Source organism: Polaribacter sp. Hel1_33_96 (assembly GCF_002846595.1).
Classification (GTDB): domain Bacteria; phylum Bacteroidota; class Bacteroidia; order Flavobacteriales; family Flavobacteriaceae; genus Polaribacter.
Window position 1 is genome coordinate 1,030,515 of the sequence record NZ_PJMV01000001.1, and the last position, 115,343, is coordinate 1,145,857.

The following is a 115,343-nucleotide window of genomic DNA, read 5'->3' on the forward strand; positions in this document are numbered from 1 at the left end:
ATTTAAGTCTTCATACAATCTCCATTCGTATAAATTATTTGAAGGAGTATCATAAGCAACATCAGCAGTAGCATAGCTTAAACCTACTGTAAGATTAGTTTTTGGGTTAATAGTATAGTTAAGACCTAATCTGTAAACCTCTTGTTGAAATTCGCTAGTAACCTCAAAATATCTTAAATGAGCCATCGTTTTTAGCGCAATCTTATCTGATACTCGATGGGAACCATTATACATATACCATGTTCCTAGGCTGTTTTCAGCAGTCTTTTGTGCTTGTAGCTGAAAGCATAAAAAACTCAGGCACAAAATGACACTTGTTTTCTTCATCTTTATTTAATTGAATAAATTTTAGTTTCTTTAAAAGGGGAAATATATATCTTTTCTGTTGATGATTTATAGCTTATCCATTCTTTATTGAAAAAAGAATTTGTTTTAGAAAGCGCTTTATTGAATTCTTCTTTAAACTGATTTATCAATTGAATTTCTGTGGCAGTCTGTTTACCGAATCGTGAACGAACATAATAATTAGCAGTTCCAAAACGCTGATTTACCGTAACTTCTTTGTTTCTAGTAATCCCTTGCCTTTTGTCAACTTTCCCTAGATATATAGCTATTAAAGTGTCAATTTCTTTTATAATTTTTGAGGATGATTTTATCTCACTTTTATATTTCGTTTTATTCTCTTTTGTTAATTGAGATTTTATGGAAGTTGCTGTATTTTTACTTTCTACCAATTGGTTTACAATAGAAGTAATTTTTTCTTGATATCTTTCCAGTTCTTTACTAGCATTGTATTTTTGATTAATTGCTTCATCAGAAATTGCTAATCTAGGATCAAATTCTACTTTTATATTTTGTTCAGAAATAACATCGCCAAAAGTCATTTTTAATTTATAAGTTCCTGGTTTTACAGAAACGCCACTTGGTTCTCTTTTAGATTTAGAAATTCTTCTGGAAGCTCTAGCAATACCTTTTTCTCTTAAAAACCATCTAGTTTTATGAATTCCATTTTCTTTAGGTGCTTTAAATTTTAAAGTTCTTATTTGTCTATTACCATCAAAAACTTCTAATTTAATAGAGTCATATTTTACTGTTTTTTTGCCTTCAGATTTAATTTTGTCCTCATTTGTTTTCTTCTTTGTAGACTTAATTTCTTCTTTCTTTTTCGCAGGTCTATTTATATAATAAGAAATTAAAGCACCACTTTTTCTGTTTTCTCCTTGATACAAAGCATCTGCACCAAATCTACTTCCTGTTGGTTGTTGTCTTGCTGCTTGATATGCAGTAGGAGGTGAGAATAATGCTAACTTTTTAGTAGTAATATTTCCATTTGCAATTGCTCTTAATGGTCTAATATCATCTAAAACCCATGCAGCTCTTCCAAAAGTTCCAATAATTAAATCATTTTCTCTTGGATGAATTACCAAATCTTTTACAGGAACGGTTGGAAAACCTTCCGTCCATTTTGTCCATTTTTCTCCTGCATTTATAGAAATATACAAACCATCATCAGTACCTAAGAAAAGTAGATTCTCGTTTTTAGGATCTTCTATAATACAGAGCGTATAACTTTGTACATCATTTTCGTCAACAATACGTTCCCAAGTTAATCCATAATTTTTAGTTCTATAGGCATAAGGAGTATAGTTAAAACGTCTGTAATCATTTGCTATTAGTAATGCTTCTCCTTTATTTTTATTGGATGCTTTTATTTGTGTAATCCAACTATTTTTGGGTAAACCTTTTATGTTTTTTGCTACATTCACCCAGTTTTTACCCCCATTTTTGGTGATATGTACTTGACCATCATCAGTAGCTGCCCACAAAACATCTTTTTCTAAAACAGCAGGCTCAATTACTAAAATGGTGCAATGATTTTCTGCACCAGTTGCATCCATAGTTAAACCACCACTTTCTGCTTGTTTTAATTTTTCAGGATTGTTTGTTGATAAATCCGGAGAAATAACACTCCAGGTTAAACCTTTATCTGTTGATTTATGTACAAACTGACTTCCAAAATATAAGGTAGAATTATCAAATGGATCCATATTAATAGCTGCATTCCAATTGAAACGTAATTTTATACTAGCATCGAAATGTGTTGGTTTTACCGAATAATTATTTCCTGTTTTATAATCATATCTTACTACAGAACCTTGCTGGCTCATGGACCAACCATATCTTGAATCGTCTTTATCGGGTACAACATCAAAACCATCTCCAAAACTAATTTCTTGCCAATAAGAATTTCTAATTCCTTGTGCTTTCCACACATAGCTTGGACCTCTCCAAGAGCCATTATCTTGCATGCCGCCATAAATGTTATATGGAAATTCATTATCCACATTTATATGATAAAATTGAGCCACTGGTATGTTACCAATAAAGCGCCAAGATTTACCTCCATCTTTCGTAATATTTAATCCACCATCATTCCCATCAATCATAAATTTTCCGTTTTTTGGATGAATCCACCAAGCATGATGATCTGGATGAACTCCATTGTCTACGCCATAAGCAGGCATTAATTGTTCGAAAGATTTGCCACCGTCTTGTGAAACATTGATATACGTAAACACTGTGTATAATCTATTTTCATTTTGAGGGTCTACATAAATTTCTGAATAATAAAAAGGACGATTTCCAATACCAGGTTTGTCATTTATTTTCTTCCATTTAAAACCACCATCTTCACTTTTATACAACGCATTTTTTTTCGCTTCAACCAGAGCATAAATTATATCGGGGTTGCTAGGAGCTATGGCAACGCCTATTCTTCCTAAATCACCTTTAGGGAAACCATCTTTTTCTGTAATTTGTTTCCAGTTTTCTCCCCCATCATGCGTAATGTATACCCCACTTCCTGTTCCTCCAGATTTAAAAAACCAAGGATCACGTTTGTGTTCCCACATCGAAGCAATTAATTTGTTTGGATTTGTAGGATCCATAATTAAATCTGCAGTTCCAGATTTTATGTTTGTAAACAATATTTGTTTCCAAGTTTTACCACCATCCATGGTCTTATAAACACCACGTTCTTTGTGTTCTCCCCAAGGAGAGCCAATGGCACCAGCATAAACTACATCTGGATTTGTAGGATTGATAATTACTCTATGAATGTGTCTCGTTTTTTCTAAACCCATGGATTTCCATGTTTTTCCCGCATCTAAAGATTTATAAATTCCAAATCCACCATTTAAACTATTTCTTGGATTTCCTTCACCTGTTCCTGCCCATATAACACTGGGATTTGATTGCTGGATGGCAATTGCTCCTATAGAAGCCGTTAATTCTTTTTCGAAAATAGGTTTCCATTTAATTCCACCAGAAGTTGATTTCCAAATTCCACCAGAAGCGGTACCAGCATATATGATTTCAGGATTAGATTCCACAACATCAATAGAAGTTACGCGCCCAGACATTCCTCCGGGGCCAATATTTCTTGGTGTCATATTTTTTAAAATATCCATGGAAAACTCTTGAGAAAAGAGTAGAGAAGTAGCGCTTAAAAAAAGGATTGTAAATAATTTTTTCATTGAGTTTGGTTTTTTATAACGGGTTACAAGATACAAAATAGAAAAGCTCAATTAAGATTCCACAAATAATTTAACAAATTTCTATTAAATATGAAATTATTGAATTAGGTAATGAATTAAACTAAATCCACTTTTTATTATTTAACAATGAAACTTTGATTATTTTTATAAAAATTTAAGAAGATGAGTGAGCAAGAAGAATTCTTTGAGTATATAAACAATGGTTATAAAACTAAAGGAGAGTTTATAGCACTTGGAGCAGCTATGTTAGGGGAAGAAACGGTTACAAATGCCATTGTTAAGGTCCCTTTAAAAACGCTGAATAGACATGGTTTAATTGCTGGCGCTACTGGTACAGGAAAAACAAAAACGTTACAAGTTTTAGCTGAAAATCTATCGGAAAAAGGAATTCCTGTTTTATTAATGGATATTAAAGGAGATTTATCTGGTTTGGCGCAACCAAGCCCGGGTCATCCAAAGATTGATGAACGTCATGCAAAAATTGGTTTTCCTTTTGAAGCAAAAAAGTTTCCAATAGAAGTTCTAACAATTTCAGAACAGGATGGTACAAGAATGCGTGCAACTATATCCGAATTTGGTCCTGTTTTATTATCAAAAATTTTAGATTTAACAGAGACACAATCAGGTATTTTAGCAATTATTTTTAAGTATTGTGATGACCACAAGTTGCCTTTACTAGACTTAAAAGACTTTAAAAAAGTTTTACAATTTGTAACGCAAGAAGGCAAAGAAGAAATTCAAGCTGAATATGGTAGAATCTCTACGGCCAGTACTGGAGCTATTTTACGTAAAATTATACAAATAGAACAACAAGGAGGGGATTTATTCTTTGGTGAAAAATCTTTTGATGTTGAAGATTTAAGTAGAATTGATGAAAGCGGAAGAGGAATTATTTCAGTTTTACGTTTAACCGATATTCAAGACAAGCCTAAGTTATTTTCAACATTTATGCTGCAATTGTTAGCAGAGGTTTATGAAACCTTTCCAGAACAAGGAGATAGTGGCAGACCAGAACTTATTATATTTATTGATGAAGCACATTTAGTTTTTGAAGAAGCTTCAAAAGCATTATTAAACCAAATAGAAAGTATTGTAAAATTAATACGTTCTAAAGGAATTGGTTTGTATTTTGTTACTCAAAACCCTAAAGATGTACCTGAAGATATTTTAGCGCAATTAGGTTTAAAAATACAACATGCATTAAGAGCATTTACTGCAAAAGACAGAAAAGCAATTAAGTTGGCTGCAGAAAATTATCCAAGTTCTGATTATTATGACACGAAAGAAGTTTTAACTCAATTAGGAATTGGAGAAGCATTTGTATCTGTTTTAAATGAAAAAGGAATTCCTACTCCACTAGCCAGAACAATGTTGCGTGCGCCAATGAGTAGAATGGATGTATTAACAGACAAAGAATTAGGCAATGTAATAGATAACTCAAGGTTAATGCACAAATATAATCAAGAATTAGATAGAGAAAGTGCCTACGAATTGTTAAATAATAAAATTGAAAAGATTAATTTAGCAGAAGAAAAAGCAATTAAAAAATCTGCAGAACAAAAAGAAAGAGAAATAAAAGAAAAAAGAGCGACGAAATCTTATTCAAGAAGAAGTACAAGACAAAACCCAATTGTGAAAGTATTAACAAGTGCCACTTTTATTAGAGCCTTTTTTGGAATTTTAAAAAAGATGATTAAATAACAAAATTAAAAATTAAACGTTTAAAGAAAATATAAAACAAAAAGAATGATCAAAAAGAAGTCCTTATCTGTAATTTTAATTGTGTTTTCATTATTAATTATCAGTTGTAATAAAAATGATAAATTTAAAATTGAAAAAGGTAAAGTAGGTTTAATTTCTACTGTAACCACTATAAAAGATTTAGAAACTATTTTCAATAACGATTCTCTTGTTAAGAATTTAAGTGAAGGAGCTCTTGGAAATAATTATTTTCAAGATGATGATGAAATTTTAGTTTTTGAAAAAGGAGGAAAACATTTGTTAACAATTATACCAAAAGATCAGTTGGATTCTACATCTACTATAAGAAGTATTGAAATTCATGATAATCGTTTTAAAACGGAAGTTGGTTTAAGTTTAAGTTCTAATTTTTCTGAAATCAATGCCAATAATAGCATAAGGCCGGAATCTACCCTTCAATCTGTGACCCTTTTTTTAGATGAATTAAATGCAACCATCACAATTGATAAAGAGGAGTTAGGTATTAAAGACATTATTACTCAAAAAATATCTTTAGAGCAAATTCCTGATTTAGCAAAAATTAAATCTTTTATAGTTTGGTTTAATTAAATTCTACAATGAAAAAAAAATATCAAATTCAAAGTACACCGTTTGTTGTGCCAACAACAGATGGTAAAATTATTGAAGAACATTTTGGAAATGCTACTGATCAAAATTCGCAAATAAGTATTGCACACATGATTGCACCTCCAAAATGGAGTGAGCCTTTTCAAACTCCAGAATTTGATGAGTACACCTATATTATTAAGGGAAAAAAGCAGTTTATTATCGAGGGCGAAACGATTGTTTTAAAAGCTGGGCAATCCATCAAAATAGAGAAAAACACACGAGTTCAATATTCTAATCCTTTTGATACTGATTGCGAGTATATTGCTGTTTGTCTGCCTGCTTTTTCCATAGATTTAGTACATAGAGAATAAAACAGTAATTATAAATTTATTCATTTTGATGGTTATAAATTTCTCAAAAGGAATAAAGCTAAACCCAAAAATAGATTTAAAAGACTTTATTTTAATTTTTTTGAGAAATCAGTTTCCAGAAAATTAAAAAGTAATTGCAATAATGATTAACAACTTTAAAATTGCTATTAGTAACTTTAGTTTTAACCATTTAATAAATAGCAGTAGAACTTTAATCGCTATTTAAGTATCACCTAAAATGCTCTTTTGAAAGAAGGGTTTTGAGTATTTCCAATAAACATGCTGAGGTATTCAAAAGAAAAAGTAATTATTTAGTTTTTTCTTTGGCAAGCTAATAAAGTGTTTTTTAATAACATTGCAATGGTCATTGGCCCAACACCACCTGGAACAGGAGTAATAAAAGCTGCTTTTTTAGAGACTTCATCAAAAGCAACATCTCCAACTAATCTAAATCCATTTTTTCTAGAGGAATCTGCTAGACGAGTAATTCCTACATCAATTATAGTAACATTATCTTTAACCATTTCTGCTTTAACAAATTCAGGGATTCCGATTGCTGCAACAATAATATCAGCTTGTAAAGTAATTTCTTTGAGGTTTTTAGTTCTGCTATGACACATCGTTACAGTAGCATTTCCTACTTTTCTTTTTTGTGATAACAAAATACTCATTGGGCTACCAACAATATGACTTCTTCCTAAAACAACAACATGTTTCCCAGAAGTTTCAACATTATACCTATCTAATAATTCTAAAATTCCAAAAGGAGTTGCAGAAATAAAAGTGGGTAAATTCAGCGCCATTTTTCCCACATTTGTTGGGTGAAAACCATCTACATCTTTATTAGGATCAATAGCCATGATCACCTTTTGTTCATTAATATGTTTAGGTAAAGGCAATTGAACTATAAAACCATCAATATCATTGTCGATATTTAATATAGCAATTTCATTTAACAAATCTTCTTCTGAAGTTTCCTTTGGTAATCTGATTAAAGTAGATTCAAAACCAACTCTTTCACAAGCTTTTACTTTGGCATTTACATACGTAATACTAGCACCATCATTACCAACTATAACTGCAGCTAAATGCGGGGTTTTGTTTCCCCTATTTTTTAATTCTCGAACTTCTAAAGCAATTTCTTCTTTAATATCTGCAGAAGTTTTTTTTCCGTCTAATAAAATCATTTGTTTTTTCAGGTTCAGTGTTTATTGTGTTACTTTATATTCCAAATTCGCAGTTTGAAAGAGGTTTGTTTTTACTAACTGCTAAGTGTAATTTATTGCATTCCTTTCATCATTTGCATCATTTTTTTACCACCACCGCCTTGCATCATTTTCATCATTTTGCTCATTTGATTAAATTGCTTCATCAATTGATTTACTTCTTGTATGGTAGTTCCAGATCCTTTGGCAATTCTCTTTTTCCTGCTGGCATTTATTGAATTTGGTGTACTTCTTTCACCTGGTGTCATCGAATGAATAATTGCTTCAATTCCTTTAAATGCATCATCATCTATATCTACATCTTTCATTGCTTTTCCAGCTCCAGGAATCATACCAACCAAATCTTTCATGCTTCCCATCTTTTTTATTTGTTGAATCTGACTTAAAAAATCATCAAAACCAAATTGATTTTTAGCAATCTTCTTTTGTAATTTTCTTGCTTCTTCCTCATCATATTGATCTTGAGCACGCTCTACAAGAGAAATAACATCTCCCATACCTAAAATTCGATCGGCCATTCTATCTGGATGGAAAACATCAATAGCATCCATTTTCTCTCCAGTACCAATAAATTTAATCGGTTTATCTACAACAGTTTTTATGGTTAAAGCTGCTCCACCTCTTGTATCACCATCTAATTTTGTAAGAATAACTCCATCAAAATTTAAGATATCATTAAAAGCTTTTGCAGTATTTACAGCATCTTGTCCAGTCATAGAATCTACCACAAATAATGTTTCTTGTGGATTTACAGCTTTATGAATGTTAGAAATCTCTGTCATCATTTCTTCATCTACCGCCAAGCGTCCAGCAGTATCAATAATCACAACATTCTTACTATTTGCTATCGCGTGAGCAATTGCATTTTTAGAAATTTCAACAGGATTGTTATTACCAACTTCGGCATATACTTCAACTCCAATTTGCTCTCCTACAACTTGTAATTGATTGATGGCAGCAGGCCTGTATACATCACAACCAACTAAAAGAACTTGCTTCGCCTTTTTTGTTTTTAAAAAATTTGCTAGTTTTCCTGAAAAAGTAGTTTTACCAGAACCTTGCAAACCAGACATTAAAATTACTGTGGGAGACCCTCCAAGGTTTATACCAACAGTTTCTCCGCCCATTAGTTCAGTTAGTTCATCTTTTACTAACTTTACCATTAATTGTCCAGGATTTAATGTCGTTAATACATCTTGGCCTAATGCTTTGGTTTGAACTTTCTTTGTAAAATTTTTGGCAACTTTAAAGTTAACATCTGCATCTAACAATGCCCTTCTAACTTCTTTAAGGGTTTCAGCAACATTTACTTCAGTAATTTTACCATGTCCTTTTAGGGTATGTAAGGCTTTATCTAATTTATCGCTTAAACTGTTAAACATAACTTGTGTTCTTTTTTAGGAAGCACAAATATAAGAATTAGTGATGATTTGTTTAGGGATTAAAAAAGTTTTTTAATCATCTTTTATTTAGAAATGAGCTTGTAAAAAAGTTCATTAAATAATGAAAGACAGCCAACAAAGAAAAATGAGTTTTTGTTAAAAGTAGGTCATAAATATTAATGAAATGAACTATCTCTTCTTTTTAATAAAGCTAAAATGAAGTTAAGTAGACATAAACATGTGGATATTACAAAAAGAATATATGAAGTTGAAAGTATTGAGTACATGTTAATATAATCCGACAGAAAGTTAGGTGCTAAAACAGTTTTTGTATTTATAAACAAGAGGCAAAAAATAAAAGGAATGAATGCAGCTAATTGAAATATAATGTGAAAAAGAGATAATATAGGTATTGTTGCTTTTTTAGCCCAATAAAGCATGTAATAATTTAAACCAATTAAAGCAACAAAAAGAGCTGAAAAGTAAGACCAATAATGAATTTTAACGGCAAAAAAAGTATTATATATTGTTACATCTATTACGTTACCTTCCCTTATTAAGCCTGTAAAAATAAAAAGAGGGATTAAGCTAAAAAATAAAATATGAGGTTTTTTAATAATAGTTTTCACTTAATAGAATTTTTGTAAAGTTTTTGTATGATGTTCTGTGTGATATACTGTCCACATAATAATTTCTCTTATGGTCATTTTTCCCATTAAAGGATGCGGAATAACCAAGCTATCTAAGTTTTTTTCGCTAATTTTTTTAGTTTTGTATTGCAATTTTTTTTGTTGAATTTGAAGTTTTGTTATTAAACGCTTTTTTTCTTTTAAAGTTGGTTTATTCAATTTTTTATTAAAATTTCTTATTCCTTCTCTATTTTCTGAAAGTTTTTGCTGGTATTTTTTTACAATAGTATTGTAATCTCTAGATTCTCTATTACAAATGCCAAATTTATATTTCAGAAAAAATCTTGGGTAACTTAAAGCTTTATTTAATAGTTGTAAGCTATCTGCTAAATGCTGTATGTGCTGACTTGTAGACCATTTTTTTTCGGGACCTAATATCCAATTTTCTTGAGGCTGATTTTCTAACCAAGTAAATAATTCTTGGTGTTTAGTTTCTAATATATCTAAAATCTCATCCTTATCCATCCATCCATAATTTGCGGCGTTAAATGTAATAAATTTATAAGATATAGTAGTAAAATAGTGTAGATTTTATACTCGATATGTTGATGGTAATTTAGTGTTGATGTTAGCATTTAGACTATATAGTTAGAGCTGAATTAAACTTTGCCATTCTTTTTTAATCCTTAAGCATAATTGATAAGATTTAAAATAAGATGATTGCATACATCAAAAGTATTTTAATTCCAGTCGTAACATTTGATAGCAATATAAATAGGGCAGAAAGGAATCGTTTATTTAGCAAAACTATAATATATTCTAGAAAAGTGATTAAATAATTTACCATAACCGTGGCTATGTTATTTACTCTTTAATTAACCAAAAAGTTCTCTATTTATAAGATTAAAGATACAAATGCAATTTATAAAAGTGCTTAAACCTTTAATAAAAATAGTCAAAGAATAAATTTCTATTATTTTTTTGTTCTTATTGCTAGTTTTTGAGAAGTTCCAATAATACTTATGTATTTATTAATTGCACTTGAAGTGAAATTTTCTAACAAAATTTTAAAGTGTTCATAATTTAATATTTTGTTAAGCTTTTTCAATGCTCTCTCTATATTTTTAAAACATAATTATTAAATTTATTATAAATGTAATCCATTGTTTCGAAAAGTAAGAAGACATCAACTCAAAAGTGTAACAAAAAAAGTAATTATGAGTAATGTTTTGAGTAATTAGAAATTTTATTTTTCAACAACAAATTCTAAAGCAGCTCCATTAATGCAATGGCGTTTTCCTGTGGTTTCTTTTGGTCCATCATCAAAAGAATGCCCCAAATGACCACCACAAGTATTGCATTTGAGCTCAGTTCTGCGATACCCAATTTTATAATCTACATCTAACTCAATATTGCCGTTTATAGCGCGATCAAAAGAAGGCCAGCCAGAGCCTGAATCAAATTTATTTTCAGATTTGTACAAAGCTGTTTTGCAAGCCGCACAAACATAAATACCTTTTTTGTGATTTTCATTAAATTCACTTGTAAATGCCCTTTCTGTGCCAGCTTCACGTAATACATAATATTGCATTGGAGAAAGTAATTTTTTCCATTCAATATCTGTTTTTTCTACTTTATAAGTTTTCTTTTCTTTTGATGAATTTTGTGAATTTCCTACACAGCTAAACATCATTAATAAAACAAGAGTACTAATTAATTTTTTCATATATCTAAAAGTGTAATATTATCTTTTTTTTAATTGAATATTATTATATCCATTGGTAATAAAAGAATTGATTTTATAGGTTTGACGTATATTTATTAAATAACTTACAATATTATAAATTATTAAAATATCAACAAAAAAACATTTTTAAATAAAGATAGAATCTATAATTTAAAAAGTAATAAATTTGTGACCTATTGTATAAGAAAGTGTCTTACTAGTTATAGACTAAACACATAAAAAAATGAAAAAAGTACTTATTTTAGTTATAATCATGGTTCTTTTTGAAGCATGCAGTACTGTGCCAATTACAGGAAGAAAAAGAGTGAATTTAGTAAGTGATTCGCAAGTTTTACCAACAAGCTTTGCCCAATATAAAGGTTTTTTAGCGGAAAATAAATTATCTACTAATAGAGAAATGACAAACCAAATAAAAGAAGTTGGTAAAAATATTTCTCAAGCTGTAGATCGCTTTATGAGAGCCAACAATATGGTTACAGAAGCAGATTCTTATCGATGGGAATTTAATTTAGTAGAAGATAAAACTATAAATGCTTGGTGTATGCCAGGAGGTAAAGTTGTCTTTTATACTGGTATTATGCCAATTTGTGATAACATAAATGGTGTTGCGGCAGTTATGGGGCATGAAGTTGCACATGCATTTGCCAAACATGGTCAAGAACGTATGACTTCATCTTATGGTCAACAAATTGGCGGTTTATTGGTGACTTTAGGAACATCAAAGGAAGATTCGCAAACAAAACAAATATGGAATACTGCTTTTGGTGTTGGTTCTGGTTTAACAATGTTAAAGTTTAGTAGAACTCATGAGCAAGAGGCAGATAGATTAGGGTTAGTTTTCATGTTGATGGCGGGTTATGATGGTATTGAAGCTGCAGAAGTTTGGGTAAGAATGAGTAAAAATTCCGGAGGAAGTAGTACACCACAAATTTTAAGCACACATCCTTCAAATGCAGCAAGAATACAAGATTTAAAAAGTTATTTACCTACTGCAAAAATGTATGCTAAAAAGTACAATCAAGCACAATCTCAAGTCAAAAAATAAATTAAATAAATAGTTTCCTTATATTGTGCACCGTTCAAGAGATTGAACGGTTTTTTATAAAATATAATTTATGTTAAAAATTGGAGATAAAAAATTAATCAATGCTTGGGCTTTTTATGACTGGGCAAATTCTGTATATTCTTTAGTAATCAGTTCAGCTGTTTTTCCTATATATTATGCAGGTTTAACAACTTCTAAATTCTTCGCAAATGCAGATGGGGAAATAGAATTTCTGGGTACTTTATGGAACCCAACTAGCTTATATAATTATGCGCTAGCGTTTTCTTTTTTGGTAGTTGCATTTATATCGCCAATGTTATCTGGTATAGCAGATTATGCAGGGAATAAAAAGAAATTTTTAAAAGGTTTTTGTTTACTAGGCTCATTATCTGTAATGAGTTTGTTTTTTTTTACAGGTAAAGAAACCCTTTGGGTTGGCATTGTGTTTACCATTTTAGCTAGTATTGGTTTTTGGGGAAGTATAGTGTTTTACAATGCATATTTACCTGAAGTAGCAAATCCAGAACAACAAGATAATGTGAGTGCTAAAGGTTTTATGTTGGGATATTCAGGCTCTATAATTTTACTACTTATTTGTCTGGTACTTATAGAAACTGAAGTTTTTGGTTTTTATGATAAACAATTTGGCTCTCAACTTTCTTTTGTTTTAGTTGGTATTTGGTGGTTGGGGTTTGCTCAAATTACCTATGCTAAATTGCCAAAAGAAGAGAAAACTACACTACCTAAAGATAATTATTTTACAAAAGGTTTAAAAGAAATACAAAAAGTATCAAAAGAATTATTTGCTTACAGAGAGCTTAAAATTTTTCTAATATCATTTTTCTTATTAAGTATTGGCGTTCAAACAATTATTTTAATGGCTGGAATTTTTGGAACTATTTTAGGATTAGAAACTTTAAATTTATTAGCAACTATTTTATTGGTGCAATTTGTTGGAATTTTAGGCGCTTTCCTTTTTTCAAGACTATCTAATAAAATAGGAAATATTAAAACGATAAAAATAGCAATTGCTATTTGGGGTTTGGTTTGTTTTATTGGTTTTAATTTAACCAAAGAAACTCCACATATAGAGATGTATTTTTATATTTTAGGAGGTTTAATTGGTCTTGTTATGGGCGCAATTCAATCTTTAGCAAGGTCTACATATTCAAAATTATTGCCTGAAACAGAAGATACAGCATCGTATTTTAGTTTTTATGATGTAACTGAAAAGATAGCGTTAGTAGTAGGTATGGTTACTTTTGGATTTTTAAATTCTATATTTACCATACAATCTAGTGTTTTAGCATTAGCAGTTTTCTTTTTAGCCTCTTTCATTGTGCTTAGTATTTTTAAAAAGACAAAACATGTACAATAATCTATTCTCGAAAGATTTCAGTTAAATAATCTTTTTCTATTATTAACACAAAATCAATCAAAATTTCTTGATCTTTTTTGGTGAGTTTGTTTAGCATTTGTTCTCCTTTAGTAATGGTTTCTAGAGCTAATTCTAAACCTAAAGTTTCTTTTTTGGAAAAAATTTTAGGTTTCATTTTCATTTTAGAAATTAAATAAGCAATGATTTCTTTAATTTTTGCAACCAATTCTTTATCATGGATAATATTGAAGAAAGTTTCTGTATTATTCATGAAACCTTCGATTTCTTTATAAGGTAAAAGTTTAATTAAAGTATTTATTTTGGATGTAGTATAAGGAGGGTCAATATTTTTATTGATAGCTATAACAACCAAGGCATTTTCAAATGTGGTTGCACCCCGATAAGATTTCATTGCTTTTAAGCCTGCGTTAAATACTTTAGGTAAATATCTTCCTTGCCTCAATACCAATTGAAAAGAATCCAAAACTAAATTTAACAACTTTTCTGGGTGTTTTATGAAATCATCTAAAGCGCCAAACGCTTCGTTTAATTCTTTTCTCTTTTCTAAATTAGGATATACATAGATTAAGAAATAGTCTTTTATTTCACCTACAATTTCCTCATTTATCGTTTTAGGAAAATCATGTTTTTTCTTTAAAACTTCATATTGATATCGTTCTTCAATTACATTTCTGTAAGCTAAAATAATTTCATTTAAAATTATCTTTTTAGACATATATGTGTGTCTTTTTTAAGTGTTAATTTTTTAAGTACGAATTTAATATAAAGTATTTATAATAATTAAATTGATTTAAATGAAAAAGCAGCTAATAAATAGCTGCTTTTTCATTTAAAATAGTTCAGTTTTACTGAACTGTAATATTAAAACTTACTTCTACATCGGTACTTCCTCCAGCGCTTGCAGAGCTTCCACTATTCGGCTTTGTAGGTTCATGCTTCAAGATAACAGTTAATGTTCCTGAACCTGCACTACCAGTTGTTAAAGAAGTTTCAACACCTAAAGGGTTACCATTACCATCTGTATCAGTTTTAGTAATTGATAATCCAGACACATCAGAAGTATAGAAAAACTCATGTTCATCTGCTTCATCTTTCACTTCTTCAGTAATATCCCCTGCCGGAGATTCTGTTTCATTTAATAATTCAATCAGACCTGTATACGTTAGATTCTCATCTAAATCGCCAGAAATAGAATATGTTCCATCATTTCCACCTTCACCATCAGGGTCACTAAAAGTTAACGTAACTATATTATTACCATTGGTTAAGGTGTATCTAACTGTAGTAATTAGTTCTTCTTCAGTACCTTCATCATGGTCGTGATCATCATCATCAGAACAAGCTGTAAATGTTAAGAAAGAGATTAATAATATAGCTAGTAATCGAGTTATTTTTAATGTATTTGTAATTTTCATAATTGTTTGTTTAATAATTTATTTTAAGTTTTAGGTTATAGTTTCTTCCTAAATCATCGGTAAAATATCGTAATCTATTTAAATGTTCTCTGTAAGATACATTGAACACATTATCTATATTGAATTCTAATTTTAAACTCCCTTCATTAAAAATCTTAAACGCTGCTGATGTGTGTAAACTAAATAGCGAATAGGCAGGAGGTGTTGAACTTATATCTATAAAAACATCTTCTTGCAGTTTAGCATTGTATGTATAAAAATTGTAATCTGGAAATCTATTTTGCTGTAAAATAGTTTTGTTACTTAAACTAATTGTTAATTGATTTAAATGATCATTTACGTAAGACAAACGATTACTAAAATTAGCGGCAGGCATATGAATTAAAGGAATATCATCTGTTAAATTATCTCCTTGTAATAGACTTAAACTACCTAGATAATTAAAGTTTTTACTAATTTTCTTATTCACATCAATATCAACGCCAAAAATTTGCGCATTAACTTGAATGTATTTCCATTCAGGAAAAGCACCTCTGATATTTCTATCTATGCCAAAAGGAATTAGTTGAATAAAATCATCAATATATTTATAATATGGACTAATAGTAAACCCAAAATCATCGCTATTTTTTTCAAGAGAAATTACAAATTTGTTTGCAACTTCTTTCTTCATCGTTAAAAAGCCATATTCTAACCTTGCAGCACTATGATGCAAACCATCACTGAATAATTCTGATGGATTAGGCATTCTTGAAACCAAACCATAATTTGTAAATAATGATATATTTTTTTCAAACTGTTTGCTATACCCTAGAATTGCAGAAATATTGTGGAATGTAAATTCAGGATTTGTTAGAATTCGTGTATTGTCAATTGATACTTCGAACTCAGGAAACAATTCATCATAATTATAAGTTTCATTCCAATCTGTAAGATTATATATTTTACTTACATTGATTGCTGAAAAGTCATAACGAATTCCTGCACTTAATTTACTAACTTCATTCAAATTATAATTTGCAATAGCATACATTCCAGCTTCATATTTATCAAAGTCTGGGATTAAAGCTCTAACACCAGTACTAAAAGCTACGTTTTGTTGATAACGAAATAACAAACCTGTATTTATTTTTAAGTTATCGAAATAATCTATCTGTAAATTAGGCTGAAGACTTGTGGTAAACAATCTCAAGTCTATAACAGGTGTATTTTTTAAATCACCTCTTCGTAAATCAAATTCTTTACGTCTGTTGATTTGAAAATCGTACTGAACAGTTAATTTTCCAAAACCCTTGTAACGTTTGTAAGCTTCAATTTTTGCTAAATGATGAGCTATAGACTGTTTTGGAAAATCTATAGTATATGAAAAATCTTCAATAACCCTTGGTAGTGGACTATCTATAGCATTTTTTAAATCATTTACGTTACCAATATGAGACGCTTTTAATATACCAAATTCGTTATCTACATAACTATAATAGACATCAAAACCTTTTTCAAAACTATTATAGCCAAACTGAACAGAACCATTTAAGCTTTTTATGCCACTATTGGTTAGGTTATAATTGGCTGCTTCAAAATCTCCAAATTGTTTGTAATTCATTTGAAATTTTGTATAAAGCCCTGATTTGTAGGTTTTAATAATTTCAGAATTTAAACTACCACCCAAACCATTTGAATTAAATGATGTTAAAGTGCTACCAAATAAACTATCTTTAACTGAGTATCTTTTTGGTCTTAGAAGGATTAATCCACCTATAGCATCACTGCCATATTTTAATGTATTTGCCCCTTTTATAACATCAATTCTATCACTAGCGTTAATATCTATATTTGGTGCGTGTTCATCTCCCCATTCTTGGTCATACATCCTTACATTGTTGTTAATAATTAAAAGCCTGCTACTATGTAAGCCATGAATCATTGGTTTTACAATAGAATTCCCCGTATTTAGTGAGGAAACACCACTAATGTTATTTAACGCATCTCCTAAAGATTTATCAGTAAATTCTTCTATTACTGCCTTTTTGATAGATTGTTCTACACTAGATTGTTCCGTTTTTATATTTGTTTTTACAACAACTTCATTTAATTCTTCTAAATGATGTTCTAAAAAGATGTCCCTTTCAATACTTTTATCTATATCGATTGAAATTTGCTTTGTTTCGCAGGAAATATGTTTAATTTCTAGAATTATTTTTCCTTTACATAAATTATTAATTTCGTATTCACCATCAATATTTGATGTTGAATACTTATTTAAATTAAGTACAACAATTGATGCACCAAATATTGGTGTTTTGTCGTGGAAATCGATAATTTTACCTTTAAAAGTGATGTTACAATCTTGTGCAGTTGCACTTATGCAATACAAAAGTGCACACAAAAAAAATAGTTTTTGCATTTTAGTCTTTTATGTTCAAAAAAAGTTTAAGCTTGAACATAAAGAGGAGGTCCCCTTAAATAAAACGATAATCGATAATGATTTTTTAAGAAACTATATTGTATACTATCATCATTAGAAATGACAGTTTTGGTAAGAATTTTATAATGATTTGAGGCTAAAAAAGAAACACTTTGTTTTATAAGATGTAAGCTACAATCAATATCTTTTTTATGAATATGCTGATTTGTTTTAGAACTACAAACAGCGTGTTCATGATTTAAAAAATCGTGAATAGAATTTATAGTTAATGGTAATAAAAATATTACCATTAGAAAAATACCTATATGTTTTTTGAACGTTTTAATCTTATTTTTCTTTTTTTCTAATTCTTAAATTTAACATTTCAACACCTAAAGAAAATGAGATCGCAAAATACAAATATCCTTTTGGAATAGCACCAACAGTTTTGTTAAAAAAGGCTGTATGAGATAAATGAGCGGCTTCTGTAATTAACATAAACCCAATTAATATTAAAAAAGACAATGCCAACATTTGAATTGTTGGATTTCTATTGACGAATTTATTGATTGGCTTAGAGAAAATCATCATAATAATTATAGAGATAATTACAGCTATTATCATAATAATTAAAGCACCATCAATTCCATTTGTCATACCAACAGCCGTTAAAATACTATCAAAAGAAAAAACAATATCTATTAAAATTATTTGTACAATAACACTCTTAAAAGATATGATTTTAGGTGATTTTAAAACATGTTCTTCATTTGTGTTTTCAACTTTTTGTCTTATTTCTTTGGTGCTTTTGAATAATAAGAAAATACCTCCTAAAAATAAAATAATACTCTGTCCTGTTAAACCAGTTTTAAACCAACCAATATCCAGCGTTAAAAATGGATTTTTCATGGCTATTAAATAAGAAACACTAAATAGAAGCAATATTCTTGTAATCATGGCCAAACCTAAGCCTAATAATGTCGCTTTTTTCACCTGATTTTCAGGTAATTTATTGGCTGAAATAGAAATAAAAATAATATTATCTATTCCTAGAATAATTTCTAGAAAAGTAAGCGTTAGCAGAGCAACCCAAGTATCTGCATGTAAAAATATTTCCATATTATTTTACTTTATATATTGTTGCTTTTTTTTTAAATTTTGAAAAGCCAATTTTAACAGTAAAATCATAAGATTCTTTATGAATTTTATTAATCTGTACAAACATTGGATCTTTCTGTAATGTGGTTTTTGGATTAATATATTTTAAGGTGTAAAAGAAATTATTTTTCCATTTTATTGACAAAGTATCTATATGATTTCCATGTTTACTAATTTGAATACTATCTTTTCTGATAATAGTTTCTTTTACAAAACCTTTACCAGCAGGAATTTCAAAAACACCTACTTTAAATCGATCTGAATTGTCTTCAAATTCAGATTTACATGATGCTAATGTTAAAATGCCTAAGATGATATAGATTGCTTTTTTCATTAAACTCCTGTATAATTGGATGGGGTAATTGCTTTTAACTCTAACTTTATTTCTGTTGAAACTTCTAAAGTATCAATAAAATCTGCAATTGAACTTTGATTTATTTTTTCATTTGTTCTTGTCAACCCTTTTAGTGCTTCATAAGGATTAGGGTAGGCTTCTCGTCTTAAAATTGTTTGAATAGCTTCTGCTACAACAGCCCAATTGTTTTCTAAATCATCTTCAAACTTCTGTTTGTTTAATAACAATTTATTTAAACCTTTTAATGTTGATGTAAAAGCAATAATTGTATGTCCAAAAGGGACACCAACATTTCTTAAAACAGTACTATCGGTTAAATCACGTTGTAAACGAGAAACTGGTAATTTAGCAGAAAGATGCTCAAATATTGCATTTGCTATACCTAAATTACCTTCAGAATTTTCAAAGTCAATAGGGTTTACTTTATGTGGCATTGCAGAAGAACCTACTTCACCAGCCTTAATTTTTTGTTTAAAATAATCTGTAGAAACATACGTCCAGAAATCTCTGTCTAAATCTAAAACAATTGTATTAATACGTTTTAAAGTATCAAACAAAGCTGCTAAATGATCGTAGTGTTCTATTTGTGTTGTAGGAAAAGAATGATGTAATCCTAGTTTTTCTTGTACAAATTTACCTCCAAATTCTTTCCAATCAATAGATGGGTAAGCTACCTTGTGTGCGTTAAAATTTCCTGTAGCGCCACCAAACTTAGCTGCATTAGGGATGTCGTTTAATAAATTAAATTGCTCTTTTAAACGAACCACAAAAACTTCAATTTCTTTTCCTAATCTTGTAGGAGATGCTGGTTGACCATGAGTTCTTGCCAACATAGAAATATCTTTCCATTCAATAACTAACTCTTGTAATCGCTCTAGAAGTTCATTATATTGTGGCACATAAACTTCGTTCATTACTTCTTTTATAGAAAGCGGAATTGCAGTATTATTTATATCTTGAGAAGTTAATCCAAAATGAATGAATTCTTTATGTTTTTGTAAACCTAAAATGTCAAATTTTTCCTTTATAAAGTATTCAACCGCTTTTACATCATGGTTTGTAACTTTTTCAATATCTTTTATTTTTTGAGCATCTTCTGCTGTGAAATCGGTATAAATTTTACGCAAATCTTCAAATAAATTAATATTAAAGTCAGCTAATTGAGGCAAAGGAATTTCACATAGTGCTATAAAATATTCTATTTCTACCCTAACTCTGTATTTTATTAAAGCTTCTTCAGAAAAATAGTTGGCTAATTTTGATATTTTATTTCTGTAACGCCCATCAATTGGAGAAATAGCATTTAGTTGAGTTAAGTTCATTGTTCAGTTCTGTTGTTAAATGCAAAAATAAGCATTTCAACAGATTTACAAAGTAGATTCCTTATGTTTTTCTATCAAAATCAGTACTTGTTTTCCTCTCGCGTTTGTGCCTTCGCTCTCGTGGATAATTTTAGTTTCAATGAGCAGTTTTAATTCAGGATGAATTCAATCTTTCTGCAATCCAAATAGATATAAAGTATAAATTGTATAAACTCAAGTAGCTATTTTTTGAGGAGTAATGAACCAATCAAATGCACATGTCACAATGGCATCTATCTGAGAATCTTTTAATGCTTTTTTAAATTCATTTTCTTTACATGAATAAAAAGCTGTTGCTAAATGTTCGCAAATTTTTGCAAAAGGTCTAATTGCATTATCAAATTTTAAAGTGGATATTTGTGCAGCGAATTCATTGAAATAAGGAACCATCTCATCTAAATCATGATGTGTACATATCCGTTCTAAAATCCAGGCTATTCTTATAGAAACTTTATTTTCCATATCAAAAGTTAGAGAGACTAAATCTTTAAACAAATTTTGATTTTCTAATATAATATTAGCAACTTTTTGACGGTTTTATATTTTAGGAGGTCCCATCGAATTAAATTGTTCAGTTAAAAAAAGCACACTCATTTTAATACGATTAGTGTATATTTACTCTAAAAAGGTTATATCAATGATAAAGATAAAAAGACTCAATTTTATATTTACTTTTTTTACTTGTTTTTTTATAAGTATGAATACTATTGCTCAAGCAATTAATCAGTTTGATAAAAGTAAGCAAAGGACAGGAGTTTGGAGAAAATATTATCCCAACCATAAAATACGTTATTCTGGTGCTTTTGAAAAAGGAAAAGAAATTGGAGTTTTTAAATTTTATGACAATTCAAACTCTCAATTTCCAGTAATTATTAAATCCTATTCTAAAAAAAGTGATGTTGTTATAGTCAAGTTTTATTCACTAAATGGCAAATTACAGAGTAAAGGTTCTTTTTTACATAAAAATAGAGTGGGTCGTTGGATATATTATTTTCAAGACGGTAAAAAAATGTCTGAAGAATTTTATAAAGAGGGAAGGTTAGAAGGAAAGTTAATAAACTATTATCCGAATGGAAAAGAGACAGAAATTTCATTTTATAAAAAAGGTTTTAAAAATGGAACTTCTGAAAAATTTTCAAGCAAGGGAATTTTAATTGAAAGTGTTAATTATAAAAATGGAAAACTAAATGGTATTGCTAAATATTTTGAATTGAACGGAAATTTAAAAGAGACTGGTTCATACTTAGCAGGAAAAAGAATTGGAAAGTGGGAGTATTATTTAGATGGCGAAGTTGCTTCGGATGAAGATTTAAAGAAAAAAAAATCTAATTTTTTGAAGCAAAAAGAGAATTGATTGCTAAGTTTCAAAAGTTTCAAAATGACGTTTTATCTTTTTCTATTTGATTATAATTAAAAAAAGACGACAATAGTTTTAATATAATGTAAACCAATTATAACATCAATTCTTTCAATCAATAAATCCTAATCAAATTTGTAACTTTGCGATCTCAAAATTAAAAAATGAAAAGAGTAGTTGTTGGTCTTTCTGGTGGTGTTGACTCTAGTGTTACAGCACATTTATTAAAAGAACAAGGTTTTGATGTTATTGGGCTTTTTATGAAAAATTGGCACGATGATGCTGTAACCATTTCTAACGAATGTCCTTGGTTAGAAGATAGTAATGATGCAATGATTGTTGCAGAAAAACTAGGGATTCCTTTTCAAGTTGTAGATTTAAGCGAGCAATACAAAGAACGTATTGTAGATTATATGTTTGACGAGTATTCAAAAGGAAGAACTCCAAATCCAGATGTCCTGTGTAACAGAGAGATAAAGTTTGATGTTTTTATGGATATTGCTTTAAATCTAGGTGCAGATTATGTGGCTACTGGTCATTATTGTAGAAAAGGAGAAGAAATTATCCATGGAAAACCTGTTTATAAATTATTAGCAGGAAAAGACACGAATAAAGATCAATCGTATTTTTTATGTCAATTATCTCAAGAACAATTAACTAAAGCATTATTTCCAATTGGCGAATTAACAAAGCCAGAAGTAAGAGTAATTGCTAAAGAAGCAGGTTTAATTACTGCTGAAAAGAAAGATTCTCAAGGTTTGTGTTTTATTGGTAAAGTAAGATTGCCTGAGTTTTTACAACAAAAATTACAACCAAGGGAAGGTGCTATTGTAACTATTCCAGTAGATTTTTCTCAATACACAAAGTCAACGCCAATTTTTGAAAACAAAGAAGCGGAGTTAGCCTTTTTTTCAACAAAGTTTTCTTACAAAAAAGAAGACGGACAATTAGTAGGTAAGCATCAAGGGGCGCACTATTTTACAAAAGGTCAACGTAAAGGACTAAATGTTGGAGGTACAAAAGAAGCATTGTATGTTATAGAAACTGATGTTGCAGAAAACATAATTTATACAGGAGAAGGAAAAAATCATCCGGGTATTTACAGGAATGTATTATTTGTTTCGAATGAAGAAGTGCATTGGATTCGTAAAGATTTAATTCTAAAAGTTGGTGAAAAAATTGAGTTATCAGCAAGAATTAGATACAGACAGCCTTTAGAAAATGTTACTTTGTACAAAGTAGAAACCGGTTTGTATGTAGAATTTGAAAATAAGCAATCTTCAATTCAGGAGGGGCAATTTGTGGCTTGGTATAAAGATGAAGAACTTTTGGGCTCTGGAGTAATTTTTTAATTCATCTAAAAAATAAAATTAAAAAGTAGTAATTTAGTTGGATGAAAAATTTACTTTTTTTTTTATTTACAACTATTTCTGTTCACGTTTTCTCTCAAACAGAAGATGCTTGGGTATTTATAAAAGACAAACCTAATGCTGCTAGTTTTCTAGCAAATCCATTACAAATGTTATCACAACGTTCTATAGAAAGAAGAGAGAAAACTAATCTTCCGATAGATGAAAAAGACGTTCCTATTTATAACGTTTATTATAGTGAATTAAAAAATGAGGCTACAATTGCTGTTTTAGGAAAATCGAAATGGTTGAATGCAATTCATGTTCAGGGTACAGTTAATCAAATTAACGCTTTATTGTCTAAATTTTCTTTTATAGAATCTATAGAATATGCTAACAAATCGCTGAATACTGGCTCAAAAACAAAAGGAAAGAAAATAATTCCTGACCACTACAATAAATTTAATCAAGTGCTAACTGATTTTGATTATGGAGCTGCCGATAACCAAATTAAAATGTTAAAAGGTGATTATCTACATCAACAAGGATTTACAGGACAAGATCAAGTAATAGCAGTTATTGATGCCGGTTTTCCAAATGTAAATACACTCTCAGCTTTTCAAAGATTAAGAGATAATAATCAAATTTTAGGAGGCTATAATTTTGCTGATAGAAATACAAATTATTATACAAGAAACAGTCATGGTACACATGTTTTATCAACAATTGCGGGTTATTTAGAAAATGAATTCGTAGGCACAGCGCCAGACGCAAAATTTTATTTATTTATTTCTGAAATTGCGGAATCGGAAACAGTGTTAGAAGAAACACTTTGGGTAGAAGCAGCGGAAAGAGCAGATAGTTTAGGTGTTGATGTTATTAATACCTCTTTAGGATATACCACTTATGATAATCCTAATCACAGTCATTCCTATACAGATATGGATGGGAAAACTACCTTTATTTCAAGAGGAGCGGAAATAGGAGCTTCTAGAGGAATGATTTTAGTAAATGCAGCAGGAAATAGTGGTACTGATTCTTGGAAATATATTGGGGCGCCAGCAGATGTAGCCTCAGTATTTAGTATTGGAGCCGTCAATGCTGAGGAAAATATTGCAAGTTTTAGTTCTTTTGGACCAACTGCAGATAATAGAATAAAACCAGATGTTTTAGCGCAAGGTCAAAATACTAGTATCATTAATTTTTTATCAGGAAACGTATCATCTTCAAACGGAACTTCTTTTTCATCACCAGTCATGGCGGGAGTTATAGCTTGTTTTTGGCAGGCTTTTCCAAACAAAACAAATATTGAAATTATGAATTTAATTCGGAGTTCTTCAGATAAATTTAATAATCCTACAGATCAATACGGGTATGGAATTCCCGACTTTGAAGCTGCATATAATACGGTGCTATCTATTAATGATTTGGATGTTTTTTCTGATATTAAAATTTTTCCAAATCCGATAAAAAAAATCTTTGCAATCACAAAAAACAATATTTCATTGGATGAATATTCTTTTCAAATATTTAATATACTTGGTCAAAAGGTTTTAGAAGAATCAAAATTTACTTCAGATAGAATAGATATTTCTTGTCTAGAAAAAGGGATTTATCTACTTAAAATCCAAAAAGAAAAGCAACATAAAATAATAAAGTTGATAAAGGAATAATGATAAATAAAATTACAGCTCTTTTTAAAATTAAGTATCCAGTCGTGCAAGGAGGCATGATTTGGGTTTCTGGATGGAAATTAGCCTCTGCTGTATCTAATGCGGGTGGTTTAGGTTTAATAGGCGCAGGTTCAATGTATCCAGAGGTATTAAGAGAACATATTCAGAAATGTAAAAAAGCAACAAATAAATCTTTTGGCGTAAATGTACCTATGTTATACCCTGATATTGAAAAAATTATGGATATCATTATTGAAGAAGGAGTGAAGATAGTTTTTACTTCTGCTGGAAACCCGAAAATTTGGACTTCATTTTTAAAGGAAAAAGGCATTACTGTTGTTCATGTCGTAAGTTCAGTGAAGTTTGCTTTAAAGGCAGAAGCAGCGGGAGTCGATGCTGTTGTTTGCGAAGGTTTTGAGGCTGGAGGACATAATGGGCGTGAAGAAACTACAACTTTTACGCTAATTCCTATGGTAAAAGAGCAAGTAGGTATTCCTGTATTAGCAGCAGGCGGAATTGCTTCTGGTAAAGGAATGCTTGCTGCCATGGTTTTAGGTGCGGATGGAGTTCAAATAGGAAGTAGATTTGTTGCCACAGAAGAATCCTCTGCTCATCAAAATTTTAAAAACATGATAATTGATGCAAAGGATGGAGACACACATTTAACTTTAAAAGAACTAGCTCCTGTTCGTTTATTGAAAAATAAATTTTATCAAGAAGTACAAGAATTATATCAACAAAATCCATCAAAAGATCAGTTAAAGGAATTGTTGGGTAGAGCAAGAGCAAAAAAGGGAATGTTTGAAGGTGATTTAGAGGATGGAGAGTTAGAAATTGGTCAAATTGCTGGGTTAATTCATAATATAAAACCAGCAAAAATAGTTTTAGAAGAAATTATTGAAGAGTATAATTTATCTAAAGAATTGGTTTATAGTGATTTATGATTTTTTAAAATAAATAAATTATTTATGTTTTTTTATAGGTAATAGTGTATATTTGCACTTTAATAAAACGCTGTTATTAATTAATTTAACAGCACAATAATTTTTTATAATGAAAGAAGGTATCGTAAAATTTTTCAATGAGTCTAAAGGATTTGGATTTATTACTGAAGAAGGAACAAACACAGAACATTTTGTACATGTTTCAGGTTTAATTGACGAAGTTCGTGAAAACGATAAAGTTGAATTTGACTTACAAGATGGAAGAAAAGGATTAAACGCAGTAAACGTAAGAGTATTATAATATATATCTATTACTAGTTAATTTTTTATCTAAAAGCCTATCATATTTGATAGGCTTTTTTTATTTTAATTTTTAAAAACTATTGTAGATTATTGACAAAAGATAAAGTAAAATAAACATTTCATTTTATCTTTCGATTATTGGCATTATATTTGCACCTCACTAGAAGTTGTTAGTAACTAAATTAACAACACAATAATTTTTTATAATGAATAAAGGTACCGTAAAATTTTTCAATGAATCTAAAGGATTTGGATTTATCACTGAAGAAGGATCAAACAAAGAACATTTTGTGCATGTGTCAGGATTAGTTGACGAGATTCGTGAAAACGATGAAGTTGAATTTGACTTACAAGATGGAAAAAAAGGATTAAACGCAGTAAACGTAAGAGTATTATAATATATATCTATTACTAGTTAATTTTTATCTAAAAGCCTATCAAATTTGATACGCTTTTTTATTTTCATTTTATAAAAAAATATATTTATGATTGATGGTAGACAAAGAAAGAATATACAGATTGGTTCGTTTGTAGAAATTGTTCAAAAATCACATCAAAGAACGGGTGAATTAACAAAAGGTATAGTTGCAAAACTTTTAACAAAGTCCATTCATCATCCTCATGGAATTAAAGTATTGTTAGCATCAGGTTTGGTTGGAAGGGTGAAAAATGTAATTGAGTAACTTATTTTCTTGGAATCTTAATTTTATATACCTTTCTACTTTTGTTATTCAATTTATTTTCTCTTAACCAAGGATTATGAATTTTTAATTCTTTGTAATTAATATTAAACCCTTTTGCAAAACTAGCTATATTATTAATCGCAGTATCTACTTTTATAGTGTAGGTTTTTTTAATTGTATATAAGTCTTCCTTTTCAAAAACAAAACCATATTTTTCTGGATTTTTAATAATTTCTTTTAAAGCCAAAATTCTGAATACATAGCGTTCAGTTTCATTCGCTAATTTAGCATCATAATATGTAGAAACTTTTTGTGTTTCTAGTCTTCTAGCAATTCCATATTTACCAGCATTATATGCAGCCGCTGCAAGCGTCCAAGATCCAAATCGATCTTTTGCATTTTTTAGATATTCTGCTGCTACTTTTGTAGATTTTTCAATATTATATCTTTCATCTACATTTTTGTTTATTTCCAAACCATATTCTCTGCCAGTAGCTTTCATAAAATGCCAAATTCCTGCCGCACCAGCTGAAGAAGTTTCATCACTAAAACCACTTTCTGCTAACGCCAAAAATTTAAAATCGTCTGGTAATCCATACTTTCTTAATAAAGGTTCTAGTATAGGGAAATATTTATTAGCTCGTTTTAAAAGTAATAATCCATTAGATTGCCAATAGGTATTTACCAACAATTCTCTGTCCATTCTTTCTTTTACATCTGGTTTTTCTATAGGTACTCTTTCTCCAGCTAAATTCAAATTACTAGGAAGCTTTAATGCTTTAATTTTATAAGTTTTGTGTGTGCTTGTAATTGAATCGATATCAGATTTATGAATTGCATTCATAAATAAGATAGTCATACAAACAATACTTAAGAGAGATAAAACACGTAAAGATTTATTCATGATAAATGCCTTTTTTAATCAACTATAAAAGTAACTAATAGAAATAGTTTTAACAAGTTAAACTTTGATGAATGATTATTGATATTTCTTTTGCCTTTGTTAAAATCATTACATGAGTACCACCTTCTACTTTTATGGAGTCTTTAATATGTTTTATTGGAAAAAGGTTGTCTTTAGTTCCATGAATATGAACAATGTTTTTTAAATTACTTTCTTGTTGCCAGTTTAAAACATTGTGAATTGACCATTTTAAATACTTTGTTCCTCTAACAGACAGATATTTCTGATAAATTACGGCTCTTTTTTGTAAGGATTTTCCAATGAAAAATTTTGCATAATCTTCAAAATTATTTACAAATTTTGCAGGAAATGCTTTGTACAGTTTGCTTATGCTTAAAACTTTAAATCTTTTAGAAAGTTCATGATGTGTTTTAACACTTGAAATAATAATTACTTTTCTAGTAGCTATAAGTTTGCTTACTTCTTGAACTAAAATTCCTCCAAAAGAGACACCAACTAAAACAGGGTTAATATGCTGAATATCTTTTGTTATTCTCAGTGCATAATTAAAAATAGATTCGTCTAAATCTATAGGTTCTATCCATTCTAAATAATAGAATTCATAAATTTCTGAAGATAATTTTAAGTGTTCAAAAATTTCTGGACCAGCGGCTAAGCCAGGCATAAAGTAGATAGGAATCTTAGCCATATAAACGTACTTTGTTTTGTTTTAAATACAGTTTTACTGTCAAATTAGATAATTACAGTTTTTTTTACAAAATCAAATCTCACCAAACCATCTTCATCAATTTTAGTTAGTGTAATTGTATGCAAAGTGTTGATTAATTCAGGATTCCAAGGTGCTTTTACTTTTACATAATTTTCTGTAAACCCGTTTATATAACCTTCTTTGTTTTCGTTTTCAAACAAAACTGTTAATGTATTCCCAAGCTGAGATTCATAAAAAGAACGTCTTTTTTTAGCAGACAATCCTCGTAACATTTTGCTGCGTTTTGCACGTACTTTTTTTGGAACAACTCCTTCCAAATCTACAGCTTCTGTATTGGGTCTTTCAGAGTAGGTAAAGACGTGTAAATACGAAATATCCATTTCGTTTAAATAATTGTAAGTTTCTAAAAATAATTCATCAGTTTCTCCAGGAAAACCAACAATAACATCCACACCTATACAAGCATTTGGCATTACTTCTTTAATCCTAACAACCCTATTTGTATATGTTTTTCGCAGATATCTACGTTTCATTTTCTTAAGTAATACATCACTTCCAGATTGCAGAGGAATATGAAAATGAGGAACGAATGAATTTGATTTCGCAACAAAATCTATGGTTTCATTTTTTAATAAATTAGGCTCTATAGATGAAATCCGTAAACGATGAATACCGTCAATTGTATCGAGCTCTTTAACTAATTCTAAAAAAGTATGTTCGTGTTTTTTATTACCAAATTCGCCTTTTCCATAATCACCAATATTTACACCTGTTAAAACAATTTCTTTAATTCCTTTAGACGAAATTTCTTTAGCATTACTAATTACATTTTCTAAAGTATCACTTCTAGAAATTCCTCGCGCTAAGGGTATAGTACAATACGTACATTTATAATCACAACCATCTTGTACTTTTAAAAAAGCACGAGTTCTGCCACCAATAGAGTAAGAACCTACATAAAAATCAGCATCAGAAATTTCACAAGAATGGACTTCGCCAACATTATTTTTAGTTAAATCGTTAATATAACTTGTTACATTGAATTTTTCAGTGGCTCCTAAAACCAAATCTACACCATCCACAGCTGCTAATTCTTCTGGTTTTAGTTGGGCATAACATCCAATAGCTATTAAAAAAGCATTGTCATTTTTCTTTAATGTATTTTTTACAATCGATTTAAAACGTTTATCTGCATTATCCGTTACAGAACATGTATTAATTACATAAATGTCTGCTTTCTCTTCAAAATCTACACGGTCAAAACCTTCATTAACAAAATTTCTTGCAATAGTGGATGTTTCCGAAAAATTCAATTTGCAACCTAATGTGTAAAAAGCTACTTTTTTATCTGCTATCATTAATGTACATTTAACAATGACAAAAATACGATTTTATTCATGATTTTTGAAACTGAAAGATTATTAGTTAGGAAGCTCGTTTTAGATGATTTAGAGGCTTTTCACGAAATGCAAAGCAATGATAATGTTATGCAGTTTGTTGATGGTGAAACAAAAACATTTGAGGAGCATTTAGTGGAATTAACAGATCTAATTAACAAGTATAATTTATCTAATAATGATTTTTGGATTTACGCCATTGAAAGAAAATTTGATACTCATTTTATAGGAACGGTCGCTTTAGTAAAAGATGGAGAAGATAATGAGATTGGATATCGTTTTTTAGAGAAATATTGGAAAAAGGGTTATGGTTCTGAAATTTGTGAAGGACTAATTTACCATTGCAAACAAATAGGAATTCCGAAAATAGTAGGGTATGTTGTTAACAAAAATATAGCCTCAGCTAAAATTTTAGCACGTTATAATTTTAAAGTTGTAAAACAGTTTATAAGTGACGATATTAAATTACTAGAAACTAAATATGAATTAATTTTATGATTGAAGACAAATTAACGCCATTTTATTATGCAGTGATTTTCTCAACTATTTTAACAGATAATACCCATGACTAACTTGAAATGTCAATAAGGATGGAGGAACTAGCTAAAAATTAAAAAGGATATTTAGGAATAGAATCCGCAAGAAGTGAAACCGGGATTACAGTTTCTTATTGGTAGACATTGGATGACATTGTTACTTAGAAAAATAATTTAGAACATACAGAAGTAAGAAGTCTAGGGAGAGAAAAATGGTCTAAAAAACACCAAATAAGAATTTATAAAGTAGAACGAGAATATGGAGTTGAAGGTTAGAAATATTTTCTATATTGCATTTGTATAGCTATGAATAAAATTGAAAAAACAGCTGTTTGCATTATCGGAGCAGGACCTTCTGGAACTGCGACTTCTTTAATGTTAACAAAGTTGAAAATTCCACATTATATTATTGATAAATCAACTTTTCCACGAGATAAAACTTGTGGAGATGGTTTAATCTTATATGCTTATAAGGCTATGAAGCTTTTAGGAGAAGATTTATTCACCTCTTTTTTGAAAAACCCAAAATTTATACATAGTAAAAAAATTAGCCTGCATATAAATAATACATCTAAAATAGAATTTAAGGAGAGTGATGATAGAGATATGATTATTTCATACGCTAAACGTATCGATTTTGATCAATTTTTGGTAAGTCATTTATCTGATACTTATGCCAATCAACATTTTGGAAGTGGAGTTAAAGAGCTTAGAGAAGAATCTGAAGGTGTTTTTGTCAAATTAAAAAATGGTAAAGAAATAGTATCAAAATTTGTAGTGGGTGCAGATGGTGTTAAATCTATTGTTTCTAGTAAGTTGGCTATCAATAAAATAGATAAAAAATTTTCATCTACTTTTATCAGTGCGTATTTTAAAGATGTAAAAGACCTTCCTGATGGAAACGCTGCAGAAGTTCGTATAATTTATAAAAAAATGCTTTTATTTTTTTATATCTTTCCTTTATCCGACGGACAAGTAAATATTAGTTTGGGTGGACGTGCAGATCATATTAAAAAATATGGAGTTAATTTAGTTGACGAAATTCAGAGCATTATAAAAACACATAAAAAGGTTAAAAATAAATTTAGCAATGCGACTAAAGTCGGTAGTTGGAGGGGATGGTCTATTCCGTTTCATTTTGGAAATTACAAAACTTCTGGAGATCGATTTTTGTTAGTTGGAGATGCCGCTGGTTTGGCAAATGCTTTTTACAAAGAAGGTATTGGTACAGGAATGATGTCTGGTATTATTGCTGCAAAAAATATAGAAAGATGTCTAAATAATGATGGTTTTTCTGAATCTTCATTAAAAAAATATGATGAAGATCTTAAAAAAGAGTTCGGTAGACTTTTAAAGTTTAGTCATTATGCTTTGAGAGCAGCAAAATTTAAAGGTTTCTTTTTAGCAATGGCTAGTTTGTTAAAGAAAAAGATAGAACGTAAAGCTCATAAAATTATAGAAAAAAGAAGTTATTAATAAATTTTCCAATTTATTCTGGCCAGAATAGGGAAGTGATCTGAGTTTTTTTCTGAAAAAGAACTAAACTGATTCACAATGGCATTTTTATCAGTTAATATAAAATCGATTCTCATAGGAAACCAATAATTAAATGATTTTCCAAAACCGATTCCTGCTTCAATAAAACTATCTTTTTTATCTTTTAAAATTTGATTGTAAACCCAAGAATAACTTGTATTATTAAAATCTCCAGCTACAACTTTTTTACCCGTCCATTGTTTTTCATGAGCAGTAAATACTTCGGTTTGTTCTGCTTGTTTTTTAAAACGGTTTTTTAATCTTTCAATTAATTTTTCTGAATTCTCTTGGCCGAAATTCTCTTGACTAGTGTTTAATTCAAAAGATTGCAAGTGCAAATTATACACTCTAATGGTGTCCTTCTTTCTTAAGATATCTGCAAAAATGATATTATTAGAAGTGTTTTTTAAATCTAAAGAACCTTTTTGGATAATAGGGAATTTAGAATAAATGGCTAAACCAATTTTATTTTTTTCGTCCTTTGTTTTTATGTACTTATAAGGATATAAAAAAAGTTGTTTTTCTAGCGTATAATATTCTTGAAATAATAAAATATCTGGCGATTTTTCAGATACAAATGCATTTATTTTTTCAGGGATTTTTTGATCATCAATCCATTTCCAATGGTTGAACATTCTTACGTTATAGCTCATTACTTTTAAATCATCATTTAACGAAGATTTGTTTTCGGTAAACTTATACGGAGTGTTAGAAAAGAACCAACCAACAACCAAAATAAAGGCCGACATAATAAAGTGTTTTTTTAGTTTAAGTATCCAATAGATTATAAAAAATAAATTTAAAATAATTAAAGTGGGAACAAATAAACTTAAAATTGCTAATACAGGAATATTCTTTGGAGATATAAAAGGTAATAAATAAGAAATCAAAAGTACTGTCGCTAAAATCGAATTTAGCAAGTATATTATTTTATTCAGAATTGATAATTTTTTCACTTTTAAAAATTATTTTTTTCCTTGTCTAAACAAAAAATCTTTTTCTGTTTTTGTTAATGTGTCATAACCAGATTTACTTATTTTATCTAATATAGAATCTATTTGTTTTTGTGTAATATCGGTGTTTTTTAATGAATTGCTTTTCTTTTTTGCAGATTTATGGACTGTTTTTAAAGGAGTTTTCTTCCTTATAAAAAGTGATAAAAATTGTTTAAAGAAATCAGTTTTTTTGTTATTTGCTTTTTTAACATATAAGAAACCAAATAAACTTCCTCCTAAATGGGCAAAATGTCCACCAGAATTACTTCCAATTAGACCAATAATATCTAAACCAATCCAAAAGGCAGCTAAATGCCATAATTTTATAAAACCTATAAAACGTAGCTTTAATTGATAATTTGGTATGTACGTTGCAACCCCAATAAATATGGCAGAAATTCCTGCAGAAGCACCGACTAGTAAAGATGATTTTCCTTCAAATAGAGGGAAATAATTTTGACTAAAAACAAACAAAAGTCCGCCAAAAAAAGTACCGATAATATAAAAATTAAGTAATAATTTTTGAGTGAAATATTCTATAAATAAATTACCAATAAAGTGCAGAACAATTAAGTTCATTAAGATGTGTATAAAATCTGCATGTAAAAAACCATAGGTTATTATAGACCATGGTTTTTTTAATAGAGAGTCGTAATCATCATCTAAAGAAAACCAATTTACAAACCAATTTGTTTGCCCTTTGTACAAACCTTGAAAAACATTAAAAAGTAAGGATAAAATAAAAATAGCAATATTTATGTAGATTAATTTTTCTACGATATTTCCATTTTTAAAACGGTTTTTTAATTTGTTTATATAATTCATTGACGCACTTTAAATTGATTGTTTTTCCAATGCCAAGCAATAATAAATCCTATTAAGGCTCCTCCAATGTGCGCAAAATGTGCAATATTTCCAACAGAATATTTTGTCATTCCAAAGAATAAATCTCCTAAAATCATTACCGGAATAAAATACTTGGCTGCAATGGGAACAGGGAAAAACAGTAAGGCTAGTTTAGCGTCTTTAAAATACAGCCCAAAAGCCACTAAAACTCCATAAACTGCTCCAGAAGCACCTACCGCAGGTGTACTATATAAGGAAGTTATTTTATTAAATTGTTCTTGAGAAATTGCATTTATGACTCTTACGTCATTTGTACTTCCTGATTTTAAGATAGATAAAACTTCAGAATCATTCAAACCTGCATTTATAAAAAGCTCATAAACGCTATTAAATTGGTAATAATTCACCAAAGAATAGATGATTCCTGCTCCTAAACCCGCAGAAAAATAAAAAAATATAAATTTATTTTTTCCCCATATTTGTTCTAAAGGAGTTCCAAAGGCGTATAGACCATACATGTTGAACAAAATATGTGGAAAACTTCCATGCATAAACATGTGAGTTATATATTGCCAAAATCCAAAATGCTCGTTTTTTGGAAAATGTAATGCCAATATATTTGTTAAGTCTAATTGCAGTAATTGTGGTACTACAAATAAAATTACATTGATTATAATTAGGTGTTTAATGGCGTCTGTAAGTCTATTCATATTAGCTGTTAAATAGATTATCTATTTCGTTTAAAGTCAGTGTTTTAAATGTTGATTTTCCAAACGGAGAAATTGTAGGTTCTTTACAAGAAAATAAATTATTCACTAAACTTTCTTGTTCTTTTTCAGAAAGTTGTGTTCCTGTTTTTATAGACAATGTTTTTGCAAACGATTTTGCCATTACATCAAAATGACTAAAACTTGCATCTGGGACTTCTAAATCTATATCACTTAATAACTCTTCTAAAATAATAGTAATCTTACTTTCTGTTACAGAAACAGGAATTCCTTTTATGGTAACATCACTTTTTGTGAATTCATCAAAAGAAAAACCAGCATTTTCTAATTCAGTTTTCATGGTGTAAATCATTTCTATTTCTTGCGATGAGAATGATATTTTTACAGGAAATAATAATTGTTGGCTATTGGCTTCTTTTACAGTAATGCTCTCTAAAAAATCTTCATATAAAATACGCTGATGCGCTAATGATTGATTGATTAAGACAACTCCAGATTTTATAGAACTCAGCAAATATTTACGCTGAATTTGAAACGTTTTTTGTGTTTTTATTTCTTGTTGATTATCAAATAATTCCGATTGTCTTTCTTCATCTGTAACTGCTACCGAAGTATATAAAGATTCCCAACTTTCAGTTTGTTGTTCTCTTTTGAAAGGAAATCGTATTTCTTTTTGTTCTAATTCTTTAAAAGGATTAAAATCTGGGTCAACTGAAATTATTGGTGTTTTTGTAGATACTGTATTTGTGTTTAAATGGTAAGGTGTGTCTAAGTTAGCATCTCTATTAAAATCTAAAAGAGGTGCTACATTGTATTGTCCTAAACTGTGTTTTACCGTTGCTCTTAACATCGCATACAATGCTTTTTCATTATCAAATTTTATCTCCGTTTTTGTCGGATGAATGTTAATGTCAATTGTATTTGCAGGCACTGTTAAGTATAAAAAATAGGAGGGATGCGAGCCATGCTCGAGTAAACCATCAAAAGCATTTACCACAGCATGATTTAAGTAAGAACTTTTTATAAATCGGTCATTTACAAAAAAGAATTGCTCTCCTCTTTTTCTTTTCGAGAATTCTGGCTTTGCCACAAAACCATTAATAGAGACAATATCAGTTTGTTCGTTTATTGGAACTAATTTTTCATTCATTTTAGTACCAAAAACACTTACAATTCGTTTTCTTAAATTACTACTTTTTAAATGGTAAACTTCATTATTGTTATGGTGCATTAAAAAAGCAATACTTGGATGCGCTAAAGCTACTCTTTGAAATTCATCTATAATATGACGTGTTTCTACAGTATCTGATTTTAAAAAGTTTCTTCTTGCCGGAATATTGTAAAACAAGTTTTTTACGGCAATACTTGTTCCTTTGGAGGTAGAAACAAAGTCTTGAGAAATAATTTTACTTCCTTCAATTTTTATAAAGGTTCCAAGTTCTTCATTTTCTTGTTTTGTTTTTAATTCAACATGGGCAATTGCAGCAATAGAGGCTAAAGCCTCTCCTCTAAAACCTTTTGTACAAAGGTTAAATAAATCTTCTGCTTTTTGAATTTTTGAAGTAGCGTGTCTTTCAAAAGACATTCTGGCATCAGTAGTACTCATGCCTTTGCCATCATCTATAACCTGAATTAAAGTTTTACCGGCATCCTTCAATAATAATTTTATACTGGTTGCACCCGCATCAATAGCGTTTTCTAGCAATTCTTTAACTACAGAAGCTGGTCTTTGAACTACTTCTCCTGCAGCAATTTGATTCGCTACATGATCTGGTAAAAGTTGAATAATATCTGACATTATTTTTAAAAGAATATAGACAAATCAAAATCTATGATATACAAAAAAATTAAAACTAAGACTAAAACAATATAAATTATTGTTTTGTTAGCTCCTTTATTTGGACTATTAAGTTCATTGATGGCATCTGAAAATTTCGATTTTATCCCCTTGTTTTTACCTGCAGTTTTCCTGAATTTATCTAATTTATGTTGAATTTTATAAGGACTGCCATCACCCTTATAATAACGTGGTTTATAATCAAATTTTTTATTTGTTCTTTTTAAAAATCCCATAATTTTAGAAAATAATTGGTAAATATTAATTTAAAAAAAAATCAAGTATAATACCAATTTTGAATAAATCAAATTTAAATAATTAAAAAGTAATGAATCAAGAAATGATGTTAAAAGTATTCTTAAAAGAATAAGATTGTTTTTTATTAAAAACCAATATTTTCTGATGTTCTATTTAGGTTTTTAATTGCGGCCATTTTAATAGCTGCTACAGCACATTCTGTACCTTTATTGCCTAACTTACCTCCAGATCTATCTATCGATTGTTGTTTTGTATTATCGGTTAAAACACAGAAAATTACAGGAATATCAAATTTGATATTTAAATCTACAATTCCTTGTGTTACTCCTTCACAAACAAAATCGAAATGTTTTGTTTCTCCTTGAATTACATTTCCAATGGCGATAATAGCGTCAACTTTTTGAGATTGAATCATTTTTTTACAACCATAAATCAACTCAAAACTCCCCGGAACATCCCAAGAAACAATATTTTGCTGGATTGCTCCACAATCTAAAAACGTTTCAATTGCACCTTTTTTTAGATTTTGTGTTATTTCAGGATTCCACTCTGAAACAACAATCCCAAATCGAAAATTTTTCGCATTTGGGATTGTTGCTTTGTCGTAAATGGATAAATTGGTTGTAGCCATTTTTTTTATTTTTCATTTTCAATAAGGCATTGCCCATTGAAATTAATTACGATATACTATTTCGCGTATTTAGCAGCATTGATAAATTTCTCAATATCTTTTGCTTGATCAGATTTTGAATAGTTCTCTTTTATCTGTGTAAATAATTGTTCTGCTTTGCTATATTTTTCTAAAGACATGGCAGTTTGTCCTGCTTTGAATAAAAACATTGGAGTTGTAAACTCGTTTGATTTTTTATTTGCTGCTTTTTCATAATATTCCAAAGCATCGTCTTGTTGATCTATGTCTGAGAAAGCATCACCGATTGCTCCTAAAGCAACAGGTCCTAGCATTTCATCATCAGAATTAAACTTGCTTAAAAATTCAATAGCCTTATCATATTGTTTCATTTGTAGATATGAAACACCTGCATAATAGTTTGCTAAATTTCCGGCATCTGTTCCGCTATAAGAATCAGCAATGTCTAAAAAACCGTATTTTCCATCTGAACCTTCTAAACCTAAATTGAGCAAAGAATCTTTTCCGGCTCCTGCATTTGCAGCTTCATCAAAATATTTTCTTGGAAAAGCTAACTCGTTAGAAGCTTCTAATTCATTAGGTTCAACGATATAGCTATTATATCCAAGAAAAGCTAAGAAAACAACAACGATACCTATTAATGTGTAAAATAAAGGTTTGCTATTTTTTTCTATCCATTTTTCAGATTTAGAAGCTGTTTCGTCTAATGTATTTAATACTCCTGCTGTTTCAAATTCAGATTCGTCAATTTGATTCGCTTCTTTTTTACCTTCTGGTTTATATTTCTTCTTGTATGTTGCCATATTTTCCTTAAAATTAGTGGCGCAAAAATAGTTTTTTTAATTGGATTGTAAAAGCGGATAATTCGCTAAATTTTCGATAATTTGCAATTCATTTTTAAACGAAGTCTTTATTCATGTATTTACAGAAAATTTCTTTAGTCAATTTTAAGAATTTAGAATCACAATCTTTTGATTTTCAGCAGAAAATAAATTGCTTTGTGGGTGATAATGGAGTAGGGAAAACGAACGTTTTGGACGCTATTTATTATTTGTCTTTTGCAAAAAGTTACTTTAATTCTGTTGCTGTGCAGAATATAAAGCATGGTGAAGCTTTTTTTATGGTAGAAGGTGATTATGTTTTAAATGATAGAAATGAGAAAATTGTTTGCAGTTTAAAACGTGGGCAAAAAAAAGTTTTGAAAAGAAATGGAAAGAATTATGACAAATTTTCTGAACATATAGGTCAAATTCCTTTGGTTATTATTTCTCCAGCAGATAGAGATCTAGTAACAGATGGAAGTGATACACGAAGAAAATTTATTGATGGTGTTATCTCGCAGCAAAACAAAAAGTATTTACAAAATTTAATTGCCTACAATAAGGTATTAACTCAAAGAAATGCATTGTTAAAATATTTTGCAGCAAATAGAACGTTTGATGCTTTAAACTTGAGTGTTTATGATGATCAATTAGCCAATTACGGTGCTGAAATTTATACAATTAGAAAAGCTTTTTTAGAAGAATTTATTCCCATTTTTAATGCAAAATATCAAATTATTTCTGGCGATAAAGAGGTTGTTAATTTAATCTATAAAAGCCAGTTAAATAATTTTTCTATATCAGATTTATTAAAGCAATCATTAGAGAAAGATAAAATTTTACAGTACACAACATCCGGAATTCATAAAGACGATTTAAGTTTTGAAATTGGCGAATATCCTATTAAAAAATTTGGTTCTCAAGGTCAGCAAAAATCATATTTGATAGCTTTAAAATTAGCTCAGTTTGAGTTTATAAAGCAACAATCAAATGTAGTTCCTATTTTATTATTAGATGATATTTTCGATAAATTAGACGAAAAGCGAGTTTCTCAAATTATAGATTTGGTAAATAATGATGAATTCGGTCAGATATTTATTACGGATACACATTCAGAAAGAACAGAAAATATTGTAAAACAGAGTAACAAACCTTATCAAATTTTTAAATTATAATGGCAAAAAGGGAAAATGATTCTTTTTCAATAGAAGATTTAATGCAGAGCTTTATCAAGGAAAATAATCTGGGCAAAGGAATGCAAAAAATAAAAGTTGAAGAAACTTGGCATAAAATGATGGGACCTGGTGTTACGACGCACACAACCTCTGTGAAATTGCAAAATAAAACACTTATTATTCAGTTAAATTCTTCAGTTTTGCGTGAAGAATTAAGTTATGGGAAAGAGAAGATTATTAAAATGATGAATGAAGAAATAGGAGAAGGAGTAATATCTAAACTAATGCTATTGTAAAGTTTTTTTGGATGGTTTGTCTAGCGTTCTCGTATAATTTTTAGTGCGGGTTTATATACCTTAATATTTGGCTTAGAACTGACCTTAGTAATTTCGACGGGATTCTGACGTAGTTGAATTCGCCTTAGTTGCCCCTAAATATTGTTAACTGCTGGTTTTTTATCCTTTATTACAATAGCACAAAAAATTATCCAAATAACAAACATCAACTCCACCATTCTTTGATAAAGTCCGATATATTCAGAATTTGAGTTAGATGCAAATAAATATACAAACAAAATGCTGATTACGCCCAATGCAATTGATTGTAAAGAAAATGTATTGTTATTGGGTGTTTTTTTTAATCCAAACCCAATTAAAATTATAAAAAAAGGAACGAATAGATAAGTTAGTAAACCTACAAAATTATGAATTAGTTGAGAAGAACTAGGATCGATTAATTCCCTGTTACAACCGCTATCACAAGGAAATATTCCAACAATTACTGTAGCTAGTCCATAAAATATTCCGATTCCATAAAACCCTATTTTGAGTAGTTTGGAAGGTTGAAAATATCTCACTCCAAGAAAACAAAATAAGGTGACAAGAATACCACTTGGTAGGTAACCAAATATTCTTAAAATTTTTCCGTATTCAGTGTCAATTGCATAAGATTCACTTATATATTGACTTAATACGTTATAATTTTCAATTAAAAATCCACCTAAAATAGAAGAAACTACAAAAAGGCTAACTCCTACTATTCCGATTAAAAAAATGGTTTTGTTGTTCATTTACTATTATTTTAAATCTCATTTTTTATGAATCGCTGCTTCTAATTTTTGTAATGTTTTAGGGTTAGAAGGTCTTATCTCATCTGGACTAATCACGCTACCTTCTTTATCTAAAAATATAAACCTGGGCAGTGCCCCAATATCATAAAATTTTACAAAATCCGAATTTGACCCAGAATAAAGTTGCACTCCATCAATTGAATTTTTGGTAATATACTTTTCCCACTTATCATATTCGCGATCAGTACTAATAGAAATAATTTGAAGTTCATCGTTGTTAGAAAAGTGTTCCTCTAGCTGTTTTAGAAAAGTATGTTCTACTTTACAGGGTTTACACCAAGTTGCCCAAACATCGATGTACACAAATTTTCCTTTAAAATCTTTTAATGTTTTAACGTTATTTTTTATGTCTTTGAAAAAGAAGTTATTTCCAATTTTATTAATTAGTGATGTTTTGTATATGTATTTAATATTCTTCTTTTTAAGAATATCAGAAAATTCATTAAATTTTAATTTTACATAAGTGCTTAAGCTATCAACTATGTTTAGAGATATTCCTTTTTCATATATTAATTGACCTTTTTTTTGAATGAGTATTTCAAGCTCCTTTTGTTCTATTCCATTGCGAACCTTTTCAGATAATTGGTTTTGATATTTTTTAGAAAAGGCTAAGAAATTATTAGATAACTTAAAGTTGCCAGAATAATCTATGGACTCGAAAAGTTCCTTTTCATCTATAGATAGCGCTATTTTACTATTTGGGGAAATTATGAACTCTCCCAATTCTCCCTGTTTACTATCTAAAAATGAATAAATTTGATAAAGTTTATTTTCTAGAATATTTAAAGTATCAACAACTCTATTTGATTCCTTAAATCGAAGTACAGACTTTATCTCCCATGATTTATCTTTATCATATATAATTAGGCTATCTAATAATTGTTGATTAGTGATATTAACTTCTATTACAGAAATAGGATTTTTTATTTCTTCCTTGCAACCAAAAATTAAAGTAGATACCAAAAATATAATTATTGATGGCTTTGTAATTTTATTTAACATGTCTTGTCCTGAAATATGGCTACAGGTTAAAATTGAATTAAGCTGATAATTTATATACCATATTAGGTGTTTTATAATCTAAAGATAAATGTAATCTTAATTCATTGTATAAATTAATTGCATTTTTTGCAGCTCTCTTTGCGTGACTCACGTTATCAAAGGTTTGGTCTAAATAAAATTCATCTTTTAAAATTCCATTTACTCTCTCTGCCATTGCATTTTCGTAACAATGATTTTCTTCTGTCATACTAATATCTATCTTTTTTCTTTTGAGTATTTGTGTGTACACATTACTGCAATATTGTATACCTCTATCAGAGTGGTGTATGAGTCCTTTAATGTTTTTAGCTTGATAAATGGCCTTATTAAGTGCCCTCACACATCCTTTAAGTTCCAAGCTATCACTAATATCATAACCCACTATTTTTCTGGAATGCATATCTGTTATTAAAGCCAGGTAGCAAAAGCCCTTTATGGTTCTAATGTATGTAATATCAGATACCCAAACTTGGTTAGCTCTAGCGATTTCTAAGTCTTTTATGATGTTATTATATTTATAAAAACGATGATAAGAGTTCGTAGTTCTAGCACTGGTTTTCCTTCTAAGTGTCAGCATTTGATGTTTTCTAAGGACACTAAATAGAGTATCTCGACCGACTTTAATATTGGCTTTATTAAAATCTGCATTTAATGATTTCACAAGTTTTCTCACGCCTTCTCTAGGAAGGGATTTGCGTCTTTTTCTAACGATATTAATAATCTGTTGTTCTCGGTTTAAACGTATATCAGCTCTATTTTTATGCTTGTAATAAGCATCACGTTTAAGTCCAAAACAATGGGTTATAGTTGTCAAAGAAGCAAATCCCTTAGATATTTTTTTGGCCTTGCTTAAGGCTTTATAGGTAGCTTTTTTTTTAGTTCATTAACTGATTTATAGCCAAGATCTTCAGCTGCTACTTCAAGATAACAATCCTGTACCATAGCGTCGAGATCTTTTTTAAGTAGTAGTTTTTTTAGCTGTTCAATCTCTTTTTGAAGTGCCTTAATTCTAGATATTTCGTCTTTTGTTTCCACTTTTACTCTGGTGTTCATTAAGTCTTTACGATTGTACTTTTTAATCCACACATTTACTGTTGTGGGTGCAATAGAGTAGAGTTTACAAAGCTCACTCTTTGTGTGTTTTCCGATTGTAAGTTCGGCTAAAATTTTTAATTTAAAAGGTTCACTGTAACGTCTAATTACTTTGTCATTTCTATACATAATGTTTAAAATTATGTAGCCTTATTTCAGGACGGGTCAGTATTAATGCTAACGTTTAGTATATGAGCAGTAGCGAATAAAACTGCGCTAACTCTTCAGATAGCAATATACTCAATTAAACACAAAACGGTTTGAGTTCACACCCAAACCGCTATTGCTTATATATCTTGTTGTAAGCTTTTACTCTTCCATTGCCTTACGCACTTTGTGCATTATAGCAAGGTTGTTTAGAAAAGGAATAAAGTTATATGGCCCCATTTTTTCTTCAGTTCTTGGTATTGGGTGAACAGCAATACTGGAATTAATATTAGAGATATACTCTACCATTTCTTCCCTTTCATTGTCAGGTAGACCACCACCAATGCATATGAAATCAATTGATTCTGTTTCAATTATTTCTTTAATTCTATCTTTTGAATTGCTGGCAATAACATTTCTGCCATATCTTTCCCATTCTTCAACTAACACGTCTAATGTTGATTGTAATCTTCCGATAGCTAATATTCTTGGTTCCATTTTGTTTTCTGTTTTGTGTGCTTTTTCTGTAGAGCAAGCCGTTAAGATAGCTCCTATAACGAATGTAATAAATAGTTTTTTCATAAAATGCTATTTTTCAAATTCCATATTTACCGGTTGTTCTAGCAATTTTGATACGGGACATCTTGAACCAATAGTTAATAAACGTTCAATTTGTTCATCTTCCAAAGGGTTTTCAAACTGCACAGCTTTAACTATTGTCTTTGTTGGTTTCCCCGAAGAGATAACATCTTTCATTTTTACATCTACATTGATGTTGCCAACATCCCATCCCTTGTTATCCGCATACATTTTTATGGTGATAGCAGTACAAGATGCTAAAGCGGATAGTACATATTGAGCAGGGTTTGGATATTGATCAGATCCACCAATAGACTCAGGTTCGTCTACCATAACCGTATGCTTGGTAGTTTTTACTTCCATCAAGTAGTTTTCTGCACCAAGGGTGCCATTTGCGTATAAAGTATCCTTCATTACTTATCGTTATTATTGTTCAAAGTATAGCTTAATGCTCCAGAAGGACAGTTGTTAATCTGAGCTTTTAGTTCTTCAGTAGATGCATTTTCTATTTTTACCCAAGGTCGTTCTTTAGGATTGTATACGTTAGGTAATGACCTAACACATACTCCTGCATGAATACATTTTGACTGATCCCAATGGATAGTAATATCCTCGTTTTTATATTGTGTTTTCATTTAAATTAATTTTAAAAGATATTCTAATAGTTACAGGTTCGCGTGAGAACCATCACAGTAAGGAGGATTCTTTGTTTGCTTGCACATGCATAGAGCCGCAGTTTTAGATTCTTCCTCTTTAAAAATCTTAGGCGTAAATTCACTGCCTTTATGGGCACCATTGCACCAAGGTTGGTTTTCTGATTTTCCACAAGTACACCATGCGTAGGTTTTTCCTTCTTCTAATTGTTCTATTTGCGGAGTTGTTCCCGCTACTTTTGCTTTTTTCATAATACGTTTATTTAAATTTTAGCATTGGTTTATATGATTCCTTGTTCGCAAAGAATAAGAAATGATTCATAGCCATGGCAACAAAAGCTCCTCCAATTCCTGCTGGGTCTAAGAAAAGATGAAACCAAAAGGCATTCAGTAATACGGGGAATAGTATTACTAATGCTAATGCTTGAAATCTGTTGATTAACAGCATTATTCCAGTTACAATTTCTACTATGGCCACTGCCTGCATTAAGTAGCCACTTTTAACTAAGGCTCCCATAAATTCACTAGCCGATTCTGGCAGTGGAGGCATGGGCATAAATTGTAGAAATTTGTTTAATCCAAATATCAGAACCATCAACCCTAAAAGTATTCTGATAATTACTTGTGCTTTTTTCATTTGTATAAAATTTTGTTTTTACAAATGTCAGCACTTTATAATCCCTGTACATTCACATAGATGAAGAAATGAAATTATTCTCCTTTTGCGATTTTGCTACGAATTGTACTAAGTGTTTGTGGCATAATACCTAAGTAGGAAGCAATCATTTTTTGAGGAACTCTATTAGGTAGCTCTGGATATGTTTCTAAAAAATAATTATAACGGTCAACAGCGGGTGAACCAATAAGCATGAGTATCCTGCGTTGCATCTTTCCAAGGTTTCGAGACATCTTCTTCATGTTTTGCAGTAATTTGTCTTTTGAAAGATCCGCTTCTTTTAGGTGGTCACTCTTTAATAATACTACCTCGGAATCCTCTAGGCAATCGATGTATAACGTAGTAGGCTCATTAAATTCTACCGCATCAATATCTCCTGTAATCCATCCTTCAGAGGCGAACATATAAATGTGTTCTTTTCCAGTGCTGTCAATAATGTAACTTCTAATAAGTCCCTTTTTAACGAAGACTGCATTGGCTTTTAGCTGGTTCGGTTGTTGAATGAATTCACCTTTTTTAAAGTGCTTAAGGTTGGAGTCAGCTTCGATATTTAGGATTTTTTCTAATTCACTCATGTTACTATTAATTGCTTACAACGGTTAGTATATGGCAAGTAGGGCAGCAGAAAGCGATAAACTTTCAAGTTTGTACTGAGCCAAAACGTTGTATTTTGTTTTTATCTTATTCATTTTAAAAGCCAAATCAACGATTTGGCGGTGTTTGTAAATAGCACTGAACTTCCTTAAACCTATGAACGCCCTATTTGCTATATACAGTGTTGGGCATAGTTTTTTTATGTTCTAAATCCTGTTACTCTAAAATCTTTCCCAGTTATTTCAGAAGATATGTTGTCTATAAACTGTAAAAGAGATTTGTTTATAAATTCAATTAATAACCAACTATGGTCACTTTCTAAATGCTTTTCTAAAGTTTGAGGCTGGTATCTTGATAATTCACTTAATCTATGCATTCCTGCAAGTATTAGAACAACTGTATTTCTATCAATTATATGATTTTTTAAGTCAGTTCTTTTTATATACCATAAGTCATTTGCACTATAGATATATCTTAGCTTATTTCTAATATTAAAATAATAATTTTCAAATGAATTTAAACTTTCTTTATTAGGTTTATTTCTATAGGTATCCCACTTAAAGGTTTTGTTTCTTCTAATCACATAATAATCTTGGTTTGTATATTTTTTGTCAACTCCAAAACCTACTAAACAACTTAAAATAGATTTGTTAGAATGTTCTTTTTCAAGTTCAGCTTCAAACCAACCCTTTTTTCTATGCTTATCGTAAACAAATCTTGATTTTTGAATAGGTATATACAGTTCTCCATAATTAGTTTTATTATCAAATGTCAACTGAAATGCTCTATGTATAAAAGGTAAGTTATAGAGAATATCTTTAAGACTATATATAGGTTCATCAGCCTTAACAGGCTTTCCTAAATATTCACATAAACCAGATAATACACCTTTAGGTTTTAATGAAATTATTTCATTTTGAAGTTTTATACGACCGTTGTCAATTCTTTTTCCACTCACTCCGTGTTTTAAGTTGAAATTATGTTCTTTATATGTCAACAATGCTTTAGTTGCATTTAGAAAACAGTAATAAGTTGTTAGAGGTTTTGAAACAAGTGATAGAGATGTTGTTGCTTGATAGAAATTTTTTGATTGTTCCCAATAAAACAATGCTTCTTTTGCTTTTTCTGTTTTTTGTTGTCTTAAAAATATATCAACGTAATTCCATGTTGAATCTGTTAAAACAGTTTTACTTGAACAATCAGGCTTAATTAAAGCTCTTTTAATATTAATAGATTTTGTTCCATTAGTTATTTCAGGTCTTGGCTTAACAGGTTTTAAACTTTCAGATATCCCTTTAAGTCCATCTTTATTTTTTTTAATTCCTTCTCTTAAGGGTTTTAAGTTTATCTTTTTCGCCATTCAATTCTCTTTGTTCTTAAATTATGCCCAACGTGTTCGTGTATGGTTCAGTTGCGTTGGCTAGGACTAAGTTAGTAAACAAAAATGAACCAGAGGAAATTCCGAAGGAATTTTCAAGTAGGCGATAACCAAGCAATTGGCTATACACGTTGTTGTGCTTTCGTTATTTGCTGTTAGAAGATAAAAGATTTAAAACCAATTCGGTTTGTTGCAATACATTGTCTGTTAGTTCTATATACCTTGAAATGGTGTAACGTTCTTGTATCAAATGGTTCACTAAATCTTTTGGTAAATCATTTACTTTTACATTTTTCCACAAGAGTTGGTGTGTAGCATTATTATCTAAAGGATTTCCAATGGTTGGATATTTACTTCCAAGGTTTAGCATATAGTCCAAGAGGAGACCTTTATTGCCATTTTGTACAGTTTTTTCAGTTGTTTGAAGTCGATTTAATTCCATAAGTTCTTTTCTTAGGTCTTTATCGAACAAATCTATTTTTCCACTAGATATGAGTAAATTAAAACTATTGGTATTGTAAACATTGGTGACTCTAATTCCAACAAATTCATTATTATAGAGTTTATAATAACTTTCTAGATTATTAAAATGCCCATTTTCGATACTATCACCAATTGAGTTAATCCTTTCAATTCTGAGATTGTTTCTTAAAAGACGAGCATTAATTTGAATTGTATCTTTTGTGTAATCATTAATTAAGGCTGTTTTGTATTCGTTTTTTAGAGTTTCTTTTTTTCTGTTTTCATTCCAATTATTAATCTGTAATGCAATGAGAATTCCTATAACAACAAGAATAATTTCACCTATTGCATATTTAAAATACTTTCCTGTTTTATTTTCCATTAGTAAGTTTTGTCTGATTTTTCTATAGAATTTAATCATTGGTTAGTTGTTTCCCGAAAGTTAGTATATTTATTTAATTCCGATTGAGTGAGGAATAATGAAGCACAACGGGTTCGTATAACCGTCAGTTACGGCTTAAAGTTAAACAATCTTTCGGCAGAGACCGACGGTAGCAATTCCGAGTGGATTCGGACGTAGTCGAATCCGCCGTAATTGCGGTTATACATTGTTGGCAAATCGTTTTTTATTTCCATTTTTTATCAGTCAGTCATTGACTTTTCAATTCCGATTTCATTCAGCTTTTCAGTTTTCAATACAAACCAATTATTCATAAATCTACACTTCTTGTTTCGGATGAAATAGTTGTGGTTTTCTTATGTATGAAGCAAATATTGTTGCCATTACAATTAAAATCGCCACTTCGTAAGGTTTTCCTTTATACATATGAATAAATACTATAAAAGTCATATAAAGAGCTAAAAGAGAAGTTCCGATTAGTATTGTTTTATTGTACAAGAACATTCCCGTTGAAACTAAAAGAAATACTCCAGTAGCAATCATTATACTGCTATTAGCTACAATTTTATCCGTTTGACTTGAGTTAAGAATTTTATCCAAAGCGTTTGGAACAAAAAACAATGTTATAATTATAGAAGGTAACCAAGTCAATAGTGTTTTTAAAATTTTATTCATTTTCATTCAGTTGTTATTGTTGGTTTTTCAGTTCGGTTTAAATGTTTGCCAACGTTTGGTGTATGGTTTGTTGCGTGGTTTAAGCACCTAATTTAGCAAATAAAAACCGAATAGAAAATCCGCGAGGATTTTCGTAAGTAGGCTAGAACTAGCAATAAATTATATACGGTGTTGTACAGCGTTTTATTAATAATTAGGATACATTTTAATAATAAATACTCATTAATTTTATATATAGACAAGTAAGAAATCAGCTATTTGGCATCTTTGTATTGAGCTGAACCAATAGTTCTTTTAAAAAGTTTTCTAAAATAATATCTCCTACCTTCTAAATCTTCAAAAGAGATTTCATCCTTATCTCCAGAAAATATAGCTTTTGTATCAGCAATAATTTCTCCATTTCTGTTAATCGCATAGTAGAAATCCGTAATTTTATATTCATAATCATCTTCCGAAATAATTGTTGCAACGAAACCTTCTAAGCCAAAAACAGTTGCTTTATTAAGGTCTTTTTTGTGAATAAAGCCAGAAATTCCAAATTCATCTTTTAAATCATAAACCTCGCCAACAACAATGTCATTAAATTTAAGAGCTTCTTCTAAACTATTCTCATTAGCCTCAATTAAGATATTTACTAATCTCTTTCTATCACCACCAAATTCACGGAATAATTTTGTTTCTTCTAAAACATATTCTGTTTTTCTAATATCACCCATTTCTAAAATGGTTTCTATGCCATCATCACTTAGGTTTTGATAATTATATCCATTATTAATCCTACTAAATAGAGATTTATGTGGAATTTTATGATAATACGTAAACTTTCTATACCCTCTTGTATCTGATTTTTTCTTTTTAAAATGGGAAGCCGTAGCTACCCAATTATTATCCTTACCATAATCAAATGCTTTTGATGGGTCTGATGCAATAGCAATAATTGCCTCTTTATCTTTTAGATTTTCCATTTTTAAATTCTCAATTCTATTTCTTTCTCTTGTGGCATTAGCAGCTGCAAGAGCTCCATAATCGATAGTTCTAACTGTTTTATTGATATTAGAATTTACATTAACATTTTTATTCACGTTAACATTTGCATTAACATCTACAGTTCCGTAATAAGAGGAGTATTGTCCAAAACCGACCATTGGAAAGAAAAGTAATATTAGCAGTAGTTTTTTCATTGTGTTAATTATTTGATTTAGTTTATTTTAAAGTAATAAATAAGGTCATTTTTAAATGCTGTACAACGGTCAGTGTATGGTGTCGTAGCATCCCGTAGGGTGCTATGCACTATACACATTGTTGGCACCAGTTTTTATTTCTTTTTTTAATAATTCATTATAAATCCTTTTCCCTAAATCTTTCTCTAGTTTTCCTTCATCATTGAAAAGGTCAGTAAAAGCTACTTGACAACTTAAAGCTTTAAATTTCTCATCTTTAAATGGCTTCTTTACAGCAGATTCTATAGTTGTTTTAGGATATAGCAAAATACTCAAGTCTGTATCATAATGCAGGTTGTAAACAAACATTTGCTTGAGGTCGGCATCTGATGGTTTATTATCTTTCAACACTTTCCATTTTGTATCTATTACGAGCCTTTTATCTGCGGTTTCTACAACGATATCTGCCCTTAAACCTCTAGTCTCCCAAAAAGGGGTCCTATTTTGCTCCTTGACTTTAAGAATTGGATTAGCTGAATCATTTTGTAAAGTCTTTAATTTACGATAGACATAGTTTTCGTAGAGCATATTCATGTCAAACATAATTGCTAATACGTTTTCATTTCCACCTTTTAAATCTGGAGAGTATCTTAAAATAATAAGCTTGGCTAAAGTTATTGCTTGTCTATATCTCTCGGTGTTTCTATCGAATTTTATTTTTTTAAACCATTTTTCAGTGATATTTTCTTCCGAAACATCCTCAAAGTTTAAGAGTAGTTTGTTAATCCTAATATTATGATTTGGGTTATGTGCTATTGTTTTTAGAACAAGTAAAGCCTTTAGCAGTATTTGATTTAGATTATTGTCAGCATCAAATATTTTATGCTCAACAAAGAACCGCTCCTTATGAAAAGCATTTTTACGAATGTGATTTGTGAAGAGAATTTTGCCCTTTACCTTATTAAGGTTTTCTTCAATAGATCTATAGTTTTTTCTTAAGCCGTGTTTGAAAATCGTTTCGGTTTCAGATAAAAACAGGTCATAGTACAAGTCTAAAATAGATGCCGATTTTAGTTTTAGTTTAGCATTAGAGATTGTATTAAGCTTTATCAACTTGCACTCTTTTAGCATTGTAATTAGTGCATTATGACATTTGTCTTTTGAAGCTTTGTCTTCTCCGTTATTATCCGCTTTGGGCAGTATTTCAATTGTAAGGTTTTTAACTTGAAGAACGCCAACATAATTATTGAACTTGATTCGCTTATTACCTACTGAAAAGAATTTTTCCTTTGTCTTGTAGCCATACTTTTCGAGAGCGTTAAAATGAACCATTTTAAAAGGGGTTGCTTCATCAACCTTCAAAGTATGATGTTCAAAAACTTGCAATATGTTTTTGGAACTACTCATAAATAGACTTGAAAGATTCTATTGACCAACTAGATGGTTTTGTGAAATTGTAAATAGGTTTTTCGTCATATTCTTCAAAGTCCTCATAACTATCTGTAGAAAGGAACTTGATTGTATTTTCCTTAGTTTCTACAAATTCCTCCCCAATAACCAAGAGTATTTTGCCCCAGTCACCATAAAAGTATTCTTGTAATAGAGGAAGAATTTTATTCTGAAAAATATTCTTGATTTCTTCAAGCGGTGATTGACGATTTTTAATAGTCATGAAATAGGAGTGACCAATGCAATAATCTTTATCAAGTAATTTCTCTATTCGAGCATTTATGGCGTTTAATAGAGCCTCTAAATCAATACCCGCACACTTAAACTCTTCAGAACTTAATTTAGCTGGTTCTGGATTCATTTCAATAAACGAGAACCTTCTTCTAAGAGCAGTATCTAAAGCCTCAACACTTCTATCTGCTGTGTTCATTGTACCAATTATGTAAAGGTTTGGTGGCACTCCAAAATCTTCATTTGAATATGGAAGTTTAGCAGGTATATAATTATCTGTATCTATTCGTTTGTCATCTTCTATAAGCGTAATTAGTTCTCCGAATATGTTAGCAATATTCCCTCTGTTTATTTCATCAATAAAAATCGCATAATCATTGCCTCTGTCTTCATTAGCTTCTTTGACTATACTCTTAAATAAGCCAGGTTTTATATCATAAATTATCTGCTTGCCTTTTTCTGGATTTTGTTCATCTTCATAAACAATTGGTTTTATGCCTTCAATGAAATCTTCATAGCTAAATGATTGGTGAAATGTTGTAAATACATATCTTTTCTTCTTTGTAGTAACAGGCTGAAAATCTTTATAATTTGCAACTAATTCAATAATTTCAGGAGCTTCTGCCTCTAAATTTTCTTCAATAACCTCCCAGTCTGAATTACCATTTTTATTAAATATTAATGGAGCTTGTCTGTTTGTATAATTAACATGTTCACATTCTTGAATGGTATGAGCTTGAAGGGTACCCCAAAGAGTAGCTCTTACATTTTTATTTGATGAAACAGCTACTTTAGCTTTTAAAATAGGATGTTCTGAAATATTTGGGACTTTTGCTGTTTTCAAATCATATAATGAAGCTGCTATTACTTCCCACCAACTATAAGAACTCACCAAATCTTGCAAATATTCTTCTTCTGTTTGATTGGCACTTTCATCTGTAAACCTATCAAAAAATTCATTTTTCAGTCTATATGTCTTTCCTGTTCCAGGAGGTCCATATAGAATCGTATTTAAGGTAAGTTTCATATTAGTTTTTGATTTATTAAGGAAGCTCTTTATTGTATTTAAAAAATTATCAAGTGTAAAATCGGTTCCAATGTTTGCCCAAGCAAGATTGTCATTGTAAGTGTCAATTGTATTTGGCTTTATGAAAAAATCATCCGATAATAGAGGAGATGTTTTGCCTGTTACAAGACCGATTTCACAATCAGGTTCGTCAGATAACGGTTTTAAATAAAATTTCTTGGCATTAACTTTTAAATTATTTTCATTAAGCTTAGCAATAAGTAAGGGGTGTATAAATTTTAATTCTGTTTCTTTCCTCTTTTGTCTTTGTGGTACTTGCTCTTTTTCAAATTGGAAGCCAGCATCTTCCATTTTTTTACGAAGTGAATTATAAATGGAGTTTCTATTATTGCTGAATTTTTTAGTTATAAATTGAATTAAATTTTTTTGGCCTAAAAAAGATTTGTAAATGCCATTACCGTTGTCCGGAAAACCTAATATATTGTTTAGTTCTTCATGACGTTTAATTAGACTTGGATTGGTTTTCTGTAAATATGATTTCGAAGCACTCCAAATATTAAAATCATTGTAATTGCCAGATTGAATTTTGTGTTTATTCAAAAGAAAGGAAATTACATCTTTATAATTAGAGGCACCTATGTCTCTTAATTTGGTGTTGAAAAAGTACTGATCTATCTTTTGAATATTTTCTTCAAACCTTTCGTGTTCAATTATTTTTATAATCGAATTTGCCGCTTTTACTCTATTAGACTTTAGTTCACCAATGTATTCCTTAATGATTTGATAAGGATAAGAGTCACTTTTTTCAATTATTTTGTAACCTTCCTTTTCGAGTAACTGAAATGCAGGAGTACCTTTTCCACCTGCAAAATGAGCAGAGTCAAGTTCTACACTATTTGCAAATCTATTTGCAATTGAAATAATCAGCTTTGGCGGATATGATTTACCATCATGAATTAAATCATAAGTTGAAGAATGTCGGCCTTTTCTAACTCCTTCCCTATCGATTTCTTCGATGGCTTTTTCTATATGTTCTTTTGTTATATTATCTGGAATCATTCAAGGTTTTTTTCAAATTGGTGCCAACTCGTTATATGGAGAATAAACCTCCTGTTTATAGGTTTCTGTTTCCGGATAACAGGAACTTTTATAGATTTTATTGGCAAGGCGTCTATAATTTTTTATCTACTATTTTATTTATAATCACAATCTCTTTTTGGTAAAAATAAAAAAAAAATCTGAAACAAGTCAATCCCTATAATTGATGAGATTTTTTCTTCCCTGTTTCTGGGGAGGCGCTTATTGCCTTGAAGATAAATTTTTTTTGTAGCAAAAAAAAACTTCAAGCTTAGAATTTAAATATTTTCAACTCTAAATGTTAGATTATATTTTTATTAAGCAAAAAAAAACTCACAATTTTTATTGTGAGTTTTTAACCAATATATTTTTGGAATCTAAATTTCTTAAATTTTATGATGAAGCGCTTTAATATAAATTAAAACTGCTCTCTTCCAGAAAAGTGAAAGTTTGCTTCAATCGTGGCATTTTCATCAGAATCAGAACCATGTACAGCATTTTCTCCCATAGAAGTTGCATATAATTTTCTAATAGTTCCTTCAGCAGCATCAGCAGGATTTGTAGCACCTATTAAAGTTCTAAAATCTTCCACGGCATTTTCTTTTTCTAAGATTGCAGCAACAATTGGCCCTCTTGTCATGAACTCAACTAATTCTCCAAAAAACGGACGCTCATTATGCACAGCATAAAAAGTTTCAGCGTCAGATTTTGTCATTTGAGTTTTCTTTAAAGCCACAATTCTAAATCCTGCAGCGTTCATTTTTTCTAATATAGCACCAGTATGTCCGTTTTCTACAGCATCTGGTTTAAGCATTGTAAATGTTCTATTTGTTGCCATTCTATTGACTTTTAATTACTTTATGATTAATATTTAATATTGTAAAACTAATTGTTAAGCGTTTCACAAATTCGGCGCGAAATTACATAAATTTTTTAATTAAATTGTATATTCGCGAATTATGATTTTAAAAGGATTTGACGAGTTAAAGCGCTTTCTAGAAAAACCAAGAAATATAGTTGTAGTTGGGCATAGAAATCCAGACGGAGATGCTATGGGTTCTACCTTAGCATTAAAGCACTATTTAGCTAAAAAAGGACATAACTGTACAGTTGTGGTGCCTAATGAATACCCAGAATTTTTACATTGGTTGCCTGGTTCTGAAAATACCTATCGTTTTGATTGGCAAAATTCTCAATCTAAAAGAGTAATTGATAATTCTGATTTAATTTTTCTTTTAGATTTTAATGCGCTACACAGAGTTGGTCATGATATGCAAAAAATATTAGAAGCGTATCCAAATGATTTTGCAATGATAGATCATCATCAGCAACCGGATGATATGAAATATATGTATTCTGATGTTGAAATTTGTTCAACTTGCCAAATGGTATATCAGTTTATTGAAATGAATAATGACTTAGATTTTATTGATGTCGATATTGCAACTTGCTTGTATACCGGTATCATGACAGATACAGGTTCGTTTAGATTCAGATCTACGACCAGCAGAACGCATAGAGTTATTGCTGATTTAATTGACAAAGGAGCTGAAAATGACAGAATTCATAACAATGTATATGATGCAAATTCATACAATAGATTGTTGCTATTAGGTCAGGCACTTAGTAATTTGCAAATTTTACCCTCTTATAAAACAGCATACATAACATTAACGAACGAAGAGAAAAATCGTTTCGATTTTCAAAAAGGAGATACGGAGGGTGTTGTAAATTATGCACTTTCTTTAAAAGGGATTATTTTTGCAGCAATATTTATTGAAGATAAAGAACAAGGGATTATCAAAATTTCTTTCCGTTCTAAAGGTGATTTCTCTGTAAATAAATTTTCAAGAAACCATTTTAGTGGCGGTGGACATGATAATGCTGCTGGCGGAAAATCTGAAGAGTCAATGCAAGAAACTATTACAAATTTTACAAGTTTATTATCAGAATATCAATCTGATTTAGAAACAGCTTATGAAGATTAGTTATTTATTTGTTTTGCTGTTATGTTGTTTCTCGTGTTCTAAAATTGAACCAAGAAAACCAATCAATCCAAAACCATCAACAACATTATATAAAGAAACTATAAACAAAGCTTTAGCTTTAAATAAAATTGAAGACAATAAAATACTTCAAATTATAAAAAAAGATTCTAGTAAAGTATATTTGCAATCTTCAAATGGATTTTGGTATACATACATTCATAGAGTAAAAGAAAATTTACCTACTCCTGAAAAAGGTAATGAGGTAATAATTGCTTACAATATTACAGATTTGAATAATTCAGTTTTGTATAGTAAAGAAGATTTAGGAATTAAAAAATATATCATTGATAAAGAAGATTTTATTTCTGGATTACAAAAAGGAATAAAGTTGATGAAAATAGGAGAAACCGTTACATTTGTAATTCCTTCTTACAGCGCTTTTGGTATTGCTGGAGATGGAAACAAAATAGGAATCAATCAATCAATAAAGAGTAAAGTAACTTTAATTAATATAAATAAATAGAAAAATGAGAATACTAAAAGGTTTAGTAATTATAACAGCAGTAGCATCAATGTCTTCATGTGGAAATTATAAAGCAGATGTTAAATCTTTAGAAACAGGATTAGATTCAGCGAGTTATGCTTTAGGAATGGATATGGCGATTAAAGTAAAGGCAAATTTGGAGGAATCCAGCACAGATTTATTTTTACAAGGCTATAGAAATGGAATGGATTCTACGAATTTATTAATGACGCCAAAAGATTTAAATATTTTTTTAAGAGACTTTTTCCAGAAGCAGCAAATTAAAAAAAGACAAGCAGCTCAAGAAAAAGCAGCGAAGGATGCAGAATCAAAATTTGCAGATGTTAAAAAAGCAAGTGAAGAATTCTTAGCAATCAATAAAACGAAAGAAGGTGTTATTACTACAGCGAGTGGTTTACAATATAAAGTATTAAAAGAAGGAAAGGGAGAAAACCCTATAGCTACCTCAAAACTTAAAATTCATTATCATGGAACTTTAATAGATGGCACCGTTTTTGACAGTTCTGTTGATAAGAAACAACCTTATGATTCTAATGCAAATCAGTTTATCAAAGGGTTTACAGAAGGATTATTATTAATGAATAAAGGCGCTAAGTACAAGTTATTTATTCCTCAAGAATTGGCTTATGGAGCAACACCAAGACCAGGAATAATTAAGCCGTTTGCAGCGATTGTTTTTGAAGTAGAGCTATTGGATATAATTAAAAAATAAATGAAAATATATATTTACAGCTTTATAATTGTAATCCTTGTAGTTGGTTGTACACCAGCTAAATATAATGGTCTAAAGGAAGGTCTTTATGCAGAAATACAAACCAATAAAGGTGATGTTTTGTTGGAGTTATATGCAGAAGATGCCCCAATGACTGTTGCCAATTTTGTGTCCTTAGCAGAAGGAACCAATACTAAAGTTACGGATTCTATACAAGGAAAAAAATACTTTGACGGTATTCGTTTTCATAGAGTTGTTAATAATTTTATAATTCAAGGAGGAGATCCAACAGAAACAGGAAGAGGAACTGCTGGTTATAGATTTGGCGATGAATTTACCAAGGATGTAAACGGGAAATTATTGCACATTCATGGTGATGCAGGAATGTTATCTATGGCAAATGGAGGTCCAGAAAGTAATGGAAGTCAGTTTTTTATTACACACAGAGCAATACCGCATTTAGATGGTAAGCATACTGTTTTTGGTAAAACGGTTATTAACATTTTGCAATTAAATGCTTTAAAACTACAAATTAAAGATTCTTTAAAACTTAAGAAATCTATAGACTCTCTTCGGATGTCTGTTGTAAACAGTATTCAACAATTTGACACCATTAATACTGTAAAAATAATTAGATTAGGCGCTAGAGCTAATGCTTTTAAAGCTGCTGAAGTTTTTGACAATGAGTTCATTAGATATGCTGAAGGTAAAAAAGAAAGAAATAAGAAAGCGAAAGATGCAGATGAAGAACGTTTTTCGAAATACTTAGAAAATAGAACGACTTTTTTAGCGAAAATGAATGAATCAAAAGCAATTAAAACAGCTTCTGGTTTGCGAATTTTAAAGTTAACAAGCAATCCGTCAGGAAAAAAAGTAGTGACAAATAAACCTATAAAAGCTCACTTTACATTGTACATTGCCGATGGTACAAAAATTCAATCTACTCTAGATTCAGGAAATCCATTTGTATTTCAGTTAGATGATGCAGAAAAACCGATGATTACTGGTTTTAAAGAAGGCGCTGCTACTTTAAGAGTAGGCGAAAAAGCAAGGTTGTTTATACCATATTATATAGGTTTTGGAGAGGCTAAATATGGACCTTTTCCTGCAAAATCTGATTTAGTTTTTGAAGTAGAAATATTAGAAATTGGTGAATAATTTATTTGACTCCATTATACAAAAAGACAAAGAATTACTTGTTTTCTTAAATAACTTAGGAAGTGAACAATGGGATTCATTTTGGTTGCTAATTACCAACCAATTTAATTGGACGCCATTGTTCCTTTTAATTTTTTATCTGGTTATAAAATCTTTTGGTTGGAAAAAAGGAGGTTTTGTTATTCTAGCATTGATTGTATTAGTTGCTTTTTCTGATCAATTTGTGAACCTAATCAAGAATTCCACAGCAAGATTAAGACCTAATAATGATCCCGAAATACAGCATTTATTAAGTATATTAAAAAGGCCTCAAAGTTTTAGTTTTATTTCTGGTCATGCAACAACATCCACTTTTTTCTCAGTATTTGTCATCTTTTTATTAAGAGAAAAATACAAATTTATTTATTTAATTTTATTTTTTCCATTAATTTTTGCGTACAGTAGATTGTATTTAGGCGTGCATTTCCCTATTGATATTTCTTTAGGAATAGTAACAGGTATTTTGCTAGCAAATATGTATTTTTTCCTTTTTAAGAAAGTTGAAAAAAAACTTTTTGTTTAACTTTTTATTATTGAAAGTATAAATACGCTGTAAAAAAAAGTAACCGTAAAATAACCAAATTTTATCTTTTTAGAAATAGTAGATTGATTTTTTTTAAACTTAAAATGGATAATTTTCAATTAAAAAAATAAAGAAATTATTCTTTTTCCAGAACTAATGCATCCATAAAGTTTTCAAACTCATTTTTGAACTCATTATATTTTTTTCCTGTTGCAGGTCCATTAAAACCCGTATGAATTTTTCTTACTTTTCCATTTTTATCAATGAAAATAGTGGTAGGATAAGAAATTAAATGATTTAGCATGGGTAATGTTTTTTCTGCTATTTTTTTATCAGCCGAATTTCCATATTGCGCTAATAAAACAGGATATTCAATACCTATTCTTTCTTTTAATCGTTTGATTCTTTTAAATGCAATTTCTCTAGTTTTTGCAACTTCAAAAGCCAAAGCAATAACTTCAATGTTAGTATTTGGGTTTTCTCGTAAATAATTGACCAAAAATTTACTTTCGTCTAAACAATTTGGACACCAAGTTCCCATAATTTGTATGATAACTGGTTTCTGTTGGAATTTAGTATCACTTAAAGAAACAATTCTTCCTCTTGTATCTGGAAAAGAAAAATCAAAATCTTCATATCCCTCTTTTATAAAGGTCAAATTGTCTGCTTTTGGTAATTCATAAGTATTATTTAATTTGGCTTCAAAAGGTTCTTTCCAATGATTTCCAGAATAGAAAAAACCATTCATTGTAGAATCTGTAACTTTTGCAGTAAATAAAAAAGCATGCGCACCATCAAAAGTGGAAAGTTTTAAAGAATCACCATATACAAGACCTTCTAAATATCTGTAATCTCCGGTAGTGGTTCTAAAAGTTCCGGTTACAAGATTTCCATTTTGATTAAAAATTCCTTTAGCAATATATTTCTCATCAGCAGAGTTCTCATTGAAGACCGTTTCCCAGTTTCCGCTAATGTTTTTTGTAGATTCTTTTTTTGATGAAAAACGCACATTATTTTTAGTCGCTTCAAAAGGAACAATTCTGTCTAAACTGGTTTTTATAAAACTTCCTTTTAAAAAGTTGTCTTCAATTTTTGCAATAATGTATCCTTCAAAAACAGGTGTTTGTATTCTTACAGAATCGTTACTATAGGTAATTTCATCAACTAAAATAGTTTCATCAGCATTAAAAATTGCAAGTAAAGAATCATTTTTTACTTCAAAAATAAAAGGGAGTTCTTGATTGTCTTGTATCTTTAAAACAGCTCTATAGGTTCCTTTTTGTAATGTTTTCTTAGTTTGCTTTGTACAAGAAATTAGAAATATAATGCTTAAAAATATATAGGATAATTTTCTCATTTTTAAATTTAGTTGTGAGAACTAAAGTAAATAATTTTAAATAAAAAAGCCTTATCAAAATTGATAAGGCCTTTCATTATTTTAAAATAAAGAACTATTTTTTGATAAGTTTTTTAGTCATTTTCTCTTCTCCGTCATTAATTTCAATTACATAAATTCCTTTTCTTAAAGATTTTACATCAATTGTATTTTTTAATAAAGTTCCTTTTTTAACAACTTGACCTAATGTATTGCTAATTTTAAAAGTAATGTTTTCTGAATCTGTATTTTGTAATTTAATATGTACAAAACTTCCAGTTGTAGGGTTCGGATAGATTTTAAAATCTGCTTCAAAATTATTAAATTCATCGGTATTTAGACTTTTTAGAAAAGTTGTCGATTTAGAATGTTTAACGCTAGATTTTGCTGAAAAAGAACCCGTTTTTCCAGTAACAATAACTTGATCTATATATATATGATCTGCATTTCCACTGGCATCATTTTGAAATCTAATCTGTGCATTATTGGCAAACACATTCTCATTTTTATTTAAAGTAACTGTTGCTGAATAAAAGTTGTTGTTTTCAAAATCAGTTCCTCTAGCATAAGTTGCAACTGTGGTCCAAGAATTTCCATTATAATATCGCAGCCAGAAATCTTCATTATTTTCCATGCTATAAGAATAAAAATGGAACTCAACTTCAACAGTGTCGAAAGAAGATAAGTCATATATTTGTGATGTCATTGCAGAAACTGAACCAGAATTATCACGTATTCTTATCGAATAAGTTCCTTCAAAAGAGCGTGATCCAGCATATCTGTATGCGTCACTTCCTCCATCAATCCAATTATCCCAACCAGATTCAAAATAAGATTCTGATAAAATTGTTGAGGTATTTGTAGGTTGTGCTAGGGTAGTAACAGTAACAGGGTTGCTAGTTGTTGAATTTCCTGCGGCATCCTTTGCAACTACAGAGAAACTATAAGTAGTGTTTTCAGTTAAACCACTAATAGAAAAATTATTAATAGAAATAGAGCCAATAAAAGAATTTCCATTTAAAATATCATAACTTATAACACCTACATTATCTGTTGAAGAGGACCAAGTTAAATCTAAAGTGGTTTGTGTAATATTTAAAACTGATAAATTAACTGGAGCAGAAGGAGCAGTTAAATCTATAGTGTTAACATTAACGCTATCACTCGAAGAAGATACGTTTCCGGCCTCATCTTTTGCTGTAATTGTAAAGTTATACGAAGTTACTGCAGATAAACCAGTAACATTAAAATTAGTAGATACTGCGCTTCCAATTATATTTGTACCATTGTAAATATCATAACCAGTTACGGCGGTATCATCTGTGGATGCAGACCATGATAAATATACACTAGTTTCAGTAATATTTGAAGTCACTAAATTAGAGGGAATAGAAGGAGCTGAAGTGTCTGGTATAACACCACCATCAATAAAGTGGTTTCCGAGTCCGCTAAAAATATCCTTTGCTAAAGAATTCCATTCAGAAATTATATAAGTTACATTAGGGCTAGTTATTGATGATTTTCTTTGTAAAGTCACATCTTGTGCAAACACAGAACTACTTAATTCATCACCTATTAAATCAATTAAAATTCCATTTTTAAACAATCCAATAGCATCATTTCCATTAAAACTTAAAACAGTTTCATTTGTAATATTAGCAACATTTAAAATAATAGCATTTGCATTAGTATTTGCAATAACATAGACTTGTTCATTGGCTAAATTTCCATCTAAATTTAAAACACTAGAAAAAGAACCAGAACCATTTGTCGCTTTTCTGAGAGAGTAAGAAGATAAGTCAACAGCATTACCCGTAAAGTTTGCAATCTCAATAGCTTTATTGTTGGAAGACCCTTCTACATATTCAGAAATTAATAATTCAGTCGTTGTTCCATTTATAGGAGCAGATTCTGTAGTTACATTTAATATATTACTAGCATTAGAAATATTTCCTGCATCATCTTTTGCTGTTACCAAAAAATTATAGGAAGTTCCAGATGTCAATTCAGAAACAGTATAGTTTGTTCCAGGAATTGATGCAATAATTGTGCTGTTTTGATAAATATCATAACCTGTTACAGCAACATTGTCAGTAGAAGCAGCCCAACTTAAGTCAGCTGTAGTTTGTGTAATATTAGATGAAGTTAAATTAGTTGGTGCAGTTGGCGCTGTAGTATCAGGAACTGGCAATGTGGTTATAAAAACAGTGTTACTAGCTGATGAAACATTAGCCGCTGCATCAAACGCGGTTATAGAAAAACTGTAGGCAGTATTGTCTGCTAAACCAGAAACAGTGTACGTTGTATTTGTTACAGTTGTTATTTTTACTCCATTTTGATAAACATCATAACCTGTGACTGCTGTGTCATCTGTAGCGGCCGACCAATTTAAATCTACCATATTTTGTAAAATATTTGAAGCAACTAGGTTTGCAGGAGAACTTGGAGCTTCAGTATCTGAAGTTGTTCCTCCATCTATCGAATGATTTCCTAAACCATTAAAAGTATCTGTTGAAAAAGAATTCCATTCAGTTGCAGAATAAGAGTTATTAGGACTTGTAACCGATGATTTTCTTTGCAGCGTAACATTTTGGGCAAAGTTACTGCTGTTTGAAGCATCACCTATTAAATCAATTAATACATCATTTTTAAATAAGCCCATGGCGTCATTTCCGTTAAAAGACATAACACCATTATTTGTTAAATTAGCTACATTTAAAATTGTTGCGGTTGCGCTAGAATGGGCAATAACATATACTTGTCCGTTTGCTAAATTACCAGTTAAAGTTAAAGTACTAGAAAAAGTACCACCTCCATTTGTTGCTTTTTTAATAGAATATGCTGCTAAATCTACTGTTACACCCGTGAAGTTTGCAATTTCAATAGCTTTGTTATTCGAAGAGCCTTCTATATATTCAGAAATTAATAACTCCGTGGCTGTTCCGCTTCCCGTTTCATTAGAAGTAGTTGTTATAGATACTGCGTTGCTAATAGAGGAAACATTGGCAGCTGCATCAAATGCTTTTACATAAAAAGAGTATGAAGTTCCAGCCATTAAATTTGAAACAGTAAAGTTGGTATTGAGTGTTGTGCTAACTTGGGTTGTTCCATTAAAAATAGCATAACCAGTAACTGCTGTATTATCTGTTGATGCCGTCCAAGTTAAATCTACAGAACTTTGCGTTGCATTCGATGCTATTAAATTTGTTGGAGCGGTAGGTGATTCAGTATCTCCATTAGGAGGATTACCAAATAAATCTTCAGCTTGTGGTCCACCCCAAATTTGAGTTGCAAATGCAGGATTATCTATAAAAGGATTTCTATTACCTTGAATTCCTTCTAAAATTGGGTTACGTTGTTTTTCGAAGTTAGAAACAGGGTCTTCTGTATTCCATTCTAAAAATAAATTTAACATGTTTACATCAGAAGTAGCAGTTGAACCTATGGCCACGCCTGTTGGCAAGCATTGGTCTCCATATCTTAAGTAAGTATACATCATCATACGGGCAACGTCACCTTTCCATTCGTCTCCAGGGTACCATCCACCAGAAACATCGCCTGCATTACCAGAGCCATCTGCAAATTTTTTGCTACTTCTCTGTCCGTTAAATGTAATATCTGCGGCACGTAAATGGTGTACATCAGCTCCTGGACCAGAAGTTCCTAAATTTGGAGTTCCTAAAGATTTTGGGTAGGTATGCTCTCTGTTCCATTGTGTTCCAGAAGTTCCTCCATTTAAATTTTTATCTCTTGTTCTATCTGTGACATAGTTTCCATCAATATCGCTATACCCATATATTAATAAGACTTTTGTGTTATCGTTTGGGTCTAAATCCGTTTGCTTTAAGGCATCCCAAACACCTGGCGTGTATGATAAGTTAGTAGTATGTGTGGTAATAATTTTAATAGCTAAAGCATCTTTTAATGCGGTACTAGTTTGATTTAAATTAACATCATTATAATAATTTGGAATTTGAGAAAATGCTGAGCATGATATGATCAATGCGCAAAAAAGTAATAATTTTTTCATTTGATAAGTATTTAGGGGTTAAAAATTGATAATATTGCAAATTAAGAGAAATAAGAAATGTTAAAGCTTTCCAACATAGTTAGTTATAAACTAGATATTAACATTTAACTTTTAAGGAAAAAAATAGATAAAAATTGGTTAATTTAGCGCTTGAAAATTTGAAAGAAAAAAAATGAAAATATCATACAATTGGTTACAACAATTTTTACAGATTAACTGGGAAACTTCTAAAACAGGTGAGTTGTTGACTGATTTGGGCTTAGAAGTTGAAGGTATAGAGATAAAAGAATCCATCAAGGGAAGTTTAAAAGGGATTGTTGTTGGTAAAGTTTTAACTTGTATTCAGCATCCAAATGCAGATAGATTAAAGATTACTACTGTTGATTTAGGAGATGGGAAGCCTGTTCAAATCGTTTGTGGGGCTCCTAATGTTGCTGCCGGTCAAAAGGTGCCTGTAGCTACAATTGGTGCAGTTTTGTATGATGAAAAAGGGGAAGGTTTTAAAATAAAAAAAGGAAAAATTAGAGGGGAAGAAAGCAATGGAATGATTTGTGCCGAAGATGAATTAGGTCTTGGTAAAGATCATGATGGAATTCTAGTTTTAGATAAAAAAATAAAACCAGGAACATCGGCTGCGGAAGTTTTTAAAATCGAAACAGATTATGTGTTTGAAATTGGTTTAACACCAAATAGATCTGATGCTATGAGTCATTATGGAGTGGCACGAGATTTAAGAGCAGGATTAATTCAAAAAGATATTAAGTTAGAATTCATATCTCCTTCTGTAAGTAATTTTCATGTTGATGAGAGAACGTTGCGTTTTGATGTAGAAATTGAAGATAAAGAATTAGTGCCTCGTTATTGTGGAATTGTAATTACGGATATTACTGTTAAAGAATCTCCTGAATGGATTCAGAATCGTTTAAAAGCCATAGGAATACAACCAAAAAATAATATTGTAGACATTACAAATTATGTATTACATGAGTTAGGACAACCTTTACATGCTTTTGATGCTCAAAAAGTTAAAGGAAATAAAATTATTGTAAAAAAATTAAAAGAAGGCACAAAGTTTACAACTTTAGATGAAGTAGAAAGAAAGCTTTCTGCAGAAGATATTATGATTTGTGATGCAGATTCTAATCCGCTTTGTATTGGTGGTGTTTTTGGTGGTTTAAAATCAGGCGTTACAGAAAATACAACTTCAATATTTTTAGAAAGTGCTTATTTTAATCCTGTTTCTATAAGAAAAACGGCAAAAAGACACGCTTTAAATACGGATGCTTCTTTCCGTTTTGAAAGAGGAATTGATATTAGTATGACAGAGTATGCTTTGAAAAGAGCAGCTTTACTCATTGAAGAATATGCTGGTGGAAAACTAGCTTCTGACGTATCAGATTTTTACCCAGTAAAAGTTGAAGATTTTCAAGTATTTTTCTCTTATGAGAGTGCTTACAGGTTAATTGGACAAGAGATTCCAAAAGAAACGATAAAGAATATTTTAGCATCTTTAGAAATTAAAATTAGCAGTGAAACTGAAGGTGGATTGGGATTAACAATTCCTTCTTACAGGGCAGATGTTCAGCGTGAAGCTGATATTGTTGAAGAGATTTTACGTGTCTATGGTTATAATAATATTGAGTTTTCTCATAAATTAAATACTTCAATTTCTTTTGATTCTAATAAAGAAATCAAGATAGAAAACGTTGTTGCTAATCAATTAAGTTCTCTAGGATTCAATGAGACAATGGCGAATTCCTTAACAAAAGCAAGCTATACAGAGTTGTCAGAAAATATTAATAATGAAGCTAATGTTATAATGTTAAATCCATTAAGTAGTGATTTAGGCGTTATGCGCCAATCGCTATTATTTAGTGGTTTAGAGTCGGTTTCTTATAATTTAAATAGAAAAAATAATTCATTAAAATTTTATGAATTTGGTAAAACATATCATAAATATAATGACAAGTATCAAGAAGATAAACACCTAACACTTTTTGTAACCGGAAAAAGAACAAAAGAATCGTGGAATACACTTACTTCAACTTCTGATTTCTTCTACGTAAAAGGAGTTTTAACTTCAGTTCTAGATAGATTAGGAATTCAGAACTTAAAAACTACTCCTACTAAAAATGATATTTTTTCTGAAGGAATTACGTTGAGTTTGGGGAAAATAAAATTAGTGGATTTTGGAGTAGTAAAACGTTCAATTTTAAAAGAATTTGGAATTAAACAAGAAGTTTTATTTGCAGATTTTAATTGGGAAAATGTTTTAAAGTTATCTAGTAAGAAAAATATTAAAGTTTCTGATTTATCTAAATTTCCTTCTGTAAAAAGAGATTTAGCATTATTAATTGATAACAAAACTGAATTTAAGGAAGTATATAATTTAGCTTTTCAATCAGAAAGAAAGTTATTAAAAGATGTAGATTTGTTTGACGTGTATGAAGGTGATAAATTACCTGAAGGTAAAAAATCCTATGCCGTTGGTTTTGTTTTACAAGATGAAACTAAAACGTTAGAAGAAAAGCAAATAGATAAAATAATGCAAAAATTACAGCAAAGTTTCGAGAAGAATTTAGATGCTGTTTTAAGATAAAATTTTAAGCTCCTATTTTGGAGCTTTTTTTATATTTGATAAATTATGTACAAACTTATTATTAGACCTTTTTTCTTTCTTTTTGATCCAGAAAAAATTCATTATTTTACTTTTTCCTTAATAAAATTAGTGTCTAAAATTCCTTTAGTTTCAAATATATTTAGAGCTATTTACCAAGTAAATGATAAAAAATTAGAACGTACTTTATTTGGATTAACCTTTAAAAATCCTGTGGGTTTAGCCGCTGGTTTTGATAAAAATGCTGTCTTATATAACGAATTAGCTAATTTTGGTTTTGGATTTATAGAAATTGGTACGGTAACTCCTAAAGGCCAAGCTGGAAATCCGAAGAAAAGGTTATTTCGTTTAAAAGATGATCAAGGGATCATTAACAGAATGGGGTTTAATAATGACGGTTTGCGAAGTGCTATTCACCAATTAAAGAAGAACAAAGGCAAAGTTATTATCGGCGGGAATATTGGTAAAAACACACAAACATTACCCGAGAATTATACAGAAGATTATAAAGAATGTTTTAAAGGATTGCATCCGTATGTAGATTATTTTGTGCTAAATGTGAGTTGTCCAAATGTAGGAAGTCACGCAAAACTTAATGACAAAGATTACTTATTAGAGTTAATTTCTGAATGTCAGAAACTAAATAATCAAGAAGAAAAACAAAAACCAATTTTGTTAAAAATTGCTCCGGATTTAAATAATGAACAATTAGATGAAATTATAGAATTAGTTGCAGAGACGAAGATTGATGGGGTGATCGCCTCTAATACATCTACCACAAGAGATAATTTAAAAGTGTCTAAAAAACGTTTGCAAGAAATTGGTAATGGAGGTGTAAGTGGCCAGCCAATTAAAAATCAGAGTACAAAAGTGATTAAATACTTGGCAGATAATTCCAATAAATCATTTCCTATTATTGGAGTAGGAGGTATTCATTCAGAAAAAGATGCATTAGAAAAAATAAATGCAGGTGCTGATTTAGTACAAATTTATACTGGATTTATTTATGAAGGACCAAGTTTGGTGAAAAGAATCAACAAGGCTATTTTGAAAGACTTATAGATATTAAACCGAAGAATAAAGAGGGACCTTATTTTTAAGAAATGGCAGTTCTGTTTGTAATGAAAGAATATATAATTTTATTTTAATGTTAGAAACCCTTTTATCTTTTGTTTTAGCAACAGTAATTTTATCTCTCTCACCTGGGCCAGATAATATTTTTGTACTCACGCAAAGTATCGTTAACGGAAAAAAGTTTGGTTTAGCGACTGTTTTTGGCCTAATTTCAGGATGTTTAGTCCACACCACTTTATTAGCTTTTGGAGTATCAGCCATTATAAAACAATCGGAGAATCTATTTTTTACAATTAAATTATTTGGAGCAATTTATTTACTATACTTGGCTTTTAAAGTGTATCAATCAGATGCCTCTATTATTTTAGTAAAAGGTAATGTCGAAAATAAAACGACCGCACAATTATTTAAACAAGGATTTATAATGAATGTGTTAAACCCAAAAGTTTCTATTTTCTTTTTAGCTTTTTTTCCAGGTTTTTTATTTTCGGATAGTATCTCTACTGTTATTCAATTTTATATTTTAGGCCTAATTTTCATGTTAGTTTCACTCATTATATTTTCTACAATAGCAATTTTGGCAAGCGTAATAGCAGAAAAAATAAAGGAAAACAAAAACATAGCACTTTATCTAAAATGGACTCAAATTGTAGTTTTTGTATTAATTGCCGTATTTATTTTAGTTTAAGTTCTTTCTCAAATTAATCAATCCAAAAATTGGCCCAATTGCTAAAATTGAAAATATTAAATTAGAATTAGTCGCATTTAGGACACTGCTTATAATTTGTATGCTAATAATAGTAATTGTAAAACCAATACAATTTACAATGGTTAATGCAGTTCCTTTATCTTTTGATGGTGCATTTTGAGCAACTAGTGTTGAAAATAGGGGCGAATCTGCGATTACGACCATTCCCCAAAAAAGCAAGAAAGTAATAAAGATATTTTTATTTGATAGTTGAAACATAAATGGAGAAGCAAGACAACACAAACAAGAGAATAAAAGAAAACCTAAAGCAGTTTTTTTTATGTCGAATTTCTGAGAAATATATCCTCCTAATACACAAGATATACTACCAGCGGCAATAATTAAAAAAGATAAAACAGGAATATTAAGAATAATTTCAGAGTGTAATTTTTGGTATTTGATTAGTAAAACAGGAATAAACGCCCAAAAAGCATATAATTCCCACATATGTCCAAAATATCCAAAAGCGGCTTTTCTAAACTTTATATTTTTAAAAACTTTAAAGCAAATAGATATATCTAAAGTTTTACTTGCTTTACGATAAGGACCATTTTTCACAAAGAGTACCATTAATAAACCACCAAAAAATGCGAGCGAAGAAGTCGTAATTAAGACACTCTTCCAAGAAAAATTGTTTAAAACATCTTTTAATAGATGAGGTAAAGCTGTCCCTAAAACTAAAGCAGCAACTATATACCCCAGGGATTTTCCTAATCCTTTCTGATAATAATCTGTGGCTATTTTCATACCTACAGGATAAATTCCTGCCAAGAAAAAACCTGTAAAAAAACGTAAACTTATCAAACTAACTAAAGTCTGATTTTCAAATATAAACCCAAGATTAAAAAAAGCTCCTAAAATTGCACTAAAGAAAAATACTTTTGATGGTGAAAAACGATCGGCAATTGTGAATAAAGCAAATACGAGAGTACCTATTATAAATCCAAATTGAACAGAAGAAGTTAAGTATCCTAAGGCATTTTGTTTTAGGTTAAAGGTTTCTAAAAGATTGCTCATTACTCCATTTCCTGCAAACCATAGAGAAGTGCAGCAAAATTGTGAAATAACAATGATGGGTAATATAGTTTTTGACTTGCTCATTTATAAAGCGAATTTACCAAAAAGAGTTGCATAATCAATTGGTTTAATGAAACGCAAATACATAAAAATGCTGAATACATTAATAAAATTGTTAAAGATCATTTTCAGATGAATATTTTAAGTAAAATAGTAAAAGAAATAGTAGAGTACATTTCAATTTTTTTTTCACGAACTATTTTTATTAAACTAATATAGCTTTAAAAATGAAATTTCAATTGTATATTTGATTTCAATGAAAAAAGTCAAAATCATAGAATGTCCTAGAGATGCAATGCAAGGAATAAAATCTCATTTTATTTCTACTGAGAAAAAGGCATCATATATTAATTCTTTATTGAAAGTTGGCTTTGATACGATAGATTTTGGCAGTTTTGTTTCTCCAAAAGCGATACCTCAAATGAGAGATACAGCAGCCGTTTTAGAAAAGTTAGAGTTATCTAAAACGCAAAGTAAATTATTAGCAATTATTGCTAATGTTAGAGGGGCAAATGATGCAGTTCAATTTGAAGAAATAGATTATTTAGGATATCCTTTTTCGATCTCAGAAAATTTTCAAATGCGTAATACACATAAAACAATTGCTGAATCAATAGAAACTTTAGAACAGATTTTAGAGATTGCTGATAAATCAAAAAAGGAAGTTGTTGCTTATTTATCGATGGGTTTTGGAAATCCTTATGGAGACCCTTGGAATGTTGATATTGTTGGAAACTGGACTGAAAAGCTTTCTAAAATGGGTGTAAAAATTTTATCACTTTCAGATACAATTGGGAGTTCAACTCCAAAAGATATCACTTATTTATTTTCAAATTTAATTCCTAAATATCCAGAAATTGAATTTGGTGCACATTTACACACAACACCAGATGAATGGTTAGAAAAAGTAGCTTCAGCATTCAAGGCTGGTTGTAATCGTTTTGATGGCGCAATAAAAGGTTATGGAGGTTGCCCGATGGCAAAAGACGAGTTGACAGGTAATATGCCTACAGAAAAATTATTGAGTTATTTTAGAGCTGAAAATGTGGATACAAATATAAAGTCAATGAGTTTTGATACTGCTTACAATAAAGCTTTGGAGCTTTTTGTTTAAGTTCAAAGTGTATTTATAACTGTAAAACAGAAATCTAAAAAAAAAAAATAAAATGAAAATCACAAAATTAGCATGCTATATTTTATCAATTTCTCTTTTCTTTTCTTGTAAAAAAGATGATGGAAAAATTGATTTCACTTTCTTGCAAATTAATGATGTCTATGAAATTTCGCCAATCCAAGGTGGAGAATATGGAGGAATGGCACGAGTAGAAACAGTGCATAAAGGGTTATTAGAAGAAAATAAAAATACAATGTTGCTTTTAGCGGGCGATTTTTTAAACCCTTCCTTAATAGGAACCATAAAAGTTGATGGAGAAAGAGTTCGCGGAAAACAAATGATTGAAGTGCTAAACGCTATGAATATAGATTTAGTAGCTTTTGGAAATCATGAATTTGATGTATCACAAAAAGACTTGCAGCAACGCTTAAACGAAAGTAATTTCCCTTGGATTTCTGCCAATGTAAAACTAAAGACAAAAGAAAAATCGATTCCTTTTTATAAAGAAAAAGAAGAAAAAAAAATTCCTCTAAAAGAAACGTTTATTAAAGAATTTTCTGATGAAGATGGTACAAAAATAAAAGTAGGTTTTATAAGTGTTTGTATACCCTCAAATCCAAAAGATTATGTAGAATATGGCAATATGTTTGTAAAAGCAAGAGCTTCTTATACTGCCATTAAAGATTCAGTTGATGTTGTTTTTGGTTTAACACATGTTAAAATTACAAATGATAAAAGAATTGCAAAGTTAATTCCAGATTTACCTTTAATAATGGGAGGGCACGAACACACAAATTCATATAATAAAATTGGAAATGTAATCATTTCTAAGGCTGACGCCAATGCTAAGACAGCTTATATTCATAGAATTTCATTTGATAAAAAGACAAAAAAAACGATTGTAAAATCAGAATTAAAAGAAATAAATTCTTCAATTAAACCTGATGATAAAGTTGGTGAAGTTGTAACTAAATGGCAAAAAATATTAAAAATAAAAATTAAAGAACTTATTCCAAATCCAGAAGAAATAATCTATAAGGCAAAAACTCCTTTAGATGGTAGGGATACACCAATTAGAAGTGTTCAGACTAATTTAGGTCAAATTATAACAAAGGCTATGTCTTTTTCTTTTGATGATCAAGTTGATTGTGCGTTGGTAAATGGCGGTTCTATTAGAATTGATGATCAATTAGAAGGAGATATTAATGCAGTTGATGTTTTTAGAATTTTACCTTATGGAGGTGCTGTTTTAAAAGTAGAAATTAAAGGAAGATTATTAAAACGTGTTTTGGATTATGGTGTTTTAGCAGCGGGAACAGGAGCTTATTTGCAACGTTTTAATGCTCGAAAAATAGGAGAGAAGTGGATTATTCAGAACAAAGAGTTGAATAATAGAAAAACGTATACAGTTGCTTTTTCTGATTATTTGTTAAAAGGTTTTGATATTCCTTTTTTATCAATAGAAAATAAAGAAGTATTATCAGTATTTAAACCTGAAAAAAACGAATTGGCTTTTGATATTAGAAAAGCTGTTTTTGAATATCTAAGAAAACAGAAAAATTAATTTTTCTCTTACTGAACAGTTTTTTTTAAAAGATAATTTAAGTAATATTTTTTTCAATGGCATTAATTGTCACTTTATTAGCATCATCAATCTCCTATCGTGCTGGGAAAGCTTTCTTAATTGTTTCTATTGCCTTAAATACTGAAGCATCATCTGTTATAATTACTTTTATTTTTTAAGTAAAAAAAAAGCCTCACAAAATGTGAGGCTTTATATTGTGTTGAGGTAGATTATCTTTCTCTACGTCTTCTTCCAAAACCACCAGATTGTCTGTCTCCAGAATTTCTATCAGGTCTATCAGAAGAACGATTTTCTGATTTTCTTTTTCCCCTATCATCACTTCTACGTCTTCCAAATCCACCATCTTTATTACCAAAAGGTTTTTTACCACCTCTTCTTGAACCGCTTCCACCACCAGAACGTTCTTTTTTTGTAATTTCTACATTTACAGAGCGTCCATCAAAATCTGGTTGATTAGAAGAAAAAGCCTCTAAAGTCTTTTCTTGGAAGTTTTTATCGATTTCAAAGAAAGAAAATGTGTCTAAAATATCAATAGCACCAATTTCTATTTTATCACCAATATTTTGGTCGTTAATTAAGCCAATTAATTTAGCAGGATTTAAACTATCTTTTCTTCCTATATTGATGAAAAAACGAGTCATATTATCTGCCGTTGCTCTTGACCTAGAAGTTTCTTTTGATAAGTTATTTAAATCTTTAGCATTTTCATAATAAGCTAACATTGTATTAAACTCTAACGAAACAAATTTTTTGATTAATTCCTCTCTATCTAATCCTTCTAGTTTTTCATAAATACTTGGCAAAAACTCATTAATTTGAGTTTCGTTTACTTCGATATTTTGAACTTTATCAATTAAATTCATTAATTGATTTTGACAAATTTCTTTTCCAGAAGGAACTTTACCCTCTATAAATTTCTTTTGAATAATTTTTTCGATAGGACGTAATTTTCCTTTCTCTTTTCCATTTACTAAAACAATAGAGATTCCCTTATTACCAGCCCTACCTGTTCTACCACTTCTGTGTGTGTAGTTTTCTATTTGATCTGGTAATTTATGATTAATTACATGTGTTAATTCTGTTACATCTAATCCGCGAGCCGCAACATCTGTAGCTACTAATATTTGAATTGATTTTTTACGGAATTTTCCCATTACAGAATCTCTCTGTGCTTGAGATAGATCTCCATGCAAAGAATCTGCACTGTAGCCATCTTTAATTAAGTTGTCTGCAACTTCTTGAGTTTCTCTACGAGTTCTACAAAAAATAATTGCGTAGATGTCAGGGTTTAAATCTGCAATTCTTTTTAAAGCAGGGTATCGTGTTCTTTCTGTTACTGCATAATATTCATGACTTACATTTTCAGATCCTGCATTCTTTTGACCAGAAGTAATTTCGACTGGTTTGGTCATGTAATTTCTTGCTATAGCTTCAACTTCTCTTGGGAAAGTTGCAGAAAACAACAAGGTTTGCTTAGTGTCTGGAGTTGCTTCTAGTACTTTATCTAATTCATCTTTGAATCCCATATTTAACATTTCATCAGCTTCGTCTAAGACTAACCATTGAACGTTTCCTAATTTTAATGCTCTTCTGTTAATTAAATCTACTGTTCTACCAGGAGTTCCAACAACAATTTGAGAGCCTCTTTTTAAAGATCTAATTTGATCTTCCATACTAGATCCTCCATAGACAGTTGTTACTTTAACGTCTTTTAAGTATTTACAAAAATCTTTAATATTATTACCAATTTGAACGGCTAGTTCTCTTGTTGGTGATAAAATAATTGCTTGCACATTACCGTTAGAAGCATCTAAAAGTTCTAATATTGGTAAGCTAAAAGCGGCAGTTTTACCTGTACCTGTTTGTGCAAATGCTTTTAAATCGTCTGTAGATGAAATAATTTGTGGTATTGCTTTTTCTTGAATAACAGTTGGTTTTTCGTAACCTAAATCTGTTAATGCTTTAACTATAGGTTCTTTTAAACCTAATTCTAAAAATGTTGACATTTCTGTGTTTTTTTGGATTCACAGAACGCCCTGCTGCAAACCCGATTATAAAATTCGACTTGGTTTTTAATGAGTTACACTCAAAAATAAAACCGTGCAAAAGTACTGTAAAATTAATAGATATTGGATTAAAACCCAATTAATTAATCTCATTCAGTAATTTAAGATATGGATTTATGTTATAAGAAGAGAATGAAGCATATCCATTTGTAACTTTTCCTAATTTATTCACTAAAATACATCGAGGCATTTTACTGGTTAAAAAAGTTTGAGCTTCACTATTTTCATCAAGGTAGAATTGATCTTTGATATCAAGTTCTTTTATTCTATCTGAATCATTTCCATCAATTTTTATTTGAATAAATTTTATGTTTGGATATGATGTTGATAAGTAATTAACTCTTGAAACAATATAGCTTTCAGAATAATATTCTGGATTCCAAAATAAAAGCATGGCACTTTTACCTTTAATAATATCTTTAATTGATTTTTTCGAATCTGAATAATCAATAACATCAAAATCTTGAATTTTTTGATTCTTAACTACAGCTTTAGCGTCATTGACTATTTTTTGAATAAGTTTTTTATCCTTTTCACTAGTGCTAAGTTCAAAAAATTTATTGAGTGGATCTTTATTTATGTTACAACTTGATTTATTATAAAAATGACTAATAAAAGTTTCTTTTAAAAGAGCATTTCTTGACTTTTCACTAACAATTTTTTTGTCAATTGTATTTAATAAATCAAACGTAAATTTTGCTGAATACGTATTTTTTACAGGAGGATGGCCTAAAGAATAAGTTTCGTTATATAAATAATTTTTAACATATCTATAATAAGGAGGATAATACATTAATAAATCCTTGTCAATTTTGATATTGTTTCTGAAGTTAAAAAAAGATTTATCTAATTCTGGAAAATTCCTAGTTTTCGAATATTTAGCATACATTATCGGGTATTTTTCAATTCTCGCCAGCAAAGGGTATGTAAGGGATATTTTTAAAACTTCACTAAAACCTTTTGTTTCATTCGGATGATTCTCTAAATAAGTAATGTAAGTTTTCAATTTTAAAACAAATAAAGAGTCCATTTTTTCTTTGAATTTTGTCGGCTCTAATTTATTTTGATTGTAAAATTTTTTTTTCTCTTTTTCATCCTCTAAAAAACAATCAATTAAAATGTTATTTCTTTCAGCACCTTCACCAGCAAAGACTAAAGATTCGTCAAAAGCCCAAGTATTTAGACGCAACATTAAGCTGTCTTTGGGCTCTAAGTATATATATTGACTTTCATTTCCATGAAAAAAAGAATACAAACCTTCATCGATACTATCTAATTTCCCAATAAATCTATTCGTTTTATCCAAGTAAAAAGTGTCAATGGCTTTGTCCATTGAAAAAAGAACAACATGGTTAGATTTTGGATTGATAATTTTACCACCAAAATAAGTTGCTCTTTTATTATTTTCTGATTTACAGCTAATTAAACCGATTAAGAGTAAAATTTGTAAAAAAGTTATAACTTTATTTATCATATTATTGGTCTAGGAGAACCTGGTTACAAATTTAAGTATTCAAGGGAATGACAGTTGTTAATACGTTGTTAAAAATATTCTAAAGTAAATACCTATTAACTATGTTTTTTTATAAAAACCATTAAAAATCAGGTGGGAAAAGAGAAATCAATTTACTACTTTTGCAGAAATTTAAAATAATATTATGTTATCAGTTTCTAATTTATCTGTTCAGTTCGGTAAACGCATTTTGTTTGACGAAGTTAATACGAAGTTTCAGCAAGGAAATTGTTACGGAATTATTGGTGCAAATGGTGCAGGAAAATCTACTTTTTTAAAGATTATTTCTGGTGTTCAAGAACCAACTTCTGGTCAAGTTCATTTAGAGAAAGGGAAAAGAATGTCTGTTTTAACTCAAGATCATTATGCTTTTGATGAGTACCCTGTCTTAGAGACTGTTGTTATGGGTAACAAAGAGTTATTTAAAATTAAAAAGCAAATTGATGATTTATATGCTGATTATACAGATGAAAACGCAGAAAAGATTGGTGAGCTTCAAATAATTTTTGAAGAAATGAATGGTTGGAATGCAGATTCTGATGCTGCTGCCATGTTATCTAATTTAGGTATTTCTGAAGATGTACATTATACGCTCATGAGAGATTTAGATGGTAAACAAAAAGTTCGTGTATTAATTGCACAAGCACTTTTTGGAAATCCAGATGTTTTAATCATGGATGAACCTACTAATGATTTAGATTTTGAAACAATTGCTTGGTTAGAAAACTTTATTGCAAATTTTGATAATTGTGTTATTGTAGTTTCACATGATAGACACTTTTTAGATGCAGTTTGTACACATATTTCTGATATTGATTTCGGTAAAATAAATAATTATTCTGGGAATTATACCTTCTGGTATGAATCTAGCCAGCTGGCTTCAAGACAAAGAGCGCAACAGAATAAAAAGGCAGAAGAGAAAAAGAAGGAGTTAGAAGAATTTATTCGACGATTTTCTGCAAACATGGCAAAGTCAAAACAAGCAACTTCTCGTAAAAAAATGATAGAGAAATTAAATGTTGATGAAATTAAACCTTCAAGTAGACGTTACCCAGCTATTATATTTGACAGAGATAGGGAGGCTGGAGATCAGATTTTGAATGTAGAAGGTTTATCTAAGGAATTTGAAGGAGAAAAGCTTTTTGATGATGTACATATCAATCTAAATAGAGGGGATAAAATTGCAGTTATTTCAAAAAATTCAAGAGCAGTTACTGCGTTTTATCAGATTATTACTGCTAATGAAAAGCAAGATGCTGGTGAGTTTTCATGGGGTATTACTACAACACAGTCTTATTTACCTCTAGATAATTCTTCTTTTTTCCAAGATGGAGAATTGAATTTAGTTGATTGGTTGAGGCAATACGCACAAACTGAAGAAGAGCGTGAAGAAGTTTTCTTAAGAGGATTTTTAGGGAAAATGATTTTTTCTGGTGAAGAGGCTTTAAAGAAAAGTAATGTGCTTTCTGGAGGAGAAAAAGTGCGTTGTATGTTATCTAGGATGATGATGAAAAGAGCCAATATTTTAGTGCTAGATGAACCAACAAATCACTTAGATTTAGAATCGATTCAAGCCTTAAACAATTCGTTAATCAATTTTAAGGGAACAGTTTTGTTTACAACGCATGATCATGAGTTTGCGCAAACTGTAGCGAATAGAGTTATAGAATTAACGCCAAAAGGTGTTATCGACAGACACACTTCTTTTGATGAATATTTGTCAGATCCAAAAATTAAAGAATTACGTGAAAAAATGTACTAATAAAACAGAGTAACATTTTTTACGAATTACTGATAAATTCAAAAACCTAATTTAAAATGCATATTGCTTTAGATTAGGTTTTTAATTGTTCTCTAAATATTACTCTTTAAATTCTTTAACTAATTTTATTTCTTTTTTAAAGGACTAATAATTTTTACATCAGAAAAAGAAATTGCACCTCTAATAACGCCATCAATCGTTTTATTTAAAGCTTCAATTAATTGCATTTTTAGTTGTGATTTATGATAAATTAAGCTGACTTCTCTTGCGGGGGGGGAGTTGTAAATTCACGTAAAAGTGTTCTATCAACTTCATTTAATTCTAATGTATGTAAATAGGGTAGAAGTGTCATTCCTAAACCTTCTTTAGAAAGTTTAATCAACGTATCAAAACTACCACTTTGTAACTGAAACCCTTTTTTATTATCAATCTTATGAGTTCTACACAAATTAATCACACTGTCTTTAAAGCAATGTCCATCTTCCAACAAAAGAATATCTTCCATTTCTAACTCATCAGCAGTAATAGTTTTGTTTTTATATAATCTATGATTTTGAGGAATTAAGCAAACAAAAGGTTCATAATATAAAGGCCTTTCTCTAATTGCTTCATTTTCTAAAGGGGTTGCCGCAATTGCAACATCTATATGACCATCAGATAATTTTCTAACAATTTCTTCAGTCGTTAATTCTTCAATAATTAACTTTACTTTTGGATATTTTTTAGTGAAATTTTGCAAAAACATAGGCAATAAAGTAGGCATTATCGTTGGGATAATTCCTAATTTAAATTCACCACCAATGAAACCTTTTTGTTGGTGTACAATATCTAAAATTCGGTTACTTTCATCAACAATAACTTTAGCTTGCTCAACAATCTTTTTACCAACTTCAGTCAATTCAATCGGTTTTTTAGAGCGATTAAATATTTGAATACTTAATTCATCTTCTAACTTTTGAATTTGCATACTTAAAGTTGGTTGAGTAACAAAACTATGTTGCGCGGCCACCGTGAAATTTTGATACTCTGCAACTGATAAAACGTATTTTAATTGGGTAATGGTCATTATAATAAGATTTTCTGATAAAGATATTAAAACTATCAATATTAATTATAGTTTAATGATGATATTTTAAGTTAATTCTAATTTAGAAAATAAAAACTAATAATAAATATTTAGATTTAGACATAAACCAACTTAAATATTTAGCTAAAAAAAATAAATGGTTGATTAGCTTGTTTTAAATGAATTATAAAATTTTATGAGGTTTGTATTAAAATATAATAGGTAAAATTTTCTATTGATTACACTTAAAGTTTGGGATCTTGCAAACAGATTATAATGTTAAATAGATGAAATATCAGAACACATTTTAACTTTTCAAGGCAAGCCTTTGCATAATTTTGAAGATTATGTGCGTTTAGGTTCTGTCCTGGCAGGAACGAATATTTCTCATGATATTGATGGTGAAAAAGTGGCTGTAAATTCGTTTTCAGAATGATGTTTTTATCTATTCTAAAACATAAGAATATCCAATTTCTATACCCAAAACATTATATCCATCATTTGGTTTTTGGAAATTTAAATTTGAAACATGTCCAAAGTTAGTTCCAATATATATATAGCTATTTTTAACTATTTTATATGAAAATCCTAAAGAGAAGTTTTCTATAAACGTAAATCCTTTTGTTAAACGTTCTGTTCTTGTATCAATAAAAGATAAACCTAAACTTATTGTGCCTTGTAAATTTAATTTTTCTGTTATTTCTTTTTTTGCTCCAAAACCAAATTCTAAACCATATAAATTCATCATTTTGGCTTTCGTAAATTCAGTTCTTTTTTCTAAATAATTTTCTTGATCAGGTGTTATAAATTGCTCATTGATTAGTTGATGTTTTAAAAATTGAACCTGAGGTTGCACAATTAATTCTAGATTAATATTTTTCCATTTTCCAAGTTTATAAAATACCTGAGCTTTATAAGTATTTGTAATATATGTATAGTCTACATCATCAAAAATGAAGTTTTCATTTGAACTAAAATTATATAAAAAACCAAGTTTATAAGGTTTTAGAATAGATTTATTTCTCTCTTGGCTAAAAGAAGTCATTACAATAAAGAGTGAAAAAAAACTTAAGAACTTATTTTTCATTGTTTTGAGTTAACTAAACATTTTAGCAACTTTTTCAGCTTTTCTGTTTTCTGAATAATCATAAAAACCTTCACCAGATTTTATGCCCAATTTCCCGGCATTCACCATATTTACTAATAAAGGACAAGGTGCATATTTAGGGTTTTTAAATCCATCATACATTACATTTAAAATAGACAAACAAACATCTAAACCAATAAAATCAGCTAATTGTAAAGGCCCCATTGGATGCGCCATACCTAACTTCATAACCGTATCAATTTCTGCAACACCAGCAACATCATTGTATAAAGTTTCAATCGATTCGTTGATCATTGGCATTAAAATTCTGTTAGCAACAAAACCAGGATAATCATTAACCTCAACCGGAATTTTATTAATTTTTTTACTTAAAGCAACTGTAAAGCGCATTACCTCGTCAGAAGTATTGTAGCCTCTAATAATCTCAACCAACTTCATCACTGGCACAGGATTCATAAAATGCATTCCAATTACTTTTTCAGGTCTGTTGGTAACAGCTGCAATTTGAGTAATAGAAATTGAAGAAGTATTTGTAGCTAAAATGGTTTCTTTAGCGCAAACTTCATCTAATTCTTTGAATATTTTAGCTTTTAAAACTGCATTTTCAGTAGCCGCTTCAATAACTAAACTTGTATTTTTAACACCTTCTTGAATGGAAGTAAAAGTAGAAATATTACTTAATGTTTTTTCTTTATCAGCTTCAGAAATTTTTTCTTTAGCTACCATTCTATCTAAATTTTTGGTGATAGTTGCCATTCCTTTTTTAAGTGCAGTCTCAGAAATATCAATCAATTGAACTTTATAATCAAATTGTGCGAACGTATGCGCAATTCCATTTCCCATAGTTCCAGCACCAATTACCGCTAAATTTTTCATGAATATTTATTTAAAAATTTATAGTTATAACAAATAAAGTAGATCAATATTGAATCTTTTAACATTTGGTATTACACTATTTTTTATCGAAAAGAGATTTTAAAGTTTATCTCCAGTTTTAAAACAGTCAATTATCCATTGTGCAATTCTTAATGCTTCAGTTCCATTATGCAAAGTTACAATAGGTGTTGTGTTGTGAACAATTGCATCAGCAAAAGTTTCCAACTCATCTAAAATAGCGTTATTATTTACAATTTCTGGATTTTCAAAATAAATTTGTTTTTTAACACCTTCATCATTTTGTAGAATCATTGCAAATTCATCTGGGTTTTTTGGAGCGTCCTGAATTCTTACAATTTCAGATTCTTTACTTAAAAAGTTCACAGAAATATAGGCGTCCTTTTGAAAAAAGCGCGTTTTACGCATGTTTTTCATAGAGATTCTACTCGCTGTTAAATTTGCTACACAACCATTTTCGAACTCAATTCTCGCGTTTGCAATATCAGGAGTTTCAGAAATAACAGAGATGCCACTAGCATGCACATTTATAACTTTTGATTTTACTACAGAGAGAATAATATCGATATCATGTATCATTAAATCTAAAACTACAGGCACATCTGTTCCTCTTGGATTAAATTCTGCTAATCTGTGCGTTTCTATAAACATTGGGTTATCAATCATACCTTTAGCGGCAATAAATGCAGGATTGAATCTTTCTACATGGCCAACTTGACCTATAACGTGATATTGGCTTGCCAAAGTTCTAATTGCTTCTGCTTCCAAAACAGTTTTTGCTATTGGTTTTTCAATAAATATGTGACGTCCCTTTTCGATTGATTTTTTAGCACATTCAAAATGAGATAAAGTGGGGGTAACGATGTCTACAACATCTACAGCCTCAATCAATTCATCAATAGAATCAAACAAATTATAGCCAAATTCAGTAGCTACTTTTTGTGCATTTTTTGTAAATGGATCAAAAAAACCAATTAATTCATATTTTTCAGATTCTTGTAATAAACGAAGATGAATTTTTCCAAGATGACCGGCACCTAAAACGCCAACTTTTAGCATAAATATTTTTTTTGTTTTTAAGAATAAAGTAAATGAATTTTACAACAGAAATATTACTTTGTTATTCTTAAAATTAGAGACATTTATTTAGTATTTTCCAATTTTAAAATTGGAGAATAACAAAGATACAATTTTATAAGAATCTATTTAGATTTATTAGTATTTTTAGCCTTTAGAAACTTAACAAGAATTGAAAGACACAGCAAAACACCAAGGACTTAGAAATCAATTAGCTACCGTATTAAAGGCAAAAGGTATAACAGATAAAAATGTATTAAAAGCGATTAAAAGTATTCCACGTCATTTGTTTATTGATTCTAGTTTTGAATCTCATGCGTATCAAGATAAAGCTTTTCCTATTGCTGCAGAACAGACAATTTCTCAACCTTATACAGTTGCGTTTCAATCGCAAACTTTGACCATAAAAAATGGAGATAAAGTTTTAGAAATTGGAACAGGATCTGGGTATCAAACAGCAGTTTTATTAGAATTAAAGGCAGAAGTTTATTCCATAGAAAGACAACACGAATTATTCAAAAGAACTTCTTTATTTTTGCCCAAATTAGGTTATAAACCAAAGAAATTTATTTTTGGTGATGGTTACAAAGGTTTGCCAGAACAAGCTCCATTTGATAAAATTATAGTAACTGCTGGCGCACCATTTGTTCCAAAACCATTGTTAGGGCAACTAAAAATAGGCGGAATGTTATTGATTCCCGTGGGAGATACAACTCAAATTATGACTTTGTTTATTAGAAAATCTTATAAAGAATTTGAAAAGCATGAATTAGGAGATTTTGCTTTTGTACCCATGTTAGAAGAAAAAAATTAGGCCGAATAGTTTTCGTGTTTTTATGATTTTCTAATTTTACTCAGCTCTTTCCCAATAGGCTGTTTTTCCAAATAGAGCAAGGCCAATATAACCTCGCAGTTTCAATTTATTTGGTTTTATTAATTTGATATAGCATTTATAAATTTTTCCATTTCTGGGATCTAAAATATTACCTCCAGACCATTCTTCTCCGTCTTTTTCTAATCCTGTAAGAATGTTTAAGCCTAAGATAGGCCTGTTTTTGTTTTCATCTTCACATTTTTCGCAAACAGCATCTTTTCTTGCAGCATCTTTAATATCAACAACTTTTGCAAAAGCTTTTCCATCTTTTTTATAAACCTCTATTACAGAATCAACTTCTCCGGTATTTTCATTGGTTGAATGCCATTTTCCGAAAATATTTTGTGCGTTTATAGACGCAGTAATTATCAAGAACGTTAAAGAAATAAGTGTTTTTTTCATAAATTTATATTAGTCATATTTAGCATTAAAATTATTGTCCCATTTTCCTTGAACTCGCAAAATTTGCTCAATAATATCTCGAACGCAACCTTCACCACCTTTTTTGTATGAAATGTATTTAGATATGCTTTGAATTTCTTGAACTGCATCATTTGGGCAACAAGGCAATCCTACCAATTTCATTACCGGAAAATCAGGGATATCATCACCCATATACAAAACGTTTTCTGGTTGTAATTGATATTTATGAACTAATTCTTGATATTGCTTTATTTTGTCATGCGCACCTAAATAAATATCTTTAATACCTAAGTTAGCTAAACGTGTTCTTACCCCTTCATTATTTCCACCAGAAATAATACAAATATTAAAACCTTGATCCACAGCGGTTTTTAGGGCATATCCATCTTTAATACTCATGTGTCTTACTAATTCACCATCTGGCATTATAGTAACCATGCCATTTGTAAGAACTCCATCTACATCAAAAATTAAGGTATTTATATTGGGTAATAACTGTTTATAGCTTATCTCCATTTTGGATTGATTTTGTAAAGATTTTATAGATTTTTTGTTGCTTTTTATCTAGCAAATTTAAATGATTTTTTATTGTTTTTTCATCATTTCTTATAGCTGGTCCTGTTTGTGCTTTTTTTGGAGATAATTCCTCAATTTTTGAGGCTGTTTCTTTAATTAAGGGTTGTAAAATTTCAAAAGGCACGTTATTTTTCTTACAAATATCGTTCCCAATTTTATACAGATGATTCGTAAAGTTATTTACAAAAACTGCAGCTAAATGGATTGTTTTACGCTGTTCTGAATCTATAGCATACATTTTTTTTCCAATTGACTTTGCAAGTTTTTCCAATAAATTATAATCATTTTCATGTTCAGATTCTAAACAAAAAGGAACTTCAGAAAAATCTACTATTTTATCTTTAGAGAAAGTTTGTAACATATAAAAAACACCCTTTCTTGTGGTGTTTTTTAAACCATTCATGGCCACACTTCCTGATGTATGAACTACAAAATGGTTCTTAATTTTGGATGAAACTTCCGCAATGGCATCATCTGAAACAGCAATGATCGTAATATCCGCTTGCGGAATGATTTCTAAATCTCTAGAACTTATATGAGTAACATTTATAGCAGGAGCATTTAAAAAAGCAGTGTGTAAATGTGCAGCAACATTTCCATTTCCAACAAGTAAAACTGATATCATAAAACGAAGATATTGTTTTTTTGTAGAAACTAATCAATAGGTTTTCTTAAATTAGCAATATAAATTTTCTGAAATGGATAAAAGTAAAAAATTAGGAATAAACTCAACTTGCGTTCATGTTGGTGAAGTAAAAGATGAGCAATTTAAGGGAGCAATTTCTCCAATCTACATGTCTACTTCTTATGCTTTTGATGGAGTAGATGTGAAGCGCTATCCTCGATATTTAAACACACCAAATCAAGAAATGTTGTGTAAAAAAATTGCGGTTTTAGAACATTCAGAAGATGCTTTGATTTTTAGTTCAGGAATGGCTGCAATTTCGAATGCCATGTTAGCTTTTTTACAAAAAGGAGATCACGTAATTATTCAACAAGTAATTTATGGAGGTACGTATAACTTTGTGGTTGCTGAATTTGATAAATACGGAATAGAATATTCTTTTACAGAAAGTGATAAAGTGGATGATTTTAAAAGCTTAATCAGAAAAAACACGAAGATTCTTTATATAGAAACGCCTTCAAATCCATTATTAGGCATTACAGATATGAAAGCAATTTCTGTTTTAGCAAAACAGCATGAGATCATAACGATGATGGATAATACATTTGCCTCACCGATCAATCAAAACCCTGTTGATTTTGGAATTGATATCATTTTACATTCTGCTACAAAATATATGGGCGGTCATTCTGATATTTCTGCTGGTGCAGTAGCAGCATCCAAAAAACATATAGAACAGATATGGAAAACTGCTATTAATTTTGGTGGTAATTTGAGCGATCAAACTGTTTGGTTATTAGAAAGAAGTTTAAAAACCATGAATTTGCGTGTAAAAGAGCAAACAAAAAATGCTCAAATTATGGCTGAATATTTTGAGGGTAATCCCAATATTGATAAGGTATATTATCCAGGATTAAAGAGTCATCTACAGTATGAAATTGCAAAAAAACAAATGAAAGGTTTTGGCGCCATGTTATCTTTTGAATTAAATAAAGGAATTGATGCAATGAAATTTCAAAACAGTTTACAATTGATAAAACCCTCTATGAGTTTGGCTGGTGTAGAGAGTACAACTGTAAGTCCTACGCAAACTACACATGCTTTATTAAATGAAGAAGAACGTTTAGAGAGAGGAATTAAAGATGGCTTAATAAGGTTTTCTGTAGGTATTGAAGAAACAGAAGATTTAATTGCTGATATAGAACAAGCAATAAAAAAAGCAAAGAATTAAATCTTTGCTTTTCTGAAATCAAACTTTAGATTAAGTTGTGCAGATAGTCTGTTAAAACTTTTTGTTTTGTAGCTATGTCTTGCATACCCAAATTGGAAATTCATGTTTTTATTAATTTTGACACCTAAACCTGCATACGCTCTGTTTTGATGAAAATCTAACCCGTTTATTAAATGGTAATGAATTTCATCATAAAAAGTAATGGACAATCTTTTATTAATTGGAAATGAACTTTTAAAACGATAACGAATTCTATTTTTAAATTTATACTGTGTTTCATATTCAATAAAACGTTGCTCTAATTTAAATCTATGAGATAATGAAAATTTATACACTTTATATTTTACACTAATTTGCTCAATAGTCCTATTCTCTATTATGTACGGATCACCTGTTTCTTCGAAACTTGTATCTATACTTCCATATCCATATCCAATTCCAAAAGATACAGCATTATTAACCTTATAATTTAATCCAATAATAGCTAATAATAAGTGCTGATTGTCTACAATTTTATAATTCCAATTCGTTAAAGAACCGCTAATACTAAATTTATCAGAAACTTTGCTAGCGGTGGTAACTGCATACCAAGTTCCTAAAGAATTTTCACCTTTGTTCGTGCTTTGTGCATGTAATCTAATAATTGAAATGAATAATAATATGTAAAATATTCTTGTTTTCATAATGTCTAAGTCTAAAATGATTAAGTTTTTTAAGCTTAAATTAAGAGCCTTATCGAGATTATATATTTTTTAAGTAATTAGCTTTATTGATTAAAAAGGCCAAATAATTGGTACAAGAATAATTGTAGTTATTAAAAAGATGATTAAAAGCGGCAAGCCTACTTTAAAATAATCCATGAACTTATAATTACCAGAGCTCATAACCATTGCATTTGTGGTCGTTCCTATAGGGGTTAAAAATGCGGTTGATGCACTAATGGCAATAGTAATTAAAAGTGGTTCAGGATTTACTTGCAAGGTGCTCGCAGTTAATAATACAATTGGAGCCATTAAAACAGCTGTTGCAGAATTATTTATAAATTGACTAAATGTTGTAGTTAGTAAAAAGATTCCTGCCAATAATAAAGTCGGATTTTCTTTTCCTAGTAAATCAATAATAGCATTAGAAATCATTACTGCAGCACCAGTTTTTTGTATTGCAACCCCCATAGGAATCATAGCAGCAATCATTACCACACTCGTCCAACTAATAGCTTTGTATGCTTTAGAAAAAGGTATGCAGCCAGCAAATAGTACAATTCCTGAAGAAATTAAAGCAGCAATAGAACCTGGAACAACTTTAAAAACTAACATCACAATCATTAATATTAAAGCACCTAATGCTATGTATGATTTAGGAGTTAAATCATCTACATCTTTTAACATTTCTTCTGGACTTCCAACTACAACTAAATTTTCGTGTTGATTTTTTAACTTTTCTATATTTCTCCAAGGACCTCTAATAATAAAACTATCTCCAGATTTTACAGTAATTAAATCTTCTAAATACGGTTTTCTGTGTCTAGAAGTAGCTAATAACTGAATGTCATATCTTTTAAAATATTCATGTAATTTAATCTCTCTTCCCACTAATCGCGAATTAGGTGTAACCAAAACCTCAGACATTCCTACCTCTTGACTTATTAAATTGTTTCTTAATTCGCTTTCAGCGGACTCTTTTGCTAAAAGTCCTAATCTAAAATTAATCATCAATTTATTAATATCTTCAGTGGTACCTTTTACAGTAATAATATCATGATATCGCAATTCGGTATTTTCCTTAGGCATTTCAATAAAAGGTTGTGTTCCTTTTAATCGATTTGGGTGTCTTCTCTTTAAACGAATAATATTTATTTTATACTTGTTTTCTAAATCCCAATTACTAATTTTTGTATTGATTAATGGAGATACAGATCTTATTCTTAGTCTGTAATAATCATTTTCAATTTTATAGACTTCAATCCATTCATGGAGCGTAGAATCTATATTAATTGGTTTGTTGTTGGTTTTGTTTTTAGGTAAAAGTTTAAAACCTATATATCTAAAATATAAAATAGCAATGATTAAAAGAGGCAAACCAATCAATCCAAATTCAAAGAAAGAAAAACCTTCAAAACCAGCTTCAATTAAACTATTGTTTACAATAATATTTGGTGGAGTTCCCGTTAATGTTAGTAAACCACCAGTATTGGACCCAAAAGCAACAGGAATTAATATTTTTGAAGGTAATGTACCAATACTCCAAGCGGAAGATATTGTGGCAGGTAATAAAGTAGCTACTGTACCTGTATTACTAACAAAACCAGATAAAACTCCAGAACCTAGAGTAATAATCACTAATAGTTTAGGAACGCTTTTTCCTGCTAAATCAATTAGTTTTCTCCCTGCTAAGGCGGTCCATCCTGTTTGTGATAAACCTTCACCAATGATAAACAAAGCAGCGATCATAATTACGGTAGGATTGCTAAAACCACTTAAAGTTTCATTTAGATTTAAAATTCCACATAAAAATAAGCTTAGCATGGATACTAGGGCAACGACATCTGGAGAGTATTTTCCCCAAATAAACACACCAATTGTAATTGTTAAAATAACGAGCATTAAAACCATAATTATCTAATTTTTATTAAATATTTCTCTTTCTTTAAGAAGGTAAAATTAGGGCATTGTTGGCTGATTTTTATGACAAATGTCATCATTTTAAAACTCTTTTAATTTTTATGATTATGATAAAAAACAATGCTTAATTTTATTAAAATGCATCCACGAAAACGAAATAGAAATATCTCTTTTTTAAATAATTTCTTTAATTTAGTTACTTTAAGGGATTGTTTATTTAATATTGCTCAATTATAGGATACTATTAAAATAAAATCATGACATTTTTTTCGTTTTAAATATTTTTTTGATCCAAAAAGAAGATGATTTTTAAAAAAGAATAATTTATGAAATTAGATATTTTAGCTTTTGGGGCACATCCAGATGATGTAGAATTAGGTTGTGGAGCAACCATTGCCAAAGAAATTTCTTTAGGTAAAAAGGTAGGTATTGTAGATTTAACAAGAGGTGAGCTAGGTACTCGGGGTTCTGCAAATTTAAGAGATCTCGAAGCTAAAAGTGCAGGGGATATTTTAGGAATATCAGTGCGTGAAAATTTGCGCTTTGCTGATGGGTTTTTTATAAATGATAATAGACATCAGTTAGAAATTATTAAAATGATTCGTAAATATCAACCAGAAATTGTTTTGTGTAATGCTATTGATGATAGGCATATAGACCATCCTAAAGGAAGTAGTTTGGTTTCTGATGCTTGTTTTTTAAGTGGATTATTAAAAATTAACACCGCTGTAGAAGGTGAAAATCAAGAAAAATGGAGACCAAAAAAAGTCTATCATTATATTCAATGGAAAAATATTGAACCGGATTTTGTAGTTGATGTTACTGGTTTTGTTGAAAAAAAAATTGATGCTGTATCAGCATACTCATCTCAATTTTATGACCAAAATAGTAATGAACCAGAAACGCCAATAACTAGTAAAAATTTTATTGATAGTATTAATTATAGAGCTAGAGATTTAGGGCGATTAATTAATGTGGAATACGCAGAAGGCTTTACTACAGAACGTTATGTTGCCGTAGAAAATTTAGATAAATTAATTTGATTTTTTCTTTCTTAGAAAAAGAAAAAACAATTATATTTGCATCCGCAATTATATGGTGGTTGTAGCTCAGTTGGTTAGAGTATCGGTTTGTGGTACCGAGTGTCGCGGGTTCGAGTCCCGTCTTCCACCCAAAAGACAAAGTCTTCTCTATTTAGAGAGGACTTTTTTTGTTTTTAAAATGTATATAGTATTAAATATAAATATTATGGAATTTTAAAATTTCAAAAGAAGCAATCGTACCTCAAAGTCTCCACTAACTCCTGATTTAAAGATTGTTTCAAATATTCCTACTAAACCTATAATTAGAGTTTTTGTATTCTTAGAAAGTTAGCTTTTCTGCTAAATATTTAGCGGTATACGATTTTTTATTTCTTGCTAATTGTTCAGGAGTTCCTTGGAAAATGAGATTTCCACCTTTTTTACCACCATCTAAACCTAAATCAATGATATAATCGGCACATTTTATAAGTTCAATATTATGTTCAATTACAATAATCGAATGTCCTTTATCAATTAAGGCATTAAAAGAGCCTAATAATTTTTTAATATCATGAAAGTGTAGACCTGTTGTGGGCTCGTCAAAAATAAATAAAGCTTTATCTTTGGAATTTCCTTTTACTAAAAACGATGCTAGTTTAATTCTTTGCGCTTCACCACCAGAGAGGGTAGAAGAGGATTGCCCTAATTTTACATAACCCAAACCAACATCTTGTAAAGGTTTTAATTTATTGGCAATTTTAGGCACTAAGTTTTCAGAGAAAAATGCAACAGCATCATCGATAGTTAAGCTTAAAATATCGTCAATAGATTTTCCATCAAATTTTACTTCTAAAACTTCTTTCTTAAAACGCTTTCCATTACAAACGTCACACTCTAAATGCACATCTGCCATAAATTGCATTTCAATAGTTACTTCACCTTCACCTTTGCAAACCTCGCAGCGACCACCTTCAACATTAAAAGAAAAATGCTTTGGTTTATAATTTCTAATATTTGACAATTTTTGATTAGAATATAACATTCTAATATCATCATAGGCCTTAATATAGGTTACCGGATTTGAGCGTGAAGAACGTCCAATAGGATTTTGATCTATAAATTCTACGTGTTTTAAATTTTCGAAATTTCCTTTTATATCTGTATGCTGTCCAATTTTATCTCCATAGCCAATCAACTTTTTTTGCATTGATGGATATAAAATATTTTTGACTAATGTGCTTTTCCCGGAACCTGAAACTCCTGTAATTACAGATAAACAGTTTAAAGGGAATGTAACATCAATATTTTGGAGATTATGCTCTCTTGCTCCAATAATTTGTATACTATTTTTTGAAGTTCTACGTTTTGTAGGGACTTCAATTTTTAACTCTTCATTTAAATATTTTGCTGTTAAAGAGTCTGATTTTAAAATTTTTTTAAAAGTTCCTTCTGCAACCACATGACCACCAAAAGTTCCCGCCTCTGGTCCAATATCAATGATGTAATCGGCTTCTTTCATGATGTCTTCATCATGCTCTACAACAACAACGGTGTTTCCTAAATCACGTAAATCTTTTAACACTCCTATTAAACGTTCTGTATCTTTTGGATGCAAGCCAATGCTTGGTTCATCTAATATATACATAGAGCCAACTAGAGAACTACCTAGAGAAGTTGCTAAATTTATACGCTGACTTTCACCACCAGAAAGAGTATTTGAGGTTCTGTTAATCGTCAAGTAAGACAGGCCTACATCGGTTAAAAATTGCAAACGATTATTAATTTCTGTAAGTAAACGTTTTCCAATTTTTGCTTCGTACTTATCTAGTTTTATGTTTTTAAAAAAGAGCATTAATTCATCTAAAGGAAGCGTAACCAAATCAGAAATGCTATGATCATTTATTTTTACAAAATCGGTTTCTTTCCGTAATCGTTTTCCATGGCAAGAAGTACATTTTGTTTTTCCACGATAACGCGAAAGCATTACTCTATTTTGAATTTTATAACTTTTTTCTTCTAAAACAGTAAAAAAATGGTGAATTCCTTTGAAGTTTTTGTTTCCACTCCAAACCAATTCCTTTTGGGTTTCAGTGAGCTCGAACCAAGGTTTATGGATCGGGATATCAAATTGATAGGCAACATTAATTAAGTCTTCTTTATAATGCAAATAAGAAGGTGTCTTAAAAGGAAAAATACAGTCTTCAAAAATTGATAACCCAGTATTTGGTATCACTAATGCTTCATCAATTCCAACTACATTTCCATAACCTTCGCAAGTTGGACAAGCGCCATAAGGATTGTTAAAACTGAACAAGTGTGTATTGGGCTCTAGAAAAGACATGCCATCTAAATCGAACTTATTACTAAACTCTGCCACCTGGTTGTCTTCTAAATTTTCAATAAAACAAATTCCTTTTCCTTCAAAAAAAGTAGTTTGAATTGCATCTGCCAATCTGTGGTAAAAATCTTCATTATCTTTCGTAATAATTCTATCAATCACTAAAAATAAGGCTTCATTTTTAAAATCTTTTTGTGGGAAATCTGCAATTCTATATACTTTATGGTTCCACTTTAAACGTGCATAACCTTGTTGTTCCAAAACCTGCAAGACAGTCTTTAAATCTCGATTTTCATCGATAATAATTGGCGCTAATAAAAGTAGTTTCGTTTTTTCTTGAAACTCTTTAACGAATTTCACGACATCAGAAACAGTATCTTTTTTTACTTCTTTACCAGAAACAGGAGAGAAGGTTCTACCAATTCTTGCGAACAAAAGTTTTATGTAATCGTAAATTTCTGTTGATGTTCCCACTGTTGAACGTGGATTTGTAGAATTTACTTTTTGCTCAATGGCAATCGCAGGTGCAATGCCTTTAATATAATCTACTTTTGGTTTGTGCAATTTACCTAAAAACTGACGCGCATAAGAACTTAAACTCTCTACATATCTTCTTTGACCTTCAGCATATAAGGTATCAAAAGCTAAAGAAGATTTTCCAGACCCAGAAAGACCTGTAATGACTACTAATTTTTTTCTTGGAATAACGACATCAATATTTTTTAAATTATGCAGTTTCGCACCTTTAATTATGATGTTTTCTTTAGGGTTTACAGTAGAAATATCAATCTTCATTTAATCTTAAAATAAGCTATAAAAATACCACTATTTTCATCGAATTTAAAATAATAATAGCATTGAATTTGTTAAAGTATTTGTAAAAATAGTTGTAAAATTTAAAAATAACCTTTATATTTGATGACTTAATAATCTTCTAAAAAAACGCACATAGCAAAAAATTACTTTTAAATTATTGATAAATAATATATAAGAGAGATACTTTTCTTTCTTCAAAAAAGTAGTTATGATGCGTAATAAAAAAGAAACAGACAGCAATTTAGTAAAGAGTTACATCGAGGGGAATGAATTTTCTTTAGAAATCCTAATTAAAAGACATCAGCAAAGATTATACAGCTTTATTTATAGTAAAATTCAGGATAGAGATATTACTGAAGATGTTTTTCAGGATACCTTCATTAAGGTCATAAGAACGCTGAAAAAAGGAAATTATAATGAAGAAGGTAAATTTTTACCTTGGGTGATGCGTATTTCTCATAATTTAGTTATTGATCATTTTAGAAAATCTAATAGAATGCCAACATTTAAAAATACTGATGAATTTGATATTTTTTCTGTTTTAGGTGATGGGAGTTTGAATGCTGAAAAAAAAATTATCCAAGAGCAGATTTATAGTGATGTAAGAGATTTAGTGAAAGAATTGCCAGAAGAACAAAAAGAGGTTTTAATAATGCGCATGTATAAAGACATGAGTTTTAAAGAAATAAGCGAGAATACTGGTGTTAGTATTAATACAGCATTGGGTAGAATGCGATATGCTTTAATAAATATGAGAAAATTAATAGAAAAACATGAAATTATTTTAGTAAACTAATAATAAAAGTAAAAAAGTGTCGTTAATATTTTATAACCAGTAGATTAAATAAAATATATGATGAAACTTTACACAAGAAAGTCATCCAATTTACAGATGCAACCTAAACAAGAAACAGTTCAATTTTTGATTAATTTTTCCAAATCGCTAACTATTGCGAAAATTAAATCAAAAAATTTCATTGAATTGAATTTGAATTAAGAGTGGAAAAAGCTTCAACTAACGTTGAGGCTTTTTTTATTGCTTTATTTTTTTATAATATTCCTCCAAAACTGATTTTCTTCCAATGGTTTTGGTAATAATATCCTGGTCTAAATTCCACCCTCGTGCAGGAGAGTATTCTCTGCCATACCAAATAATTTGTAAGTGCAAATCATTCCACAATTCTTTTGGAAACAAACGTTTTGCATCTTTTTCTGTTTGTGTAACATTTTTTCCGTTTGTTAAATTCCAGCGAAATAGTAATCTGTGAATATGAGTATCTACAGGAAATGCCGGAATACCAAAAGCTTGACTCATAACCACACTTGCCGTTTTATGACCAACAGCAGGCAATTCTTCTAAACCTTCAAAACTTTGCGGAACTTCTCCGTTATATTTTTCAATCAAAATTTTCGATAAACCATATATTCCTTTGCTTTTCATTGGCGATAATCCACAAGGTCTAATAATTGCCTTAATTTCTTCCACAGACATTTTTATCATGTCAAAAGGATTATCCGCTTTAGCGAATAATAAAGGTGTTATTTTATTCACTCTCACATCTGTACATTGTGCAGATAATAAAACAGCAATTAGCAAAGTATATGGATCTTTATGATCTAAAGGAATTGGAATTTCTGGATATTTTTCTTCAAGTGTGTCAATTACAAATTGAACTTTTTCTTGCTTAGTCATAAAATGAGTTATAAAGTTGTAAAGTTAAAAAGTTGAAAGTAAAGTAGACTGTTTTAAAAATTTATTTTTTTAAGAATAAACTTGAAAGAACTTTATAAACTTTGTACTTTTAAACTTTAAAAACTATTAAGAATATGACATCACTAAAAATAGGAGATAATGCTCCACAATTTGAAGCAAAAGACAATGTTGGAAATACAATTAAACTAACTGATTACGCAGGTAAAAAGTTAGTGTTATTCTTTTATCCAAAGGCAAGTACGCCTGGCTGTACTAATGAAGCATGTGATTTAAGAGATAATTATCAAACTTTTTTAGCGAAAGGATATGACGTTTTAGGGGTAAGTGCAGATTCTGCCAAAAGACAACAGAATTGGATAAATAAATACGAGTTACCATTTCCTTTGTTAGCAGATGAAGATAAAGCTGTTATAGAAGCTTTTAATGTTTGGGGACCAAAGAAATTTATGGGAAAAGAATATGACGGAATTCACAGAACTACCTTTGTTATTGACGAAAATGGTGTTATTGAAGACATTATTTTAAAAGTGAAAACAAAAGCACATGCTGCTCAGATTTTGGGTTAAAATCTCTGCACACAAAGTATTATAAAAGAGTTAATGAAAGTTAACTCTTTTGTATATTTAAAACTGCATGCCAACTTTAAAATTTAAAATTCTAGAGGTCATGTAATTAGGTATTCCGAATTGTGTTTTAGAGTATACATCTCTTACCCACGTATTAGTTATTGAATTCTGAATATCAAACATATTAAAGAGCTCTAAACCAGCCGTTAATTCTTTGAATTTAGAAAGCCAACCGGTAGTATATTTTTTACTGGCATCCACAAAAATGTAAGAAACACCTAAATCTGCTCTTTTGTAATCTCTTAAACGTTCTTGAAATTGATATACATCTGAATACGCAGGAGCACCTCCAGGAACTCCAGTATTATAAACTAAATTTAAGTATACTTTTAAATCAGGTAAATTTGGCATGTAATCTTGAAACAAAATTCCAAATTTTATACGTTGATCAGAAGGCCTAGCAATAACTCCTCTATTATTTATATTTTCTTCGGTTTTTAGATATCCTAAACTTACCCAACTTTCACTTCCAGGCACAAACTCTCCATTTAAACGTACATCAACTCCGTTTGCAAAAGCAGTAGTAACATTATCAGCCCTATAACGTATTCTTACGTTATCAATCGAATACGCATTAACATCAGATAAATCTTTAAAATAAACTTCTGTCGTCAGTTTAAAAGGTCTATCCCACATTTGAAAACTGTAATCCATTCCTGCAACAAAATGAATTGATTTTTGTGCTTTTACATCTACATTTATATCACCATTAAAATTTCTTAATTCTCTATACGATGGCGGTTGTGCATATAAACCACCAGAAACTCTAAACAACATATCTTTTTGCCAATTTGGCTTGATAGAGAATTGTGCTCTTGGACTAATAATAGTTTGACTTTTAGATTTTATTCCATTTCCTGTAACAGTCCAATTATGAGCTCTAATACCTATATTATAAAAAATTTCATGCTCATTCCAAAAAGAACGTTGGTTGAATTGTGCAAAGCCAGAAACTCTATTTATTGCAACATTATTGTCTTTTCTTATATTTTGATACGGCGTAATTTCTCCTTCAAAAGGCTCATATGGTTGATCGTTTGCTACATGATAAGGAGGTCTAATAGAAAACCCTAAAGAGTCAATAATTTCCCATTCTCTAATTCTATCTTTAATCTCTTCTTTTTGATATTTAGCTCCAAAATTCCATTGAGTTTTCCCTCTTTTAATGGTTCCTCTAACTTGAAGATTAGAAATTAAAGCATCTAAATCATTACGTGCATGATTTAGTTGCGAGCCAATTCCTTGAGAAAAATTTACTTCGCCAAAATTTTGAGAACCAATATTGGCATCAACTTCACCTAAACTATACGCTGCAGCAATATCAAAATGTTCTTCTTCTTGGGTATTGTATCTAGAAGCTGTAGTTGTTAAAGTGAAATTTTTATTTACTTTATAATCAGCAGATAAAGCGCCAAACATTGTTAAATACTTATCTTTTTCTTGTCCAGAATAAAAAACTATCAACTCTAATGGATTCGCTACTGTTCCAAAACGTGTTCTTCTTGATAATGGTTGGTAATCGTAATTGTTTAAAGAAAAGTTACCTAAAAAATTAAGTGAAAATTTTTCTGAAAATTTATAGGTTAAAAAGGTTTGTAGGTCTGTAAATTTTGGTCTAAAATTGGTTTCAATTTTTTTGCTATTTACAAATAAACTATTGTCTCTATATCGAACACCAGTAATTGTATTCAGTTTATTTTTTAAAAACTGACCTTCAAAAGTTACACTTGCACCTAGCAAACTTGCATCTATGGTGGTGGCAGTTTCTTTTGGTTTTCTATACGTAATGTCTAAAACGGATGATAATTTATCGCCATATTTTGCTTGAAATCCACCCGCAGAAAAATTAATATTTTGCACCATATTCGAATTGATAAAACTTAAACCTTCTTGCTGACCAGATCTAATTAGAAAAGGTCTGTAGATCTCAATTCCATTTACATATACAAGGTTTTCATCAAAATTACCACCTCTAACATTGTATTGAGTGCTTAATTCGTTGTTATTACTTACCCCAGGTAAAGTCATTAAAACGTTTTCTACACCTGCGTTTGGGCCAATAATATTTTTAGCTTTTTTAATATCAATATTGGTAATTCCTGAAGCTATTTTTCTATTATCTTTAATAATAATTTCATCTAGTTGTTCAGTTTTTAAAGTTAAAGTAGGGGAGAAGCGAACGGTATTTCTGCTGTTTGCAGTAAATTTTTTTGTAAAAGTTCGATAAGAAACGTGACTAAAGACTAAAGTAATTTCTTCTTTAAAAGGAATTCTTAGTTGATAATTTCCAGCTTTATCACTTACAGTTCCAGTATTTCCAAACTTTATAGACACTTTTTCTATAGGTGCTCTCTGATTATTTTTAACAGTACCTTTTAAGATTGTGGTTTTTTGGGCTACTAGAAAACTTGGTAATAGTAACAAAAAGAAGCATATTTTTTTCACAAAAGTTAGTTTATTTGTTTCTTAAAGAACGTTGCAGAAAGCTCATTCGTATTTCCTACATTGTCTGAGACTACAATTTTAAAGATATGTTTGCTACCAACCAATTTTTTATCACTAAAATTATAGGTTAAAATTCTTTTTTTATGATTGTATTGCATTAAAATCCATTCTCCATCAATAGTTGCTCGGTAGTTTTTAATACCAGAATCAATATCAGCAATTTTAACTTTTAGTGTTTTAGCATTTGAAATCCATTGTTGATCTTGGAGGTATAACAATTTAATGGTAGGTTTTATAGTGTCTGAAAGTAAGGTGTAATTGCCTAGAATTTTTGTTGTAATAAAAAAAGTACTGTCTTTTTTTCTGGTATATTGATATCTTGGGTATTTTGGATATTCAACGTTTGCAATATATAAGGATTGTTTTTCAGCTTCAGAATACTTAGAAACATTAAACGTTAATGTAAAACTTTTATCTAAAGGAATTGTTGGTGTATGAATTTTTGCGATTTCTTTATCAACATTAAAATCTAAATATACATCTTCATAAAAAGTATTTTTAGGAAAAGCAATCGTTACATTTTGTTGTTTGAACTTATTAAAATTCTTAGCAATCACATTATAAGCTGTTGTATCTTTTTGATTCGTGAAAATAGCGTTGCTTTCTTTTCCCGCAACAGGAATTTTAAGGGAACTTAGGTTTCCTTCAAAATCTTTTGCAATAATTTCTATTGCATAGTTTAAATTTTTTTGGATATTGATTTTCCCATTATTTATCAAGTCTTCATACGTAGATAAAGTATTTGAAGTTGCTTTATGTGTTTTTTGATATCGTCTTTTGTATTTTTTAAAATGTTCATAGTCAATATGTAAATTTAAAAATTTACTTTCTGCAAATGAAAAAGTTTCTACATCATGATAGTAAAAACGTTTACCATTTACCAGCATCTCTAAACTATAGATTCCATTTTTATTTGGTGCTTTGTTAAATCGATCAAAAACACTAACCCCAAAACCAATCAGAGCACTTGCAGTAATTCTACCAGCAGTATATTTGCCTTTACCAATACTTTTAATGGGGATTTGGTAGCTTTTTCTTTGTTGGTTGATTCTTGCATCTGAACTTAAAGCATACACTTTGAGGGCTTGAAAAACAGGAGCTTTTGTGTCTTCAACTTTCAAGCCAAATAAGAGCGGGTTTATAACATATTCTGTAGCAGTATTTCTAATCTCATAATGTAAATGTGGTCCTCCAGAGCCACCAGTATCACCAGAATAAGCAATTATTTCTCCTTTTTTTATAGGGAATTTATCTTTTTTAAAATATAAGTTTCCAGTAGCATAATTTTCTTTTTTATATTGAATTGATTTTACATATTGTTCAATTGCATCAGTAAATTTGCTTAGATGACCATAGACAGTTGTATATCCATTTGGATGTGTAATGTAAATCGCTTTTCCATAGCCAAACTGCTGCACTTTTATTCGGGAAACATAACCATTTGCCGCAGCAAAAACATGTAAGCCTTCCTTTCCTAGCGTTTTAATATCTAAACCTGCATGAAAATGATTGCTGCGTAATTCACCAAATGAACCAGATAAAAGAATTGGTATATCTAAAGGGTTCATAAAATAATTCTTTGGATATTTTTCTTGAGAAAAACATAAAAAATGAAGCAATAAAATGGAGGGAACTAGTAGTTTTTTCAAAATGCATTTATTATTTCGGTAAAAATAGTGAAAATCATTGTTTTTATAATTTGTTTAATTTCAGTGAATTAGTAAAAAAGTGATAAAATGTTGTAAAGTATAAAACAGAATGTTAACTTTGTAGAGATAGATTATTCTAAAATGTAAGATGAGTAATACGATAGAAGCAATTCATTTACTGGAAGATAAGTTAAAAATACTACTTTCTAATTATGAGTTTTTAAAAAGTGAAAATCAAATATTGCTTCAAAATAACACAAAATTACAACATCAACTTTTAGAAAAAGAGCAAAATTTAGTAGCGCAAAAAAAAGAATTTGATATGCTGAAAATTGCTAAAACTATTGAAGGCAGTAGTACAAATACTAAAGATACAAAACTGAAAATAAATACATTGATTAGAGAAATTGATAAGTGTATTATTCAGTTACAAGAATAAAGTTCTTTACATTGTGGAAAAACTAAAGATTAATATTGTAATTGCAGGCAGAACTTATCCTTTAAGCGTTAATAACATTAAAGAAGAAGAGGGGATGCGTAAAGCTGCAATAGCAATTAATAATCTAATTTCTATGTATGAGCAAAATTACGCCGTTAGCGATAAACAAGATGTTTTAGCAATGTCTGCTCTGCAATTTGCATCTAAATTAGAAATATTATCTTTGGATAAAAACCACACAAAAAAAGAAGAAATAGAAAAAATAAGTGAACTTACTAAATTGGTAAGTTCTCATTTAAAGTAAGTTCATTAAAATACATTAACAACACACTGCCTACGTTAGTAATTGTTTATTAAACTCAACACTATTCTATTATGAAGGATGAGTCTTAACTGCAAAAGCATGCCATTAATATTGAACTTGTTTAATATTTAAATGGAGTCTTGAACGGTTAGTTAGTCCTATAAATGTCATTTTGGAGTTTAAAAACCCAACTAGTGTAGGCTTTTTTTTATATTAAATTTAAATTATGGATGATATGATACTTCCCATTATTATGGGAGTTTTAGCAGGAGCAGTAATAGGTTTTATAATCTTTAGATTGATGGAAAAATCGAAAGGAAAAAAGATGCTTGACGTTACTAAAAAAGAAGCTGCAACTATTTTAAAGGAAGCAAAAATAGACGCAGAATCAGTTAAAAAAGATAAAATATTACAAGCAAAAGAAAAATTTATTGAACTGAAATCAGAACATGAAAAAGTAATTTTATCTAGAGAAAAAAAGATTTCAGATGTAGAGAAAAGAATTCGAGATAGAGAATCTAAAGTGGCTTCAGAAGTTGATAAAAATAAACGGTTAAATCAATCTTTAGAGCAAAAAGAAAAAGATTACAATTTTAAGTTAGATTTCTTAGAGAATAAGGAAAGTGATCTTGATAAAATGCATAAACGTCATGTAGACATGCTAGAACAAATTTCTGGTTTATCTGCAGATGAGGCAAAAAAGGAGCTTGTATCTTCTTTGAAAGAAGAAGCTAAGTCAGAAGCAATGGCTTTTGTACAGACGTCTATAGAAGAGTCAAAATTAACAGCAGAACAAGAGGCAAGAAAAATTATTTTAGGCACTATTCAAAGGGTAGGTGTTGAGCAAGCAGTAGAAAATTGCGTATCTGTCTTTAATCTTGAATCTGATGATGTTAAAGGGCGAATTATTGGTAGAGAAGGTCGTAATATTAGAGCTTTAGAAGCTGCAACGGGTGTAGAAATTATTGTTGATGATACTCCAGAAGCAATTATTTTGTCCTGTTTTGATCCTGTTCGAAGAGAAATTGCGCGTTTAGCAATGCATAAATTGGTTACTGATGGTCGAATTCACCCGGCTAGAATTGAAGAAATTGTTAAAAAGACTGAAAAGCAAATTACCCAAGAAATTATAGAGGTGGGTAAAAGAACAGTTATAGATTTAGGTATTCATGGTTTACATCCAGAATTGATTAAAACTGTTGGACGAATGAAATACCGCTCTTCTTATGGTCAAAACTTGTTACAGCACTCGCGTGAAGTTTCAAACCTTTGTGGAATTATGGCTTCTGAAATGGGCTTAAACTCAAAATTGGCAAAAAGAGCTGGTCTTTTGCATGATATAGGTAAAGTGCCAGAATCAGAAAGTGAACTTCCTCATGCACTTTTAGGAATGCAATGGGCTGAAAAATATGGAGAAAAAGAAGAGGTTTGTAATGCAATTGGAGCCCATCATGATGAAATAGAAATGAAGAGTTTATTGTCTCCAATTGTGCAAGTTTGTGATGCGATTTCAGGGGCAAGACCAGGGGCAAGGCGTCAAGTACTGGATTCTTACATCCAACGTTTAAAAGATTTAGAAGAAATTGCTTTTGGCTTTACAGGTGTTCAAAAAGCTTATGCTATTCAGGCTGGTCGTGAATTACGTGTTATGGTAGAAAGTGGTAAAGTTAATGATACGAAAGCCGCTGAATTATCATTTAATATTTCACAAAAAATTCAAAATGATATGACGTACCCAGGTCAAGTAAAAGTAACTGTAATTAGAGAAACAAGAGCTGTAAATGTTGCTAAGTAGTTACTATTATTCTTTTCTTAGGGAAGAGTAAATACTTAAACTTATATTTTTAATAAATTCCTGCTTTTGAAGTAGGAATTTTTTTTTAGTTTAAAATTTCTTTATGAGTAAGAACATCTTTTCTGCTTTATATTAGGTACTCACAAAATCTAAAGCTCAGGAAGGATCTTTCTAGGATGAAAAGTTTCTACAACTTCTTTTAAATAACTATTGTCTAAATGAACATATACTTCAGTAGTAGTGATGCTTTCATGTCCAAGCATTTGCTGTATCGCTCTTAAGTCTGCACCATTTTTTAATAAATGAGTTGCGAAAGAATGACGTAAAGTATGCGGACTTATTTTTTTGTTTAAATTGATTTTAATAGTTAAATCTTTTAAAATAGTAAATATCATTTGACGAGTTAAACCTTTACCACGTCTGTTTAAAAAGAGCGTGTCTTCAAAGCCTTTAGTCGTTTTTAGATGACTTCTAATTTCAGTAATATACATAGAAATATATTTTTGAGCACGATAATGAATCGGTACAAAACGTTCTTTATTGCCTTTTCCAGTTACTTTTATAAAACCTTCTTCAAAGAATAAATCAGAAATTTTTAAGGTGATGAGCTCGCTAACACGCAAACCACAACTATACATTGTTTCTAAAATTGTTCTATTTCTTTCTCCTTGAGGATGACTTAAATCAACTGCAGTAATAAGTTCATTTATTTCATCTTCAGACAATGTATCTGGTAATTTTCTTCCAATTTTTGGAGCTTCTATTAAGTCTGTTGGATTTGTTTTTCTATAATCCTCAAAAATTAAATAATCAAAAAAACTTCGTAAACCAGAAATTATTCTTGCTTGACTTCTTGGGTTTACTTTTTTAGCAACATTATAAATAAATTGTTGAATATTAGTTTCAGTAATAGAGATAGGAGAGAGATTGATTTCATTTTCTTCTAAAAACAAGGTTAATTTATCCAAGTCTCTAGAATAACTATCAATAGTGTTTTGAGATAAACCTCTTTCAATTTTTAAAAACAATTGATAATCTCTAATCGCGTTTTGCCATTTCATAATCACAAGGTATTAAATTTATTGTATTACAAAGACCAAAACCTGAAAATTACTATAAATGAATTATTTACTTTTTAAAATACAGTTTTTTTTTTATTTGTTATATTTTAGCAATATGAAAATTATCATCATAAACGGACCTAATTTAAATTTATTAGGAAAAAGAGAACCAGAAATATATGGCTCTCAAACTTTTGAAGATTTCTTTATAGCTCTGCAATTAAAATTTAAGAATGTAGAATTGTCTTATTTTCAATCTAATATAGAAGGAGAAATTATTGATAAATTACATGAGGTTGGTTTTGATTATGATGGGATAATCTTAAATGCAGCGGCATACACACATACTTCTGTTGGTATTGGAGATGCCGTTAAAGGCATACATGCGCCAGTTGTTGAACTGCATATTTCTAATGTACATGCTCGTGAAGAGTTTAGACATCATAGTTTTATTGCTCCTGCAGCAAAAGGTGTTCTGTTCGGATTTGGGTTAAAAGGATATGAGTTGGCCGTCCAGAGTTTCTTATAATTTTAAAAGCATTTTAATACTTGAACGCTCATAATGAGAATTTTCTTCCAAAGTAACCTCTTTAAAACCAATTTTTCTATACAAGTTTATTGCAGGAACTAATTTTCTATGAGAATATAAAGTGATGCTTTTCCATTCTTGATTTTGAGCAAATTCTATACAGAAAGTCATTAATTTTTGACCAATTTTTAAGCCCTGGTATTTTGGTGAAACCGCCATTTTACTCAACTCAAAAAATGTTTTTTGATTGATTAAAGCAACTACACCAATAATTTCACTGTTATATTTTGCAAAAAAGATAAAGCCTCCAGGATCAATTACATATTTTTTTGGATTGCTTAAAACCTTTTGATCATAAGGCTCTACATAAAAATATTTTTCCAGCCACTCCACATTTAACTTATAAAAATGAATTGCCAATTGAGGTTGGTACGCTATAATCTCTAGATTTTCTATTTTCATAGTATATAAGTTTGCATTAGGGATTGAAGTGAAAATCCTTATTTATGTCAGTTTTAGTTTTTATTTTGAAGTGATAAAGGAAAAATAAAAATATGTAGTACACATAAAAAAGATTGAAACAAAAAGCTCGACTTTTCTCCACTAAAATTTTTCAGTTTCAGTGCAGAAAAGAGTGCCAAAAATAAATTAAATTTTTGAGTTTATAATTTGCATCATTTCGTTTTCTAAACCAATCGTTTGTTGATAGATATCTTCTGCTTTTGCTAAAATAGTTTCCGCAAATTTTCTGTCTTTAATATCTTTTGCATTTATACGAACGTTAAAATAGGCCCCGGTAACAGCTGTTTTAGCACACAAAACGCCAACACCACCATCTGAAAGTGAATTCTGCAATCCATTTTTCATCATTTCCAACATCACTTCTATAGAATTACAGGCAGTTTCCATAACTTTAAAAGGAATTTCAGTAGCATATTTTGTTGCATCTTCAATTGCTTGTTTTCTTATTTCAATTTCTTCATTATTGGTTTTTGGCATTCTAAAGCCATCAATAATTTTATTAAAAGCATTGGTGTCTTCATCAACTAAGAATAACAAATCATTTTTGTATTGTTGCCCTTTTTCTGCCCAATTAGAGAAATACTCCCATTTAGAATCCCAACCAGGTTTGTGTGCAGATAAATTTGCAACCATAGCTCCTAAAGAAACACCTAGAGTACCTACGTAAGCAGCAATACTGCCGCCTCCAGGAGCCATAGATTCGGATGCAGTTTCTTCAGCAAAATCTTTAACGCTAAAGTCAATTAACTTTTTTTGCGCATCAGCATTCATCACATATTCAATGATTCTTTCTTGTGGGTTAAAAGGCTTTAAATCATCTAAGCCTAGAGACTTAATAGCAATTTTTATTTTCTCATTTTCACTTATACCCAAAGAGCGTTCTTGTTTTTTAAGATAAAAATCTGCAGCATCTAACATTGCTTGCAAAGGAACTAAACCTACCAATTCTGAACCTGTTACCCGCAAACCACGTTTTGTTGCCGCGACATCAGTCTCATAAAAAGCTTCATGCATAGAAGTGATTGTAATATTGGTTAGGTTATACGAAATTTGCGCAATTCCATATTCCTCAATAAACCAACCAATACCTTTTACAGCTTTTAATTTACCGGGAATTCTCTCAGGGTTACCGTCTTTGTCTAATACTTTTTTTCCTTCAACTAATTTAGCTCTTCCATTTTCACGGATGTCAAAAGCAATTGCATTTGCACGTCTTGTGGATGTTGAATTTAAATTTACATTGTAAGCAATCAAGAAATCACGGGCAGAAATTGCCGTTACTCCGGATGAAATAATTTGTTCATTGTATTGAGTTGGGCCAAAATCTGGTTTCCAATTCGCTTTAGATAACTTTTCTTTTAAACCTTCATATTCTCCAGAACGAACTGTAGCTAGGTTTTTACGCTCATTAGAAGTTGCTGCATTTTCATAAAAATAACCAGAAATGCCTAATTCTTCACCAACTCTTTTTCCTAATTGATGCGCATACTTTGCAGTTTCTTCCATAGAAATATTTGCAATTGGAACTAAAGGACAAACATCGGTAGCTCCAAAACGTGGATGTTCTCCGGTTTGTTTGCTCATGTCAATCAATTCTGATGCTTTTCTTATCAACCTAAAAGCAGCTTCAATTACCTTTTCTGGTTCGCCAACAAAGGTGATTACAGTTCTGTTAGTCGCTTTTCCGGGATCTATATCAAGCAGTTTTACACCTTCTACAGTTTTTACGATATTCGCAATCGTTTGTATTTTATTGATGTCTCTACCTTCGCTAATATTAGGTACGCATTCTATAAGTTGTCTATGCATGTTTGGTGAATTTTTATCAAATGTAAAATTTTCACCTAAAGAAATCTAAAATTTTTATTAAAAAATGAAAAGTAATATACTAATTCAATGTTTTTGATAAATAGGCATATCTAAACAAGAGTAAAATTAAGAATGGAATGATAGCAATTGGAAATAATTGAACTCCTAAAACCCAAAGTATTGGAATGATAAACAGCAGAAAAAATGAAAATCTAACATAAGATTTCAACCATTTTTTTTGATGAACCTTGAGCATTAAAAATGCGATTATTAAATTAGGAGCAAATGCCCATAAAAAATTGAAGTTATTAGGTGCTGTCGAATGGTCGGTAAAAAACCAAAGAAAACAAATCACACATCCTATGAGTCCAGTAATGAATAGTAAGATGAAATCCATCCATTTTGATCTTTTTTTGTTCTTAAAATCAGAAAAAGTAACGAAGATGCCAATGAAAGAAATGACACTAAATATTAGAAATGGATTAAATATTGAAATTTCTTGCTTTAATTCCTTGAACTCTAATAAAACATCTTCCCTTTTAATCAATTTTTTAGGCTTATTTTCAATAAATATAGCACTGTTTTTAAATATAGAATATACATAATCAGGCAGGTACATGTATTGTGTGAAATTTGCCTTTTGATCTAATTTACTTCCTAAAGCTAAATTTATTCCAAAACTTCCCCAAGTGTTCCAAGGAATTTCTCTATCCATTAGTTGTCTAAAAGAACGTCTTTCATTTATATTTTTATTACTTAAAACAACTTTATCACCTAAAATAGCAGTGGTAATGTCTCTTAATTTTGTGGCACAATTATCAAAGTACGGATCATAATTATAATTTTTATTTTCTGGTAAAGCATTATTTTCTAAATAGATAAAAAAAGATTGTCGTTCTTCTTGGGTTAAATTTAAAACTTGTTGTTTTACCCAACGTTTGTCTCTTTTGTAACCTGCTAAAAAGTCTCTAAAATTATAGCGCCCCATGCTATAAATCAAATTTCCTTTAGTGAAATTTAATTCAAAATTAGGAGCGTTAAAATCAAACATCCCATAATTATAAATTAAATCTAATCTTAAAACAGGATCTTTAATTCTTATTGCAGAATGACCAAAAGCTTCATACAATTCTATTCCTGGACCGGCGGTAATAATACTAACTTCAGAATATACAGAAAGGTTTATTTGTGCAAAAAGTGATTTTGTAAGTAGAAAGAAAAAGAATAGTAGTAAGTAGTTTTTTTTCATAATTTTTAGCGTCTAAAAAAGCTATAATCAATAGTTATTGAAAAAATATTTGAAAATAAAGCATTACCGACACTACCAATATTTGTTAAGGCATAATCTATTTGAATACCTTGATAGGTAAAGCCAACTCCAAAATTTGGTTGTAAAGAAAGTGATTTTGAATTGTTGAATTCAGTGATATATTGAAAATTACCAACTCCTAGACGTAAATATACAAGTTTATCGTAATCTAATTGAAACCCAATAGCCGGGTCTATACTTCCAACATTTGATGAGAAAATATCATTAGTTTGTTCAAAACGAATATTTAAATCTACTTCTGTTTGAAGGTTGAAAAATCGTCCAATTCTAAATTCTTTTGCAATACCTAATTGTATTTTTGGTTTTGTAATTTCTGTGGATTCTGGTAATTCTTGATTTTGACCAGGAATGGCATCTTTAATCTTATTGAATTCCTCTTCATTAATTGCCCAACTATTAAAAGTGGTTGTAATGTCTCTTGCCATGATTCCGAATTTCCAATTATTTCTTTCAAACTGAATACCTGCATCAAAACCAAAACCCCAAGAAGAAGCAAAATCTCCAATAATTCTTCTTACTATTTTTGCATTTACTCCAAAATTAACATCCTTAAAAAGTAAATTTCGAGCATAAGCAAAATTAAAAGCATAATCTGCGGAAGAAAATAAACTAATTCTGTTAAAATCTATATTTCCTTGACTATCAATTAATTCTGTTGTATTTAAAATATCATCGACTCCAAAACGAATTATTGAAATTCCCAAAGCACTTTTAGCATCTATGGGCATTGCAAAAGCGGCATGATTATAATTAGCAATTCCTGCAAAATAAGAAGCGTGCATTAAAGAGCCTTGGTAGTCTTCTATACCCACTAGTCCTGCAGGGTTCCAGTATATAGCATTTACATTATTTGTAGTTGCTACAACTGTTTTACTCATCCCTAAAGCCGCTGCATCTACTCCAATGTTTAAAAATTCATTGGAATAATTTCTAAAAGTTTGCGCATTTAGAAGAAGCGGTAAAACAAATAAATAAATAAATATTTTGTACTTCACAAGTATTGAAAGTTAAGTATAACAAATATCTTAAAACCTATTAAAATAACTATAGTTTTTTATAGATATTGTTTACAAAATATCTAATTCAATATTTTCCTTTATAAAACGTTCAATTCTAAATTCTAACCATTTATTCTCTTCGGGTTTAAAAGAGGTCATAAAGCCAACATGTCCACCAAATTTTGTTTCTTCAAAAAAGAAAAATTTTGAGTTTTTTGCTTCTTGATAAGGATAACATTCCCTTGATAAAAAAGTGTCATCTTTTGCATTGATTAATAAAGTTGGTTTTCTAATTTTAGAAAGGTAAGGTTTGGAACTTGCTTTTTCCCAGTAGTCTTCAGGACTTTTAAAACCAAAAACAGGTACTGTGTATAAATACTCTAAATGTTTAAATTTGGTTGCTTTAAAAAGTTTCTCTTGATCTAATTTATATTCTGGGAATTTGAAAGCTTTTTCTAAAACTTTGTTTTTCATTGTTTTAAAAAACATTTCGATATATAATTTGTTTTTTAATTTATCCATTTCTAATTCTGCAGAAGCAATATCTATAGGAACAGAAACTGCAATTCCACCTTTGATTATTGACGAAATACTTTCACCTTTTTCGCCAATATATTTTAAGGTTAAATTTCCTCCTAAACTAAATCCAACAATTACAATGTTTTTGTAATTGTAATTTTCTAATAAATAATCTACAACAAAACTTACATCTTCAGTTTTTCCACTATGATAGGTTGCAAGTTGTAAATTATCTTCACCACTACAACCTCTTAGATTAAAACAAACGGTATCTAATCCCTTGCAATTTAAATGGTTAGTGTTGGCTGCTATATATTTAGAATTTGAGCTTCCTTCTAAACCATGAATTAATAAAATCAAGGTTTCAGAACCTACAAAAGAAAAATCCAAATCAATAAAATCATGATCCCACGTTGAAATTCTTTTTCTTGTGTAAGTTGCAGTATCTTTCATGAAAAGGGGCCTGTACATAGTGTTAAAATGGCCATTTCGAAACGGTATTGTAGGTAAGAAATTTGATGTAAAAACTGGCATAGACCTTTTTATTTTTACAAATATGACAAAAATTTAACGAATTAGAAAACAAACAAATTTTGATTTCTTACTTTAGCTTTTAAATTATAATCTATAAATGAGCATAGGTAAACAAATTCCAAATTTTATTACATTAGGCAATCTTCTTTCAGGAACTGTGGCTGTAATTTTTGCGGTAGAAGGAGATTACAAAATGGCAGCATTATTTGTTTGTATTGGAATTATTTTTGATTTTTTTGATGGTTTTGTAGCCCGATTGCTAAAAGTTTCTGGAGAATTAGGTAAACAATTAGATTCTTTAGCTGACATGGTTACAAGTGGGGTTGTACCAGGTATTATTATGTATAAATTATTGCAAGATAATTTAATAGATAAACCAAACATTATGAATTCAGCGGTACAAATATTCGATATCCCTTTATTTGGTATGCTACTAACATTAGCAGCAGGTTTTAGATTGGCAAAATTTAATATTGATACCAGACAATCAGACTCCTTTATTGGTTTACCAACTCCGGCAATGTCTTTGTTTGTTCTTTCATTACCTTTAATTACAGAATATAGTGATGTTGATTTTGTGAAAGATTTAATTATGAACAATTATTTTTTAATTGGTGTAACCTTTGTTTTAAGTTATTTGATGCATGCAGAATTGCATTTATTTTCTTTAAAATTTAAAGATTATTCTATAAAAAATAACAGTATTAAATATATTTTTCTTTCAATTTCTATCATATTAATTGGAACTATTCACTTTTTATCGATACCAATTATTATTGTAATCTATGTGCTTTTATCCTTAATTAAAAAAGTATTTCCCAAAAAAAATAATCAATAATGAAACCGGCTAATATCCCCCCAAATGAAGCTAAAAGGTTAAAGAATTTAAAAAGTTATCATATTTTAGATACGCTACCGGAAGAAGAGTACGACGCTATCACAAAAATAGCTTCTGTTATTTGTAATACTCCTATTGCACTTATTTCTATTATTGATGAAAGTAGGCAGTGGTTTAAGTCCAAACATGGCTTAAATGCGACAGAAACTCCTAGAGAATTTTCTTTTTGTGCTCATAGTATTTTGCAGCCAGATGAATTATTTATCATTAATGATGCACGCAAAGACAAACGTTTTTTTGATAGTTCATTAATCACCAGTGATCTTAATGTAGTTTTTTATGCTGGTGCTCCATTAAATAGCTCAGAAGGTTATTCTTTAGGAACTTTATGTGTTATTGATAATGAGCCAAAAAAATTGAACAATACTCAAAAAGAAAGCTTAAGTTTATTAGCGAAACAAGTGGTTACTCTTTTAGAATTAAGAAAAAAAAACAGAGAATTAGCCGAGTCAAATAAGCAAAATTTAAAGTTAAATGAACAATTAAACGATTTTGCATATCGGTTAACTCATGATTTAAAATCACCGATTAATGGGGTGAATTTTTTGTTGGATGTTTTAAAAGAAGATCATTTTGAACTTTTTAAAAACACAAAAGCAGAAGAGTATGTCAGCTTAATTTCTAACAGAATTTTATATATGGATAATTTAGTTACTAAAATTTTAAAAGATTCTAAAGTAGCAAGCGAAAATATTATCTATGAAAAATTTAATGTAAAGGATCTAGTAGATAGTATTAGAATTAACATTGATTTTGAAAATAAGTTGTTAATTAATTCTGAGCCTTTAGATATTGAAGTGTACAGCTCAAAAATTGGTCTTTTGCAAATCTTTCAAAATTTAATTTCTAATTCAAGAAAATTTTCTGATGAAGAAAATGTAATAATTTCTATAAGGTGTAAAGAAGATCTAGATAGTTATCATTTTGTTTATGAAGATAATGGTCCAGGAATTCAGGAGCAATATTGGAATAAAGTTTTTAAAATGTTTGAAACGTTAGATAATACAGGTAACAACAATACGGGTATAGGATTAACTACTGTAAAATCTATCATAAAAAGGCTTGGAGGAAAAATAGAATTAAAGCACCGAGAAGAATACAAAAAAGGAGTTTGTTTTCATTTTAACTTGTCAAAAAGAGAAAGTAATTAATTAAAGTTTAAGGTTTAAATGTTTTCTTCTTTTTAAGTTCAAAATCTTTACCTAAATAAACCTTACGCACCATTTCATCGGCCGCTAATTCTTCTGGGGTTCCCTCTTTTAGGATACTTCCATTATACATTAAGTAAGTTTTGTCTGTAATTGCTAGCGTTGCTTGCACATCATGATCTGTAATTAGAATACCAATATTTTTGTTTTTTAATTGAGCAACAATACTTTGGATATCTTCAACAGCAATAGGGTCAACACCAGCAAAAGGTTCGTCTAATAAAATAAAATTAGGGTCAGATGCTAAACAACGTGCAATTTCTGTTCTACGCCTTTCTCCTCCAGAAAGTAAATCTCCTCTATTTTTACGAACATGACCAATATTAAATTCTTCAATTAAAGATTCTAACTTTATTTTTTGTTCTTTTTTAGATAAGTTTGTGAATTGTAAAACAGACTTAATATTATCTTCTACAGATAACTTTCTAAAAACAGACGCTTCCTGGGCTAAATAACCAATTCCTTTTTGTGCACGTTTGTACATGGCATCACCAGTAATTTCTTCGTCATTTAAGTAAATATGACCAGCATTTGGTTTTACCATACCAACAATCATATAAAAAGAGGTTGTTTTTCCTGCTCCATTTGGACCTAAAAGTCCAATAATTTCACCCTGCTTAACTTCTAAAGAAATGTCTTGTACAACTTTTCTACTTCCGTAAATTTTTTGAATGTTTTCTGCTCTTAAAATCATATTTTTTTGAAATGTGCAATTTTAGAATTGTAGAACTGTGTAAAAGTAATCAATATAGTGTTTAAGATACTAAAAACATTCTTAAACATTTACATGAACAAAGAATTAAACCTCACTTTCAAGTGCTTCCCAATACTCAACAGCTCTTCTTAAATGTGGAATTACAATTGTGCCACCAATTAAATTAGCAATAGACATAGTTTCCATCATTTCTTCTTTTGAAACCCCATTTTTCATTGCTGCTTCTAAATGATATTGCACACAATCATCACACCTTAAAACTGTGGATGCCACTAGACCTAATAACTCTTTTGTTTTTACTGGAAGGTGACCTTCTTTAAAAGCATTGGTATCTAAATTAAAAATTCGTTTAATAACTTTGTTATCAGAAGCTAAGATTTTATCGTTCATTTTTTGACGATACTCATTAAACTCTTGTACTTTTTTAGACATCTTTTTGTTGTTTTTTAATAACTCTTCTTGAAACGATTATACCTATTTCATACAAAATAAGAATGGGTATTGCCACTATAACTTGACTTGCGACATCTGGAGGTGTAATGATCGCGGCCAAAATTAACACAAAAACTAAGGAATGTTTTCTGTATTTCTTTAAAAATTCTGGAGTAATTAATCCGATTTTTGTTAAAAAGAAAATTAAAACTGGTAACTCAAATAATATTGAAACACCTAATAACATATTTGTTATTAACCCTATATGAGACTCTAAAGTGAAACTATTTTCAATGGCATCTGTAATCTGATAATTATATAAGAAATGAACAGATATTGGTGCTATTACATAAAAACTAAACAACACTCCAATAAAGAAAAGCAGTGATGCTATAAATATAAATCCTCTCGATTTTTTAATTTCCTTTTTTGTTAAACCAGGAGATACAAAACGCCAAATCTCCCATAAAATAAAAGGGAAAGAAACGATAACTCCCAATATTAATGAAGACCAAATAGAATTCATTAATTGTGATGTAACTTTTATACTTTGGAGTTTTTTATCTGCAAAATTCACATTACAAAAGGAGCTATCCATGCCAAACAAATTAAAGAAATCACAAAATAGTTGATACGTGATAAAGTCTGGTTGAATATGTGCTAATAAAAAATGATCGTAAACCTGTTTATCAAACACAAATAGTACGATAGCCAATATGAAAATAGCACCTGCACTTCGTACTAAATGCCATCGTAGTTCTTCTAAATGTCCTAAAAATGACATTTCTTTTTGTTGCTCTGCCATTAGAAAATCCCTTCTTTAATTAAATCATGCAAATGTACAACTCCTGCATATCTATTAGTATCATCTGTAACTAAAATTTGAGTAATACTATTGTTTTCTAAAGCATCTAACGCTTCAATAGCCATAGCATTTTCATTTATTGTTTTTGGGTTATTACCCATAATATCTTTTGCTGTAAAATTATTAATTTCAGTAGTTTTACTTAACATCCTTCTAAGGTCGCCATCAGTAATTATACCAATAATTTTATCATTTTTAATAACGGCGGTAACTCCTAAACGTTTTTCTGAAATCTCAACAATTACTTTAACAACGGAATCATTTTCTGATACCTGGGGTAATTCATTATTTTTTATTAAATCAGAGACTCTTAAATACAAGCGTTTTCCTAAAGCACCTCCTGGATGATATTTTGCAAAGTCTTTACTTGTAAATTCTTTTAATTCTAATAAACAAACTGCTAAAGCATCGCCCATCACTAACTGCGCAGTTGTACTCGTTGTTGGTGCTAAATTGTTTGGGCAAGCTTCTTTTTCTACAAAAGTATTTAAAGGAAAATCAGCATTTTCACCTAAGAAAGAAGCTATATTTCCGGTAATCGCAATAATTTTATTTCCGTAATTTTTTATTAATGGAACTAATACTTTTATTTCAGGAGTATTGCCGCTTTTAGAAATGCAAATAACAACATCATCTTCTAAAACATTTCCTAGATCCCCGTGAATGGCATCGGCAGCATGCATAAAAACTGCTGGAGTGCCAGTAGAATTAAAAGTTGCAACAATTTTCGTAGCAATATTTGCGCTCTTGCCAATACCAGTGACAATTACTCTTCCTTTTGAATTGTATATAAATTTAACAGCTTCTTCAAAAGCTGAATCTATAAAATTGGCTAAATTGGCTATTGCTTTACTTTCTGTTAAAATTGTTTTTTTTGCATTTGCAATAATGTTAGAGTTATCTTTCAAGCTTTATGTTTTTATCAGAATAAAAAAAGTTATATCTTTATATATGGAAAAGAACAAATTTACTACAAAAAAAAGTTTCTTGAAACTATATAGGAATAGGTTTACTATTTCTTTAACAATAAATGAATAATTATACATATGGATTTACATAGTCCTTTAAAAAAGTTTTTTGGATTTAATAAGTTTAAAGGATTACAAGAACAGGTTATAAAAAGTATTGTTAATGACCAAAATACTTTTGTGATTATGCCTACTGGTGGCGGTAAATCTCTCTGTTATCAATTGCCAGCATTAATGGCAGAAGGCACTGCAATTGTAGTTTCTCCTTTGATTGCATTGATGAAAAATCAAGTAGATGCTATTAGAGGTATTTCTGAACAACATGGAGTTGCACATGTTTTAAATTCTTCTTTAAACAAAACAGAAGTAAATCAGGTTAAAGAAGATATTGCAAGCGGAATTACAAAACTGTTATATGTAGCTCCAGAATCTTTAATAAAAGAAGAATATGTTACTTTTTTAAGAACTCAAACAATTTCTTTCGTGGCCATAGATGAAGCGCATTGTATTTCTGAATGGGGTCATGACTTTAGACCAGAATACAGAAATTTAAAGCATATAATTAAAGCGATAGATAACGTTCCTGTTATTTGTTTAACAGCAACAGCAACAGAAAAAGTACAAGAAGATATTTTAAAAACGTTAGGAATAACAGATGCAAACAGATTTAAAGCTTCTTTTAATAGGGCCAATTTGTTTTATGAAGTGAGACCAAAAACAAAAGAAGTTGAAAAAGATATCATTCGTTTTGTAAAACAAAGAGACGGAAAATCTGGAATTATCTATTGTTTAAGTAGGAAAAAGGTTGAAGAGATTGCTCAAATTTTACAAGTTAATGGTATTAAGGCTGTACCTTATCATGCAGGGTTAGATGCTAAAACAAGAGTTAGACATCAAGATATGTTCTTGATGGAAGATTGTGATGTTGTTGTTGCAACTATTGCGTTTGGAATGGGAATAGACAAACCAGATGTGCGTTTTGTAATACATCATGATATACCAAAAAGTTTAGAAAGCTATTATCAAGAAACGGGTAGAGCAGGTAGGGATGACGGAGAAGGATATTGTTTGGCTTTTTATGCATACAAGGATATAGAAAAGCTAGAAAAATTTATGGCGAGTAAGCCCGTCGCTGAGCAAGAAATTGGGCATGCGTTGTTACAAGAGGTTGTAGGATACGCAGAAACTTCAATGAACAGGCGTAAATATTTGTTACATTATTTTGGTGAAGAGTTTGATGCTATAAACGGCAATGGCGCTGATATGGACGATAATTCGAGAAATCCAAAGAAAAAACATGAAGCTCAAGAGGATGTAATAAAACTTTTAAAAGTAATAAAAGATACTTTACAACAATATAAGTCTAAAGAAGTTGTAAACACTATAATTGGTAAAGAAAATGCTTTGCTTACTTCTCATAAAACTCACTTACAACCATTCTTCGGAATTGGTAAAGACAAAGTAGCTTCTTATTGGATGGCACTAATACGTCAAGTTTTAGTAGTAAATTTTGTCAAGAAAGAGATAGAACAGTATGGAGTTGTAAAATTAACCGAAGTAGGAATCGATTATATTAATAATCCTTCTTCTTTTATGATGACGGAAGATCATTTGTATAATGAAGAAAATGATAATTCGATATTAATTAAAGCAAAATTGGCAGGAGGTTCTTCAGATGAGAAACTTGTGAAATTATTAAAGGATTTAAGAAAGAAAGTGGCTACAATATCGGATGTTCCTCCGTTTGCAGTTTTTCAAGATCCCTCTCTAGACGATATGGCTCTAAAATATCCAGTTAATCTAGAAGAGCTCTCCAAAGTGCATGGTGTAGGAGAGGGTAAGGCCAGGAAATTTGGAAAAGATTTTGTCAAATTAATTTCGAAATATGTAGAAGAAAATGAAGTTTTGAGACCTGATGATTTAATTGTGAAAAGTACAGGTATAAATTCTGGACTAAAGCTATACATTATTCAAAATACTGACAGAAAATTACCTTTAGAAGATATATCTAAGTCCAAGGGTTTGGATATGAAGGAGCTAATTAAAGAGATGGAAGTTATTATTTTCTCTGGGACAAAACTGAACATAGATTATGCAATCGATGATTTGTTAGATGAGGATCAACAAGAAGAGATTCATGAGTACTTCATGGAAGCTGAGACTGATAGTATACAAGAAGCTTTAAATGAATTTGATGGTGATTATGATGAAGATGAGCTTCGTTTAATGCGAATTAAATTTATTAATGAAGTGGCTAATTAAAGTTTGTAGTTCTTATTTATAACACATTAATTCAACTTATTTATAGAAGTTAAGGATACTTATTGGGCATGTTTTCTAACAACTATTAATGAGTTTTTATTAAACAAAAATACTTTTCAAAAAAAGTAGTATCACATTCTTTATTTTTAAGTTTATCAATAAAAAAAATTACAAAGTAAGGATGGTTAATATAATCCCGAAAAGAATAGCAGTAA

General features: G+C 29.9%; 108 protein-coding genes, 1 tRNA gene and 1 pseudogene (2 of these 110 cut by a window edge). 41 read left to right on the forward strand and 69 right to left on the reverse strand.

All coding sequences use genetic code 11. From position 1 onward, the window contains the following. Together ATE90_RS04535 and ATE90_RS04540 are read right to left on the reverse strand one after the other, a co-directional pair. On the reverse strand, positions 1–327 hold the start of the coding sequence (locus ATE90_RS04535) for a DUF2490 domain-containing protein (RefSeq protein WP_036786777.1). It extends 348 nt beyond the left edge of the window; the window shows 327 of its 675 coding nt (coding positions 1–327); the start codon lies at positions 325–327; the stop codon falls past the left edge of the window. A gap of 2 nt (positions 328–329) precedes the next feature. After that, positions 330–3,536, reverse strand: a complete 3,207-nt coding sequence (locus ATE90_RS04540; protein WP_101450931.1) for a WD40/YVTN/BNR-like repeat-containing protein — start codon at positions 3,534–3,536, stop codon at positions 330–332. A 183-nt stretch (positions 3,537–3,719) separates the two neighbouring features. On the opposite strand from ATE90_RS04540, the gene ATE90_RS04545 reads away from it, so the two are divergent. The 3 genes from ATE90_RS04545 to ATE90_RS04555 are packed head-to-tail and all read left to right on the forward strand — an operon-like array spanning position 3,720 to position 6,238. Further along, complete coding sequence (locus tag ATE90_RS04545; protein WP_101450933.1) at positions 3,720–5,258, forward strand: helicase HerA-like domain-containing protein; 1,539 nt, start codon at positions 3,720–3,722, stop codon at positions 5,256–5,258. A 45-nt stretch (positions 5,259–5,303) separates the two neighbouring features. Beyond that, positions 5,304–5,867: a hypothetical protein gene (locus ATE90_RS04550; protein ID WP_036786771.1), complete on the forward strand. Its 564-nt coding sequence runs from the start codon at positions 5,304–5,306 to the stop codon at positions 5,865–5,867. A gap of 8 nt (positions 5,868–5,875) precedes the next feature. Then, complete coding sequence (locus ATE90_RS04555; RefSeq protein WP_036786769.1) at positions 5,876–6,238, forward strand: cupin domain-containing protein; 363 nt, start codon at positions 5,876–5,878, stop codon at positions 6,236–6,238. Positions 6,239–6,549: 311 nt separating this feature from the next. On the opposite strand, the gene folD is transcribed toward ATE90_RS04555, so the two are convergent. From folD to msrB, 4 genes are all read right to left on the reverse strand, one after another. Further along, positions 6,550–7,425, reverse strand: a complete 876-nt coding sequence (gene folD / locus ATE90_RS04560) for a bifunctional methylenetetrahydrofolate dehydrogenase/methenyltetrahydrofolate cyclohydrolase FolD (protein ID WP_036786767.1) — start codon at positions 7,423–7,425, stop codon at positions 6,550–6,552. A 92-nt stretch (positions 7,426–7,517) separates the two neighbouring features. Further along, entirely contained in the window at positions 7,518–8,846 is a 1,329-nt protein-coding gene (gene ffh, locus ATE90_RS04565) for a signal recognition particle protein (protein ID WP_036786765.1), read from the reverse strand. Positions 8,847–9,475: 629 nt separating this feature from the next. Continuing rightward, positions 9,476–10,000 carry a DinB family protein gene (locus ATE90_RS04575; RefSeq protein WP_036786761.1) on the reverse strand — a complete coding sequence of 175 codons (525 nt, stop codon included), beginning with the start codon at positions 9,998–10,000 and terminating at the stop codon, positions 9,476–9,478. Between the two features lie 721 nt (positions 10,001–10,721). Further along, the gene (gene msrB, locus ATE90_RS04580) at positions 10,722–11,201 is read right to left on the reverse strand and encodes a peptide-methionine (R)-S-oxide reductase MsrB (RefSeq protein WP_036786759.1); all 480 of its coding nucleotides are present in this window, start codon (positions 11,199–11,201) and stop codon (positions 10,722–10,724) included. A 244-nt stretch (positions 11,202–11,445) separates the two neighbouring features. Here msrB and ATE90_RS04585 point away from each other — a divergent pair, with 244 nt between their 5' ends. Both ATE90_RS04585 and ATE90_RS04590 read left to right on the forward strand, forming a co-directional pair. After that, a complete protein-coding gene (locus ATE90_RS04585) occupies positions 11,446–12,267 on the forward strand; it encodes a M48 family metallopeptidase (RefSeq protein ID WP_036786758.1) in 822 nt (273 codons plus the stop codon). Between the two features lie 70 nt (positions 12,268–12,337). Then, the gene (locus ATE90_RS04590; RefSeq protein ID WP_101450935.1) at positions 12,338–13,645 is read left to right on the forward strand and encodes an MFS transporter; all 1,308 of its coding nucleotides are present in this window, start codon (positions 12,338–12,340) and stop codon (positions 13,643–13,645) included. A 1-nt stretch (position 13,646) separates the two neighbouring features. On the opposite strand, the gene ATE90_RS04595 is transcribed toward ATE90_RS04590, so the two are convergent. The 7 genes from ATE90_RS04595 to ATE90_RS04630 form a co-directional block, all read right to left on the reverse strand. Next, positions 13,647–14,381, reverse strand: a complete 735-nt coding sequence (locus ATE90_RS04595) for a hypothetical protein (RefSeq protein ID WP_036786756.1) — start codon at positions 14,379–14,381, stop codon at positions 13,647–13,649. 130 nt (positions 14,382–14,511) lie between these two features. Then, a complete protein-coding gene (locus tag ATE90_RS04600) occupies positions 14,512–15,081 on the reverse strand; it encodes a type 1 periplasmic binding fold superfamily protein (RefSeq protein ID WP_101450937.1) in 570 nt (189 codons plus the stop codon). A 10-nt stretch (positions 15,082–15,091) separates the two neighbouring features. Beyond that, positions 15,092–17,485 (reverse strand): TonB-dependent receptor, encoded by a 2,394-nt coding sequence (locus ATE90_RS04605; protein WP_101450939.1) that lies wholly within the window; start codon positions 17,483–17,485, stop codon positions 15,092–15,094. Between the two features lie 348 nt (positions 17,486–17,833). Then, the gene (locus ATE90_RS04615) at positions 17,834–18,604 is read right to left on the reverse strand and encodes a TerC family protein (protein WP_101450941.1); all 771 of its coding nucleotides are present in this window, start codon (positions 18,602–18,604) and stop codon (positions 17,834–17,836) included. Position 18,605: 1 nt separating this feature from the next. Continuing rightward, positions 18,606–18,977, reverse strand: a complete 372-nt coding sequence (locus ATE90_RS04620; protein WP_036786748.1) for a hypothetical protein — start codon at positions 18,975–18,977, stop codon at positions 18,606–18,608. Continuing rightward, positions 18,977–20,320, reverse strand: a complete 1,344-nt coding sequence (gene purB / locus ATE90_RS04625) for an adenylosuccinate lyase (RefSeq protein ID WP_036786747.1) — start codon at positions 20,318–20,320, stop codon at positions 18,977–18,979. Before purB ends, ATE90_RS04620 begins: the two co-directional genes overlap by 1 nt. A 213-nt stretch (positions 20,321–20,533) precedes the next feature. Then, positions 20,534–20,821: a hypothetical protein gene (locus ATE90_RS04630; RefSeq protein WP_036786745.1), complete on the reverse strand. Its 288-nt coding sequence runs from the start codon at positions 20,819–20,821 to the stop codon at positions 20,534–20,536. 235 nt (positions 20,822–21,056) lie between these two features. Between ATE90_RS04630 and ATE90_RS04635 the strand changes: the two genes are divergently transcribed. From ATE90_RS04635 to ATE90_RS04665, 7 genes are all read left to right on the forward strand, one after another. Beyond that, the gene (locus tag ATE90_RS04635) at positions 21,057–21,713 is read left to right on the forward strand and encodes a toxin-antitoxin system YwqK family antitoxin (RefSeq protein WP_235317743.1); all 657 of its coding nucleotides are present in this window, start codon (positions 21,057–21,059) and stop codon (positions 21,711–21,713) included. A gap of 167 nt (positions 21,714–21,880) precedes the next feature. Then, positions 21,881–23,068: a tRNA 2-thiouridine(34) synthase MnmA gene (gene mnmA, locus ATE90_RS04640; RefSeq protein WP_036786741.1), complete on the forward strand. Its 1,188-nt coding sequence runs from the start codon at positions 21,881–21,883 to the stop codon at positions 23,066–23,068. A 41-nt stretch (positions 23,069–23,109) separates the two neighbouring features. Next, on the forward strand, positions 23,110–24,738 hold the full coding sequence (locus tag ATE90_RS04645) for a S8 family serine peptidase (RefSeq protein WP_101450943.1): 1,629 nt from the start codon (positions 23,110–23,112) through the stop codon (positions 24,736–24,738). Continuing rightward, positions 24,738–25,682, forward strand: a complete 945-nt coding sequence (locus ATE90_RS04650) for an NAD(P)H-dependent flavin oxidoreductase (protein WP_036786739.1) — start codon at positions 24,738–24,740, stop codon at positions 25,680–25,682. Before ATE90_RS04645 ends, ATE90_RS04650 begins: the two co-directional genes overlap by 1 nt. 109 nt (positions 25,683–25,791) lie before the next feature. Then, entirely contained in the window at positions 25,792–25,983 is a 192-nt protein-coding gene (locus ATE90_RS04655) for a cold-shock protein (RefSeq protein ID WP_101450945.1), read from the forward strand. Between the two features lie 208 nt (positions 25,984–26,191). Then, a complete protein-coding gene (locus ATE90_RS04660) occupies positions 26,192–26,383 on the forward strand; it encodes a cold-shock protein (protein ID WP_036786735.1) in 192 nt (63 codons plus the stop codon). Between the two features lie 87 nt (positions 26,384–26,470). Beyond that, positions 26,471–26,668 (forward strand): YwbE family protein, encoded by a 198-nt coding sequence (locus tag ATE90_RS04665; RefSeq protein ID WP_036786733.1) that lies wholly within the window; start codon positions 26,471–26,473, stop codon positions 26,666–26,668. Between the two features lies 1 nt (position 26,669). Here ATE90_RS04665 and ATE90_RS04670 read toward each other — a convergent pair whose 3' ends face one another. The 3 genes from ATE90_RS04670 to mtaB are packed head-to-tail and all read right to left on the reverse strand — an operon-like array spanning position 26,670 to position 29,660. Beyond that, positions 26,670–27,572 (reverse strand): lytic transglycosylase domain-containing protein, encoded by a 903-nt coding sequence (locus ATE90_RS04670; protein WP_036786731.1) that lies wholly within the window; start codon positions 27,570–27,572, stop codon positions 26,670–26,672. A gap of 49 nt (positions 27,573–27,621) precedes the next feature. Beyond that, positions 27,622–28,281: an alpha/beta hydrolase gene (locus ATE90_RS04675; protein ID WP_036786729.1), complete on the reverse strand. Its 660-nt coding sequence runs from the start codon at positions 28,279–28,281 to the stop codon at positions 27,622–27,624. A gap of 44 nt (positions 28,282–28,325) precedes the next feature. Beyond that, positions 28,326–29,660: a tRNA (N(6)-L-threonylcarbamoyladenosine(37)-C(2))-methylthiotransferase MtaB gene (gene mtaB / locus ATE90_RS04680; protein WP_101450947.1), complete on the reverse strand. Its 1,335-nt coding sequence runs from the start codon at positions 29,658–29,660 to the stop codon at positions 28,326–28,328. A gap of 39 nt (positions 29,661–29,699) precedes the next feature. On the opposite strand from mtaB, the gene ATE90_RS04685 reads away from it, so the two are divergent. Together ATE90_RS04685 and ATE90_RS04695 are read left to right on the forward strand one after the other, a co-directional pair. Continuing rightward, positions 29,700–30,197 (forward strand): GNAT family N-acetyltransferase, encoded by a 498-nt coding sequence (locus tag ATE90_RS04685; protein WP_036786725.1) that lies wholly within the window; start codon positions 29,700–29,702, stop codon positions 30,195–30,197. 344 nt (positions 30,198–30,541) lie between these two features. Beyond that, positions 30,542–31,711 (forward strand): NAD(P)/FAD-dependent oxidoreductase, encoded by a 1,170-nt coding sequence (locus tag ATE90_RS04695; RefSeq protein WP_036786723.1) that lies wholly within the window; start codon positions 30,542–30,544, stop codon positions 31,709–31,711. On the opposite strand, the gene ATE90_RS04700 is transcribed toward ATE90_RS04695, so the two are convergent. From ATE90_RS04700 to ATE90_RS04730, 7 genes are all read right to left on the reverse strand, one after another. After that, complete coding sequence (locus ATE90_RS04700; RefSeq protein ID WP_235317742.1) at positions 31,708–32,520, reverse strand: endonuclease/exonuclease/phosphatase family protein; 813 nt, start codon at positions 32,518–32,520, stop codon at positions 31,708–31,710. The genes ATE90_RS04695 and ATE90_RS04700 overlap by 4 nt on opposite strands. A 216-nt stretch (positions 32,521–32,736) precedes the next feature. Further along, positions 32,737–33,591: a rhomboid family intramembrane serine protease gene (locus ATE90_RS04705; protein ID WP_036786719.1), complete on the reverse strand. Its 855-nt coding sequence runs from the start codon at positions 33,589–33,591 to the stop codon at positions 32,737–32,739. Then, on the reverse strand, positions 33,588–34,322 hold the full coding sequence (locus tag ATE90_RS04710) for a rhomboid family intramembrane serine protease (RefSeq protein WP_036786717.1): 735 nt from the start codon (positions 34,320–34,322) through the stop codon (positions 33,588–33,590). Before ATE90_RS04710 ends, ATE90_RS04705 begins: the two co-directional genes overlap by 4 nt. Before the next feature lies 1 nt (position 34,323). Further along, on the reverse strand, positions 34,324–36,138 hold the full coding sequence (gene mutL / locus ATE90_RS04715) for a DNA mismatch repair endonuclease MutL (protein ID WP_036786715.1): 1,815 nt from the start codon (positions 36,136–36,138) through the stop codon (positions 34,324–34,326). A 5-nt stretch (positions 36,139–36,143) separates the two neighbouring features. Further along, complete coding sequence (locus tag ATE90_RS04720; protein WP_036786713.1) at positions 36,144–36,413, reverse strand: hypothetical protein; 270 nt, start codon at positions 36,411–36,413, stop codon at positions 36,144–36,146. Positions 36,414–36,559: 146 nt separating this feature from the next. Beyond that, positions 36,560–37,066, reverse strand: a complete 507-nt coding sequence (ribH, locus tag ATE90_RS04725; protein WP_036786711.1) for a 6,7-dimethyl-8-ribityllumazine synthase — start codon at positions 37,064–37,066, stop codon at positions 36,560–36,562. 56 nt (positions 37,067–37,122) lie between these two features. Further along, on the reverse strand, positions 37,123–37,887 hold the full coding sequence (locus ATE90_RS04730; RefSeq protein WP_101450949.1) for a tetratricopeptide repeat protein: 765 nt from the start codon (positions 37,885–37,887) through the stop codon (positions 37,123–37,125). A 113-nt stretch (positions 37,888–38,000) separates the two neighbouring features. On the opposite strand from ATE90_RS04730, the gene recF reads away from it, so the two are divergent. Both recF and ATE90_RS04740 read left to right on the forward strand, forming a co-directional pair. Beyond that, entirely contained in the window at positions 38,001–39,080 is a 1,080-nt protein-coding gene (gene recF / locus ATE90_RS04735; protein WP_036786707.1) for a DNA replication/repair protein RecF, read from the forward strand. Beyond that, the gene (locus tag ATE90_RS04740; protein WP_036786704.1) at positions 39,080–39,376 is read left to right on the forward strand and encodes a DUF721 domain-containing protein; all 297 of its coding nucleotides are present in this window, start codon (positions 39,080–39,082) and stop codon (positions 39,374–39,376) included. Before recF ends, ATE90_RS04740 begins: the two co-directional genes overlap by 1 nt. Positions 39,377–39,510: 134 nt before the next feature. Here ATE90_RS04740 and ATE90_RS04745 read toward each other — a convergent pair whose 3' ends face one another. The 17 genes from ATE90_RS04745 to ATE90_RS04825 all read right to left on the reverse strand — a co-directional run bounded on the left by ATE90_RS04745 (position 39,511) and on the right by ATE90_RS04825 (position 53,688). Beyond that, the gene (locus tag ATE90_RS04745) at positions 39,511–40,149 is read right to left on the reverse strand and encodes a DUF998 domain-containing protein (protein ID WP_036786702.1); all 639 of its coding nucleotides are present in this window, start codon (positions 40,147–40,149) and stop codon (positions 39,511–39,513) included. A gap of 18 nt (positions 40,150–40,167) precedes the next feature. Continuing rightward, positions 40,168–41,211, reverse strand: coding sequence for a TlpA family protein disulfide reductase (locus ATE90_RS04750; RefSeq protein ID WP_052107553.1), 1,044 nt, complete (start codon positions 41,209–41,211; stop codon positions 40,168–40,170). A 37-nt stretch (positions 41,212–41,248) separates the two neighbouring features. Then, a complete protein-coding gene (locus ATE90_RS04755; RefSeq protein ID WP_101450884.1) occupies positions 41,249–42,064 on the reverse strand; it encodes an IS3 family transposase in 816 nt (271 codons plus the stop codon). A gap of 35 nt (positions 42,065–42,099) precedes the next feature. Continuing rightward, complete coding sequence (locus tag ATE90_RS04760; protein ID WP_036786922.1) at positions 42,100–42,471, reverse strand: transposase; 372 nt, start codon at positions 42,469–42,471, stop codon at positions 42,100–42,102. 180 nt (positions 42,472–42,651) lie between these two features. Then, on the reverse strand, positions 42,652–42,987 hold the full coding sequence (locus tag ATE90_RS04765; RefSeq protein WP_143741103.1) for a hypothetical protein: 336 nt from the start codon (positions 42,985–42,987) through the stop codon (positions 42,652–42,654). 90 nt (positions 42,988–43,077) lie between these two features. Next, complete coding sequence (locus tag ATE90_RS04770) at positions 43,078–43,482, reverse strand: OsmC family protein (protein WP_101450953.1); 405 nt, start codon at positions 43,480–43,482, stop codon at positions 43,078–43,080. Continuing rightward, positions 43,482–43,703, reverse strand: a complete 222-nt coding sequence (locus tag ATE90_RS04775; RefSeq protein ID WP_180335172.1) for a (4Fe-4S)-binding protein — start codon at positions 43,701–43,703, stop codon at positions 43,482–43,484. The genes ATE90_RS04770 and ATE90_RS04775 overlap by 1 nt, the downstream gene beginning before the upstream one ends. 30 nt (positions 43,704–43,733) lie before the next feature. Beyond that, positions 43,734–43,973: a CDGSH iron-sulfur domain-containing protein gene (locus ATE90_RS04780; protein ID WP_101450955.1), complete on the reverse strand. Its 240-nt coding sequence runs from the start codon at positions 43,971–43,973 to the stop codon at positions 43,734–43,736. A gap of 7 nt (positions 43,974–43,980) precedes the next feature. Continuing rightward, positions 43,981–44,358 carry a DoxX family membrane protein gene (locus ATE90_RS04785; protein ID WP_101450957.1) on the reverse strand — a complete coding sequence of 126 codons (378 nt, stop codon included), beginning with the start codon at positions 44,356–44,358 and terminating at the stop codon, positions 43,981–43,983. 74 nt (positions 44,359–44,432) lie between these two features. Continuing rightward, complete coding sequence (locus ATE90_RS04790) at positions 44,433–44,972, reverse strand: Crp/Fnr family transcriptional regulator (protein WP_101450959.1); 540 nt, start codon at positions 44,970–44,972, stop codon at positions 44,433–44,435. Positions 44,973–45,190: 218 nt separating this feature from the next. Next, positions 45,191–46,351 (reverse strand): YaaC family protein, encoded by a 1,161-nt coding sequence (locus ATE90_RS04795; protein WP_101450961.1) that lies wholly within the window; start codon positions 46,349–46,351, stop codon positions 45,191–45,193. Between the two features lie 163 nt (positions 46,352–46,514). Further along, a complete protein-coding gene (locus ATE90_RS04800; protein ID WP_180335159.1) occupies positions 46,515–47,213 on the reverse strand; it encodes a DUF6090 family protein in 699 nt (232 codons plus the stop codon). Between the two features lie 336 nt (positions 47,214–47,549). Further along, the gene (locus ATE90_RS04805) at positions 47,550–47,906 is read right to left on the reverse strand and encodes a hypothetical protein (RefSeq protein ID WP_254712295.1); all 357 of its coding nucleotides are present in this window, start codon (positions 47,904–47,906) and stop codon (positions 47,550–47,552) included. Between the two features lie 254 nt (positions 47,907–48,160). Continuing rightward, positions 48,161–49,087 (reverse strand): hypothetical protein, encoded by a 927-nt coding sequence (locus ATE90_RS04810; RefSeq protein ID WP_143741104.1) that lies wholly within the window; start codon positions 49,085–49,087, stop codon positions 48,161–48,163. A 102-nt stretch (positions 49,088–49,189) separates the two neighbouring features. Further along, complete coding sequence (locus tag ATE90_RS04815; RefSeq protein WP_101450967.1) at positions 49,190–50,473, reverse strand: McrC family protein; 1,284 nt, start codon at positions 50,471–50,473, stop codon at positions 49,190–49,192. Further along, positions 50,466–52,832, reverse strand: coding sequence for an McrB family protein (locus ATE90_RS04820; protein WP_101450969.1), 2,367 nt, complete (start codon positions 52,830–52,832; stop codon positions 50,466–50,468). Before ATE90_RS04820 ends, ATE90_RS04815 begins: the two co-directional genes overlap by 8 nt. 436 nt (positions 52,833–53,268) lie before the next feature. Continuing rightward, complete coding sequence (locus tag ATE90_RS04825) at positions 53,269–53,688, reverse strand: nucleoside-diphosphate kinase (protein ID WP_036786698.1); 420 nt, start codon at positions 53,686–53,688, stop codon at positions 53,269–53,271. A gap of 121 nt (positions 53,689–53,809) precedes the next feature. Here ATE90_RS04825 and ATE90_RS04830 point away from each other — a divergent pair, with 121 nt between their 5' ends. The 5 genes from ATE90_RS04830 to ATE90_RS04850 are packed head-to-tail and all read left to right on the forward strand — an operon-like array spanning position 53,810 to position 57,814. Next, positions 53,810–54,838: a DHH family phosphoesterase gene (locus tag ATE90_RS04830; RefSeq protein ID WP_036786696.1), complete on the forward strand. Its 1,029-nt coding sequence runs from the start codon at positions 53,810–53,812 to the stop codon at positions 54,836–54,838. Next, complete coding sequence (gene gldI, locus ATE90_RS04835; RefSeq protein WP_101450971.1) at positions 54,828–55,361, forward strand: gliding motility-associated peptidyl-prolyl isomerase GldI; 534 nt, start codon at positions 54,828–54,830, stop codon at positions 55,359–55,361. Before ATE90_RS04830 ends, gldI begins: the two co-directional genes overlap by 11 nt. Positions 55,362–55,365: 4 nt before the next feature. Further along, positions 55,366–56,094, forward strand: a complete 729-nt coding sequence (locus ATE90_RS04840) for an FKBP-type peptidyl-prolyl cis-trans isomerase (RefSeq protein WP_036786691.1) — start codon at positions 55,366–55,368, stop codon at positions 56,092–56,094. Next, entirely contained in the window at positions 56,095–57,252 is a 1,158-nt protein-coding gene (locus tag ATE90_RS04845; protein WP_036786689.1) for a peptidylprolyl isomerase, read from the forward strand. Further along, positions 57,245–57,814, forward strand: a complete 570-nt coding sequence (locus ATE90_RS04850; protein WP_036786687.1) for a phosphatase PAP2 family protein — start codon at positions 57,245–57,247, stop codon at positions 57,812–57,814. Before ATE90_RS04845 ends, ATE90_RS04850 begins: the two co-directional genes overlap by 8 nt. Before the next feature lie 136 nt (positions 57,815–57,950). Here ATE90_RS04850 and ATE90_RS04855 read toward each other — a convergent pair whose 3' ends face one another. Next, complete coding sequence (locus tag ATE90_RS04855) at positions 57,951–59,171, reverse strand: peroxiredoxin family protein (protein ID WP_036786686.1); 1,221 nt, start codon at positions 59,169–59,171, stop codon at positions 57,951–57,953. A 94-nt stretch (positions 59,172–59,265) separates the two neighbouring features. Continuing rightward, positions 59,266–63,219, reverse strand: coding sequence for a fibronectin type III domain-containing protein (locus ATE90_RS04860; RefSeq protein WP_052107550.1), 3,954 nt, complete (start codon positions 63,217–63,219; stop codon positions 59,266–59,268). 172 nt (positions 63,220–63,391) lie between these two features. On the opposite strand from ATE90_RS04860, the gene pheT reads away from it, so the two are divergent. From pheT to ATE90_RS04875, 3 genes are all read left to right on the forward strand, one after another. Next, positions 63,392–65,818 carry a phenylalanine--tRNA ligase subunit beta gene (gene pheT / locus ATE90_RS04865; RefSeq protein ID WP_036786684.1) on the forward strand — a complete coding sequence of 809 codons (2,427 nt, stop codon included), beginning with the start codon at positions 63,392–63,394 and terminating at the stop codon, positions 65,816–65,818. Positions 65,819–65,863: 45 nt separating this feature from the next. Continuing rightward, on the forward strand, positions 65,864–66,898 hold the full coding sequence (locus ATE90_RS04870; RefSeq protein ID WP_036786682.1) for a quinone-dependent dihydroorotate dehydrogenase: 1,035 nt from the start codon (positions 65,864–65,866) through the stop codon (positions 66,896–66,898). 85 nt (positions 66,899–66,983) lie between these two features. Next, positions 66,984–67,598: a LysE family translocator gene (locus ATE90_RS04875; RefSeq protein ID WP_036786680.1), complete on the forward strand. Its 615-nt coding sequence runs from the start codon at positions 66,984–66,986 to the stop codon at positions 67,596–67,598. Here ATE90_RS04875 and ATE90_RS04880 read toward each other — a convergent pair. Next, the gene (locus ATE90_RS04880; RefSeq protein WP_036786678.1) at positions 67,590–68,759 is read right to left on the reverse strand and encodes an MFS transporter; all 1,170 of its coding nucleotides are present in this window, start codon (positions 68,757–68,759) and stop codon (positions 67,590–67,592) included. The two genes, ATE90_RS04875 and ATE90_RS04880, sit on opposite strands and share 9 nt — an antisense overlap. A gap of 232 nt (positions 68,760–68,991) precedes the next feature. Here ATE90_RS04880 and ATE90_RS04885 point away from each other — a divergent pair, with 232 nt between their 5' ends. The 3 genes from ATE90_RS04885 to ATE90_RS13780 are packed head-to-tail and all read left to right on the forward strand — an operon-like array spanning position 68,992 to position 71,592. Next, on the forward strand, positions 68,992–69,849 hold the full coding sequence (locus ATE90_RS04885) for a hydroxymethylglutaryl-CoA lyase (RefSeq protein WP_036786676.1): 858 nt from the start codon (positions 68,992–68,994) through the stop codon (positions 69,847–69,849). A 52-nt stretch (positions 69,850–69,901) separates the two neighbouring features. Then, positions 69,902–71,413 carry a bifunctional metallophosphatase/5'-nucleotidase gene (locus tag ATE90_RS04890; RefSeq protein ID WP_036786674.1) on the forward strand — a complete coding sequence of 504 codons (1,512 nt, stop codon included), beginning with the start codon at positions 69,902–69,904 and terminating at the stop codon, positions 71,411–71,413. Positions 71,414–71,469: 56 nt separating this feature from the next. Further along, positions 71,470–71,592, forward strand: a complete 123-nt coding sequence (locus tag ATE90_RS13780; protein ID WP_297798698.1) for a hypothetical protein — start codon at positions 71,470–71,472, stop codon at positions 71,590–71,592. A gap of 51 nt (positions 71,593–71,643) precedes the next feature. On the opposite strand, the gene ATE90_RS04895 is transcribed toward ATE90_RS13780, so the two are convergent. Both ATE90_RS04895 and ATE90_RS04900 read right to left on the reverse strand, forming a co-directional pair. Beyond that, positions 71,644–73,440, reverse strand: coding sequence for a DEAD/DEAH box helicase (locus ATE90_RS04895; RefSeq protein ID WP_036786672.1), 1,797 nt, complete (start codon positions 73,438–73,440; stop codon positions 71,644–71,646). Positions 73,441–73,579: 139 nt separating this feature from the next. Next, positions 73,580–74,974 carry a hypothetical protein gene (locus ATE90_RS04900; RefSeq protein WP_036786670.1) on the reverse strand — a complete coding sequence of 465 codons (1,395 nt, stop codon included), beginning with the start codon at positions 74,972–74,974 and terminating at the stop codon, positions 73,580–73,582. Between the two features lie 184 nt (positions 74,975–75,158). Here ATE90_RS04900 and ATE90_RS04905 point away from each other — a divergent pair, with 184 nt between their 5' ends. Next, on the forward strand, positions 75,159–76,775 hold the full coding sequence (locus ATE90_RS04905; RefSeq protein ID WP_101450973.1) for an ABC-F family ATP-binding cassette domain-containing protein: 1,617 nt from the start codon (positions 75,159–75,161) through the stop codon (positions 76,773–76,775). Positions 76,776–76,900: 125 nt separating this feature from the next. On the opposite strand, the pseudogene ATE90_RS04910 reads toward ATE90_RS04905, so the two are convergent. From ATE90_RS04910 to ATE90_RS04925, 4 genes and pseudogenes are all read right to left on the reverse strand, one after another. Continuing rightward, positions 76,901–77,841: pseudogene (locus ATE90_RS04910) on the reverse strand (LysR substrate-binding domain-containing protein). A gap of 445 nt (positions 77,842–78,286) precedes the next feature. Further along, on the reverse strand, positions 78,287–78,928 hold the full coding sequence (locus ATE90_RS13650; protein WP_235317741.1) for an acyloxyacyl hydrolase: 642 nt from the start codon (positions 78,926–78,928) through the stop codon (positions 78,287–78,289). Positions 78,929–78,937: 9 nt separating this feature from the next. Then, a complete protein-coding gene (locus tag ATE90_RS04920; protein WP_036786663.1) occupies positions 78,938–79,825 on the reverse strand; it encodes a 3-hydroxybutyryl-CoA dehydrogenase in 888 nt (295 codons plus the stop codon). 99 nt (positions 79,826–79,924) lie between these two features. After that, a complete protein-coding gene (locus tag ATE90_RS04925; protein ID WP_036786662.1) occupies positions 79,925–80,902 on the reverse strand; it encodes a Gfo/Idh/MocA family protein in 978 nt (325 codons plus the stop codon). Between the two features lie 190 nt (positions 80,903–81,092). Here ATE90_RS04925 and ATE90_RS04930 point away from each other — a divergent pair, with 190 nt between their 5' ends. Further along, entirely contained in the window at positions 81,093–81,734 is a 642-nt protein-coding gene (locus ATE90_RS04930) for a protein-L-isoaspartate(D-aspartate) O-methyltransferase (protein WP_036786660.1), read from the forward strand. Positions 81,735–81,770: 36 nt separating this feature from the next. Here the strand turns inward: ATE90_RS04930 and ATE90_RS04935 are convergent, their stop codons facing one another. The 3 genes from ATE90_RS04935 to ATE90_RS04945 are packed head-to-tail and all read right to left on the reverse strand — an operon-like array spanning position 81,771 to position 83,418. Continuing rightward, a complete protein-coding gene (locus ATE90_RS04935) occupies positions 81,771–82,196 on the reverse strand; it encodes a DUF2147 domain-containing protein (protein ID WP_036786658.1) in 426 nt (141 codons plus the stop codon). A 9-nt stretch (positions 82,197–82,205) separates the two neighbouring features. Further along, positions 82,206–82,733, reverse strand: coding sequence for a KdsC family phosphatase (locus tag ATE90_RS04940; protein WP_036786656.1), 528 nt, complete (start codon positions 82,731–82,733; stop codon positions 82,206–82,208). Next, on the reverse strand, positions 82,717–83,418 hold the full coding sequence (locus ATE90_RS04945) for a Rossmann-like and DUF2520 domain-containing protein (RefSeq protein WP_036786654.1): 702 nt from the start codon (positions 83,416–83,418) through the stop codon (positions 82,717–82,719). The genes ATE90_RS04940 and ATE90_RS04945 overlap by 17 nt, the downstream gene beginning before the upstream one ends. 73 nt (positions 83,419–83,491) lie before the next feature. Here ATE90_RS04945 and ATE90_RS04950 point away from each other — a divergent pair, with 73 nt between their 5' ends. Beyond that, complete coding sequence (locus ATE90_RS04950) at positions 83,492–84,649, forward strand: trans-sulfuration enzyme family protein (RefSeq protein ID WP_036786652.1); 1,158 nt, start codon at positions 83,492–83,494, stop codon at positions 84,647–84,649. Here the strand turns inward: ATE90_RS04950 and ATE90_RS04955 are convergent. Further along, the gene (locus ATE90_RS04955) at positions 84,646–85,332 is read right to left on the reverse strand and encodes a DUF2490 domain-containing protein (protein ID WP_036786650.1); all 687 of its coding nucleotides are present in this window, start codon (positions 85,330–85,332) and stop codon (positions 84,646–84,648) included. The genes ATE90_RS04950 and ATE90_RS04955 overlap by 4 nt on opposite strands. Before the next feature lie 90 nt (positions 85,333–85,422). Beyond that, on the reverse strand, positions 85,423–87,252 hold the full coding sequence (locus ATE90_RS04960) for an SLC13 family permease (RefSeq protein WP_235317740.1): 1,830 nt from the start codon (positions 87,250–87,252) through the stop codon (positions 85,423–85,425). Positions 87,253–87,596: 344 nt separating this feature from the next. Between ATE90_RS04960 and bshB1 the strand changes: the two genes are divergently transcribed. Both bshB1 and ATE90_RS04970 read left to right on the forward strand, forming a co-directional pair. Further along, a complete protein-coding gene (gene bshB1 / locus ATE90_RS04965) occupies positions 87,597–88,313 on the forward strand; it encodes a bacillithiol biosynthesis deacetylase BshB1 (protein ID WP_036786646.1) in 717 nt (238 codons plus the stop codon). 54 nt (positions 88,314–88,367) lie between these two features. After that, positions 88,368–88,443 (forward strand) — tRNA-His (locus ATE90_RS04970). Positions 88,444–88,632: 189 nt separating this feature from the next. Here ATE90_RS04970 and uvrA read toward each other — a convergent pair. Next, the gene (uvrA, locus tag ATE90_RS04975) at positions 88,633–91,425 is read right to left on the reverse strand and encodes an excinuclease ABC subunit UvrA (RefSeq protein WP_036786644.1); all 2,793 of its coding nucleotides are present in this window, start codon (positions 91,423–91,425) and stop codon (positions 88,633–88,635) included. 232 nt (positions 91,426–91,657) lie between these two features. Here uvrA and ATE90_RS04980 point away from each other — a divergent pair, with 232 nt between their 5' ends. After that, positions 91,658–92,242, forward strand: coding sequence for an RNA polymerase sigma factor (locus ATE90_RS04980; protein WP_091955738.1), 585 nt, complete (start codon positions 91,658–91,660; stop codon positions 92,240–92,242). A 237-nt stretch (positions 92,243–92,479) separates the two neighbouring features. On the opposite strand, the gene ATE90_RS04985 is transcribed toward ATE90_RS04980, so the two are convergent. Next, entirely contained in the window at positions 92,480–93,139 is a 660-nt protein-coding gene (locus ATE90_RS04985; protein ID WP_036786640.1) for an endonuclease III domain-containing protein, read from the reverse strand. A gap of 134 nt (positions 93,140–93,273) precedes the next feature. Between ATE90_RS04985 and bcp the strand changes: the two genes are divergently transcribed. Continuing rightward, positions 93,274–93,726 (forward strand): thioredoxin-dependent thiol peroxidase, encoded by a 453-nt coding sequence (gene bcp, locus ATE90_RS04990; protein WP_036786638.1) that lies wholly within the window; start codon positions 93,274–93,276, stop codon positions 93,724–93,726. 57 nt (positions 93,727–93,783) lie between these two features. Here bcp and ATE90_RS04995 read toward each other — a convergent pair whose 3' ends face one another. Both ATE90_RS04995 and ATE90_RS05000 read right to left on the reverse strand, forming a co-directional pair. Beyond that, entirely contained in the window at positions 93,784–96,231 is a 2,448-nt protein-coding gene (locus ATE90_RS04995; protein ID WP_036786636.1) for a TonB-dependent receptor, read from the reverse strand. A 5-nt stretch (positions 96,232–96,236) separates the two neighbouring features. Further along, positions 96,237–97,859 (reverse strand): M23 family metallopeptidase, encoded by a 1,623-nt coding sequence (locus ATE90_RS05000; RefSeq protein WP_235317739.1) that lies wholly within the window; start codon positions 97,857–97,859, stop codon positions 96,237–96,239. 229 nt (positions 97,860–98,088) lie between these two features. Here ATE90_RS05000 and ATE90_RS05005 point away from each other — a divergent pair, with 229 nt between their 5' ends. From ATE90_RS05005 to rny, 3 genes are all read left to right on the forward strand, one after another. Next, positions 98,089–98,379, forward strand: coding sequence for a hypothetical protein (locus ATE90_RS05005; RefSeq protein ID WP_036786632.1), 291 nt, complete (start codon positions 98,089–98,091; stop codon positions 98,377–98,379). A gap of 13 nt (positions 98,380–98,392) precedes the next feature. Next, positions 98,393–98,683, forward strand: a complete 291-nt coding sequence (locus ATE90_RS05010) for a cell division protein ZapA (RefSeq protein ID WP_036786630.1) — start codon at positions 98,393–98,395, stop codon at positions 98,681–98,683. A 226-nt stretch (positions 98,684–98,909) separates the two neighbouring features. After that, a complete protein-coding gene (rny, locus tag ATE90_RS05020) occupies positions 98,910–100,478 on the forward strand; it encodes a ribonuclease Y (protein ID WP_036786628.1) in 1,569 nt (522 codons plus the stop codon). Between the two features lie 149 nt (positions 100,479–100,627). Here the strand turns inward: rny and xerD are convergent, their stop codons facing one another. Continuing rightward, the gene (gene xerD / locus ATE90_RS05025; RefSeq protein WP_091954169.1) at positions 100,628–101,539 is read right to left on the reverse strand and encodes a site-specific tyrosine recombinase XerD; all 912 of its coding nucleotides are present in this window, start codon (positions 101,537–101,539) and stop codon (positions 100,628–100,630) included. Positions 101,540–101,654: 115 nt separating this feature from the next. On the opposite strand from xerD, the gene aroQ reads away from it, so the two are divergent. Further along, a complete protein-coding gene (gene aroQ, locus ATE90_RS05030) occupies positions 101,655–102,068 on the forward strand; it encodes a type II 3-dehydroquinate dehydratase (protein ID WP_101450975.1) in 414 nt (137 codons plus the stop codon). Here aroQ and ATE90_RS05035 read toward each other — a convergent pair. From ATE90_RS05035 to ATE90_RS05055, 5 genes are all read right to left on the reverse strand, one after another. Continuing rightward, entirely contained in the window at positions 102,063–102,530 is a 468-nt protein-coding gene (locus ATE90_RS05035) for a GNAT family N-acetyltransferase (RefSeq protein WP_091954166.1), read from the reverse strand. The two genes, aroQ and ATE90_RS05035, sit on opposite strands and share 6 nt — an antisense overlap. A gap of 186 nt (positions 102,531–102,716) precedes the next feature. Next, on the reverse strand, positions 102,717–104,399 hold the full coding sequence (gene ftcD, locus ATE90_RS05040; protein ID WP_036786620.1) for a glutamate formimidoyltransferase: 1,683 nt from the start codon (positions 104,397–104,399) through the stop codon (positions 102,717–102,719). A gap of 79 nt (positions 104,400–104,478) precedes the next feature. Continuing rightward, the gene (locus ATE90_RS05045; RefSeq protein ID WP_036786618.1) at positions 104,479–105,648 is read right to left on the reverse strand and encodes a lipoprotein N-acyltransferase Lnb domain-containing protein; all 1,170 of its coding nucleotides are present in this window, start codon (positions 105,646–105,648) and stop codon (positions 104,479–104,481) included. A gap of 5 nt (positions 105,649–105,653) precedes the next feature. Next, positions 105,654–106,724 carry a PorV/PorQ family protein gene (locus ATE90_RS05050; protein ID WP_036786616.1) on the reverse strand — a complete coding sequence of 357 codons (1,071 nt, stop codon included), beginning with the start codon at positions 106,722–106,724 and terminating at the stop codon, positions 105,654–105,656. Between the two features lie 72 nt (positions 106,725–106,796). Further along, entirely contained in the window at positions 106,797–107,699 is a 903-nt protein-coding gene (locus ATE90_RS05055) for a YheT family hydrolase (protein ID WP_235317738.1), read from the reverse strand. A gap of 178 nt (positions 107,700–107,877) precedes the next feature. Between ATE90_RS05055 and ATE90_RS05060 the strand changes: the two genes are divergently transcribed. Then, the gene (locus ATE90_RS05060; protein ID WP_180335174.1) at positions 107,878–108,618 is read left to right on the forward strand and encodes a CDP-alcohol phosphatidyltransferase family protein; all 741 of its coding nucleotides are present in this window, start codon (positions 107,878–107,880) and stop codon (positions 108,616–108,618) included. Continuing rightward, a complete protein-coding gene (locus ATE90_RS05065; RefSeq protein WP_101450977.1) occupies positions 108,618–109,829 on the forward strand; it encodes a sensor histidine kinase in 1,212 nt (403 codons plus the stop codon). The genes ATE90_RS05060 and ATE90_RS05065 overlap by 1 nt, the downstream gene beginning before the upstream one ends. Positions 109,830–109,836: 7 nt before the next feature. On the opposite strand, the gene lptB is transcribed toward ATE90_RS05065, so the two are convergent. The 4 genes from lptB to ATE90_RS05085 all read right to left on the reverse strand — a co-directional run bounded on the left by lptB (position 109,837) and on the right by ATE90_RS05085 (position 112,806). After that, positions 109,837–110,580, reverse strand: a complete 744-nt coding sequence (lptB, locus tag ATE90_RS05070) for an LPS export ABC transporter ATP-binding protein (RefSeq protein WP_036786610.1) — start codon at positions 110,578–110,580, stop codon at positions 109,837–109,839. Between the two features lie 105 nt (positions 110,581–110,685). After that, positions 110,686–111,033 (reverse strand): carboxymuconolactone decarboxylase family protein, encoded by a 348-nt coding sequence (locus ATE90_RS05075; RefSeq protein WP_036786608.1) that lies wholly within the window; start codon positions 111,031–111,033, stop codon positions 110,686–110,688. Beyond that, complete coding sequence (tatC, locus tag ATE90_RS05080) at positions 111,026–111,838, reverse strand: twin-arginine translocase subunit TatC (protein WP_036786606.1); 813 nt, start codon at positions 111,836–111,838, stop codon at positions 111,026–111,028. The genes ATE90_RS05075 and tatC overlap by 8 nt, the downstream gene beginning before the upstream one ends. After that, positions 111,838–112,806: a KpsF/GutQ family sugar-phosphate isomerase gene (locus ATE90_RS05085; protein ID WP_036786604.1), complete on the reverse strand. Its 969-nt coding sequence runs from the start codon at positions 112,804–112,806 to the stop codon at positions 111,838–111,840. Before ATE90_RS05085 ends, tatC begins: the two co-directional genes overlap by 1 nt. A 138-nt stretch (positions 112,807–112,944) precedes the next feature. On the opposite strand from ATE90_RS05085, the gene ATE90_RS05090 reads away from it, so the two are divergent. Then, positions 112,945–115,128: an ATP-dependent DNA helicase RecQ gene (locus ATE90_RS05090; RefSeq protein ID WP_036786602.1), complete on the forward strand. Its 2,184-nt coding sequence runs from the start codon at positions 112,945–112,947 to the stop codon at positions 115,126–115,128. A gap of 168 nt (positions 115,129–115,296) precedes the next feature. On the opposite strand, the gene ATE90_RS05095 is transcribed toward ATE90_RS05090, so the two are convergent. Then, positions 115,297–115,343, reverse strand: the end of a protein-coding gene (locus ATE90_RS05095; protein ID WP_036786600.1) for a ZIP family metal transporter. The gene runs 631 nt beyond the window's last position; only the last 47 of its 678 coding nucleotides appear in the window; the start codon falls outside the window, past its right edge; its stop codon occupies positions 115,297–115,299.

Excerpts from the sequence above, each read along its gene's own strand:
- ATE90_RS04550 (WP_036786771.1), top strand. The coding sequence starts at position 5,304 with ATGATCAAAAAGAAGTCCTTATCTGTAATTTTAATTGTGTTTTCATTA.
- ATE90_RS04540 (WP_101450931.1), bottom strand. The coding sequence starts at position 3,536 with ATGAAAAAATTATTTACAATCCTTTTTTTAAGCGCTACTTCTCTACTC.
- ATE90_RS04860 (WP_052107550.1), bottom strand. The coding sequence starts at position 63,219 with ATGAAAAAATTATTACTTTTTTGCGCATTGATCATATCATGCTCAGCA.
- ATE90_RS04800 (WP_180335159.1), bottom strand. The coding sequence starts at position 47,213 with ATGGAAAATAAAACAGGAAAGTATTTTAAATATGCAATAGGTGAAATT.
- bshB1 (WP_036786646.1), top strand. The coding sequence starts at position 87,597 with ATGAAATTAGATATTTTAGCTTTTGGGGCACATCCAGATGATGTAGAA.
- ATE90_RS05075 (WP_036786608.1), bottom strand. The coding sequence starts at position 111,033 with ATGTCTAAAAAAGTACAAGAGTTTAATGAGTATCGTCAAAAAATGAAC.
- ftcD (WP_036786620.1), bottom strand. The coding sequence starts at position 104,399 with ATGCATAGACAACTTATAGAATGCGTACCTAATATTAGCGAAGGTAGA.
- ATE90_RS04730 (WP_101450949.1), bottom strand. The coding sequence starts at position 37,887 with ATGGCAACATACAAGAAGAAATATAAACCAGAAGGTAAAAAAGAAGCG.
- ATE90_RS05035 (WP_091954166.1), bottom strand. The coding sequence starts at position 102,530 with ATGAAAATAGAAAATCTAGAGATTATAGCGTACCAACCTCAATTGGCA.
- ATE90_RS04950 (WP_036786652.1), top strand. The coding sequence starts at position 83,492 with ATGGATAAAAGTAAAAAATTAGGAATAAACTCAACTTGCGTTCATGTT.
- ATE90_RS04805 (WP_254712295.1), bottom strand. The coding sequence starts at position 47,906 with ATGAATAAAATTTTAAAAACACTATTGACTTGGTTACCTTCTATAATT.
- ATE90_RS04985 (WP_036786640.1), bottom strand. The coding sequence starts at position 93,139 with ATGACTAAGCAAGAAAAAGTTCAATTTGTAATTGACACACTTGAAGAA.
- ATE90_RS13650 (WP_235317741.1), bottom strand. The coding sequence starts at position 78,928 with ATGAAAAATAAGTTCTTAAGTTTTTTTTCACTCTTTATTGTAATGACT.
- ffh (WP_036786765.1), bottom strand. The coding sequence starts at position 8,846 with ATGTTTAACAGTTTAAGCGATAAATTAGATAAAGCCTTACATACCCTA.
- ATE90_RS04665 (WP_036786733.1), top strand. The coding sequence starts at position 26,471 with ATGATTGATGGTAGACAAAGAAAGAATATACAGATTGGTTCGTTTGTA.
- ATE90_RS04960 (WP_235317740.1), bottom strand. The coding sequence starts at position 87,252 with ATGCTCGTTATTTTAACAATTACAATTGGTGTGTTTATTTGGGGAAAA.
- ATE90_RS04600 (WP_101450937.1), bottom strand. The coding sequence starts at position 15,081 with ATGAAAATTACAAATACATTAAAAATAACTCGATTACTAGCTATATTA.
- recF (WP_036786707.1), top strand. The coding sequence starts at position 38,001 with ATGTATTTACAGAAAATTTCTTTAGTCAATTTTAAGAATTTAGAATCA.
- mtaB (WP_101450947.1), bottom strand. The coding sequence starts at position 29,660 with ATGATAGCAGATAAAAAAGTAGCTTTTTACACATTAGGTTGCAAATTG.
- pheT (WP_036786684.1), top strand. The coding sequence starts at position 63,392 with ATGAAAATATCATACAATTGGTTACAACAATTTTTACAGATTAACTGG.
- ATE90_RS04875 (WP_036786680.1), top strand. The coding sequence starts at position 66,984 with ATGTTAGAAACCCTTTTATCTTTTGTTTTAGCAACAGTAATTTTATCT.
- ATE90_RS04815 (WP_101450967.1), bottom strand. The coding sequence starts at position 50,473 with ATGAGTAGTTCCAAAAACATATTGCAAGTTTTTGAACATCATACTTTG.
- ATE90_RS04660 (WP_036786735.1), top strand. The coding sequence starts at position 26,192 with ATGAATAAAGGTACCGTAAAATTTTTCAATGAATCTAAAGGATTTGGA.
- lptB (WP_036786610.1), bottom strand. The coding sequence starts at position 110,580 with ATGATTTTAAGAGCAGAAAACATTCAAAAAATTTACGGAAGTAGAAAA.
- ATE90_RS04885 (WP_036786676.1), top strand. The coding sequence starts at position 68,992 with ATGAAAAAAGTCAAAATCATAGAATGTCCTAGAGATGCAATGCAAGGA.
- ATE90_RS04895 (WP_036786672.1), bottom strand. The coding sequence starts at position 73,440 with ATGTCAACATTTTTAGAATTAGGTTTAAAAGAACCTATAGTTAAAGCA.
- ATE90_RS05065 (WP_101450977.1), top strand. The coding sequence starts at position 108,618 with ATGAAACCGGCTAATATCCCCCCAAATGAAGCTAAAAGGTTAAAGAAT.
- ATE90_RS04720 (WP_036786713.1), bottom strand. The coding sequence starts at position 36,413 with ATGGGATTTTTAAAAAGAACAAATAAAAAATTTGATTATAAACCACGT.
- ATE90_RS04575 (WP_036786761.1), bottom strand. The coding sequence starts at position 10,000 with ATGGATAAGGATGAGATTTTAGATATATTAGAAACTAAACACCAAGAA.
- ATE90_RS04650 (WP_036786739.1), top strand. The coding sequence starts at position 24,738 with ATGATAAATAAAATTACAGCTCTTTTTAAAATTAAGTATCCAGTCGTG.
- ATE90_RS04905 (WP_101450973.1), top strand. The coding sequence starts at position 75,159 with ATGTTATCAGTTTCTAATTTATCTGTTCAGTTCGGTAAACGCATTTTG.
- ATE90_RS04775 (WP_180335172.1), bottom strand. The coding sequence starts at position 43,703 with ATGAAAACACAATATAAAAACGAGGATATTACTATCCATTGGGATCAG.
- ATE90_RS04655 (WP_101450945.1), top strand. The coding sequence starts at position 25,792 with ATGAAAGAAGGTATCGTAAAATTTTTCAATGAGTCTAAAGGATTTGGA.
- ATE90_RS04795 (WP_101450961.1), bottom strand. The coding sequence starts at position 46,351 with ATGGCGAAAAAGATAAACTTAAAACCCTTAAGAGAAGGAATTAAAAAA.
- ATE90_RS04760 (WP_036786922.1), bottom strand. The coding sequence starts at position 42,471 with ATGTATAGAAATGACAAAGTAATTAGACGTTACAGTGAACCTTTTAAA.
- ATE90_RS04980 (WP_091955738.1), top strand. The coding sequence starts at position 91,658 with ATGCGTAATAAAAAAGAAACAGACAGCAATTTAGTAAAGAGTTACATC.
- ATE90_RS04675 (WP_036786729.1), bottom strand. The coding sequence starts at position 28,281 with ATGGCTAAGATTCCTATCTACTTTATGCCTGGCTTAGCCGCTGGTCCA.
- ATE90_RS04935 (WP_036786658.1), bottom strand. The coding sequence starts at position 82,196 with ATGAAAAAAACACTTATTTCTTTAACGTTCTTGATAATTACTGCGTCT.
- ATE90_RS04750 (WP_052107553.1), bottom strand. The coding sequence starts at position 41,211 with ATGTTAAATAAAATTACAAAGCCATCAATAATTATATTTTTGGTATCT.
- ATE90_RS04920 (WP_036786663.1), bottom strand. The coding sequence starts at position 79,825 with ATGAAAAATTTAGCGGTAATTGGTGCTGGAACTATGGGAAATGGAATT.
- ribH (WP_036786711.1), bottom strand. The coding sequence starts at position 37,066 with ATGGCTACAACCAATTTATCCATTTACGACAAAGCAACAATCCCAAAT.
- ATE90_RS04780 (WP_101450955.1), bottom strand. The coding sequence starts at position 43,973 with ATGAAAAAAGCAAAAGTAGCGGGAACAACTCCGCAAATAGAACAATTA.
- uvrA (WP_036786644.1), bottom strand. The coding sequence starts at position 91,425 with ATGAAGATTGATATTTCTACTGTAAACCCTAAAGAAAACATCATAATT.
- msrB (WP_036786759.1), bottom strand. The coding sequence starts at position 11,201 with ATGAAAAAATTAATTAGTACTCTTGTTTTATTAATGATGTTTAGCTGT.
- ATE90_RS04810 (WP_143741104.1), bottom strand. The coding sequence starts at position 49,087 with ATGAAAAAACTACTGCTAATATTACTTTTCTTTCCAATGGTCGGTTTT.
- ATE90_RS04820 (WP_101450969.1), bottom strand. The coding sequence starts at position 52,832 with ATGATTCCAGATAATATAACAAAAGAACATATAGAAAAAGCCATCGAA.
- ATE90_RS04615 (WP_101450941.1), bottom strand. The coding sequence starts at position 18,604 with ATGGAAATATTTTTACATGCAGATACTTGGGTTGCTCTGCTAACGCTT.
- ATE90_RS05045 (WP_036786618.1), bottom strand. The coding sequence starts at position 105,648 with ATGAAAAAAAACTACTTACTACTATTCTTTTTCTTTCTACTTACAAAA.
- ATE90_RS04700 (WP_235317742.1), bottom strand. The coding sequence starts at position 32,520 with ATGTCGGCCTTTATTTTGGTTGTTGGTTGGTTCTTTTCTAACACTCCG.
- tatC (WP_036786606.1), bottom strand. The coding sequence starts at position 111,838 with ATGGCAGAGCAACAAAAAGAAATGTCATTTTTAGGACATTTAGAAGAA.
- ATE90_RS04765 (WP_143741103.1), bottom strand. The coding sequence starts at position 42,987 with ATGGAACCAAGAATATTAGCTATCGGAAGATTACAATCAACATTAGAC.
- ATE90_RS04695 (WP_036786723.1), top strand. The coding sequence starts at position 30,542 with ATGAATAAAATTGAAAAAACAGCTGTTTGCATTATCGGAGCAGGACCT.
- ATE90_RS04770 (WP_101450953.1), bottom strand. The coding sequence starts at position 43,482 with ATGAAGGATACTTTATACGCAAATGGCACCCTTGGTGCAGAAAACTAC.
- ATE90_RS04925 (WP_036786662.1), bottom strand. The coding sequence starts at position 80,902 with ATGCTAAAAGTTGGCGTTTTAGGTGCCGGTCATCTTGGAAAAATTCAT.
- mutL (WP_036786715.1), bottom strand. The coding sequence starts at position 36,138 with ATGTCAGATATTATTCAACTTTTACCAGATCATGTAGCGAATCAAATT.
- ATE90_RS04645 (WP_101450943.1), top strand. The coding sequence starts at position 23,110 with ATGAAAAATTTACTTTTTTTTTTATTTACAACTATTTCTGTTCACGTT.
- ATE90_RS05090 (WP_036786602.1), top strand. The coding sequence starts at position 112,945 with ATGGATTTACATAGTCCTTTAAAAAAGTTTTTTGGATTTAATAAGTTT.
- ATE90_RS04605 (WP_101450939.1), bottom strand. The coding sequence starts at position 17,485 with ATGCAAAAACTATTTTTTTTGTGTGCACTTTTGTATTGCATAAGTGCA.
- rny (WP_036786628.1), top strand. The coding sequence starts at position 98,910 with ATGGATGATATGATACTTCCCATTATTATGGGAGTTTTAGCAGGAGCA.
- ATE90_RS05055 (WP_235317738.1), bottom strand. The coding sequence starts at position 107,699 with ATGAAAGATACTGCAACTTACACAAGAAAAAGAATTTCAACGTGGGAT.
- ATE90_RS04620 (WP_036786748.1), bottom strand. The coding sequence starts at position 18,977 with ATGAAAAAAGCAATCTATATCATCTTAGGCATTTTAACATTAGCATCA.
- ATE90_RS04870 (WP_036786682.1), top strand. The coding sequence starts at position 65,864 with ATGTACAAACTTATTATTAGACCTTTTTTCTTTCTTTTTGATCCAGAA.
- ATE90_RS04840 (WP_036786691.1), top strand. The coding sequence starts at position 55,366 with ATGAGAATACTAAAAGGTTTAGTAATTATAACAGCAGTAGCATCAATG.
- ATE90_RS04670 (WP_036786731.1), bottom strand. The coding sequence starts at position 27,572 with ATGAATAAATCTTTACGTGTTTTATCTCTCTTAAGTATTGTTTGTATG.
- ATE90_RS04880 (WP_036786678.1), bottom strand. The coding sequence starts at position 68,759 with ATGAGCAAGTCAAAAACTATATTACCCATCATTGTTATTTCACAATTT.
- ATE90_RS04945 (WP_036786654.1), bottom strand. The coding sequence starts at position 83,418 with ATGATATCAGTTTTACTTGTTGGAAATGGAAATGTTGCTGCACATTTA.
- ATE90_RS04710 (WP_036786717.1), bottom strand. The coding sequence starts at position 34,322 with ATGAATAGACTTACAGACGCCATTAAACACCTAATTATAATCAATGTA.
- ATE90_RS04595 (WP_036786756.1), bottom strand. The coding sequence starts at position 14,381 with ATGTCTAAAAAGATAATTTTAAATGAAATTATTTTAGCTTACAGAAAT.
- folD (WP_036786767.1), bottom strand. The coding sequence starts at position 7,425 with ATGATTTTATTAGACGGAAAAAAAACTTCTGCAGATATTAAAGAAGAA.
- gldI (WP_101450971.1), top strand. The coding sequence starts at position 54,828 with ATGAAGATTAGTTATTTATTTGTTTTGCTGTTATGTTGTTTCTCGTGT.
- ATE90_RS04790 (WP_101450959.1), bottom strand. The coding sequence starts at position 44,972 with ATGAGTGAATTAGAAAAAATCCTAAATATCGAAGCTGACTCCAACCTT.
- ATE90_RS04585 (WP_036786758.1), top strand. The coding sequence starts at position 11,446 with ATGAAAAAAGTACTTATTTTAGTTATAATCATGGTTCTTTTTGAAGCA.
- ATE90_RS04825 (WP_036786698.1), bottom strand. The coding sequence starts at position 53,688 with ATGGCAACAAATAGAACATTTACAATGCTTAAACCAGATGCTGTAGAA.
- ATE90_RS04630 (WP_036786745.1), bottom strand. The coding sequence starts at position 20,821 with ATGGAAAATAAAGTTTCTATAAGAATAGCCTGGATTTTAGAACGGATA.
- ATE90_RS04705 (WP_036786719.1), bottom strand. The coding sequence starts at position 33,591 with ATGAATTATATAAACAAATTAAAAAACCGTTTTAAAAATGGAAATATC.
- aroQ (WP_101450975.1), top strand. The coding sequence starts at position 101,655 with ATGAAAATTATCATCATAAACGGACCTAATTTAAATTTATTAGGAAAA.
- purB (WP_036786747.1), bottom strand. The coding sequence starts at position 20,320 with ATGAACTTAACTCAACTAAATGCTATTTCTCCAATTGATGGGCGTTAC.
- bcp (WP_036786638.1), top strand. The coding sequence starts at position 93,274 with ATGACATCACTAAAAATAGGAGATAATGCTCCACAATTTGAAGCAAAA.
- mnmA (WP_036786741.1), top strand. The coding sequence starts at position 21,881 with ATGAAAAGAGTAGTTGTTGGTCTTTCTGGTGGTGTTGACTCTAGTGTT.
- ATE90_RS04590 (WP_101450935.1), top strand. The coding sequence starts at position 12,338 with ATGTTAAAAATTGGAGATAAAAAATTAATCAATGCTTGGGCTTTTTAT.
- ATE90_RS04635 (WP_235317743.1), top strand. The coding sequence starts at position 21,057 with ATGAATACTATTGCTCAAGCAATTAATCAGTTTGATAAAAGTAAGCAA.
- ATE90_RS05005 (WP_036786632.1), top strand. The coding sequence starts at position 98,089 with ATGAGTAATACGATAGAAGCAATTCATTTACTGGAAGATAAGTTAAAA.
- ATE90_RS05060 (WP_180335174.1), top strand. The coding sequence starts at position 107,878 with ATGAGCATAGGTAAACAAATTCCAAATTTTATTACATTAGGCAATCTT.
- ATE90_RS04745 (WP_036786702.1), bottom strand. The coding sequence starts at position 40,149 with ATGAACAACAAAACCATTTTTTTAATCGGAATAGTAGGAGTTAGCCTT.
- ATE90_RS04555 (WP_036786769.1), top strand. The coding sequence starts at position 5,876 with ATGAAAAAAAAATATCAAATTCAAAGTACACCGTTTGTTGTGCCAACA.
- ATE90_RS04685 (WP_036786725.1), top strand. The coding sequence starts at position 29,700 with ATGATTTTTGAAACTGAAAGATTATTAGTTAGGAAGCTCGTTTTAGAT.
- ATE90_RS04740 (WP_036786704.1), top strand. The coding sequence starts at position 39,080 with ATGGCAAAAAGGGAAAATGATTCTTTTTCAATAGAAGATTTAATGCAG.
- ATE90_RS04940 (WP_036786656.1), bottom strand. The coding sequence starts at position 82,733 with ATGGAGATAAGCTATAAACAGTTATTACCCAATATAAATACCTTAATT.
- ATE90_RS04785 (WP_101450957.1), bottom strand. The coding sequence starts at position 44,358 with ATGAAAAAAGCACAAGTAATTATCAGAATACTTTTAGGGTTGATGGTT.
- ATE90_RS04900 (WP_036786670.1), bottom strand. The coding sequence starts at position 74,974 with ATGATAAATAAAGTTATAACTTTTTTACAAATTTTACTCTTAATCGGT.
- ATE90_RS13780 (WP_297798698.1), top strand. The coding sequence starts at position 71,470 with ATGGCATTAATTGTCACTTTATTAGCATCATCAATCTCCTATCGTGCT.
- ATE90_RS04890 (WP_036786674.1), top strand. The coding sequence starts at position 69,902 with ATGAAAATCACAAAATTAGCATGCTATATTTTATCAATTTCTCTTTTC.
- ATE90_RS04845 (WP_036786689.1), top strand. The coding sequence starts at position 56,095 with ATGAAAATATATATTTACAGCTTTATAATTGTAATCCTTGTAGTTGGT.
- ATE90_RS04855 (WP_036786686.1), bottom strand. The coding sequence starts at position 59,171 with ATGAGAAAATTATCCTATATATTTTTAAGCATTATATTTCTAATTTCT.
- ATE90_RS04830 (WP_036786696.1), top strand. The coding sequence starts at position 53,810 with ATGATTTTAAAAGGATTTGACGAGTTAAAGCGCTTTCTAGAAAAACCA.
- ATE90_RS05000 (WP_235317739.1), bottom strand. The coding sequence starts at position 97,859 with ATGAACCCTTTAGATATACCAATTCTTTTATCTGGTTCATTTGGTGAA.
- xerD (WP_091954169.1), bottom strand. The coding sequence starts at position 101,539 with ATGAAATGGCAAAACGCGATTAGAGATTATCAATTGTTTTTAAAAATT.
- ATE90_RS04955 (WP_036786650.1), bottom strand. The coding sequence starts at position 85,332 with ATGAAAACAAGAATATTTTACATATTATTATTCATTTCAATTATTAGA.
- ATE90_RS04545 (WP_101450933.1), top strand. The coding sequence starts at position 3,720 with ATGAGTGAGCAAGAAGAATTCTTTGAGTATATAAACAATGGTTATAAA.